The 115343-nt window shown below is 56.9% G+C and carries 94 protein-coding genes, 4 tRNA genes and 1 other RNA gene (1 of these 99 running past the window's edge); 56 read left to right on the top strand and 43 right to left on the bottom strand.

Translation table 11 applies throughout. From position 1 onward, the window contains the following. From OSH04_RS05635 to OSH04_RS05590, 10 genes are all read left to right on the top strand, one after another. Nucleotides 1-2487, top strand: the 3' portion of a protein-coding gene (locus OSH04_RS05635) for a PD-(D/E)XK nuclease family protein (RefSeq protein ID WP_266108089.1). It extends 162 nt beyond the left edge of the window; the window shows 2487 of its 2649 coding nt (coding positions 163-2649); the start codon falls outside the window, past its left edge; the stop codon is at nt 2485-2487. Beyond that, the gene (locus tag OSH04_RS05630; protein WP_266108088.1) at nt 2487-5789 is read left to right on the top strand and encodes a UvrD-helicase domain-containing protein; all 3303 of its coding nucleotides are present in this window, start codon (nt 2487-2489) and stop codon (nt 5787-5789) included. The genes OSH04_RS05635 and OSH04_RS05630 overlap by 1 nt, the downstream gene beginning before the upstream one ends. Nucleotides 5790-5805: 16 nt before the next feature. Next, nucleotides 5806-5903: signal recognition particle sRNA small type (gene ffs / locus OSH04_RS05625), an RNA gene on the top strand. A 115-nt stretch (nt 5904-6018) separates the two neighbouring features. Continuing rightward, entirely contained in the window at nt 6019-8346 is a 2328-nt protein-coding gene (locus OSH04_RS05620) for a DNA polymerase III subunit gamma/tau (protein WP_266108087.1), read from the top strand. Nucleotides 8347-8387: 41 nt separating this feature from the next. Next, nucleotides 8388-8714: a YbaB/EbfC family nucleoid-associated protein gene (locus OSH04_RS05615; protein WP_009463063.1), complete on the top strand. Its 327-nt coding sequence runs from the start codon at nt 8388-8390 to the stop codon at nt 8712-8714. Further along, on the top strand, nt 8714-9325 hold the full coding sequence (gene recR, locus OSH04_RS05610; RefSeq protein ID WP_003803396.1) for a recombination mediator RecR: 612 nt from the start codon (nt 8714-8716) through the stop codon (nt 9323-9325). Before OSH04_RS05615 ends, recR begins: the two co-directional genes overlap by 1 nt. A gap of 104 nt (nt 9326-9429) precedes the next feature. Continuing rightward, the gene (locus OSH04_RS05605) at nt 9430-10470 is read left to right on the top strand and encodes an ABC transporter substrate-binding protein (RefSeq protein ID WP_035271448.1); all 1041 of its coding nucleotides are present in this window, start codon (nt 9430-9432) and stop codon (nt 10468-10470) included. Next, nucleotides 10463-11269 carry an ABC transporter ATP-binding protein gene (locus tag OSH04_RS05600; RefSeq protein ID WP_060185647.1) on the top strand — a complete coding sequence of 269 codons (807 nt, stop codon included), beginning with the start codon at nt 10463-10465 and terminating at the stop codon, nt 11267-11269. Before OSH04_RS05605 ends, OSH04_RS05600 begins: the two co-directional genes overlap by 8 nt. A 1-nt stretch (nt 11270) precedes the next feature. Further along, nucleotides 11271-12065: an ABC transporter permease gene (locus tag OSH04_RS05595; protein ID WP_009463067.1), complete on the top strand. Its 795-nt coding sequence runs from the start codon at nt 11271-11273 to the stop codon at nt 12063-12065. Between the two features lie 272 nt (nt 12066-12337). After that, complete coding sequence (locus OSH04_RS05590; RefSeq protein WP_266108086.1) at nt 12338-13075, top strand: class I SAM-dependent methyltransferase; 738 nt, start codon at nt 12338-12340, stop codon at nt 13073-13075. Between the two features lie 200 nt (nt 13076-13275). On the opposite strand, the gene tal is transcribed toward OSH04_RS05590, so the two are convergent. Next, entirely contained in the window at nt 13276-14238 is a 963-nt protein-coding gene (tal, locus tag OSH04_RS05585) for a transaldolase (RefSeq protein WP_009463071.1), read from the bottom strand. A 169-nt stretch (nt 14239-14407) separates the two neighbouring features. Here tal and carA point away from each other — a divergent pair, with 169 nt between their 5' ends. The 4 genes from carA (at nt 14408) to OSH04_RS05565 (ending at nt 20644) form a co-directional block, all read left to right on the top strand. Then, nucleotides 14408-15571, top strand: coding sequence for a glutamine-hydrolyzing carbamoyl-phosphate synthase small subunit (carA, locus tag OSH04_RS05580; protein ID WP_035270978.1), 1164 nt, complete (start codon nt 14408-14410; stop codon nt 15569-15571). An 8-nt stretch (nt 15572-15579) separates the two neighbouring features. Then, nucleotides 15580-18822, top strand: a complete 3243-nt coding sequence (carB, locus tag OSH04_RS05575) for a carbamoyl-phosphate synthase large subunit (RefSeq protein ID WP_035270977.1) — start codon at nt 15580-15582, stop codon at nt 18820-18822. A 141-nt stretch (nt 18823-18963) separates the two neighbouring features. Continuing rightward, complete coding sequence (gene lpxO / locus OSH04_RS05570) at nt 18964-19860, top strand: lipid A hydroxylase LpxO (protein WP_026485242.1); 897 nt, start codon at nt 18964-18966, stop codon at nt 19858-19860. A gap of 13 nt (nt 19861-19873) precedes the next feature. Next, complete coding sequence (locus tag OSH04_RS05565; RefSeq protein ID WP_266108085.1) at nt 19874-20644, top strand: SDR family oxidoreductase; 771 nt, start codon at nt 19874-19876, stop codon at nt 20642-20644. A 324-nt stretch (nt 20645-20968) separates the two neighbouring features. Here OSH04_RS05565 and OSH04_RS05560 read toward each other — a convergent pair whose 3' ends face one another. After that, on the bottom strand, nt 20969-21607 hold the full coding sequence (locus OSH04_RS05560; protein ID WP_266108084.1) for a histidine phosphatase family protein: 639 nt from the start codon (nt 21605-21607) through the stop codon (nt 20969-20971). Nucleotides 21608-21926: 319 nt separating this feature from the next. On the opposite strand from OSH04_RS05560, the gene OSH04_RS05555 reads away from it, so the two are divergent. Then, nucleotides 21927-23252 (top strand): solute carrier family 23 protein, encoded by a 1326-nt coding sequence (locus tag OSH04_RS05555; protein ID WP_035270974.1) that lies wholly within the window; start codon nt 21927-21929, stop codon nt 23250-23252. A gap of 407 nt (nt 23253-23659) precedes the next feature. After that, nucleotides 23660-24136, top strand: coding sequence for a transcription elongation factor GreA (gene greA / locus OSH04_RS05550; protein WP_022983494.1), 477 nt, complete (start codon nt 23660-23662; stop codon nt 24134-24136). Nucleotides 24137-24232: 96 nt separating this feature from the next. Here the strand turns inward: greA and OSH04_RS05545 are convergent, their stop codons facing one another. Next, nucleotides 24233-24829, bottom strand: coding sequence for a YhbY family RNA-binding protein (locus OSH04_RS05545; protein ID WP_009463087.1), 597 nt, complete (start codon nt 24827-24829; stop codon nt 24233-24235). A gap of 17 nt (nt 24830-24846) precedes the next feature. On the opposite strand from OSH04_RS05545, the gene OSH04_RS05540 reads away from it, so the two are divergent. The 5 genes from OSH04_RS05540 to OSH04_RS05520 all read left to right on the top strand — a co-directional run bounded on the left by OSH04_RS05540 (nt 24847) and on the right by OSH04_RS05520 (nt 30566). Beyond that, nucleotides 24847-25485, top strand: coding sequence for an RlmE family RNA methyltransferase (locus OSH04_RS05540; protein WP_009463090.1), 639 nt, complete (start codon nt 24847-24849; stop codon nt 25483-25485). Between the two features lie 107 nt (nt 25486-25592). After that, the gene (ftsH, locus tag OSH04_RS05535) at nt 25593-27506 is read left to right on the top strand and encodes an ATP-dependent zinc metalloprotease FtsH (RefSeq protein WP_009463092.1); all 1914 of its coding nucleotides are present in this window, start codon (nt 25593-25595) and stop codon (nt 27504-27506) included. 26 nt (nt 27507-27532) lie between these two features. After that, a complete protein-coding gene (gene folP, locus OSH04_RS05530; RefSeq protein ID WP_266108083.1) occupies nt 27533-28375 on the top strand; it encodes a dihydropteroate synthase in 843 nt (280 codons plus the stop codon). Further along, nucleotides 28372-29715, top strand: coding sequence for a phosphoglucosamine mutase (glmM, locus tag OSH04_RS05525; RefSeq protein WP_009463095.1), 1344 nt, complete (start codon nt 28372-28374; stop codon nt 29713-29715). The genes folP and glmM overlap by 4 nt, the downstream gene beginning before the upstream one ends. Before the next feature lie 68 nt (nt 29716-29783). Continuing rightward, nucleotides 29784-30566, top strand: coding sequence for a GNAT family N-acetyltransferase (locus OSH04_RS05520; protein ID WP_009463097.1), 783 nt, complete (start codon nt 29784-29786; stop codon nt 30564-30566). 160 nt (nt 30567-30726) lie between these two features. Here the strand turns inward: OSH04_RS05520 and OSH04_RS05515 are convergent, their stop codons facing one another. Beyond that, nucleotides 30727-32217: a Ppx/GppA phosphatase family protein gene (locus tag OSH04_RS05515; RefSeq protein ID WP_026485250.1), complete on the bottom strand. Its 1491-nt coding sequence runs from the start codon at nt 32215-32217 to the stop codon at nt 30727-30729. Nucleotides 32218-32456: 239 nt separating this feature from the next. Here OSH04_RS05515 and ppk1 point away from each other — a divergent pair, with 239 nt between their 5' ends. The 5 genes from ppk1 (at nt 32457) to pstB (ending at nt 38517) form a co-directional block, all read left to right on the top strand. Next, nucleotides 32457-34529, top strand: coding sequence for a polyphosphate kinase 1 (gene ppk1 / locus OSH04_RS05510; RefSeq protein WP_254499663.1), 2073 nt, complete (start codon nt 32457-32459; stop codon nt 34527-34529). A gap of 96 nt (nt 34530-34625) precedes the next feature. Next, a complete protein-coding gene (pstS, locus tag OSH04_RS05505) occupies nt 34626-35669 on the top strand; it encodes a phosphate ABC transporter substrate-binding protein PstS (protein WP_035270965.1) in 1044 nt (347 codons plus the stop codon). Nucleotides 35670-35889: 220 nt separating this feature from the next. After that, complete coding sequence (pstC, locus tag OSH04_RS05500; RefSeq protein WP_026485253.1) at nt 35890-36828, top strand: phosphate ABC transporter permease subunit PstC; 939 nt, start codon at nt 35890-35892, stop codon at nt 36826-36828. A gap of 12 nt (nt 36829-36840) precedes the next feature. Beyond that, nucleotides 36841-37704, top strand: a complete 864-nt coding sequence (gene pstA, locus OSH04_RS05495) for a phosphate ABC transporter permease PstA (protein ID WP_022983498.1) — start codon at nt 36841-36843, stop codon at nt 37702-37704. A 33-nt stretch (nt 37705-37737) separates the two neighbouring features. Further along, nucleotides 37738-38517: a phosphate ABC transporter ATP-binding protein PstB gene (pstB, locus tag OSH04_RS05490; RefSeq protein WP_009463840.1), complete on the top strand. Its 780-nt coding sequence runs from the start codon at nt 37738-37740 to the stop codon at nt 38515-38517. Between the two features lie 230 nt (nt 38518-38747). Here the strand turns inward: pstB and OSH04_RS05485 are convergent, their stop codons facing one another. Together OSH04_RS05485 and OSH04_RS05480 are read right to left on the bottom strand one after the other, a co-directional pair. Further along, on the bottom strand, nt 38748-40373 hold the full coding sequence (locus tag OSH04_RS05485; RefSeq protein ID WP_266108082.1) for an acyl-CoA synthetase: 1626 nt from the start codon (nt 40371-40373) through the stop codon (nt 38748-38750). Nucleotides 40374-40581: 208 nt separating this feature from the next. Further along, entirely contained in the window at nt 40582-40998 is a 417-nt protein-coding gene (locus OSH04_RS05480) for a hypothetical protein (protein WP_035270962.1), read from the bottom strand. Between the two features lie 223 nt (nt 40999-41221). Between OSH04_RS05480 and OSH04_RS05475 the strand changes: the two genes are divergently transcribed. From OSH04_RS05475 to OSH04_RS05465, 3 genes are read left to right on the top strand one after another with little or no spacing between them, the layout of a single operon-like run. Then, the gene (locus OSH04_RS05475; RefSeq protein WP_266108081.1) at nt 41222-41770 is read left to right on the top strand and encodes a PepSY domain-containing protein; all 549 of its coding nucleotides are present in this window, start codon (nt 41222-41224) and stop codon (nt 41768-41770) included. A 1-nt stretch (nt 41771) separates the two neighbouring features. Further along, entirely contained in the window at nt 41772-42437 is a 666-nt protein-coding gene (locus OSH04_RS05470; protein WP_009457946.1) for a response regulator transcription factor, read from the top strand. Continuing rightward, nucleotides 42434-43795, top strand: a complete 1362-nt coding sequence (locus OSH04_RS05465; protein WP_239055200.1) for a sensor histidine kinase — start codon at nt 42434-42436, stop codon at nt 43793-43795. Before OSH04_RS05470 ends, OSH04_RS05465 begins: the two co-directional genes overlap by 4 nt. A gap of 188 nt (nt 43796-43983) precedes the next feature. Here OSH04_RS05465 and OSH04_RS05460 read toward each other — a convergent pair whose 3' ends face one another. After that, entirely contained in the window at nt 43984-44385 is a 402-nt protein-coding gene (locus OSH04_RS05460; protein WP_009457944.1) for a DoxX family protein, read from the bottom strand. Between the two features lie 82 nt (nt 44386-44467). Between OSH04_RS05460 and OSH04_RS05455 the strand changes: the two genes are divergently transcribed. Then, complete coding sequence (locus OSH04_RS05455; RefSeq protein ID WP_060185658.1) at nt 44468-45193, top strand: transporter substrate-binding domain-containing protein; 726 nt, start codon at nt 44468-44470, stop codon at nt 45191-45193. Here the strand turns inward: OSH04_RS05455 and OSH04_RS05450 are convergent. Continuing rightward, the gene (locus OSH04_RS05450) at nt 45177-46082 is read right to left on the bottom strand and encodes a LysR family transcriptional regulator (protein ID WP_035270956.1); all 906 of its coding nucleotides are present in this window, start codon (nt 46080-46082) and stop codon (nt 45177-45179) included. The two genes, OSH04_RS05455 and OSH04_RS05450, sit on opposite strands and share 17 nt — an antisense overlap. A gap of 97 nt (nt 46083-46179) precedes the next feature. Here OSH04_RS05450 and OSH04_RS05445 point away from each other — a divergent pair, with 97 nt between their 5' ends. Beyond that, complete coding sequence (locus OSH04_RS05445) at nt 46180-46617, top strand: PACE efflux transporter (RefSeq protein ID WP_009457937.1); 438 nt, start codon at nt 46180-46182, stop codon at nt 46615-46617. A gap of 70 nt (nt 46618-46687) precedes the next feature. Here the strand turns inward: OSH04_RS05445 and OSH04_RS05440 are convergent. Further along, nucleotides 46688-46764 (bottom strand) — tRNA-Pro (locus OSH04_RS05440). 286 nt (nt 46765-47050) lie between these two features. Between OSH04_RS05440 and OSH04_RS05435 the strand changes: the two genes are divergently transcribed. From OSH04_RS05435 to OSH04_RS05425, 3 genes are read left to right on the top strand one after another with little or no spacing between them, the layout of a single operon-like run. Continuing rightward, nucleotides 47051-48673, top strand: a complete 1623-nt coding sequence (locus OSH04_RS05435; RefSeq protein ID WP_009457935.1) for a flavin monoamine oxidase family protein — start codon at nt 47051-47053, stop codon at nt 48671-48673. Between the two features lie 2 nt (nt 48674-48675). Next, nucleotides 48676-49092 (top strand): c-type cytochrome, encoded by a 417-nt coding sequence (locus OSH04_RS05430; protein ID WP_026485261.1) that lies wholly within the window; start codon nt 48676-48678, stop codon nt 49090-49092. Between the two features lie 19 nt (nt 49093-49111). Continuing rightward, on the top strand, nt 49112-49606 hold the full coding sequence (locus OSH04_RS05425) for a DUF421 domain-containing protein (RefSeq protein ID WP_009457931.1): 495 nt from the start codon (nt 49112-49114) through the stop codon (nt 49604-49606). 34 nt (nt 49607-49640) lie between these two features. Here OSH04_RS05425 and OSH04_RS05420 read toward each other — a convergent pair whose 3' ends face one another. The 4 genes from OSH04_RS05420 to OSH04_RS05405 all read right to left on the bottom strand — a co-directional run bounded on the left by OSH04_RS05420 (nt 49641) and on the right by OSH04_RS05405 (nt 55845). Continuing rightward, nucleotides 49641-49901: a hypothetical protein gene (locus OSH04_RS05420; protein ID WP_026485262.1), complete on the bottom strand. Its 261-nt coding sequence runs from the start codon at nt 49899-49901 to the stop codon at nt 49641-49643. A 119-nt stretch (nt 49902-50020) separates the two neighbouring features. After that, nucleotides 50021-50097: transfer RNA gene (locus OSH04_RS05415), tRNA-Pro, on the bottom strand. 59 nt (nt 50098-50156) lie between these two features. Beyond that, nucleotides 50157-52046, bottom strand: coding sequence for an LTA synthase family protein (locus OSH04_RS05410; protein WP_266108080.1), 1890 nt, complete (start codon nt 52044-52046; stop codon nt 50157-50159). Between the two features lie 241 nt (nt 52047-52287). After that, nucleotides 52288-55845: an indolepyruvate ferredoxin oxidoreductase family protein gene (locus OSH04_RS05405; protein WP_266108079.1), complete on the bottom strand. Its 3558-nt coding sequence runs from the start codon at nt 55843-55845 to the stop codon at nt 52288-52290. A gap of 127 nt (nt 55846-55972) precedes the next feature. Here OSH04_RS05405 and OSH04_RS05400 point away from each other — a divergent pair, with 127 nt between their 5' ends. Further along, nucleotides 55973-56926 carry a LysR family transcriptional regulator gene (locus OSH04_RS05400; RefSeq protein WP_407066155.1) on the top strand — a complete coding sequence of 318 codons (954 nt, stop codon included), beginning with the start codon at nt 55973-55975 and terminating at the stop codon, nt 56924-56926. A 6-nt stretch (nt 56927-56932) separates the two neighbouring features. On the opposite strand, the gene OSH04_RS05395 is transcribed toward OSH04_RS05400, so the two are convergent. After that, nucleotides 56933-58234 carry a phospholipase A gene (locus OSH04_RS05395; protein WP_009457919.1) on the bottom strand — a complete coding sequence of 434 codons (1302 nt, stop codon included), beginning with the start codon at nt 58232-58234 and terminating at the stop codon, nt 56933-56935. A gap of 269 nt (nt 58235-58503) precedes the next feature. On the opposite strand from OSH04_RS05395, the gene OSH04_RS05390 reads away from it, so the two are divergent. The 3 genes from OSH04_RS05390 to OSH04_RS05380 all read left to right on the top strand — a co-directional run bounded on the left by OSH04_RS05390 (nt 58504) and on the right by OSH04_RS05380 (nt 60818). Then, nucleotides 58504-58580, top strand: a tRNA-Arg gene (locus OSH04_RS05390). Between the two features lie 214 nt (nt 58581-58794). Beyond that, nucleotides 58795-59103: a DUF485 domain-containing protein gene (locus OSH04_RS05385; protein ID WP_009457917.1), complete on the top strand. Its 309-nt coding sequence runs from the start codon at nt 58795-58797 to the stop codon at nt 59101-59103. After that, a complete protein-coding gene (locus OSH04_RS05380; protein ID WP_035270945.1) occupies nt 59100-60818 on the top strand; it encodes a cation acetate symporter in 1719 nt (572 codons plus the stop codon). The genes OSH04_RS05385 and OSH04_RS05380 overlap by 4 nt, the downstream gene beginning before the upstream one ends. A 190-nt stretch (nt 60819-61008) precedes the next feature. Here OSH04_RS05380 and paaX read toward each other — a convergent pair whose 3' ends face one another. The 4 genes from paaX to OSH04_RS05360 form a co-directional block, all read right to left on the bottom strand. Further along, nucleotides 61009-61968, bottom strand: coding sequence for a phenylacetic acid degradation operon negative regulatory protein PaaX (gene paaX, locus OSH04_RS05375; RefSeq protein WP_137431306.1), 960 nt, complete (start codon nt 61966-61968; stop codon nt 61009-61011). A 159-nt stretch (nt 61969-62127) separates the two neighbouring features. Further along, nucleotides 62128-63597: a phospholipase D-like domain-containing protein gene (locus tag OSH04_RS05370; RefSeq protein ID WP_026485269.1), complete on the bottom strand. Its 1470-nt coding sequence runs from the start codon at nt 63595-63597 to the stop codon at nt 62128-62130. A gap of 4 nt (nt 63598-63601) precedes the next feature. Further along, nucleotides 63602-63838, bottom strand: coding sequence for a hypothetical protein (locus OSH04_RS05365; RefSeq protein ID WP_022983509.1), 237 nt, complete (start codon nt 63836-63838; stop codon nt 63602-63604). 365 nt (nt 63839-64203) lie between these two features. Then, nucleotides 64204-64279: transfer RNA gene (locus tag OSH04_RS05360), tRNA-His, on the bottom strand. 195 nt (nt 64280-64474) lie between these two features. Between OSH04_RS05360 and OSH04_RS05355 the strand changes: the two genes are divergently transcribed. The 6 genes from OSH04_RS05355 (at nt 64475) to OSH04_RS05330 (ending at nt 69161) form a co-directional block, all read left to right on the top strand. Continuing rightward, nucleotides 64475-65101, top strand: a complete 627-nt coding sequence (locus OSH04_RS05355) for an L-threonylcarbamoyladenylate synthase (protein ID WP_009457902.1) — start codon at nt 64475-64477, stop codon at nt 65099-65101. Nucleotides 65102-65260: 159 nt separating this feature from the next. Then, on the top strand, nt 65261-65911 hold the full coding sequence (locus tag OSH04_RS05350) for a site-2 protease family protein (protein ID WP_022983510.1): 651 nt from the start codon (nt 65261-65263) through the stop codon (nt 65909-65911). A 79-nt stretch (nt 65912-65990) separates the two neighbouring features. Next, a complete protein-coding gene (gene dapA / locus OSH04_RS05345) occupies nt 65991-66896 on the top strand; it encodes a 4-hydroxy-tetrahydrodipicolinate synthase (RefSeq protein WP_009457899.1) in 906 nt (301 codons plus the stop codon). Continuing rightward, complete coding sequence (bamC, locus tag OSH04_RS05340) at nt 66893-68026, top strand: outer membrane protein assembly factor BamC (RefSeq protein WP_009457893.1); 1134 nt, start codon at nt 66893-66895, stop codon at nt 68024-68026. Before dapA ends, bamC begins: the two co-directional genes overlap by 4 nt. 429 nt (nt 68027-68455) lie before the next feature. After that, nucleotides 68456-68776, top strand: coding sequence for a sigma factor-like helix-turn-helix DNA-binding protein (locus tag OSH04_RS05335; RefSeq protein WP_083054060.1), 321 nt, complete (start codon nt 68456-68458; stop codon nt 68774-68776). 10 nt (nt 68777-68786) lie between these two features. Beyond that, nucleotides 68787-69161: a FecR/PupR family sigma factor regulator gene (locus OSH04_RS05330; protein ID WP_226348567.1), complete on the top strand. Its 375-nt coding sequence runs from the start codon at nt 68787-68789 to the stop codon at nt 69159-69161. 16 nt (nt 69162-69177) lie between these two features. Here OSH04_RS05330 and bioD read toward each other — a convergent pair whose 3' ends face one another. The 4 genes from bioD to OSH04_RS05310 are packed head-to-tail and all read right to left on the bottom strand — an operon-like array spanning nt 69178 to nt 73573. Further along, nucleotides 69178-69870: a dethiobiotin synthase gene (bioD, locus tag OSH04_RS05325; protein ID WP_266108077.1), complete on the bottom strand. Its 693-nt coding sequence runs from the start codon at nt 69868-69870 to the stop codon at nt 69178-69180. After that, entirely contained in the window at nt 69867-71207 is a 1341-nt protein-coding gene (gene bioA / locus OSH04_RS05320; RefSeq protein ID WP_266108076.1) for an adenosylmethionine--8-amino-7-oxononanoate transaminase, read from the bottom strand. Before bioA ends, bioD begins: the two co-directional genes overlap by 4 nt. Before the next feature lie 6 nt (nt 71208-71213). Further along, complete coding sequence (locus OSH04_RS05315; RefSeq protein ID WP_266108075.1) at nt 71214-72380, bottom strand: aminotransferase class I/II-fold pyridoxal phosphate-dependent enzyme; 1167 nt, start codon at nt 72378-72380, stop codon at nt 71214-71216. Then, complete coding sequence (locus OSH04_RS05310) at nt 72377-73573, bottom strand: cytochrome P450 (protein WP_266108074.1); 1197 nt, start codon at nt 73571-73573, stop codon at nt 72377-72379. Before OSH04_RS05310 ends, OSH04_RS05315 begins: the two co-directional genes overlap by 4 nt. A 335-nt stretch (nt 73574-73908) precedes the next feature. Between OSH04_RS05310 and OSH04_RS05305 the strand changes: the two genes are divergently transcribed. After that, nucleotides 73909-74970 (top strand): HNH endonuclease, encoded by a 1062-nt coding sequence (locus tag OSH04_RS05305; RefSeq protein WP_035270928.1) that lies wholly within the window; start codon nt 73909-73911, stop codon nt 74968-74970. Between the two features lie 133 nt (nt 74971-75103). Here the strand turns inward: OSH04_RS05305 and OSH04_RS05300 are convergent, their stop codons facing one another. The 4 genes from OSH04_RS05300 to mutS all read right to left on the bottom strand — a co-directional run bounded on the left by OSH04_RS05300 (nt 75104) and on the right by mutS (nt 80932). Continuing rightward, nucleotides 75104-76348, bottom strand: a complete 1245-nt coding sequence (locus tag OSH04_RS05300) for a benzoate/H(+) symporter BenE family transporter (protein WP_035270927.1) — start codon at nt 76346-76348, stop codon at nt 75104-75106. A 209-nt stretch (nt 76349-76557) separates the two neighbouring features. After that, a complete protein-coding gene (locus tag OSH04_RS05295) occupies nt 76558-76743 on the bottom strand; it encodes a hypothetical protein (protein WP_266108073.1) in 186 nt (61 codons plus the stop codon). Between the two features lie 124 nt (nt 76744-76867). Continuing rightward, nucleotides 76868-78058 carry a JmjC domain-containing protein gene (locus OSH04_RS05290; RefSeq protein WP_060185670.1) on the bottom strand — a complete coding sequence of 397 codons (1191 nt, stop codon included), beginning with the start codon at nt 78056-78058 and terminating at the stop codon, nt 76868-76870. 237 nt (nt 78059-78295) lie between these two features. After that, complete coding sequence (gene mutS, locus OSH04_RS05285) at nt 78296-80932, bottom strand: DNA mismatch repair protein MutS (RefSeq protein WP_266108072.1); 2637 nt, start codon at nt 80930-80932, stop codon at nt 78296-78298. A gap of 217 nt (nt 80933-81149) precedes the next feature. On the opposite strand from mutS, the gene OSH04_RS05280 reads away from it, so the two are divergent. The 5 genes from OSH04_RS05280 to OSH04_RS05260 all read left to right on the top strand — a co-directional run bounded on the left by OSH04_RS05280 (nt 81150) and on the right by OSH04_RS05260 (nt 89374). Beyond that, the gene (locus tag OSH04_RS05280; RefSeq protein WP_266108071.1) at nt 81150-82262 is read left to right on the top strand and encodes a YncE family protein; all 1113 of its coding nucleotides are present in this window, start codon (nt 81150-81152) and stop codon (nt 82260-82262) included. Nucleotides 82263-82274: 12 nt separating this feature from the next. Next, nucleotides 82275-84470 (top strand): TonB-dependent receptor, encoded by a 2196-nt coding sequence (locus OSH04_RS05275; protein ID WP_266108070.1) that lies wholly within the window; start codon nt 82275-82277, stop codon nt 84468-84470. A 340-nt stretch (nt 84471-84810) separates the two neighbouring features. Further along, on the top strand, nt 84811-85989 hold the full coding sequence (locus tag OSH04_RS05270) for an efflux RND transporter periplasmic adaptor subunit (RefSeq protein WP_266108069.1): 1179 nt from the start codon (nt 84811-84813) through the stop codon (nt 85987-85989). Then, nucleotides 85983-87941: an ABC transporter permease gene (locus OSH04_RS05265; protein WP_060185675.1), complete on the top strand. Its 1959-nt coding sequence runs from the start codon at nt 85983-85985 to the stop codon at nt 87939-87941. The genes OSH04_RS05270 and OSH04_RS05265 overlap by 7 nt, the downstream gene beginning before the upstream one ends. A gap of 2 nt (nt 87942-87943) precedes the next feature. Further along, on the top strand, nt 87944-89374 hold the full coding sequence (locus OSH04_RS05260; protein ID WP_266108068.1) for an efflux transporter outer membrane subunit: 1431 nt from the start codon (nt 87944-87946) through the stop codon (nt 89372-89374). Here OSH04_RS05260 and OSH04_RS05255 read toward each other — a convergent pair. The 6 genes from OSH04_RS05255 to OSH04_RS05230 form a co-directional block, all read right to left on the bottom strand. Further along, nucleotides 89327-90091 (bottom strand): glucosamine-6-phosphate deaminase, encoded by a 765-nt coding sequence (locus OSH04_RS05255; protein ID WP_035270916.1) that lies wholly within the window; start codon nt 90089-90091, stop codon nt 89327-89329. The two genes, OSH04_RS05260 and OSH04_RS05255, sit on opposite strands and share 48 nt — an antisense overlap. Before the next feature lie 132 nt (nt 90092-90223). After that, nucleotides 90224-92068, bottom strand: coding sequence for an ABC transporter ATP-binding protein (locus tag OSH04_RS05250; RefSeq protein WP_009457855.1), 1845 nt, complete (start codon nt 92066-92068; stop codon nt 90224-90226). Nucleotides 92069-92484: 416 nt separating this feature from the next. Continuing rightward, entirely contained in the window at nt 92485-94092 is a 1608-nt protein-coding gene (locus tag OSH04_RS05245) for a gamma-glutamyltransferase family protein (RefSeq protein ID WP_266108066.1), read from the bottom strand. Then, nucleotides 94089-95117, bottom strand: a complete 1029-nt coding sequence (locus OSH04_RS05240; protein ID WP_266108065.1) for a Bug family tripartite tricarboxylate transporter substrate binding protein — start codon at nt 95115-95117, stop codon at nt 94089-94091. Before OSH04_RS05240 ends, OSH04_RS05245 begins: the two co-directional genes overlap by 4 nt. A 75-nt stretch (nt 95118-95192) precedes the next feature. Next, complete coding sequence (locus OSH04_RS05235) at nt 95193-96119, bottom strand: LysR substrate-binding domain-containing protein (protein WP_026484229.1); 927 nt, start codon at nt 96117-96119, stop codon at nt 95193-95195. Then, on the bottom strand, nt 96116-97114 hold the full coding sequence (locus tag OSH04_RS05230) for an LLM class flavin-dependent oxidoreductase (protein ID WP_026484230.1): 999 nt from the start codon (nt 97112-97114) through the stop codon (nt 96116-96118). The genes OSH04_RS05235 and OSH04_RS05230 overlap by 4 nt, the downstream gene beginning before the upstream one ends. Nucleotides 97115-97202: 88 nt before the next feature. Here OSH04_RS05230 and OSH04_RS05225 point away from each other — a divergent pair, with 88 nt between their 5' ends. From OSH04_RS05225 to OSH04_RS05215, 3 genes are all read left to right on the top strand, one after another. Next, nucleotides 97203-97811: a class I SAM-dependent DNA methyltransferase gene (locus OSH04_RS05225; RefSeq protein ID WP_266108064.1), complete on the top strand. Its 609-nt coding sequence runs from the start codon at nt 97203-97205 to the stop codon at nt 97809-97811. Between the two features lie 529 nt (nt 97812-98340). Continuing rightward, on the top strand, nt 98341-99153 hold the full coding sequence (locus OSH04_RS05220) for a mechanosensitive ion channel family protein (protein WP_035271438.1): 813 nt from the start codon (nt 98341-98343) through the stop codon (nt 99151-99153). A 208-nt stretch (nt 99154-99361) separates the two neighbouring features. Continuing rightward, complete coding sequence (locus OSH04_RS05215) at nt 99362-100297, top strand: LysR substrate-binding domain-containing protein (RefSeq protein ID WP_026484233.1); 936 nt, start codon at nt 99362-99364, stop codon at nt 100295-100297. 30 nt (nt 100298-100327) lie between these two features. On the opposite strand, the gene OSH04_RS05210 is transcribed toward OSH04_RS05215, so the two are convergent. The 11 genes from OSH04_RS05210 to OSH04_RS05160 all read right to left on the bottom strand — a co-directional run bounded on the left by OSH04_RS05210 (nt 100328) and on the right by OSH04_RS05160 (nt 111745). After that, the gene (locus OSH04_RS05210; protein ID WP_266108063.1) at nt 100328-101257 is read right to left on the bottom strand and encodes an acyltransferase domain-containing protein; all 930 of its coding nucleotides are present in this window, start codon (nt 101255-101257) and stop codon (nt 100328-100330) included. 2 nt (nt 101258-101259) lie between these two features. Continuing rightward, on the bottom strand, nt 101260-102222 hold the full coding sequence (locus OSH04_RS05205) for a triphosphoribosyl-dephospho-CoA synthase (RefSeq protein ID WP_266108062.1): 963 nt from the start codon (nt 102220-102222) through the stop codon (nt 101260-101262). Next, entirely contained in the window at nt 102212-102916 is a 705-nt protein-coding gene (gene mdcG, locus OSH04_RS05200; RefSeq protein ID WP_226348579.1) for a malonate decarboxylase holo-[acyl-carrier-protein] synthase, read from the bottom strand. Before mdcG ends, OSH04_RS05205 begins: the two co-directional genes overlap by 11 nt. Then, complete coding sequence (gene mdcE, locus OSH04_RS05195; RefSeq protein WP_022983522.1) at nt 102916-103629, bottom strand: biotin-independent malonate decarboxylase subunit gamma; 714 nt, start codon at nt 103627-103629, stop codon at nt 102916-102918. The genes mdcG and mdcE overlap by 1 nt, the downstream gene beginning before the upstream one ends. Beyond that, complete coding sequence (locus tag OSH04_RS05190; RefSeq protein ID WP_035270906.1) at nt 103626-104528, bottom strand: biotin-independent malonate decarboxylase subunit beta; 903 nt, start codon at nt 104526-104528, stop codon at nt 103626-103628. The genes mdcE and OSH04_RS05190 overlap by 4 nt, the downstream gene beginning before the upstream one ends. Further along, nucleotides 104525-104875 carry a malonate decarboxylase acyl carrier protein gene (gene mdcC, locus OSH04_RS05185; protein ID WP_266108061.1) on the bottom strand — a complete coding sequence of 117 codons (351 nt, stop codon included), beginning with the start codon at nt 104873-104875 and terminating at the stop codon, nt 104525-104527. Before mdcC ends, OSH04_RS05190 begins: the two co-directional genes overlap by 4 nt. Nucleotides 104876-104909: 34 nt before the next feature. After that, nucleotides 104910-106592 (bottom strand): malonate decarboxylase subunit alpha, encoded by a 1683-nt coding sequence (mdcA, locus tag OSH04_RS05180; protein WP_009457830.1) that lies wholly within the window; start codon nt 106590-106592, stop codon nt 104910-104912. 57 nt (nt 106593-106649) lie between these two features. Continuing rightward, a complete protein-coding gene (locus tag OSH04_RS05175) occupies nt 106650-107930 on the bottom strand; it encodes an amidase (RefSeq protein WP_266108060.1) in 1281 nt (426 codons plus the stop codon). Nucleotides 107931-107939: 9 nt separating this feature from the next. After that, nucleotides 107940-109349, bottom strand: a complete 1410-nt coding sequence (locus OSH04_RS05170; protein ID WP_266108059.1) for a short-chain fatty acid transporter — start codon at nt 109347-109349, stop codon at nt 107940-107942. A 631-nt stretch (nt 109350-109980) separates the two neighbouring features. Next, on the bottom strand, nt 109981-110751 hold the full coding sequence (locus OSH04_RS05165; RefSeq protein ID WP_022983524.1) for an IclR family transcriptional regulator: 771 nt from the start codon (nt 110749-110751) through the stop codon (nt 109981-109983). A 145-nt stretch (nt 110752-110896) separates the two neighbouring features. Next, entirely contained in the window at nt 110897-111745 is an 849-nt protein-coding gene (locus OSH04_RS05160; RefSeq protein WP_088450892.1) for an RNA methyltransferase, read from the bottom strand. A gap of 108 nt (nt 111746-111853) precedes the next feature. Here OSH04_RS05160 and OSH04_RS05155 point away from each other — a divergent pair, with 108 nt between their 5' ends. Genes OSH04_RS05155 through OSH04_RS05145 form a run of 3 tightly spaced genes read left to right on the top strand, consistent with a single transcriptional unit; the run spans nt 111854 to nt 115174 of the window. Further along, nucleotides 111854-112645 (top strand): inositol monophosphatase family protein, encoded by a 792-nt coding sequence (locus OSH04_RS05155; protein WP_035270898.1) that lies wholly within the window; start codon nt 111854-111856, stop codon nt 112643-112645. Between the two features lie 58 nt (nt 112646-112703). Further along, nucleotides 112704-114287: a TerC family protein gene (locus tag OSH04_RS05150; protein WP_083054040.1), complete on the top strand. Its 1584-nt coding sequence runs from the start codon at nt 112704-112706 to the stop codon at nt 114285-114287. A 26-nt stretch (nt 114288-114313) separates the two neighbouring features. After that, nucleotides 114314-115174 carry an undecaprenyl-diphosphate phosphatase gene (locus OSH04_RS05145; RefSeq protein ID WP_239055223.1) on the top strand — a complete coding sequence of 287 codons (861 nt, stop codon included), beginning with the start codon at nt 114314-114316 and terminating at the stop codon, nt 115172-115174. Nucleotides 115175-115343: the final 169 nt, after the last annotated feature.

Here is a 115343-nt window from a genome sequence, read left to right as displayed (position 1 = left end):
CCTTTGGGCGCGTGGCTGGCGCAGGCCAGTGATCAGCTCTGCTTTTCCGAACAATGGCAACCAGCCGCGCACCAGATGGATCGCTTTGCCGCCTTGCAGCGTTGGGAACACAGCATCGAGCAATGCGAGGAAGAGGGCTATTTTCTGGATGTCGGTCAGGCGGCGCGTCTGGCTTGTGAAGCCGATACCTTGCTGGATGAATGGAATATCGAGCTGAAACCCGGTGAGGCCAGCGTGGATTTTGAACGCTTCATGCAGTGGCGCTCTCACTACCGGCAAAGTCTGGAGCAGGCAGATCTGGATGATGCAAACCTGGCTGCGGAGCGTGTGCTCAAAGCGGTGCAGGCAGGCGCCTTGCACATGCGTCATCGCCATATGGTGCTGCATGGTTTTCATGAATATTCGCCACGCCTGCAAAGTTTGTTGAGTGGTTTGCAGGACATGGGGGTAGAGATTCTCCAGCTGCAGCACGAAGAGGCTCCGGCGACAGAGGTGTATCGGGTGCAGGCGCAGGATGCGGATACGGAATGGCGCCTGGCGGTGCAGTGGGCGCGTCGTCAATTGGACGAGGACCCGGATCGCACAGTAGCCATTGTGGCCGCGCAGCTGGAAACGCAATTGCCGCTGGTGCATCGTCTTTTGCGACAGGCCATGCACACGGATCAAGGTGCTTTGCCCTATAACGTGGCGGCAGCCCGATCCTTGGCTGAGTGGCCAGTGGTTGAAGCGGCCATGGCCTGGTTGAAGGCCTTGTTTACCTTGGCGACCAAGGGGCAGGCCGAGCCGGCCATGCTGGGCGAAGCCTTGCGTTTGGGAGCGTGTCAGGCAGAACAGTCTGAAGCAGGTGGCCGTGCCCGCATTGACAAGGCCTGGCGCGACAACCGCATTACACAAGTTAGCCGTAAAGAATTTTCCGACATGCTCAGCTTCCACACACCCGAACTGGCTCTGGCCTGGGGCAAGGCGGTGGAACGCTTCGAGTCCGTATCGGCAGGCGCTCAAGGAGTGGATACCTGGGCGTCGGTCATGCGCCAATGCCTGGAGGCGTTGGGCTTTCCGGGCACCAATCGCCTGGATAGTGCCCAGTTTCAAACTCTGGAGGCTTTGGAAGCCTTGCTGCTGCAATTGGCGCAGCAAGCGCCGGTCTTGGGTCGCATCAGTGCCTTGAAGGCGCAAAGCGCTTTGGCCCGCATGGCCCGTGAAAATCTGTTCCAGCCACAACGAGACCCACGTTCCCGGCTGGATGTGCTGGGTTTTCTGGAAGCGGAAGGTGGGCGTTGGGATGCGGTATGGGTGCTGGGCCTGACCGATGATATTTTGCCTGCCGCGGTCAAACCCAATCCTTTGATTCCTGCCCAGGTGTTGCGTCGAGTCTCGGCACCTCGCAGTACGCCAGAGCGGGAGCTGGAATGGGCGCGCTGGATGCTGAGTGCCTTGCTACGCTGTGGGAATCAGGTTTTGCTAAGTGCGCCTTTGCATCAGGGCGAACAGGAGCTGAGGCCCAGTCCCTTGATTGCTCATTGGCCTGTGCTTGAAATGCCTTGGGCGGTGCAGGCAGAGCAGGCCGTCGCACAGGAAGCCTTGCTGGACGAGCAAGGCCCCAGCTTGAAACAGGAAGAGCGCATACGTGGCGGGATCAGTGTGCTGGATACCCAGGCTCGCAATCCCTTGTGGGCGTTTGTGAAGTTTCGTCTACATGGTCAGGCCTTGCCCGACTACGCCCGTGTGGGCGATATGAATACACGCGGGATGTTCCTGCACCGCGCCGTCGAATTGTTCTGGCTGCGTGTGAACGATCAGGACAGTTTGCATGAGCTGATTGGTGAGGGCTCATTGCTGGATGTGGTGCAAGCATGTATCGAACAGGCCGCGCAGGAAGAGCTGGCCGATTACGGTCCGGTGCTGCGCAGTCTGGAAATGGAGCGCGGTCTGGCGGTTTTGAATGAGTACGCTCATCAGGAAGCCCAGCGCCCGCCGTTTGCCCTGGGGGCGACGGAGCATGAGTTGAGTTGGAACCGTGGCTTGTTACGTCTGAACCTGCGTCTGGACCGCTTGGATGATCTGGCTGATGGCGAGCAATTGCTGTTGGACTACAAAACCGGCATAGGCGAGCTGCGGCCCGATAAAGACTGGCTGCGGCCCAGACCCGTGAATCTGCAATTGCCGTTTTATGCTGCTGCCTTGCAGGATCAAGGCCGTAGCGTCAGTGGTTTGGCCTTTGTACGCTTGCATGCCCGACAGGTCGGTTTAAGCGGTTTGGCCGCGCCCGGCATGGATATTGAGGGTCTGACCGAATTGGAAAGCGCCCAGCAGTGGACCGCCCAAATCGCGCAGTGGAAACAGGCGGTGGAAGGCTTGGCAGATGAGTTCCTGCAAGGGCAGGCCGCCAATCAGATCTGGAACCGCAACGATCTGCTGTATTGCGATGTTTTGCCCTTTTTACGTTTGTTCCAGGAAGACCTCCAAGACAATGGAGGAGAGGTGTAATGGTGACAGTCCCTAGCGATAGCCCCGCCCGTGCACGGGCACTAGACCCCGAGTCCTCCTTTCTGGTCCAGGCCCCAGCCGGTTCCGGCAAGACAGAGCTGCTGACCGACCGGATTCTGGCCTTGCTGGCTCGCGTGCAGCGGCCAGAAGAAATTGTGGCCATTACCTTCACCCGTAAAGCTGCGGCTGAAATGCATGCGCGTGTACTGGAGAAGTTGGCCGCTGCCAATCAGGAACGGCCTGCCGAGCCCTACCGGGTACGCAGCTGGGAACTGGCGCGTGCCGCCATGCAGCGTAATCAGGAGCAACAGTGGGATTTGCTGGCTTACCCGGCCCGTTTAAGCATCCGGACCATCGACTCCTTGTGTGCCCACCTGGTGCGCGCCATGCCCTGGATTACGGGGCTGGGCGGGGTTCCGGCCATTACCGATAAGGCCCAGGAGCATTACGAAGCGGCGGCTTGGGCCACGCTGGAGATGGCGGAAAGCGTGCCCAGCGTGGCGCGCTTTCTGGAACATATGGATGTGAACCTGCTGCAGGCGCAAGCTCTGTTGGCCGGTATGTTGGCCAGCCGCGATCAGTGGCTGCCAGCCGTGGGGCAGGGCGGTGATGTGGCGCTTTTGCAAGACAGCTTGCGCGAGGTGGTGGAGCAGCAGCTGCAGCAGCTAAGCGATTCACTGCCACCCGGTTGGGCGCGAACCTTGGCCCCCCTGGCCTGCTTTGCAGCCTCGAATCTGGAAAGTGGCGATGTGCTGGCCTTGGCGGATTGGCAAGGCGATAACCTGGCCCCGGTCATGGACGATTTGCCGCGCTGGCGTGGTCTGGCAGCCTTGTTGCTGACGGATAAAGGCGATCTGCGCAAAAGCCTGACGGTGCGTAATGGCTTTCCCCCTAAAACGGCACAAAAAGAAATGCTGACCGAGTGGTTGAGCAATTGTCTGGGGGCTGAGCCCTGGATTGCCCGCCTGGCCAGTGCACGCCTTTTGCCCGAGCAATACTCCCCCCAGCAGCAAGAAGTCCTGTCCAATCTGATTCAGGTCTTGTGGCTGGCTGCGGCGCAATTGAAACTGCGCTTTGCCGAGAAAGCTGAGGTCGATTTCACCGAGATTGCCCAACGTGCCTTGCAAGCCTTGGGTGATGCCGACGAGCCGGGTGAGCTGCTCTTGCGCATGGACAGGTCCATACGCCATTTGCTGGTAGACGAGTTCCAGGACACCAGCCAATCCCAGGTGCAGTTGCTGGAACGCCTGACCAGCGGCTGGGAGCCTGGCGATGGGCGCAGTCTGTTTTTGGTGGGCGACCCCATGCAGTCCATTTACCGTTTCCGCAAGGCGGAAGTGGGTTTGTTTCTGCAAGTCTGGCAAGCTCGACGCTTGGGCGAAGTAGAGCTGGAGCCGCTGAATCTCAGTAATAACTTCCGTTCACATCCGCGCTTGGTGGAATGGGTGAATAAGGTGGGGGCGCAATTGTTTCCGGCTCGACCTGACCGGGATCTGGGCATGGTCACCTACGAACACTCCACCGCCTTCAAGCCCGATATCCCCGATTGGGCGGTGCACTTTCACCCGTCCTGGCATTTCCGAGTGGCTAGGGGAGAGGATGCTGTGCCGTCGCAGCAAGCGGCTCAAGAGCGTGCAGTGCAGGAGGCGGTTCAGTGCGCAGCTCAAGCTCTGGAACGTTATCAGGACAGTGAGCATCCGGTGGCAATTCTGGTGCGAGCACGCTCGCACTTGCATGGTCTGGTGCGCAAGCTGGGCGAGCAGGGCATACCGTGTCGAGCCGTAGAACTGGAGCCCTTGCAACAGCGTCCTGTGGTGGCGGATTTGGTGCAATTGGTCCGTGCCTTGGCGCACCCGGCTGATCGACTGGCTTGGCTGTCTGTCTTGCGCTCGCCATTGATCGGCCTGCGTTTGGAGAGCCTGCACCGCCTGTGTGCCTTGCACCCTACACAGACCTTGGCCGAGCTTACACACAATCAGGATTTTGAAGACTGGGATGCCAACGAGCGTGCTCGTCTGCTCTTTGCTTGCCAGATCTTGCTGGACAAAGGCAATCGTAGTGGCTTGATGCCGTTTGCTGCCTGGGTGCAGGAGTGCTGGACGCGCTTGGGCGGGCCGCAAGTCTATCCAAGCCTGGCTGATCAGGCGGATGCAGAACAAGTCTTGCGTCTGTTGGAGGAGTTATGCCCTTACGGACCCCCCGACCAGCAACAATTGCAGGCCCGTGTGGAGTCGCTGTATGCCACCCCGCAGGGCACGGGCAAGGCCGTGGAGGTGATGACAATTCACAAGTCCAAGGGGCTGGAGTTTGAAACTGTCATTTTGTTTGGTTTGCACAAGCAGTCAGCAGCCGACTCCGAGCCGTTGATTCGTCTGGAGCACAGCGCCGAGCGCTTGATTCTGGGGCCGATCAGTCACAAGGGCAGCGAGCAGCGCGATCCGGTGTCGCAGTTTCTGGCGGCGCGGGAGCGTATCCGGGCCGAGCAGGAAAGCCACCGCTTGTTATATGTGGCCCTGACGCGTGCCCGTCAGGAGCTGCATCTGTTTGCGGAATTGAGCATCACCCAGGATAAGGGCCTGCGCGAGCCGGATGGCCGCTCCTTGCTGAGCCGTGTCTGGCCGGTCCTGGATCAGCCACAGGCTCCTGTTTGGCAAGCCGAGCAGGGCGGACAGCAAGAGGAATCAGGGCAAGGTTCTGCGGCATTTTTGCAGCGTGTGGTGAGCTTGCCGGCCGCGCCGCCCGAGCAGTTGCAGGCCGACAGCCCGCAGTATCAAAGCTGGCAGTGGTCCCTGGACACGACTCATGAAAAAGCCATTGGTACGGTTGCCCACGACTGGCTGGAAAAGCTGGGCCGTGAAGGGCTGGAGCAATGGCCGGTAGAACGCTTGCAGCAAGGCCGCGCCGTGATGCGTCGTCAACTGCTGCGTGCTGGTGTGCCAGCGACCTATCTGGATGAAGCCGCCCAATCCCTGTTTGAAGCGATTACTGCGACCGTACAGACGGAACGGGGCCGCTGGCTGCTGGGTGTCAGCCGAGCTTACCGGGAATGGTCCTTGCTGGACGTCAGTGGCCGGGTGTCGATTATTGACCTGGCCATTTCCCAGGAAGATCACTGGCTGGTGGTGGATTACAAGACCGGACGACCTGCCGAGCATGAAAGTCTGGACGATTTCAAGGCACGGATGCTGGAGCGTTATGCGCCGCAATTGCAGCGGTATTGTGAGCAGGTGCAGGCTCTGGATGGCCGGCCCGCGCAGGCTGCGCTTTATTTCCCGAGAGCCGATCTTTGGTTGCCGTATTGATGCTACACTATTGGTCGGCGGGCCCCTCCGCATGGTTCGGCGGTGAATCTGGTCAGGTCGGGAACGAAGCAGCCACAGCCGTGCAGAATCAGTGCCGGAGTCAGGCTCGCCACTTCATTTGCTTATCGGGTTATGCGCGCCCGGTCTATCTGCTTCCCTTCAGCACCGAATCCGGTACACTTTTCCTTTCGCTTATTTGTATTGATGGTTCACGCCGTCCGGAATTCGCATGACCTATCTCGTTCTGGCCCGCAAGTGGCGCCCCCGTTCCTTTGACACCTTGGTTGGTCAGGACCACGTGGTGCGCGCTCTGACGCACGCCCTGGATACCCAGCGCCTGCACCATGCCTGGCTGTTTACGGGCACACGCGGCGTGGGCAAGACCACCTTGTCGCGTATTCTGGCCAAGTCGCTGAACTGCGAAACCGGCATCACTTCCAAGCCCTGTGGCGTTTGCCGCGCTTGTACCGAGATTGATGCTGGCCGCTTTATTGATTATGTAGAGCTGGACGCCGCTTCCAACCGTGGTGTGGAAGAGATGACCCAGCTGCTGGAGCAGGCGGTCTACGCCCCCAGCTCGGGCCGTTACAAGGTCTACATGATTGACGAAGTTCACATGCTGACCGGGCACGCCTTTAATGCCATGCTCAAGACGCTGGAAGAGCCGCCAGCGCACGTCAAATTCATTCTGGCCACGACCGATCCGCAAAAGATTCCGGTCACGGTCTTGTCGCGCTGTCTGCAATTCAATTTGAAGCAGATGACAGTGCCCGCGATTGTGGGCCACCTGCAAGACATTCTGACCCAGGAAGAAATGCAGTTCGAGCTGCCTGCCTTGCGTTTGCTGGCACAGGCAGCCGATGGCTCCATGCGCGATGCCTTGTCGCTTAGCGACCAGGCTATTGCCTATAGCGCAGGCGATCTTAGCGCCCAGGCTGTACAAGCCATGCTGGGCACCATTGATCAACGCCACCTGGCGCAATTGCTGCAAGCGCTGGTCGCTTATGATGCGCAGGCCATTATGGGTGTGGCCGATGATCTGGCCTTGCGCGGCCTGTCTTATTCGGGCGCTCTGGCTGATCTGGCCACCTTGTTGTCCCGTATCGCCATCGAGCAGCGCATTCCCGGCACGATTTCTGATGATGATCCTTTGGCAGAAGCAGTGCGGCAATTGGCGCCCATGCTCTCGCCCGATCATGTGCAGTTGTTTTACTCGGTAGCGGTGCATAGCCGTCAGGAGCTGTCTTTGGCTCCGGATGAGTACGCCGGTTTTGTGATGGCGTGCTTGCGCATGCTGGCTTTGCTGCCCGAGCCTGTCTCGGCGTATGTGCCGCCAGCAGGGCCTTCGGGGTCTGATACTGCTGGTGCTGGCGCGGCTCAGGCTGCTCCCACCCCTGCGGCAGCCCCCGCTGCCTCAGAGCTTGCGTCGGCACCGGCTACCTCTACTGCCCCTGTTGATGCCGCCGCCTCTGCCGTGCCTCAGCAGGCACAGGCTTCTGCCCCTGCAGCCGCCCCGGTCGCTGATGTTGCCCGTGCACATGCAGCCCAAGCAGCGCCAGTCGCAGAATCCATCCCTGCTGACGACGATTTTGTCCCGGCCTGGGAAGATGCTCCCGAGCCTGCCGGTGCAGGGGCCAGCTATGACTCTTCAGAGTCTGCCCCAGCGGATGCAAGCTTTGAAGCCGGTTCCGCGACCAGTCAGCCTCAAGAAGCTGCGACTGCAGTTGCTGACAGCAGCGCTGTTGAAGCCGCCCAAGCGGCATCGATTCCGTTAGCCCAGCCAGCCGCAGAGCCCACCTCCGCATCCCAGGCTGATTCCTCTGCCGACTCTGTAGCGGAATCCTCCAAAGCCCAGGGCAAGAGCAGTGCTCAGCCCCTGATGTCGTCTCAGGCCCAGGCCGCCGCCCGAGTAGAACCCGTGGCTGAAGAAGCGCCGCCAGCCGTCTCCACCCAGGACGGCCCGGAAGAGCCCGCCTGGCTGTCCGAGGGCATGGACGAAGAGTTCGAGAATTACCAACCTCTGGATATGGACGCGGCTCGTGCCGAAGAAGACGGCGATGTACCGTCTGTGTCCCTGTCTGATCGCTTCATGCCCGACACTGAACTGGGCCTGCCTGTACCGCAAAGCGGCTCGGACAGCCCGCGTACTGTGCGTCTGGGCGGCATGAAACCGGAAACCTGGCCCGAAGTGGCAACCAGCCTGCCCTTAAGTGGCTGGGCCGCTGAATTGGCCCGCCAGAGCGAATGGCTGGGCGTGAAAGGCCAGGAAATCCATCTGCGTGCCAAAATCAAGGCCACTGAAGGCAGCCAGGGCAAAGCGCGCTTGCGCACCGTTTTGTCGGAATACTTCGCCCAGTCCATTCAGTTGGTGATCGAATACGGGGATACGGGCGATGCTACCGCGCATGCCGTGGAGCAGGCCAAGCTGGCCGAGCGCCAGCGACAGGCCGAAGAGCAGGTTGCCCAGGATCCCTTTGTCTTGAGCCTGATCCAGGACTTTGACGGCAGCGTCAAAGCCGGGTCGATCAAGGCCACTCCTTTGGTTCGGGCCGCCTGAATGGCCCCTTGTCAATTTATATCAATCAGGAAAACCAAACCATGATGAAAGGTCAGATTGCCGGCTTGATGCGCCAGGCGCAGCAAATGCAGGAAAACATGAAAAAGGCCCAGGAAGCCTTGGCCGATATCGAGGTCGAGGGCGTTTCCGGTGGTGGTCTGGTCAAGGTCATCATGAACTGCCGCCACGATGTGCGCCGTGTCTCTATCGACCCCAGCCTGCTGGAAGACGAAAAAGAGATGCTGGAAGATTTGATTGCTGCTGCCTTTAACGATGCACAGCGCAAAGCCGAGGCAACGTCGCAGGAAAAAATGGCGGGTGTTACCGCTGGCCTGCCACTGCCACCCGGTATGAAGTTCCCGTTCTAATGAACGAACCGCAGATCGCTGAGCCCGAACCGCTTCGGGCTCTGATCCAGGCTCTGCGTCGGCTACCCGGTGTGGGCGAGCGTAGCGCTCGCCGCATGGCCTACCACTTGTTGCAACACGACCTGGTAGGCGCCGACCAATTGAGCCGCGCTCTTGAACATGCCACGACGGCACTGCAGCACTGTCAGCGCTGCAATGGTTTCACTGTTCAACCTATCTGTGAAACCTGTGCCAATCCCCGCCGTGATCCGGCGTTGTTGTGTGTGGTGGAGACGCCTGCCGATCAAAACATGATCGAGGCTACGCATGGCTATCGAGGCCTTTACTATGTGCTGATGGGGCGTTTGACGCCGCTGGAAGGCATAGGCCCGGATGCCTTGCAATTTGACCGCTTGCTAGAGCGAGCCGGTGATGGCCAAGTGCAGGAAGTGATTCTAGCGACCAATTTCACCGCAGAGGGCGAAACCACCGCCCATCATTTGGCGGAAATGCTCACTAGCCAAGGTTTGAAAGTGACTCGACTGGCACGCGGTGTGCCAGCCGGGAGCGAGCTGGAGTACGTAGACCCCAGCACCATTGCCTGGGCCTTGATGGAGCGTCGCGCCACCTAATCGGGTTTGACCGCTTGGCGGACAAGGGGGGACACCCCCCTTTGTTTTTTAGTATAAGTATCAGACCTAAATAATTAATGACCAACAACAAGAAGGGGATTGCCATGAAACTGACTCGTCGTCATGCACTCAAGCTGGTTGGAGCATCGGGATTGGCACTGTCGCTGCCAACATTGGCCCGTGCACAGGAAATCGAGAAAAAAAGCATCACGATTGCCGTCGGTGGCAAAGCGCTGATCTATTACCTGCCTTTGTCCATTGCCGAGATTAACGGCTATTTTGATGATGAAGGCCTCAAGGTCAAAGTGGCCGACTTTGCCGGTGGCTCCAAGGCCCTGCAAGCGGTTGTCGGTGGCAGTGCCGATGTCGTCTCGGGCGCTTTTGAGCACACCATCAACTTGCAGGCCAAAGGGCAGATGTACCGTGCCTTTGTGCAGCAAGGACGCGCACCGGCCATCGTTTTGGCCGTGTCCAACAAGACGATGGCTGACTATAAGTCGCCTGCGGATTTGAAGGGCAAGAAAATCGGTGTGACCGCACCGGGTTCCTCGACCAATATGATGGTCAACTTCTATCTGGAACAGAACGGTCTGAAACCCTCGGACGTGGCCTTTATCGGCGTAGGCGCCGGCGCGGGTGCGGTCACCGCCATGCGTACGGGTCAGATCGATGCCATGGCTAACCTGGACCCGGTTATCGGCACCTTGCTCAAGGAAAACGAGGTACGTGTCATTGCTGACACCCGTACCGTTGCCGACACCAAGACAATTTTTGGCGGCAATATGCCTTCGGCTTGCTTGTACGCTTCTGAAGACTTCATCACCAAGAATCCGAACACGGCTCAGGCCCTGGCCAACGCCATCGTGCGCGCCGACAAATGGATTCAGGCCAATGACGCTGAAACCATTGCCAAAACCGTGCCTGCCACCTACCTGCTGGGTGATGTAGAGCTGTACAAGCAATGTCTGGACGCCAATAAAGAAGCACTCTCGCCAGATGGTCTGGTCGATGCTGATGGCCCCGCTACCGCCTTGAATGCGCTGGCCGCTTTTGTGCCGAATCTGGACGCATCCAAGATTGATACCAGCAAGATCTTCACCAACGAATTTGCTGAAAAAGCCAACAAGAAGTATCCCAATGTCTGAGGCAGCACTTTCTTTAGATAACATCAGCTGTGTTTTTGCCTCCCGCGATGGCAAAGGTACGTACACAGCGGTTCGTGACGCCAGCCTGAACATTGCTCCAGGCGAGTTTGTGTCGGTTGTAGGCCCAACGGGCTGCGGCAAATCCACGCTCCTGAACGTAGGGGCGGGTTTGCTGAGCCCTTCGTCGGGCGAAGTGCGTGTGTTCGGTAAACCCCTGGAAGGGGTGAACGAGCGCGCTGGCTACATGTTCCAGGGCGAAGCACTCATGCCCTGGCGCAGTGCCGAATCCAACGTGATGGCCGGTCTGGAGTTTGCCGGTGTCCCGCAGGACGAGGCCCGCGCCCGTGCCCAGGAATGGCTCAAGCGAGTCGGCCTGGGTGGCTTTGGGGATCGTTATCCGCATCAGATGTCTGGCGGTATGCGCAAACGCGTCATGCTGGCCCAGACCCTGATTCGTGATCCCGACATCATTCTGATGGACGAGCCGTTTTCGGCACTGGACATTCAGACCCGCCAATTGATGGAAAACGAAGTGCTGGAGATCTGGATGGCGCAGCGTAAAGCCGTGCTGTTCATCACTCACGACCTGGACGAAGCCATTGCCATGAGCGATCGGGTGGTGGTTCTGTCGGCCGGGCCGGGTACTCATCCCATCGGCGAATTTCATGTCGATCTTCCACGCCCTCGTGACGTGGCCGAAGTACGCAACGACCCCCGCTTTGTCGAATTGCATGCGGCAATCTGGGCCGTCTTGCGTGATGAAGTTCTGAAGGGTTATGCCCAGCAAAAGCGTGCCTGATATGTCTAAATCTATTACTCAATCCAAGCTGGCCCTGCGCGGCTGGCAAATCTCGCTGCTCATCGTCATTCTGGCTGCCTGGCACTTTTTTACGCTGGACCCCAAAGTAGCCTTCTTCTTTGGTCAGCCACTGGAAGTGGTCAAGGTGATCTGGGCCTGGTTCGTCACCAATGGTGATATTTACTTGCACCTGGGCGTGACCTTGAGCGAAACCCTGCTGGCCTTTGCCATCGGTACGATTGCCGGTCTGGCTTGCGGTCTGTGGCTGGGCCTGTCGCCGCGTGCGGCGGCCTTGCTGGACCCGTACCTGACGGCAGCCAACTCCATGCCGCGCGTGATTCTTGCGCCTATCTTCGGCATGTGGTTTGGTCTGGGCATCTGGTCCAAAGTGGCTCTTGCCGTGACTCTGGTGTTCTTTATCGTGTTCTTCAACGTATACCAGGGTGTGCGTGAAGTCAGCTCCACCTTGCTGGACAACGCCCGCATGCTGGGTGCCAGCCGTCGCCAGTTGCTGCGCCACGTCTATATTCCTTCGGCAACCAGCTGGGTGTTCTCCAGCCTGCACACCTCGGTCGGTCTGGCCTTTGTGGGGGCTGTGGTTGGGGAATATCTGGGCTCAGCCAGTGGAGTGGGGTACCTGATCCTGCAGGCCGAAGGCACATTGGACGTGAATACGGTGTTTGCCGGTATTGTGGTGCTTACGGTATTTGCGCTGATCCTGGATGGACTGGTCAGTGTGTTTGAAGACCGCTTGTTGGCCTGGCGGCCTCAAGGTGGTGGTACAGAAAAGCTCTGATTACTGTCTGGCCCAAGTGATGAGAAAACCGGCTCCTGTTTCAGGAGTCGGTTTTTTTATGCCTGCTCGTTTTCAAGGGCGAGGAGGGGAGGGACAGTTAGGCACTTAAATACATAGAGGAACACACATGACTGCATTGATATGTGGTTTTCACTCCTATTGCCAAGCCCCCAAAATGCTATAGATCAAGGCCGCACCGCGTGATCAGTGGGTGCCAGCAGTCTCAATACCTTGCAGTGTTTGTTGTCAAACCAACCAGGATGGAGATGCACATGGAAAAACAACATGACTACAACGCAATCGGCACGATTTACGAAGAGTGCAACCGGACCTCGCCCGCTCGGCTGGCAGAAGTCGCTACTGTGGAGCAATTGCTGGGAGACGTGAACGGCAAGTCTGTGCTGGATCTGGCCTGTGGTTATGGCTTTTTCGGGCGCCGGGCCTACGAGCAGGGGGCAGCCAAGGTCGTGGGGGTGGACATTTCGGAGAGCATGGTTAATCAGGCTAAAGACATTTCCAGGCAACAGAAGGAGGATATTGAGTTCCGGGTGGGAGACGTGCTGGAGATGGGGGTAATCGGGCAGTTCGACCGGGCAATTGCGGCCTTTCTGTTCAATTACTCCCGGTCAGTGCAGGAGTTGGAGCAGATGTTCCAGGCCGTGGCAGATAATCTGAAACCGGATGGTCGCTTGGTAGCCTATACCGTGAACCCGGACTTTCAGTTGGGAAAGGAGGATGTGGCCAAGTACGGTTTGAAAGTGCTGACGGAGGAGCCGTACCAAGAGGGCTTTCGGCATACTGCACACTTTAATGTGGGGCCGCCGATTCGTTTTACCTATCACCGCTGGAGCAAAGAGCATTACGAAGCGGCCCTGGCAAAGGCGGGTTTTCGGTCCTTTCGCTGGCAGATGCCGTTATTGACTCAGCAGGCTTTGGATGCCTACCCGCCAGGTTTTTGGGAGGACTACAAAAAGAATTGTCCGCAAATCAGCTTGCTTTGCGAACGTTGAAAGAAAGTGTGCTGGATCAGAAAAGTGCGGTGCATATTGACCTGAGCAAGATCTGGCTGCAGTCCAGATAGGGCTCAAAGTAAATCAGCCCGGCGCAATGCCGGGCTGATTCTTTTTGCTGAGCAAGTTGTTGATCAAACATGGGAGCTTCTTTTCGGGCTTTGCTGGGTGCAAAGCCTTCTAAAGTGTTGTGCCAGTGATCAAGCCTGCTGACGCGCTTGCTGAATCAAGGAGTCCAGCTTGATGCCATCTGCGGTGAACTGACGGATGCCTTCGGCCAGCTTTTCAGTAGCCATCGCGTCCTGGTTCAAATCCGTGCGGAAAGTGATTTCATTGCTGGCACGCCATTCGGGGGCAACCGCCTTGGCGCGCGCCACATCCAGCATGGCAGGGACTTCACCCTGGGCTGCATCCAGCTGGCCCAGCAGATCCGGGCTGATGGTCAGCAGATCGCAACCGGCCAGCGCCTTGATCTGGCCGACATTGCGGAAGCTGGCACCCATGATCTCCGTGGGGATGTCATAGGTTTTGTAGTATTCGTAAATGCTGCGGACCGAGCGCACGCCGGGATCGTTCTCGCCCTGGTTGGCGCTTTCGTCCCAGTCCTGGCCAGCGGTTTTCTTGAACCAGTCGTAGATGCGACCCACAAAGGGCGAGATCAGGGTGACTTTGGCCTGGGCGCAGGCGATGGCTTGCGGCAGGCAGAACAAAAGGGTCAGGTTGCAGTTGATGCCTTCGGCCTGCAGCGTACGGGCGGCCTGGATGCCTTCCCAGGTGCTGGCCAGCTTGATCAGTACCCGTTCGCGCGGCACACCGGCCTTTTCGTAATGCTGAATGATATGGCGGGCGCGCTCGACACTGGCCAGGGTATCAAAAGACAGGCGGGCATCCACTTCGGTGGAGACGCGGCCGGGAACAATGTCCAGAATTTGTTGGCCAAAGGCAACCAGCAACAGGTCGCTGGTTTCAGCCAGGCTGGCGTGAGGGTGGTCGGCGATGACACGGTCCAGCAAGGGGCGATAGGCCGCCTGCTGGACAGCCTTCAAGATCAGGGAAGGATTGGTTGTTGCATCGGTAGGGCGATACGCACGCATCGCTTCAAAATCGCCTGTGTCGGCCACTACGGTTGTGCACTGGCGCAGGGAGTCAAGCTGAGTAGTCATGTCTGTTACTAGTCCATCGCAAAGCCATCAAACCAATCAATTACTGTAGTCGATTTTCCAGGTTTTCGTGCCTGGTTTCGGTGTTATTACCGATAAACTACCGGAAAAACCCCGTTTGAGCATATAATTAGAAGGTTTAATATTAATTTCAGAATCCGGGGTTTTTAACGTGCTGCCGTCTTTATTTCCTGAGGAGTCCCGCACTATCACTAGTGCCGTCCTAGCCCTGGCGGATGGAACCCTATTCAAAGGGGTATCAATCGGTGCCGAGGGGCACTGTGTTGCTGAGATCGTTTTCAATACAGCCATGACGGGCTATCAGGAAATCCTGACAGACCCAAGCTACAGCGGTCAAATTGTTACGCTTACCTATCCGCACATCGGTAATACCGGTGTCAATCCAGAGGACTCCGAATCCACCAAAGCCCACGCTGCCGGGCTTGTCATTCGCGATTGTCCCGCCCGCCTGTCCAACTTCCGCTCCACCCAGTCTTTGCCCGACTACCTGAAAGCTCAGGGCGTTGTGGCCATCTCCGGTATCGACACCCGCAAGCTGACTCGCATTTTGCGCGAGAAAGGCTCCATGGGTGCCTGCATCCTGGTGGGTGATGATGCCGAACGTGCACTGGAACTGGCCCGCTCTTTCCCTGGCCTGAAAGGTCAGGACCTGGCCAAGGTGGTTACCACCGACAAGTCCTACAACTGGACCGAAGGTTCGTGGGAACTGGGCCAAGGTTTCTCCAAGCCCGAAGGCGACCGCTTCCACGTGGTGGCTTACGACTTTGGCGTCAAGGCCAACATCCTGCGCCTGATGGCGGACCGTGGCTGTAAGGTCACCGTCGTGCCTGCGCAAACTCCATTGGCCGATGTGCTGGCTTACGAACCTGATGGCGTGTTCCTGTCCAACGGCCCTGGCGATCCGGAGCCTTGCGATTACGCAATCGAAGCTTGCAAGGGCTTGCTGGAGCGCAAGTTGCCTGTGTTTGGTATTTGCCTGGGTCATCAGATCCTGGGTCTGGCCGTAGGTGCTCAGACCTTGAAGATGAAAAATGGCCACCACGGTGCCAACCACCCTGTGCAGGAACTGGCCAGCGGCCGCGTGTTCATCACCAGCCAGAATCACGGCTTTGCGGTGGATGCCACAACCTTGCCAGCCAATGCCAAGGTCACGCACATTTCTTTGTTCGACCAGAGCCTGCAAGGCTTCGAGTTGACAGATCGCCCCGCGTTTTGCTTCCAGGGTCACCCCGAAGCCACTCCCGGCCCGCGCGATATTGCCTCGCTGTTCGACAAATTCATCAGCCTGATGGCTGCCCACCAGGCCAATAAATAAATCGCACTATGCCAAAGCGTTCAGACTTAAAAAGCATTCTTATCATTGGCGCAGGCCCGATCATCATTGGTCAGGCTTGTGAATTCGACTACTCGGGAGCCCAGGCATGTAAGGCCCTGAAGGCCGAGGGTTACCGGACTGTGCTGGTCAACAGCAACCCGGCCACCATCATGACGGACCCGGATACGGCCGACGTCACCTACATCGAGCCCATCACCTGGCAAGCTGTCGAGAAAATCATTGAAAAAGAGCGTCCCGATGCGCTCTTGCCCACCATGGGCGGCCAAACCGCGCTGAACTGCGCCCTGGATCTGGCCAAGCATGGCGTGCTGGAAAAATTCGGTGTCGAGCTGATCGGTGCCAACGCCGCTGCTATCGAAAAAGCCGAAGACCGCCTGAAATTCAAGGACGCCATGACCTCCATCGGTCTGGAGTCCGCCAAGTCCGGCGTGGCTCACAGCATGGACGAAGCCTGGGCGGTTCAAAAGCGTATCGCTGAAGAAATCGGTACCGCCGGTTTCCCCGTCGTGATTCGCCCCAGCTTCACGCTGGGCGGTACGGGCGGCGGTATTGCCTACAACCCTGAAGAATTCGAAACCATCTGCCGTCGTGGTCTGGAAGCATCGCCAACCAACGAACTGCTGATTGAAGAGTCCCTGCTGGGCTGGAAAGAGTTTGAAATGGAAGTCGTGCGTGATCGCGCCGACAATTGCATTATTGTGTGCTCCATTGAAAACCTGGACCCCATGGGTGTGCACACCGGTGACTCCATCACCGTGGCTCCTGCCCAAACCCTGACCGACCGTGAATACCAGATCATGCGTAATGCATCGATCGCCGTATTGCGCGAAATCGGTGTGGATACCGGTGGTTCGAACGTTCAGTTCGCGGTGAACCCCGATAACGGCCGCATGATCGTTATCGAAATGAACCCGCGCGTGTCTCGTTCCTCGGCTCTGGCTTCCAAAGCCACGGGTTTCCCTATCGCCAAGATCGCTGCGCGTCTGGCCGTGGGTTACACCCTGGACGAGCTGCTGAACGAAATCACCGGCGGTGCGACCCCTGCTTCGTTCGAGCCCACCATCGACTACGTGGTTACCAAGGTGCCACGTTTCGCTTTCGAAAAATTCCCTCAGGCCGATTCGCGCCTGACCACCCAGATGAAGTCCGTGGGCGAAGTGATGGCCATTGGCCGCACTTTCCAGGAATCCTTCCAGAAAGCCCTGCGTGGCCTTGAAGTGGGTGTGGATGGTCTGAACCAGAAAACCACCGACCGCGAAAAACTGCAGGTCGAGCTGGGCGAGCCTGGTCCAGAGCGTATCTGGTACGTGGGCGATGCTTTCGCTCAAGGCCTGACCCTGGACGAAGTTCATAACCTGACCAAGATCGACCCCTGGTTCCTGGCCCAGATCAAAGAGATCGTGGACATCGAACTGGCTCTGGAGCAAAAGACGCTGGCCGATCTGGACCGCGACACCTTGTTCGGTCTGAAGCGTCGTGGTTTCTCCGACCGCCGTCTGGCTTTCCTGCTGGACACCGTGGAATCGGAAGTGCGCAAACTGCGTCACCAGTTGAACGTGCGTCCTGTCTACAAGCGTGTGGACACCTGCGCGGCTGAATTCTCCACCGATACGGCCTATATGTACTCGACCTACGAGGAAGAGTGCGAATCCAATCCTACGGACAAGAAGAAGATCATTGTTCTGGGTGGTGGTCCTAACCGTATTGGTCAGGGTATCGAGTTTGACTACTGCTGCGTGCACGCTGCTTTGGCATTGCGCGAAGATGGTTACGAAACCATCATGGTCAACTGCAACCCCGAAACCGTTTCTACCGACTACGACACCTCCGATCGTCTGTACTTCGAGCCTCTGACTCTGGAAGACGTGCTGGAAATCGTTCACATCGAAAAACCCGTGGGCACCATCGTTCAGTACGGTGGCCAGACTCCGCTGAAATTGGCCCGTGCTCTGGAAGCCAACGGTGTACCTATCATCGGTACCAGCCCTGAATCCATTGACGTGGCTGAAGACCGTGAGCGCTTCCAGAAGCTGCTGACCAAGCTGGGTCTGCGTCAGCCGCCAAACCGTACGGCTCGTACCGAAGGCGAAGCCATTGCTCTGGCTGCTGAAATTGGCTACCCCCTGGTGGTGCGCCCAAGCTATGTGCTGGGTGGCCGCGCCATGGAAATTGTGCACGAGCAGCAAGACCTGGAGCGCTACATGCGCGAAGCGGTCAAGGTCAGCAATGACTCGCCCGTGCTGCTGGATCACTTCCTGAACAACGCTACCGAAGTGGACGTGGACTGCCTGGCCGATGGCGAGCGCGTGTTTGTGGGCGGTGTGATGCAACACATTGAACAAGCTGGTGTTCACTCCGGTGACTCCGCTTGCAGCTTGCCTCCTTACTCGCTCAGCGACGAAACCGTAGCTGAAATCAAGCGCCAGACCGCACTCATGGCCAAGGCCTTGAACGTGAAGGGCCTGATGAACGTGCAGTTCGCCATTCAGGATGGTGATGTGTACGTGCTGGAAGTGAATCCACGTGCTTCGCGTACCGTGCCGTTCGTGTCCAAGGCTACCGGTTTGCAGCTGGCCAAGATCGCCGCTCGCGCCATGGCTGGTCAGACTCTGTCTGAGCAAGGCATTACTGAAGAAGTCACGCCGTCTTACTACAGCGTGAAAGAAGCCGTGTTCCCCTTCGTGAAGTTCCCTGGTGTGGATACCATTCTGGGACCTGAAATGAAGTCCACCGGTGAAGTCATGGGCGTGGGCACCTCGTTTGCCGAAGCCTTCGTGAAGTCGCAGATGGCTGCCAGCGTGAACCTGCCCAAGGGCGGCCTGGCCTTCATCAGCGTGCGTGCTCAGGACAAACCACAAGCCGTTGAAGTGGCTCGTGGCCTGATCTCGCTGGGCTTCAAGGTTGTGGCTACCCGCGGTACCGCCAGCGCCATCGAACAGGCCGGTCTGGCTGTTCAAGTGGTGAACAAGGTTACCGAAGGTCGTCCGCACATTGTGGACATGATCAAGAACGGTGAAGTTTCCTTGGTCATCAATACGGTTGAAGAGCGTCGCAACGCCATCGTTGATTCGCGTACAATCCGTACACATGCGCTGGCTGCCAACCTGGCCTACTACACCACCATTGCCGGTGCTGTGGCGGCGGTTCAAGGCTTGCAGTATCTGAGCCAAGGTGAGGGCTTGAAAGTTTACGCGGTTCAAGAGCTGCACGCTCTGCTCGCGAAACACTAAGTCTTACCCGGCTGGAAAGGCGCACCTTAGTGGTGCGCCTTTTTTTGTTCTTGCATCAGACAAGACCAAGCCGTCGTATTGGGGCAGCACGCAGGCCACCGCCTGCACAGTGCAGAAGTTTTCTTCTTTGGAGATCATGTCGTGAAATGGTTCATTCTTGCCTTGTTCATCGTGTGCACGATTGTTGTGCACTTCAGGGGTCGAGTCAGGCACCGGTTTTCTCGCCAGTTGCTGGATCATTCCACCTTCACGGCTCCTCTGAACGTCTTCATGTACGGCTTTTCGGCAGTACCGAACGAGCCGTATCTGGATTTGAAACATTTTCCCGAGCTGAACAAGCTGCTGGAGCACTGCGATGAAATCCGTGCCGAGGCCGAGCAGCTATTTGGCGAAGGCCATATCAAGGCCTCGGACAAGTACAACGATGCGGGTTTCAACTCCTTCTTCAAAACCGGCTGGACGCGTTTTTACCTGAAGTGGTATGACGCGGATCATCCTTCGGCACGCGAACTGTGCCCGGTGACGACCAATCTGCTCAAGGACATTCCTTCGATCAAGGCGGCCATGTTCACCTCCTTGCCACCCGGTGCCCGTTTACCGCGTCACCGCGACCCTTATGCGGGTTCGCTGCGCTTTCACATGGGGCTGATGACGCCTAATAGCCCGGATTGTTATATCGAAGTGGACGGCCAGCGCTACCACTGGCGTGATGGCGAGGCCGTGGTGTTTGATGAAACCTTTATTCACTACGCCGAGAACAAAACGGATCAGAACCGCATTATCTTGTTTGCGGACGTAGAGCGCCCCATGCGTTACCGCTGGGCACAGGCGATCAATCACGCAGTAGGTGGTTTCTTGCTGCGCGCCGCTGCCGCTCCTAACCAGGAAGGCGACCGCACGGGTGGTATCAACCGTATTTTCGGTACGGTTTATGCAGTGCGTCGTTTCGGCAAGGCGATCAAGAAAAAGAACGAAACCCTGTACTACATCCTCAAGTGGTTGCTGGTGCTGGGCATTGCTGCCCTGATCTTCCTGTAAAAAGCAGGCAAAGATGCAAACCGTCTTTATCACGGGTGCCAGCAGCGGTCTGGGCAAAGCGCTAGCCCAGGAATACGCCGCTCAAGGTGCTTGCCTGGGTTTGCTGGGCCGGCGTCAGGAAGAACTCCAGGCGCTGGCTGAGAGCTTGCCCGGTGTGCACCGTATCTATGTGGCGGATGTACGTGACAGAGACGCCTTGCATCAAGCGGCCCAGGACTTTTTGCAGTTCACAGGGCAAAAAATTGATGTGGTCATTGCCAGTGCGGGGATCAGCGCTGGCACCTTGACGGAAGAAACCGAGGATTTTGCCGTCTTCAAAGCCATTGTGGATACAAACCTTCTGGCCATGGTGGCGACCTTCGAGCCTTTTATCGGCACCATGAAAGCGGCGGGGAAGGGAACCTTGGTGGGTATTGCCAGCGTGGCGGGTATTCGTGGTCTGCCTGGTGCAGGAGCTTATAGCAGCTCCAAGGCGGCTGTCATTGCCTACTGCGAAAGCTTGCGGCTGGAGCTGTCGCTGTACGGTGTCTCTGTTGTCACCATTACGCCTGGTTATATTCGCACGGCCATGACGGCGCAGAATCCTTACTCCATGCCGTTTCTGATGCCTGCTGAGGACTTTGCCCGCAAAGCTCGCAAGACTATCGAGCAGGGCGTGTCCTATCGAGTCATTCCGTGGCAGATGGGAGTTGTCTCGCGCCTGATGCGTCTTTTCCCTAATTGGCTGTATGACCGCCTGGCTCGTCAGGCGCCGCGCAAGCCACGACTGAACAAAAAAAACTGATCATTGCCCCTGTAGCTGATTTTTGAAGCCCTTGTTGGCCTCAGCGTGGCTATGCTTATGGCCGCAACCGCAACCGCAACCGCAACCGCAACCGCAACCGCAACCGCAACCGCAACCGCAACCGCAATAGTGTCTGTGGCTCTTCTGGGTACAGGACCGTCGCTATCGTAAGGATAAAGCTTGCGAGCGTGGCGCTCGAGACACTGTCAGGAACTGATGAGGTGAGTCAGGCGGACAGGATTCCGCACAAGTCTCAGGCTGGTTTAACGAACGTTGCAGCTAATCCGATCTGCGGATACCAGCCTGATCATGGCTATGTATGGCTTAGACTTGCTCGTCTAGCGCTGTATTCAGATGTGGCAATTGCCCCCACTGCGTACAGGTCCAGTTCAAGTTTTCATCAATACTGAAGAAATTCAAGCTGGTATTCAAAATGGCATGAGTGCGCTTGGCATTCAGCGCCTGCTGGTTCAGCTTGCGCCAAACCATATCGATGACACCACCATGGGCAAAGACCAGCAAGTTCTTGCCCGTATTGTCCTGTGCCAGCGCCTCAAAGCAACTCAGAACCCGTGTTTGAAACTGACGCAGTGATTCGCCGCCCTCTACGGCGTAATCGATATCGACGGTATCGTCGGGCTGATCCGGCCCATGGCGGCCAGCCGCATCCCAGGCCTGGCCTTCCAGCTTGCCAAAGCCGCGTTCGCGCAGTCCCTGGACTTGCTGGATTTCAATATCCCAATGCTGACAGGCAATTGCCGCTGTTTCCGAGGCGCGTTGCAGATCGCTGCTGATGATGGCATCCACAGACATGTGAAACGCCGGGGAGCTCAGGTAGCTTTGCAGGGCACGGGCCTGTTCGCGGCCGGTCTCGTTCAGCTCTATATCCTGCCAGCCCTGTAAACGGCGTACGGCGTTCCAGGCGGTTTCACCATGGCGGATCAGACAAATAGACGTACTCATGCTGGCGTAATCACTCTGCTAGGGAATCGGACTGCCAAAGGCAGGCTGATTGTCTATTGTAATGGGCCAGTCAAGCACAGGCAGATAGAGGGGGTATATACCGCATATAGCGCGAGCATCGACGCCAAAAGGCAGTTTGAAACCTGTATTGGCTGGATCCATGTTGGGGTTTACCGCGTACTGCCTTATTTTCAGGTGCCTTGTTGAGTCTTTCACGTTTAAAATCATGCCTCAACGAATCAGCCAGTGCCTCAGGGAGCACTGCGCGACCGTCTGACGAATTGCGCTGTATTTCTTTATTCCTTTTCTGGAACCCTTTATGTCTCAGTCTTACTTCCCGCGTTGGCGCCGAGTGTCCGGCAGCGAACCCGGTGCGGTTGTGCAGCCCGACGAATGTCTGGCCACGCCGCAAAACATTGCCATGGGTGCGCAGCACGTGGTGGCCATGTTCGGCTCCACCATTCTGGCTCCCTTGTTGATGGGCTTTGATCCCAATCTGGCCATCTTGATGTCCGGTATTGGTACGCTGATTTTCTTTGTGTTTGTCGGTGGCCGGGTTCCCAGCTACCTGGGTTCCAGCTTTGCGTTTATTGGTGGTGTGATTGCGGTTACCGGCTATGCCGGTAGCGGCCCGAATCCCAATATTGGCGTGGCCTTGGGGGCCATTATTATCTGTGGTCTGGTCTATACGCTGATCGGTGTTCTGGTCTGGGTGTTCAATGCCCGTACCCAGGGTGGGGCAGCGCGTTTGATCAACCATTGGATGCCTCCGGTTGTTACCGGCTCGATTGTGGCGGTGATTGGCCTGAACCTGGCTCCTATTGCGGCCAAGGGCGCGATGGGTAGCGGCACCTTCGATTCCATGATGGCCTTGATGACCGTGTTGTGCGTGGGTGGTATTGCGGTCTACACCCGAGGGGTGGCTCAGCGCTTGCTGATTCTGGTGGGTTTGGCTCTGGCTTGCGTGTTGTACTGGGTTTTCACCAATGTGATGGGCTACGGCACCCCAATCAACTTTGCACCGGTTGCTGAAGCCGCCTGGCTGGGTCTGCCCAGCTTTTCTGCGCCTGTGTTCCAGGCTCATGCCATGACCGTGATTGTGCCGGTGGCCATTATTCTGGTGGCCGAGAACCTGGGTCACATCAAGGCGGTTAGCGCCATGACCGGTCAGGATCTGGACGGTTATCTGGGTCGTGCTTTCGTGGGTGATGGCGTGGCGACCATGCTGTCCGGCTCCGTAGGCGGCACTGGTGTGACGACTTACGCTGAGAATATCGGCGTGATGGCCGCTACCCGTATCTACTCGACGCTGGTGTTTGCCTTTGCTGCCGTGATCGCGATTTTCCTGGGCTTTTCGCCCAAGTTCGGTGCCGTGATCCAGTCCATTCCTGGCCCTGTGCTCGGTGGCATGTCCATCGTGGTGTTTGGTTTGATCGCTATTGCCGGCGCCCGTATCTGGGTGGTGAACCAGGTGGATTTCAGCGATAACCGCAATTTGCTGGTGGCAGCCGTCACCCTGATTCTGGGGGCTGGTAACTTCTCCTTGCAGTTTGGCGTGATTCGTCTGGACGGCATTGGCTGCGCCACCTTTGGTGCTATTTTGCTGCACGCTTTGTTGCGAGGCCGTCGCCAGAATATGGTGTAGTCGGCCCAAGGCGGATCAAGACTGGCCTGGCTCTGACGAGTTTGGCCATCAGCCTGTCGCCAGTCTCGAAATAGCCTGCTCTAAACCCGTGGCCCTTGAGCTTCTGTTTTTTTACACAGGGGTTTCAGGGGCTTGCTATTTTCAGGCAGTTTGCCGACAATAGATCTCACACCCCGGTTCTTCGCGGGGTTTTTTTCTGCCGCAGAATTTCTCTGTGTCGGAAAAGCCATATTGGGGCAGCCGGCAGGTTTGGCTTGAGCAGTGTGTTTGAATGTACGCTGTAGGGTCAGCAGGACTTTCAAGTCGGCCGATTCAACCTGTTTGATTGTTTGCCCCATCATCGTTATCCCCCTATCTTCCAGGCGCTCCTGCTACGGAGCGTCTTTTACTTGTTGAGCAGGAATACTATGTCTGCGATCCCATTGACTGCGCAGGGCGCACAACGTTTGCAAGTCGAATTACACCGCCTCAAGACGGTGGAACGCCCGGATGTAATTAACGCCATCGCCGAAGCGCGAGCACAAGGCGATTTGTCCGAGAACGCCGAGTATGATGCCGCGCGCGAGCGCCAAGGCTTTATCGAGGGTCGGATTGCCGAATTGGAAGGCACTTTGTCCAATGCCCAGATTATCGAACCGGCCGCGCTGCAGGCGGATGGCCGCATCGTGTTCGGTGCCACGGTTGAAATCGAGGACCTGGAGTCCGGCAACACCGTGACTTACCAGATCGTGGGTGACGTCGAGGCCGACATCCGTGCCAACAAGATTTCCATCTCCAGCCCTGTGGCTCGTGCCCTGATTGGCAAGAGCGAAGGCGATGTGGTCGAGGTCAAGGCGCCCGCCGGTATTCGTGAATACGAAATCCTGTCGATCAGTTACGTTTGACCTTGCTTCTGACAGCAGGCTTGCCCTGCTGTTGATTCGAGCACGCAAAAGAAAGGCCCCTGCACATTGTGCGGGGGCCTTATAATTTACGGCAGTTTAGCGTTTGCCCGAACCGCCCAGTCCGCGACGAGCGCCTGCCCGCAAGGACATGGCACTGCCAGGACGGTTGGTATTGCTACGGGGCGCGGCAGCAGGTTTGACTGCCGAGAACTTTTGAACGCTGCGTGGTGCGGCCGAGGCTTTTTTCGCTTGGGTGCTGCTGCGTTCAGCTTGCATTTCAGCACGGCGAGCACGTTCCGTCTTGCGCGTACGCTGAACACCGGAAGCGGCCAGCTTTTTGGGCGTGTAAGGCTCCGAAGGCTTGCGCACCGCACGGGTAGGTTTTTCAACAGGCGCTCCCAAAACAGGGGGGCGTTCGATATTGGGTCTGTAGATAGTCAGGATTTTGCCCAGATGATGAATAGGGGCAGCATCGAGCGCATCGCAGATTTGTTCTAACATGGTCAGACGAGCCTGACGGTCATCACCGGCCACACGGATCTTGATGAGCTGGTGAGCCTGCAGGTGGACGGTGATTTCTTTGATCACGGCGTCGGTCAGGCCATTGTCTCCAATCAGGACAACTGGGCGCAGAGCGTGAGCAGCAGCACGAAGTTCGCTGCGCTCATGAGGTGTAAGGTTGAGTTTTGGCATAAAGAGATTGTACGGGAATGGCCAAGAAAAAATTCTCTAAAGAGTGGGTTCAGCAGCATATAAATGACCCCTACGTCAAATTGGCGCAACAAAAAGGGTATCGCGCGCGTGCGGCCTTCAAGCTCAGTGAAATATTGGATCTGGAGAAGATTCAGGTTCAGGGCAAGGTGGTGGTGGACCTGGGGTCTACGCCGGGCAGCTGGTCGCAATTGATACGGGAACGCATGGTCGGCCCTGGCGGTGTGCTCAATGGTCGCATTATCGCACTGGATATATTGGAAATGGAACCAATTGCCGGGGTAGAGTTCATGCAAGGCGACTTTCGCGAGGACTCTGTACTGGAGCAATTGCAAGATTCCTTAAAAGGTGCGGCGGTAGACCTTGTGATTTCGGATATGGCCCCCAACTTGTCAGGTGTGGCATCGGCCGATTCCGCCCGCATCCAGCATTTATGCGAGCTGGCACAGGAATTTGCCCTGCAGCATCTGACCGATGAAGGGGTACTGATCGTCAAAGCCTTCCACGGCAGCGGGTTTTCCCAGATCGTGGAGTCTTTCAAGCAGAATTTTGTCAGAGTCGTCGAGCGTAAACCCAAGGCTTCGCGTGATAAATCCTCCGAAACCTTTCTCGTTGCCCGTGGCTTGAAGCGCAGGTAATTTATGACTTGCCGGGCTTTGAATCGGGTAGAATGAACTATGTATGGCGCTTGTTCAGGTATGTGTAAGCATATGGAGCAAGTTATCGCAATCGCAGGAGATTGGCTTTGAACAATTCGTTTTCCAAAGTCGCGATCTGGATGGTTATTGCGCTGGTGCTGTTTACTGTTTTCAAGCAGTTTGACGGCCGGCCACCAGCCACTGATGGCGTCACTTACACACAATTCATGAATGATGCCCGCTCCGGCCGCATCAGCAAGGTGGATATTCAGGGCGATACCCTGCATGTCACGCCGGATTCTGGCCGCAGCTACTCGCTGACGTCCCCCGGTGACCTGTGGATGGTGCCTGAACTGGTGAAATCCGGTGTGCAGGTATCGGGTAAAGCCCGTGAAGAGCCTTCCTTCCTGACCAGCCTGTTCATCTCCTGGTTCCCCATGCTGCTCCTGATTGGCGTGTGGGTGTTCTTCATGCGTCAGATGCAAGGTGGCGGCAAGGGCGGGGCATTCAGCTTCGGTAAATCCCGTGCACGTTTGCTGGACGAGAACTCCAACCCTGTTACCTTTGCGGACGTGGCCGGTTGCGACGAAGCCAAGGAAGACGTACAGGAACTGGTGGACTTTCTGCGCGACCCAAGCCGCTTCCAGCGTCTGGGTGGCCGCATTCCACGCGGTATCCTGATGGTGGGCTCGCCGGGTACAGGTAAGACCCTGTTGGCTCGTGCCATTGCAGGCGAAGCCAAAGTGCCTTTCTTCAGCATTTCCGGTTCCGACTTCGTCGAAATGTTTGTGGGTGTGGGTGCTTCCCGCGTTCGCGATATGTTCGAGACCGCCAAGAAGCAATCGCCTTGCATCATCTTTATCGACGAAATCGACGCCGTGGGCCGCCAGCGTGGCGCAGGCCTGGGCGGTGGTAACGACGAACGTGAACAGACACTGAACCAGTTGCTGGTCGAGATGGACGGTTTTGAAACCGGCCAAGGCGTACTGGTCATTGCTGCAACCAACCGTCCTGACGTACTGGACCCCGCTTTGCTGCGTCCTGGCCGTTTTGACCGTCAAGTGGTTGTTGGCCTGCCTGACATCCGTGGTCGTGAGCAGATTCTGAAAGTGCACATGCGCAAAGTGCCTTTGGCTCCCAACGTGGACGCCGTGGTGCTGGCTCGTGGTACTCCCGGTTTCTCCGGTGCTGATCTGGCTAACCTGGTCAACGAAGCCGCTTTGTTTGCTGCGCGCCGTAATGGTCGCACCGTGGATATGCAGGACTTCGAACGCGCCAAGGACAAGATCATCATGGGTGCAGAACGTCGCACCATGATCATGCCCGAGGAAGAGCGTCGCAACACCGCTTACCACGAAGCCGGTCACGCTTTGGTAGCTTGCATGTTGCCCAAGACGGACCCGGTTCACAAAGTCACCATCATTCCTCGTGGTCGTGCGTTGGGTGTCACCATGCAGTTGCCGGAAGGCGATCGCTACAGCATGGACAAAGAGCGCCTGTTGAACATGATCGCCGTGCTGTTCGGTGGTCGTATCGCTGAAGAAGTGTTCATGAATCAAATGACCACGGGCGCATCGAACGACTTTGAACGTGCCACGCAAATTGCGCGTGACATCGTAACTCGCTACGGCATGACAGACTCTCTGGGGCCTGTTGTGTACGCCGAGAACGAAGGCGAAGTGTTCCTGGGTCGCAGCGTCACCAAAACCACGCATGTGTCCGAAGCCACCATGCAGAAAGTGGACTTCGAAATCCGCAAGATTATCGACGAGCAGTACGCGGTTGCCCGCAAGCTGATCGAAGACAATATGGACAAGATGCATGCCATGGCCAAGGCCTTGCTGGAGTGGGAAACCATTGATGCCGACCAGATCGACGACATCATGAAAGGTTTGCCACCACGGGCTCCACACGTGCCCAACAGCAATGACAACACACCCTCCGATGGCTCCACGCCACCAGCCGCTGGTCCTCGCCCAGCCGATGACAAGGGTGCCGCGGCGACAACGCCGGTTGCTTAACTTACAACATAGGCCATGCCTATTTCATGAATTACCCTGAGTGGTCTTGTGGGCGCTTCCAGTTTGGGCTGGAGCGCCCTTTGGTTATGGGGATTGTGAATGTCACCCCAGACTCCTTTTATGACGGCAACGCACACAATGATTTGCCTCGGGCGCTGGACCACGCCCGTCAATTAATCGCCGAAGGCGCAGACATTCTGGATATTGGTGGCGAGTCGACTCGTCCCGGTGCCGAACCCGTTTCCCTGGAACAAGAGCTTGAGCGTGTCATCCCGCTGATCGAGGGCTTGCGCGACAGCGGTGTGGCCTTGTCGGTGGATACGTTCAAGCCTGAGGTCATGCGCGCCAGCCTGGCGGCCGGTGCAGACATGATCAATGACATCTATGCCTTGCGCATGCCCGGTGCCATCGAGGCCGTCAAGGACTCCAATTGCGGTCTGTGCATCATGCACATGCAAGGTGAGCCCCGGACCATGCAAGAGCAGGTTCACTACGATGATGTGGTCGTTGATGTACGTCATTTTTTGCAACAACGATGTGACGCCATAGTGAGCGCAGGCATTCAATCCGAGCGTATCATGCTGGATCCCGGCTTTGGCTTCGGTAAAACAGCGGCACATAATTATCAGTTGCTACGGGATTTGCAGCAGGCGGCAGTGCCTGGTTACCCCTGGTTGATCGGCTTGTCGCGCAAATCCATGATTGGCCATGTCACGGGGAAACCCGCCAGTGAGCGTTTGATTGGCAGTCTATCGGCAGCCCTTGCCTGCGTGGCACGGGGCGCAAAAATTGTCCGTGTCCATGATGTAGCCGCCACGCGCGAAGCGCTGGATGTGTGGAACGCGGTTGAATGTGGAGTCTTTGAATGAGCGATCGTAAGTATTTCGGCACCGATGGTGTCCGCGGTGAAGTAGGTGGCCCAACGATTAACCCGGAGTTCGCTTTGCGCCTGGGTTACGCTGCCGGGCAGGTTCTGGCTGCCCAGTATGAAGGTACAGGCCGCCCCACCGTGGTGATTGGCAAGGACACCCGTATTTCTGGCTACATGCTGGAATCGGCGCTGGAAGCCGGTTTGTCGGCCGCCGGGATTGATGTATTGCTGGCTGGCCCTGTGCCTACGCCCGCTGTGGCCTATTTGACGCGTACGCTGCGCCTGACGGCCGGTATCGTGATCTCTGCCTCGCACAACCCGTATTACGACAACGGTATCAAGTTCTTTTCCGCACAGGGCACCAAGCTGCCTGACGAGATCGAGCTGAAAATCGAGCAAGCCATTGACCAGCCCATGCACTGGGTGAAGTCCGAGTCCCTGGGCCGCGCCCGTCGTCTGGCTGACTCGGCTGGCCGTTATATTGAATTTTGCAAGAGTGCCTTCCCGAACGACTTGAACCTGAACGGGCTCAAGATTGTTGTGGATGCCGCTCATGGCGCGGCTTACAACATCGCTCCGCACGTGTTCCGCGAATTGGGTGCCGAAGTGGTTGCCGTGGGTGTTCAGCCTGATGGGTTCAACATCAATCAGGAAGTGGGCGCGACTTATCCCGAGAAGCTGGCCGAAGAAGTACGCAAGCACGGCGCAGATTTGGGTATTGCGTTGGATGGTGACGCAGACCGTCTGCAAATGGTCGATTCCCAGGGGCGCATCTACAATGGCGACGAACTATTGTATCTAATTGTTGCTGATCATCTGCAGACCCAGCCTGTAAAAGGCGTGGTTGGCACGTTGATGACCAACCTGGGTTTCGAGAAAAAAATGCAGGAATTGGGCGTGGAGTTTGCCCGCGCCAAAGTGGGCGACCGTTACGTGCTGGAATTGATGCAGCAAAACGGCTGGGTGTTCGGTGGCGAAAGCTCCGGTCACCTGCTGTGCCTGGACTGGCACACCACAGGCGATGGTATTATTGCCGCCTTGCAAGTGCTGACCGCCCTGTGCCATAGCGGCAAGAGCCTGCCAGAACTGATGGAAGGCCTGAAGATGTACCCGCAAATTATGGTTAACGTGCCATTGCAAGCGGGCCAGGACTGGAAAAACCATGCGGGTTTGCAACAGGCAACCCGTGAAGTGGAGCAAATGTTGGGTGACCGTGGGCGAGTGCTTATTCGTGCATCAGGTACAGAACCCAAGCTGCGCTTGATGGTGGAAGCAGAACAAGCCGATCTGGCTCAAGCAGGCATCGATACCTTGCTTGCAGTGGATTTAATGAAATAGTAATGTGGCTATCAAATACCTGAAACATTGTTTGTGCATGATGCACGAAAGTGTTTGGAGTCATCACGATGCTAAATCTTGAGCGCGAACGTACTGAAGTGGATTGGGCGAATACTTGGGCAGGTCATACCGTTGGAGGCCTGGCCTTGCGCCTGGCTCGTACCCAGGCTGAGCTTGAATGCCTTCAGCGCTTGCGTTTTCAGGTTTTCACCCAGGAAATGAACGCCGTCTTTCCAGACCAGCACAATGGTCTGGATATAGACCGCTTCGACCCCTGGTGCGAGCATTTCATGGTTACCGAACCCGAAGAAAACCGGGTTGTAGGAACCTACCGCTTGCTGACCCCTGAAAATGCCAATAAAGCGGGCGGCTATTACTCAGAGTCCGAATTCGATATCAGCGCCCTGGATGCGCTGCGCCCCAGCCTGGTTGAGGTTGGGCGCTCCTGCATCCATCCCGACTACCGTAATGGCTCGGCCATCATGATGCTGTGGGGTGGCATTGCTGCCCTGACGCGTGTAGGCGGTTACCGTTACCTTCTGGGTTGTGCCAGTGTCAGTTTGCGTGACGATGGTGTCACCGCCGCCGAAGTCTGGCGTGTGGCCCAAAAGTCCATGCAGGACAACAAGCACATTCCGCATGTGCAGCCCTTGAATCGCTATCCGGTTGAACGACTGAACAGCGATTTGCCAGCGCGCATTCCACCGCTGATCAAAGGTTACCTGAAGCTGGGTGCCACGATTTGTGGTGAACCTGCCTGGGATCCGGACTTCAATACGGCAGACTTTCCTGTCCTGCTGGATCTGGAAGCCATGGACGAGCGCTATAAACGTCACTTTGGCCTGGTCTGATTGCGTACTGCTCAGGCCTGAACAAGTCGGGCCTGAATAGGGCCTGCGAATAAAAAGAACCCCCGAAAGTTGGATGGCAATCCAACTTTCGGGGGTTTTTTAGGTTCTGATGATCTGCTTGGCTTGGCCCACCTGGCCGCTACACGTCCAGCAGGCCTTGTCAGACCAGCTCCAGGCTCAAATCATTGATATCGCTTTGCCAAGCCTGTACTTCAGCCAGCAAGGAGGCCTGGGACAGGGGATGGCTGGCCATCCATTCGTGATCCAGATGAATCATGACGGTTTTGCCACGCGCTTGCAGGCTCAGCGGCAAGGTTTCCCTGTCCTCGCGACGGCGCATCAGCATGACGGCCAGACGCAGGCTCAGCAATGTCAGCCACCAGGCGTTATTGGATTCAAAGCGCTTGAGCTTGCCCAGCTTGCCCTGGTGACCCAGGCTCAGGAAGCTCAACAAGGCTTGGTCGTCGTTGGAAAAACCGGGCATATCGGCATGTTCCAGCACGTAGGCCGTGTGCTTGTGGTAATCCGCATGTGCAATGCTCAGGCCCACTTCATGAAGATCGGCGGCCCAGCCCAATTGACGCTGCAGTTCCTGCACTTCAGGGGTGTCGGGCAGCTTCAGTTGTGCGAAGAACTTCATCGCCGCATCGTGCACACGATGGGCCTGGCGTGTGTCGACCTGATAGCGCTTCATCATTTGCTGAACGGTCTGGTCACGCTGATCGTGTTCCGATTCGCGCCCCAGCATGTCGTAGAGCACACCCACACGCAGTGCGCCTTCACCAGGCAGCATCTGGCGAATCTTCAGCTCCTGGAAGGCGGCCATCATAATGGCCAGACCTGCCGCCAGCACGGGCGCGCGGTGAGGCTTGATACCGCTCAGATTGCGTGTGTCCACCTTGCCATCGTGTACCAGGCGTTTGCGCAGCAATTCCATGCCTTCCAGGGTGATCCCCTTTTTGGACATGCCGTTCTCTTGCAGGATGGCGATCAGACCCTTGGCGGTTCCGGAGGAGCCATACGCTTCCTGCCAGCCCGTTTTGCGGTATTGGCGCGTAATTCCTTCCAGTTCGCGACGAGCCGTCAGAATCGCATTGCTCATGCGCTCTTCGGTGATCACGCCATCGGAGAAAAATTTGTCGGTATAGCTGACACAGCCCATGTAGAGCGAGGACAGCAGCAGAGGTTTGAGGCCCTTGCCAATAATGACTTCGGTCGAACCACCGCCGATGTCGATCATCAGACGGCGATTGGGGGAGGGGGGCAGCTCGTTGCTGATCCCCGAGAAAATCAGGCGGGCTTCCTCGTGGCCGGAGATGACCTCGATAGGAAAGCCAAAGGCTGCCTCGGCAGCCGGCAGAACCTCGCTTAAATTGCGTGCCACCCGGAAGGTATTGGTGGCCACAGCGCGAACGCGATTGGGGTGAAAACCGGCCAGACGTTCGTTGAAGCGTTTCAGAATGACTACGGCGCGTTCAATGGCATCGGGACTGATGTATTTGTCGGGACCCATGCCAGCGGCGAGTCGGACGGATTCATTCAGGCGGTCAATGGTGTAGATCTGGGCATGACCGTTGTGCTGAACCACTCGTCCAATGGATAAACGAAAGCTGTTGGAGCCCAGGTCCACAGCGGCAAGAAGTTGTTCCATGAGGCATCGCTCGGGATGATTACTGTGCGATTATAAGGACATTAATCATGGGTTTTGTTACATAAACCGGAAAATTAAGAAAAGTTAGACGAAAGCATCTTGGGAAAGGCGATGTGATATTTGCGCTCCTGCCAGGCAGAGCTGTTTTAGACTTGAATTGCTACGGGTCATAGAGCTGTAACATTCATGTAGTAAAAGTCTCACGATCCCATTTTCTTTGGCTTTTTAACGACCTCACCATGCTGCCTTCTCCAGATTCAACCTTGCTAAACCGTGAGTTGTCCTTGCTCAAGTTCAATGAGCGAGTACTGGCCATGGCCGAAAATTCGACCACGCCTTTGCTGGAGCGCTTGCGCTACATCTGTATCGTGAGCTCTAACCTGGATGAATTCTTTGAAATTCGTATTTCCAGTCTGAAAGAACAGATCTTGCAAAATCCTCATCAAGTGGGGGATGACGGGTTTTTGCCTCAACAAGCGTTTGACAAGGTGCAGGCTGCGGCTCACCAATTGGTCGAGAAACAAAACGACTTGCTGATGGACGAGGTCTTGCCGACCTTGATGGATGAAGGCATAGGTTTGCTGTTGACCGCGCTATGGACACCTGCTCAGCGTGAGTGGGCGTATCAAACCTTTTTGCGTGACGTTATGCCTTTGCTCACGCCTATTGGTCTGGACCCGGCGCATCCCTTTCCGCGCGTCTACAATAAAAGCCTGAACTACATTGTGGAGTTGAGCGGTGAAGATGCCTTCGCCCGCACCGGCACGATTGCCATTGTGCAGGCACCCCGTGCCTTGCCACGTGTGATTCGTGTGCCAGACGATATCGCCGGCATTCCCCAGGGCTATATGCTGCTGACTTCCCTGATCAGCGTTTTTGTGGGCGAGCTTTTTCCCGGCATGGACGTAAAGGGCTGCTATCAGTGGCGCGTTACTCGTAACAGCGATCTGTTTGTGGACGAGGAAGAAGTCACCAACTTGCGCGCCGCCTTGCAGGGCGAGCTGTCGCAACGTAACTTTGGTGCGGCCGTACGTCTGGAAATTGACCGTTCCATGCCCGAGCGCCTGGAGCGCTTTTTGCAAAGCGAGTTTTCGCTGGATGTGCCAGATACTTATCGCGTCAGCGGCCCGGTCAATCTGACGCGCCTGATGCAGCTGTGTAATGTGCCAGACCGTCCGGATCTTCTGTTCCCGGATTACCGTGCGCCTATTCCGGCGCCGTTTGATTCTTCATTTGAATCCCCTGCACAGTTTTTTGAGGCGATTTCCCGCAAAGACCAACTGCTGCACCATCCGTATCAGTCCTTCCAGCCCGTTTTGAGCTTTTTGCGTGCCGCAGCGGCGGACCCGGCCGTCGTCGGTATCAAGCAGACGATTTACCGTACTGGTGAAGATTCGGAGTTGATGAATATCCTCCTGTCGGCGGCGCGTGCTGGCAAAGAGGTAACGGTGGTGGTGGAGCTGATGGCTCGTTTTGACGAACAGACCAATATCAATTGGGCCGCCAAGCTGGAAGAGGTGGGAGCACACGTCAGTTACGGGGTGGTGGGGCACAAGACCCACGCCAAGATGGCCCTGGTGTTGCGTCGTGAAGGGGGGGCGATCCGGCGTTATGGCCATTTGGGTACGGGTAACTATCACCCGCGCACTGCTCGCCTGTACACGGACTTTGGCCTGATTACCGCTAATCAGGAAATTTGCGAGGACATGGACAAGGTGTTTTCCATGCTGACCGGACTGGGTGCCTGGCGGCCCCTGAAGCGCTTGCTGCAGTCGCCGTTCACCTTGCATGACAGCATGATGGATCGCATCCAGGCGGAAACCGAGCGCGCCCTGGCAGGCAAGAAAGCCCGCATCATGGCCAAGATGAACTCCCTGCTGGAGCCCAAGATCATTCAGGCGCTTTATGATGCCAGCCAGGCCGGAGTCAGGGTAGACCTGATCGTGCGTGGTGCTTGCGCCTTGCGTCCGGGGGTCAAGGGTTTGTCGGAGAACATCCAGGTGCGTTCAATCATCGGACGCTTTCTGGAGCACTCGCGTGTTTTCTATTTCTACAATGGCGGTCAGGAAGAGGTCTTTATTTCCTCGGCCGACTGGATGGACCGGAACTTCTTCCGTCGTGTGGAGCTGGGTGTGCCAGTGCTGGACCGCAGCCTGAAAAAGCGGGTCATTGCCGAAGCCTTCACTTATGCCTTGCGTGACAACCAGTTGTCCTGGAAGGCCAATCCGGATGGCACTTATAACCGCATCCGCAGTCGCGGTGCCCCGTTCAATCTGCATCTGAGCATGATGCAGCGCTTGGGCGGTGTGTGAAATACAGACTGTCATGAACGTGTCATATAGTCTGTTTACTATGACGACACATACAGGGTGGGCCTGTGATCTGACTATCATCAAGAGGATTTCTCGATGTTAAAACGTGTATTCAACAAGGTAAGTATTGCTCTGGCGTTCAGCGCTTTTGCGGCTACTGCCACAGCTGCAGACGTAACCGGTGCTGGTGCGTCGTTCCCTTACCCAATCTATGCCAAATGGGCGGCTGAATACGCCAAACAAACGAATAACCGCGTCAACTACCAGTCGATTGGTTCGGGTGGTGGTCAGCAGCAGATTATTGCCAAGACCGTGGATTTCGGTGCTTCGGACGACCCAATGAAGGTCGAAACACTGGAAAAAGAAAACCTGTTGCAGTTCCCCGCCGTGATCGGTGGTGTGGTGCCTGTGATCAACGTCGAAGGCATTGAGCCTGGCAAGCTGAAACTGTCCGGTAAAGTACTGGGCGATATCTACCTGGCCAAGATCACCAAGTGGGACGATGCAGCCATTAAGGAACTGAACCCCGATTTGACCTTGCCTAACAAGGACATCGTGGTGGTTCACCGCTCCGACGGTTCGGGCACCACTTTCGGTTGGACCAACTATCTGTCCAAAGTGTCCCCGGACTGGAAGTCCCAGGTTGGTGAAGGCAAGGCTGTGAAGTGGCCTACCGGTCAAGGTGGCAAGGGTAACGAAGGCGTGGCTGCTTACGTACGCCAGCTGCAGAACTCGATCGGCTACGTTGAATACGCTTACGCCAAGCAAAACAAACTGTCCTGGACCCAGTTGCAGAACAAGGACGGCCAATTCGTCCAGCCTGGTCAGGAAAGCTTTGCTGCCGCCGCTGCCAACGCAGACTGGGCCGGTACGCCTGGCATGGGTGTGATTCTGACCGAAGAGCCTGGCGCACAGTCCTGGCCTATCACTTCGGCTACCTTCATCCTGATGCACAAGGTGCAGGACAAGCCCGAGAACGGTAAAGAAGTGCTGAACTTCTTTAACTGGGCCTTCGAGAACGGTGCCAAATCTGCTGAAGAGCTGGATTACGTTGCGTTGCCTAAGGACGTAACCGACCAGATCAAGGCGGCCTGGGCATCGGAGATCAAGTCCAAAGACGGCGCTGCGGTCTGGAAGTAAGATTCGTGTTCAAATACAGGTCAGTTGTAAATTGATCCTGCGAGACGGCCCACCTCTAGGTGGTGCCGTCTTTATTATGTAAAAATTACGGTTTTGTCTTGAACGCACAGCGCGTAGCGTTATCCGGTTTGTTGGGCTGGAGCAGCCTTGGCTGTTACAGAATCTGTGAATCGGTTGCAGTGCGTTCGTCCTATTCCGGCCTGACCCTTCATCTGTCTACATGAAATCAAATCAGAACGCCTTTATGGACGGCATTTTCAAGAACATGACACGCTCGTTTGCGTTTCTCGTGTTCATATTGCTGGCTGCCATCTCTATTTCCCTGATCTATGGAAGCCGGGAATCCATTGCCGAATACGGTTTCTCTTTTCTCTGGACGAATAACTGGGATCCGGTCAATAACGAATATGGTGCATTGGTGCCCATTGCCGGTACCTTGCTGACTTCTTTCATCGCACTCTGTATTGCCGTGCCGGTCTCGTTTGGCATTGCGATGTTCCTGACAGAGCTCTCGCCAGCCTGGTTGCGTCGCCCTCTGGGTACGGCCATTGAAATGCTGGCTGCGATTCCCTCCATTATTTACGGTATGTGGGGCCTGTTTGTTTTTGTGCCCCTGTTCCAGCGCTATGTACAGCCTGGCCTGATCTCCTTTTTTGACGGGGTGCCAGTGCTGGGTCAGATCTTTGCGGGCCCTCCCTTCGGGATTGGTGTGTTCACCGCCGGTCTGATTCTGTCCATTATGGTGATCCCCTTCATTACCGCCGTGATGCGCGACGTGTTCGAGCTGGTGCCTCCCATGCTCAAAGAGTCCGCTTACGGTCTGGGTAGCACGACCTGGGAAGTGATGTGGCGTGTGGTGCTGCCTTTTACCAAGAACGGGGTGATTGGCGGGATCATGTTGGGTCTGGGACGTGCGCTGGGTGAAACCATGGCTGTCACCTTTGTGATTGGTAACTCCTTTAACTTGCCAAGCTCGCTGTTTTCGCCTTCGAACTCGATTGCGTCTGCACTGGCCAATGAGTTTAACGAAGCCGGTGGCATGCAGAAATCCGCCTTGCTGGAGCTGGGTCTGATCCTGTTCCTGATCACCACGGTTGTATTGGCGATCTCCAAGTTGCTCTTGTTGCGTCTGGCCAAGAACGAAGGCACGTCGCGCTAAGGATCACCTACCATGTTTGATAAAAAATCCGCAATTAGTCTGAGCAACCCGATTTACAAACGCAGGCAGGTGTTTAACCGCCTGATGCTGGGTGTGTCTTTTACTGCCTTGATCTTCGGCCTGTTCTGGCTGTTCTGGATCATCTGGACCCTGATCGAAAAGGGCAGCAGTGCCATGGCCTGGTCCCTGTTGTTTGAAAGCACCCCGCCTCCTGGTGGTGAGGGTGGTTTGCTGAACGCCATTGTTGGCAGTGTCATGATGGCTGGCGTCGGTACCCTGATCGGTACGCCTATCGGCATTCTGGCCGGCACCTATCTGGCTGAATACGGTCAGCGTGGCTGGTTGGCCCCGGCAACCCGCTTTTTGAACGACGTGTTGTTGTCGGCACCGTCCATCATTATTGGTCTGTTCATCTATGCCGTGTATGTGGCACAGGTGGGTCACTATTCGGGTTGGGCCGGTTCCTTGGCTTTGGCTATTTTGGTGATCCCCGTGGTGGTACGTTCCACAGACAATATGTTGATGCTGGTTCCCAACGGCCTGCGCGAAGCCGCGGCGGCCCTGGGCTGCCCCAAGTGGAAGATTGTGATGTCCATCTCCTACCGTGCAGCCTTGCCCGGTATCGTGACGGGCGTTCTGCTGGCTGTGGCTCGTATTGCGGGTGAAACGGCTCCCTTGTTGTTCACCGCCTTGAACAACCAGTTCATGTCCCTGAACATGAATGCGCCGCTGGCCAACTTGCCGGTGGTGATTTTCCAATATGCTGCCAGCCCCTTTGAGGACTGGAACCGTCTGGCCTGGGCAGGTGCGGTGCTGATTACCTTGCTGGTCTTGGGTATCAATATCCTGGCTCGCAGCCTTTTCCGCCAAAAATAACGTTTTCACGGAGCGCCCTAGTCGGCCAACGCTATGAGTCAAATTATTACCTCCGACGAATCGACCAAGATTGAAATCCGCAACCTGAATTTCTTCTATGGCAAATTCCATGCCCTGCGCAATGTGAACATGTCTATCAAGGAAAAGAAGGTCACGGCCTTTATCGGACCATCCGGTTGCGGTAAATCCACCTTGCTGCGCACGCTGAACCGCATGTACGAGCTGTACCCCGGCCAGCGCGCTGAAGGTGAAATCCTGCTGGACAATGAAAACCTGCTGACTTCCAAGCAGGACATTTCCCTGATCCGCGCCAAAGTGGGCATGGTGTTCCAGAAACCGACACCGTTCCCCATGAGCATTTATGACAACGTAGCCTTTGGCGTGCGTTTGTTCGAGCGCCTGAGCAAAGGCGAAATGGACGAGCGTGTGGAATGGGCCTTGTCCAAAGCTGCGCTGTGGAACGAAGTGAAAGACAAGCTGCACCAAAGCGGTAACGGCCTGTCCGGTGGTCAGCAACAGCGTCTGTGTATTGCCCGTGGTGTGGCGATCAAACCCGAAGTTCTGCTGCTGGACGAGCCTTGCTCGGCACTGGACCCGATTTCCACGGCCAAGATTGAAGAGCTGATTGCTGAACTGAAAGCGGATTACACCGTGGTTATCGTGACCCACAACATGCAGCAAGCGGCTCGTTGCTCGGATTACACCGCCTATATGTATCTGGGCGAGCTGATGGAATTTGGTGAAACTGACCAGATCTTCGTGAAGCCCGCTCGCAAGGAAACCGAAGACTACATCACGGGTCGTTTCGGTTAATCAGACGGATGCGGGCAGAGCGGCCTTGCAGCGCTTTGCCTGGAGTTTGAATAAAGCCATACCCCCACATCGGGACAGTCGTTCCTGTGTGGCACACACCCCAATCGCTGGATTTACGTCCAAGGATTGGGGTGTTTTTTTATCCATTGGGGCGGCGATACAGTGTTGGCTCCAGTAAAGGGAGTAGCGACGGCCTTGTGTTGTGCGGGTGCCGCCTGCAGCTAGTGCCTTTACTGGCTCAATTTGCGTAAAGCATGACGTATGACTTTGCCGGTGGTTGTCATGGGCAGGGCATCGACAAACTCAATCAGCCGTGGGTACTCATGTGCAGCCACCCGGCGTTTGATGTGCTCCTGAATCTCCTTGACCAGTTCCTGGGACGGTTCGATATCCTCCTTCAGCACCACAAAAGCTTTCACGACTTCGGTGCGTTCGGGGTCGGGGACACCGATCACTGCCGCCATGGCGACAGCGGGATGCCCCATCAGGCCATCCTCAATCGGGCCGGGCCCAATGCGGTAGCCGGAGCTGGTGATGACATCATCATCGCGGCCTACGAACTGGATATAGCCATCCTCGTCCTGCATGCCTTTGTCGCCGGTCAGCAGCCAGTCGCCTACAAATTTCTCGCGAGTGGCCTCGGGTCGTTGCCAGTAGCCCAGGAACATAACCGGATCGGGTGCTCGCACGGCAATATGGCCTTCGATGCCGGGTTTCTGAATTTGCCCCTGATCATCCACAATCGCGACCTTGTGACCAGGCACGGCCTTGCCGATCTTGCCCGCCTGGCCCGGAAACCAGGCCGAGCAAGAGGACACGATCATGTTGCACTCGGTTTGTCCGTAGAACTCGTTGATGGTGATGCCCAGTTCTTGTTTTGCCCAATCCAGCAGCTGTGCGCCTAGTGACTCCCCACCGCTGGCAATGGATTGCAGCTTCAAAGGCCATTGCTCGCGTGACCATTGGCTGCGACGCAGCATTTTCAGGGCAGTAGGGGGCAGGAAAGTATGCGTGACACCGTGCTCGGACATCAGTTTCCAGGTAGCCTCGGCATCGAATTTGGGGAAGCGGTAGGCCAGTACGGGTATGCCGTGATGCCAGGCCGGTAGCAGCACATCCAGCAAGCCACCAATCCAGGCCCAATCGGCAGGTGTCCACATCAGGCCTTCGCCTGTGGGCAGGAAGTTGTGCGACATCTCTACGCCCGGCAGATGCCCCAGCAGCACGCGGTGGGCATGTAGAGCACCTTTGGCCGAACCTGTGGTGCCGGAGGTATAGATCAGCACGGCAGGGTCGTCTGCGCGGGTGTTCAATGTACGCGGTGCCGGTTCGGGGTGGGCGGCAATGGCTTGCCATAAGGAAAGTGCATCGCCCTGATCCTGTTGGCTGTCACTTTGGTAAAGATGTTTGAGCTGTGGCAGGTGCTCGCGCAAGGGCAACACCGTCTCCAGGCCTTGTTGATCGGTAATCAAGGTGCTGGCGCCGGAATCATTCAGACGATAGCGCAGCGCATCCGTACCAAACAGGGTGAACAAGGGCATGGCAATGGCGCCAATCTTGTAGGTCGCCAAATGCGCCAGCGCCGTTTCGAGTCCTTGAGCCAGAAAGATGGCGATACGGTCGCCTGCCTGAATACCCTGGGCTTGCCAGGCAGCCGCTAAAGAATCGGACCAGGCTTTGAGCTGATCGAAGGTGTAGCGCTTGATCTGACCATCGGGCAATTGCTGGATCAGGGCCAGACGCCCGGACCCGTCAGCCCATTTGTCGCAGGTGTCGTGAGCGATGTTGTAGTGCTCGGGGATGGACCAGTGAAATTCCGAGTAGCTTTGTGAGTAAACCGAATCAGCAGACAGCATGAGAGACACTTTTCCCAAAGGTGAAACAGACTCCCATCCTAACGCCTTGAGCGGGATGACCCTATCCGGGCTAATCAGTAGAAAAGAAAAACGGCGCTGGGGGGCGCCGTTTTTCGTCCTGCTACCGACTTCTACTGCTAAAACAACTGCGTGTTGTCACTGCTACTGCTTGCGAACATCAACTGCTTAGGGGAAAGTGATGTGATGATCAGGACTTGGTGGCCTCTTTCGTGGCGCTGTCACGTTGTTGATCGTGACCGGAGCGGTGGCCGCGACGATGCTGACCGTCGTTCTTGCGCTCTACAACCGTAAACTCGCCATTGGCACCCTCGGAACGGACACGTACAACCTTGCCGTCCTTATCGACCACCATGGCCATGATGTTGTCGCCTCGCTGATGCAGGCTGCCCACTTTGGTGTAGCCGGCATCTTTCAGGCGCTGGTAGGCGGGACCGATATCGGTGACTTGATCAGCGGTCAGCGGTTTGTGGTCGCGGGCCTGACGGGCTTGTTTCTGCGTGCTCTGTGTTTGGGCTGCGCTTGTGGCTTCCTGTGCAATGGCAGCGGTGCCACCCAACAGACTTGCGCTCAATACCAGGGCAGAAAAGAGGGAAGTGCGTTTCATGTATAGCTCCTTCATGTAATCAAAAAGTGGTGCTGTCAGATTCCTGGGTAGCTTCCTTTTGAGGTGGGAAGGTTTGTTTGTCCTGTCAGCCTGGTGCCCATTATGGACAGGTGGCTCTGAATCTAAACTGAAGCCGCTGTTCATGTTATGTTCATCCGCAGCTTGCTATATAAGGGGGAGTGATCGTTTGATCCCTCTTTTTTTTCTGCACGTACCGATTCTTATGACGTCCATTAAACAATCCGCCTTGCTGATGAGTTTGGCCGCCGTTTTGACGGCGGTGATGCCATTGGCACTGGCCCATTCTCACGACTACCCTGACTGCGGCAGCAAAAAGCAGAAGGGGGATTCGTCGTGGGACAGGGATCAGCATTCGGATTGGTCTGGACATGATTACCTCGGGGACGATGACTGTTTTCGTCGTTTGCCCCCTCCGCCGCCTCCGCCCCTGCCTCCCCCTCCTAATGAGCGTTTCGGCCCCAGCCCGTACTGGCCTCCGGGCCCGGCCTATCGGGGCCACGATCAGGCCCGCGAAGCCGTGCGCCGTGGGGAAGCCTTGCCGCTGCGGGAAGTCTTGAAGCGGGTGCGCGAGACCTATCCCGGACGAGTGCTGCGTGTGCAGTTTGAATATGACGAGCGCTTTGAGCTTTGGGTGTATGACTTGCGCATGCTGGTTGACGACAATCGCCTGTTGCGTTTGAAAGTGGACGCCTTGACCGCCAAAGTGTTGCTTGTGCGCGGCGTGAAACGCTCGCATTCCCGAGGACATTAAGATGCGGATACTGGTTGTTGAAGACGAACCTACCTTGGCAGCGCAATTGCAGCAGGCGCTGGAACGGGCTGGCTATGCCGTTCAGGTTGCTCATGATGGTGAGCAAGGCCATTATCAGGGCGAGGTAGAAGCCTTTGATGCGGTAGTTCTGGATCTGGGTTTGCCGGGCATGGACGGGGTATCGGTCTTGCGTCGCTGGCGTGCTTCGGACATCAATATGCCGGTGCTGATTCTGACGGCCCGCAATGATTGGCACGACAAGGTCGAAGGCATGGATGCCGGTGCCGACGATTACGTGGCCAAGCCCTTTCACATGGAAGAATTGCTGGCTCGTATGCGCGCCTTGCTGCGCCGTGCGGCCGGTCAGGCGAACCCACGTTTGCAACTGGGCAAATTGGAGCTGGACGCGCGCTCGTCCTCGATCAGTTGTGCGGGCATGGTCTTGTCGCTGACCAGCCATGAATACCGTTTGCTGGCGTTCATGATGCATCACCCTGGCCAAGTGCTGTCGCGTACTCAACTGACCGAGCATATTTACTCTCAGGACTTCGAGCGCGACTCCAATACCATCGAGGTTTTTATCGGCCGTCTGCGCAAGAAATTGCCCGCCGGTTATATCGAAACGGTGCGAGGTATGGGCTACCGTCTGGTGGACCCTGAAGCATGATCGCCTTGCGGGGTCATACCATTCTGGGCTCTCTGCGTGGCCGCCTGCTGCTGGGGACTTTGGCCTGGATTCTGATCAGTATTGTTCTGGCCGGTTTGGGCCTGAACCGCTTGTTTCAAGACCACGTTTACCGTCAGTTCGAGCAGCGCTTGCAAACCCATCTGGACCAGATCATGGCGGACGTGAATCTGGACAATGCGGATGGGGTGACTTTGCAATCGCGCCTGAGCGATCCTTTATTTGAGCAGCCTTATTCGGGCATGTACTGGCAGATTGCCCGCCAGGAAGCGGGCAGTGAGCAGTGGACGGTGGTTTTGCGCTCGACCTCCTTGTGGGACGAGGCGCTGGATGTGAATGCTCCCGATTCGCCCAATGGCGTCTTGTCGCTGACGGGGCCGGAAAAGCAACGCCTGGTTGTGTTGCGTCAGGAGCTGGACGAGGTGAATGACAAGGGACAAAGCTTGCAGATCATGGTGGCCGGCAACCGGGAGCTGCTGGCCGAACCATTAGCCCGTTTTGAGCGGATTCTGTTCCTGTCGCTAGGTGGTTTGGCCGTGGGTTTGATCCTGGCGGCAATCTTGCAAGTGGTGCTGGCCTTGTACCCTCTGCATCTTTTGCGACGTCGTTTGCTGGATGTGCAGGAGGGGCGGGAGCCACAAGTCAGTGGCAATTTCCCCAGTGAAATTCAACCCTTGGTGGATGATTTCAATGCTGTACTCAGTGCTAATGCGGGTATGGTGGATCGCGCACGGGCGCAGGCGGGAAATCTTGCCCATGCGGTCAAAACCCCGCTAACAATTATGGGCAACGCCGCGCAAGCCGAAGATCCGCATTTGGCAGCTTTGGTTAGCGAGCAGGTGGCCTTGGCCCAGCGTCAGGTTGACCACCACTTGTCTCGTGCACGAGCCATGGCGGTACGCGCCATAGGTGTGCGTACGGATGTGTCTAGTTGTCTGCAGTCCTTGTGTCGGGTGATGGGGCGTTTGCATAGCGACAAGCAGATTCATCTGGATTTACCCGATCAGGAGTTGATCTTTAAAGGCGAAGAGCAGGACTTGCAGGAGATGGCTGGAAACCTGTTGGATAACGCCTGCAAATGGGCGACGCAGAATGTGTGGTGTCAGGTGTGGCAGCAGGACAATGTGCTGCATCTGGTGGTGGAAGATGACGGTCCTGGCCTGGAGCCGGAGCAGTTGGAGCGTGTGTTTGGTCGTGGCCAGCGTGCGGATGAGCGACATCCAGGCTTTGGACTGGGACTGGATATTGTGCGTGAGCTGGCGCGCAGCTATCAGGGGAAAGTGCAAGCCAGTGCGTCGGAGAAAGGGGGGTTACGACTGGATTTGACCTTGGCGAGTTAAGGCATGAAGCCAGGTGCCAACGCCAACTAACTTTAACTCCCGTGCAAGTGCAGTAGCGTCGAGGTACCTGAGACCAGCGGACTGAGTGGCTAGGGTGAACAAGGGGAGGCAGGTGGGGGTTATGCTTGATCATCCATGAAAAACGCCCGGCGAAGCGGGCGTTTTTCAGCACATGAATCGGGCCAGCCTTAGTTCCAGGGGCCGCCATCGCCACCCAGGCTGTAGCGTCCGGCGCCAATCAAGCCGACTGTGAGCGCGCCAATCAAGAACATGCCTTGCAACTCCAGGGCCCAAATACCTTGGGCATTGAAACTGCCGATCTGGTTGCTATGGGCCAGCAACAAGGCAATGACCATGTTCATGGCTACAATCAAACCGCCGGCACGGGCGTAAAAACCCAGAATCATCAGGACGGGAGCAATCACTTCGCCTATGTACACGCCCCAGGCCAGAAAGCCGGGCATATTGTTGGCGATCAGCATTCTTTCGATTCCTCCGATGCCATAACGTATCTTGGCGATGCCGTGCAGCAGGATCAACACACCGACCGTGACACGCAGCAAGAGTTTTCCAAGATCATCACGAGACATACAGGCGCTCCATTATGTAGTGGGACAGGAAGGTGCGTTATTGTAGAAGACCGGGTTCTTAAAAGTATGACGGAGCATTTACATGACACAAAAGCAGGCTGTCGCAGCAGAACTGGCCCCCAGCGGGGTTTTGCGTGTTGCCATGAATTATGGCAATCCCGTCCTGGCCCAACGCGGTGCCAATGAGCAGTCGCCCAAAGGGGTCTCGGCGGACCTGGCGCGCAGTGTGGCGCAAGAGCTGGGCCTGAGCGTGCAATTTCATGGCTACGATGCGGCCCAGGCTGTCGTAGAGGCGGTCTACAGGGACGAGTGGGATCTGGCATTTTTGGCGATTGATCCCAAACGTGCGGAAAAGATTCGCTTCAGTGAAGCCTATGTGCATATCGAAGGCACCTATCTGGTGCGTGACGAGTCCGCCTTTCAGAACGTGGATCAGCTGGATCAGCAAGGCGTGTGCATTGCCGTTGGCAAAGGGGCGGCCTACGATTTGTTCTTGAGCCGTCATTTAAAACATGCCGATCTGGTACGGGCAACGACCTCTGCCGATGCGATTGATCTGTTTGTGGAAGAAGAGCTGGATGCCGCTGCGGGCGTACGACAGCCTTTGGAGCGCTATGCCCGCTCCCGCAGCGGCTTGCGTGTGCTGCCCGACAGTTTCACTGTGATTCGTCAGGCCATGGCGGTGCCGTCAGAGCGTACGCTGGCCCATGCCTGGGTTGAGGCCTTTATTGCCCGGCAGAAAAAGGAAGGGATGGTGGCGCAGTTCCTGGCTGATAGCGGCCAGGCGAATGTCACCGTACCGGAATAGGCGCAAGGCGCGTATTCAATTCGTCTTGCAGGGCCTGCCTGAACAGGGCCTGCGCCTTGCCCACATCCTGTCCCTTGGATTGCAGAAGATAAATGGGCAAGTCCAGACCATTGCTGCCGGTAGAGAACTGGATACGGTGTAAACGGCCAGACTCCAGTGAGGGCCGCAGGCAAGACAAGGGCAGATTTGCCCAACCCAATCCCCGTTCCACCAGTTCCAGTGTCATGGGCAGACTGTCCGTTTTCCATTGACGCAGGCTGAGCATGGAACGGTCCTTGCGTATATCCTTGTCGGGGCTGGTAATCACAATCTGCCGGTAGGCTTTCAAATCTTCCAGGGGCCTGGGGCTGTCCTGTAGCAAGGGATGGCCAGGTGCGGCGACAGCGCTAATGGTTTCGGTCCACAGCGATTGCACAATCCCCACGCTTTCCAGTTCCCGCCCGCCATAGGCAATGCACAGATCCAGCTCGCGCTTTTGCAATGCTTCGACCAGCGCGTCTTGGGGCGCGGTTCGCAGTTCTATGTCCAGACCGGGATAGCGTTGCTCCAGAGCCTGCAAGGCAATCAACGCCGGTTCGGGATCGACATCGCACACGATACCCAGCCGTAAATGGCTTTCCAATCCCCCCGATAATTCCTGCAAATGCAGTCGCAAACTCTGCAAGCGGCTGGCGATCAGCTTGGCGTCGGGCAGCATGGCCAGTAGTTCGGCCGTGGGTACAGGTTCACGTCGGCTGCGGTCAAAAAGCGACAGATCCAGCTCGGCCTCCAGATTGGCCACGGCCATGCTGACGGCCGATTGTGTGCGGCGCAACGCCCGCGCGGCGGCGGAGAAGGAGCCGTGTTCAACCACGGCAAGCAAGAGCTCAAGATGATCACTGGTAAGCATGGCTAAACCATAAGTAAAACTGATGGAATCTGACTTTTTCTAGAAGCTGTACTGCGGATAATCATGCTTTCTGAGCTTTTGATCAAGGATATTTATCGTGCAGGGATGGAAAAGAAGAGTTGTCTACATAGGGATGTTCGAGTTGCTGGGCATGATGGTAGCGGCAACCGTATTGGGGCACTTGAGTGGGGCAGGGGCCATGGAAAGCGGGATGCTGTCTTTCATGATCAGCACCTGCGCAGTATCGGTGAACCTGTTCTACAATATGCTGTTTGAAGCCTGGGAGCGCCGTCGTCAGATTCAGGCGCGTACGTTCTGGCACCGGGTGCTGCACGTGGCCGGTTTTCAGATTGTGCTGGTGTCTTTGCTGATCCCGCTGATTGCGTGGTGGCTGAATGTCAGCTTGTGGAAAGCTTTTTTGATGGAAGCGGTGTTGCTGGCTTTCTTTCCCATCTTCGCCTTTATCTACAACTGGGCATTTGATTCTATTTTTGGTTTGCCCGACTCGGTGGGTGTGAGCGCCAGCCAAAGTTAAATGACGCAGTGAGCCGAACTGGCAAAACTAAAAGGCCTTGCAGATTGCTCTGCAAGGCCTTTGAATTTTTTGGTCGGGGCGGCGGGATTCGAACTCGCGACCCTCTGGTCCCAAACCAGATGCGCTACCAGGCTGCGCTACGCCCCGACTAAGAAAAAAATTATATCCCGTCGTGGTGAACTTGGCAAGCATAGGCCCACATCAAAAAGGGGCTTGCACGCATTTATCAGGAGTCAGCTAATTTTCAGCCCTGTAAAGATGTGTTTCTTATGTTGGGCTTAAACATTTTAGGTGCTTATAGTTAAGTGACAAGCTGATCATAAGGCATTGTGTTCTTTGTTTTTTTCCACACGAGTAGCATTCATGCACCGGGGGCAGGCAAAGAAGTTGGGGGCGAATGCTGCTCATCATTTTTCCAAAAGGAGAAAGGACGATGAGCCAAGTTTCACAGGGTGGAATACTGACACGGCGACATTTCCTGACGATGGTCGGGTATGCCGCAGGTGGCGCGGCCATGTATCAGGCCATGATGCGTCTGGGCCATGCGGCGGAGGGCAGTTACGATGGCCCGATTCGCCTGGAAGGCAAGCCCAAGCCAGGGACCTCTGTGGTGATCCTGGGGGCGGGTCTGGCTGGCATGGTGGCCGCTTTGGAGCTGCGCAACGCAGGGTACAAAGTCAAAATCCTGGAGTTTCGGGAAAAAGTGGGGGGGCGCAACTGGTCCTTGCATGGCGGGGACAGCTATACCGAGCTGGGGGGCGCCAAGCAGGATGTCAAGTTCGACAAGGATCAATACATCAACCCCGGCCCGTGGCGGATTCCTTTCCATCACCGGGCCTTGCTGGATTATTGCAAGCGGCTGAAAGTCAGGCTGGAACCGTTTATCCAGTACAACTACAACGCCTATCTGCATAGCAAAGAGCATTTTGGTGGCAAGCCTCAGCGGTTTCGCCATATCCACGCGGATTTTCAGGGGCAGGTCTCCGAGCTCTTGTCCAAAGCCATTAATACTCAGTCGCTGGATGCACCCTTGTCCAAGGAGGATCAGGAAAAGCTGCTGGAAGCCTTGCGCAGCTGGGGGGCCTTGGACAAGAACATGGCTTATGTGAAAGGCCATGCCAGTTCCGAGGTACGCGGTTTTGAGCGTGATCCGGGAGGTGGTCTGAATGCACAACCCGAGTTTTCCGAGCCTTTGAAACTGGCCGATATTGTGCGCTCCAGTGTTTGGCACAATATGGGCATTCATGATCTGTACGAGTTTCAGCAGACCATGTTTCAGCCGGTGGGTGGGATGGACCAGATCGGTGCTGCTTTTGGCAAGGAGCTGGAGGGACTGTTTACCTTTAATGCCAAGGTCACTGCGATCAAGCAGAGTGATGGCAAGGTGACGGTTAGCTACAAGGATCAAAGCAAGGGTAGCGAGCACACTGAAACAGCAGACTGGTGCGTATGTACCATTCCCTTGTCGATTCTGAGCCAGATAGATCTGGATGCCAGCAAGGAAATGCACGCTGCCATTGACGCTGTGCCGTACGCTCCCTCGGTCAAGATCGGGCTGCAGTTCAAACGGCGCTTCTGGGAAGATGATGACGCGATCTATGGCGGCATCAGTTATACCGACCTGCCCATCACACAAATCTCTTACCCCAGTGGCGGCATGATGGCCGGTGGCAAAGGCGTATTGCTGGGGGGGTATATGTTCGGTCCCAGCGCCGTGGAATGGTCGTCGCTCAGTCCTGAGGACCGGGTCAAGAAGGCCCTGGAATATGGTGCGCAAATCCACCCTCAATATAAGGATGAGTTCGAGAGTGGGGTGGCGGTCGCCTGGCACCGCGTTCCCTGGACATTGGGCTGCTATGGCATGTGGACGGACCAGACACGGGCCGCGCACTACGAGAACCTGTGCCAGATTGATGGTCGACTGGTTTTGGCGGGTGAGCACGCTTCTTACGTCAACGCCTGGCAGGAAGGTGCGATCCTGTCGTCCCTGAACGCGATTTCCCGCTTGCATAGCCATATTGTGGGTAATCAACAAGCCGATTCCAAAGGAGCCTAGTCATGATGATGCGATCTCTAGCGGTTTTTCTGGCCTCGGGACTGTTGACCATCAGCCATGCGGATACGGCGGTGGTAGGGGGTGATACGGTGGTCTTTACCCAGAAAACCGGCCAGGAAATTTATGAGCAGGTCTGTGCGTCTTGCCACATGATCGATGGCAAGGGCGCTCAAGGGGCGGGCATGTATCCGTCCCTGTCCAAGAATCCGAAACTGGGGGCGCCTGCTTATGTGGTGTTCATGGTGAACCAGGGCAATAAGGGCATGCCTGGTTTTGGTGGCGTACTCAATGACGAGCAAATAGCCGAAGTCGTCAACTATGTGCGTTCCCACTTGGGCAATGAGTTCAGTGACAAGATTACGGCCAAGGACGTGGCAGGCCAGCGTCCCAAGGACCACCAGTACTTTGATCTGAACTGATCAAAGGCTGCTTGTCGTCATGCTGACACCTGATTGGAGCACGGTCTTCGCACTGGAAATACCTGTGTTGGAGTCCGTGCTGCGAGGCACAGTGGTGTACTTTGTTCTGTTCGTCCTGCTGCGGCTGGCAGGACGACGTGAACTGGGATCGCTGGGCGTTGCGGACCTGTTGATTCTTTTGCTGATTGCCGATGCCAGTGGTAATGCGATGTCAGGCGGCAGCAATTCCTTGACGGATGGTCTGCTCGTGGCCGCAACCATTGTGGCCTGGGGGTACATAGTCGATTGGCTGATGTACCGATTCCCGGCGCTCAATGCACTGGCCACTCCGCGCAAAGTGTGTGTGGTCAGGGACGGGCAATTGCAGTGGCGCAATATGCGTCGGGAGTTTGTGACCCGCGATGAAATTCTGAGTGAAATGCGTTTGGCCGGAATCCAGTCGCTGGAAGAGGTAGCGGCGGCTTATATCGAGCCTAATGGCAAACTCAGCTTTTTGAAGGACACATCCGTGTAGTGTGAACGGGTCAGGAACAGGCAGGGCTGAAGGTTCAGGCCCGATAGCCCTGCGAAATCCATTGCATGCAGAAAATAAAGGTGAACACCGCTACGGGGAAGGGCAGCAAGGCAAAAAGCCGAATAGCCAGACTGCGAGTTTGTCCGCGCAGGCCACGCTTGTAAACATAGAGGCCGATCAGGCAGGCGATCAGGGGGAACAGAAAGACTGGCAGGAGCAGAAACAGGGTAGGGACGGTCAGGAGGCACAGCAGTAAGGCCAGGCTGCTCAGACCTAGAATTTTTGAATTGCTCATTTCCGATTCCTGATCAGGGTAGGTCGTCAAAGCATAACGCAAATAAGGCGATGCCCTGGGAGCAGGCAAAGAAAAAGGCTTAGTTCACTGTGCAATGAACTAAGCCTTTAATTCTTTAATGGTCGGGGCGGCGGGATTCGAACTCGCGACCCTCTGGTCCCAAACCAGATGCGCTACCAGGCTGCGCTACGCCCCGACTAAAGAAAAGCATAATAGAACGAATTCAGGACTTCGTCAAGCCCTGAGCCTTCGGTTTTAGCGTTTTTGCAGGTGGGGCAGGGTGTAAGCCTGTTCGTGATACGCCCAGCTAGGCCAGAGCACGTGGGCAAGGGCTTCCTTGGCCAGCCCTTCGTCTATCTGTTCCAGCAGCTCGTACTTGTCCGGCGCGGTATAGCGATACTGACAAGGCGGCAGGTGTGGCATCAGCACGGTCAGGATGTCGCCTTTCAAATAGCCATAGTTCTCGAAGTACTGCATCATGGCCCGGTCGCTGTCCTGCTGGGTCAGGTCGCGCCCGATCATGGGGTGCTCGCTTTCAATGCCCATCAGGGATAGCAGGGTGGGGGCCAGGTCAATCTGGCTCATGATGCGTTCGTCCTGACGGCTGGGAACGCCTGCGCCCAGAATCAGGGCAGGAATATGGAAGTGACGCACAGGCACCAGATTGGCACCGCCCACGCGCGAGTCATGGTCGGCCACGATCAAGAATACTGTGTTGTCCCAATAGTCGGATTCACGCGCTTTCTTGAAGAAGTCCGCAATGGCCCAGTCGGCGTAACGTACCGTGTTCTCTACCGTGGCGGGATCGCCTTCCACCTGAATACGGCCAGCCGGGTATTCCCAAGGCGAGTGGTTGCTGACAGAGAAGGCCAGCGTCAGGGTGGGTTGCTCCTTGTCCTGGCTTAGCAACTGGTGCAACTTGTTGAACATATCCTCGTCGCTGGCGCCCCAGGTGCCGACGAACTCGGGGGACTCAAAGCTGGATTGCTCATGCAGCTCATCAAAGCCATTGCCCAGGAAAAAGCTCTTCATATTGTCAAAGTGGGCTTCGCCGCCATAGATAAAGCGTGAGCGGTAGCCTTGTTCCTTGAGCAATTGGGCCAGGGTGAAAAAGCGGGTTTGCGAGCCGGGCAGGCGCAGTACAGCGTCTGCCACGGTTGGGGGGAAACCGGCAGAAACCGCTTCCAGACCCCGTACCGAACGCGTGCCGGTAGCGTAGGCGCGGCGAAAGTTCCAGCCCGTTTGGGCCAGTTTGTCCAGTTCGGGGGTTAGATTGGCCCCGCCCAGATTGCTGACATATTGCGCCCCCAGGCTCTCTTCCACGATCAGGACCAGATTGGGTTTACGCTCACGTTTTTGCACTGGCGTCTGACGATGTAGGGTGGGTAGTGTGTCAGGGCCAGCCGGCAAGGCAGCCGCATCGCGCACGATCTGGTTCATTTCTGCGACGTCCAGGCCACCGTAAATATCCTCGGCCGAGCGCTCGTTTTTCATGCTGTAAATGGCGTAGGCCACGTTATACAGCGAGTTCAAGGGCAGCGTATTGAGCATGCTGTCGCTGCTCCAGGCGACCGAAGAAGGATTGATGGGGCGGTGGGCCAAGGTGCCCCGAATTGCCAGGATGCACAGGGCCGCAGCAATCAGCATCCAGATAGGACGCAGCCACCAGCTCATCACGGGGTCGGCAGACACATGACCAAAAATAGACCAGCCCGAATACACCATCAGCCCCAGACCAATCAGGGCGATGCCTATCATCAGCTTGTAGCCTTTCCAGAGCATGCCCACTACTTCTTGAGGGTGCTTCAGATAGTCCACATACAGCCGATTGGGGCGAGTGTCGTATTCAATAATGAATTGGGGCGTGGAAACTTCCAGCAAGGTCAGCAGGAACCAGGCGAAGGTAAACCAGATGGCGGCTATCGTCGTCATGACGGGATAGTGTCCTAGCCAGGGGGCCAGCAAGACCACGGGGGCGCTGAGCGCGGCGATCATTAGGGCGTCGATACGCAAGCCGCCAATCAGGATGGGCAGCAGACCTCCGGCCTGACGCACACGCGGCCATTGCCACAAGGCAAAAGCCAGCCTGAAAGCGGTCAGCAAAATCAGGGCTGAAGGAACAAAAACGTAAACAAGATGGCGCATAAAATGTGGTCCTGGTCGACCTAATTGCCACGGACGGTGGCACTGGCATCGAATTGCACGATTGTATGTCAGTTTACTGAGCAAACTATCTTGCTAAACGCTTGGGCTTCTCGGGGAAGTGTGGCCGCATGCCGGTTCGGGGTTTAAAGACGAAAAAAAAGCAGGCCGCTTTGAAAGACAGCCTGCCGCTAAGGAGGAGTTAAGGGGAGCCAGCCCTGTGTTCCCAGGGCTGGCGATAGGTTTAGGCAACGCGTTGGCTGGGTTCGGTACGAGAACGGAACTGGCTGCGTTGTTGTTCACGCTGGGCGTAGGCTTTGACGTGGCCCGCATCTTTGACATGGCCGTAGCCACGGATCAGATCCGGGTAGTTCAACCAGCGCTGGGCCACTTCCATATTGTCCGCATCCAGGTGGGCGCTGACTTCATTCAGGTCGGCCAGATAGTCCTCAATGTTCTGACGTTCCTGACGGCGTTCCTGGGTGTAGCCAAAGATATCCAGCGCACCACCGCGCAAACCACGCAGACGGGCCAGAATCTTGAACAAGCTGCGGGTCGAAGGGCCAAACTTGCTCTTGACTGGCTGACCCTGGCTGTTCTTGCGACCGAGCAAGGGCGGGGCCAGATGGTATTCAATCTGGTAGTCCTTGCCAGGCTCACCCGCAAACTGGGCACGCAGCTTGTCCAGGAAGGCCGGGTCGGTGTAAAGGCGGGCCACTTCGTACTCGTCCTTGTAGCTCATCAGCTTGGCCAGCTGCGTGGCGGCGATACGAGTCAGGGGTAGAGCCTTGTCCTGATTCAGGCGCGATTCGCGTTCCATGACCTTGTTGATGGCGTCGCGGTAGCGCTTGGCCCAGGCCGGATTCTGATACGCAGTCAGGTGTTCTTCCATGCGCTTGATCAGGGACTGCACACTTTCAGGGAAAGTGACTTCACGGGCTTTGGGTGTCGCACCTTCCATCAAGGCTTCGATACCCTTTTCAGCCGCCAGACGCCCCCACTGGAAGGCTTCACGGTTGGCTTTGACAGCGACGCCGTTCAGTTCGATAGCGCGCAGCAAGCTGTCCATATGCAGCGGAATCCAGCCGCGCTGGAAGGCATAACCCAGCAAGATGGGGTTGGCATAGAGCGCATCGCCCATAACGTGTACGGCCAGGGCATTGGCGTCCAGATAGCGGATTTCCTTACCCACGGCATTTTCAATATCCGTGCAGGCAGTTTGCAGCGGGAATTTCCAGTGCGCATTGCCGATCAGATCCGAAGTCGGGCTAGCTGCGGTGTTGATAATGGTGTGGGTGCGATCGCGGCTGACACGGCTCAGTACATCCGTGGAGGCGCTAACCAGAGCATCACTGCCAATCAGCAAGGAGGCCTCGCCCGTTGGAACGCGGGTGGCATGGAGCAGATCGGGCTGGCGTGCAATTTGCACGTGGCTTAGCACCGCACCACCTTTCTGGGCCAAACCGGCCATATCTAGGACGCTGACCCCTTTTTGCTCGATATGAGCAGCCATACCCAGCAGGCCGCCTACCGTCACAACACCTGTGCCGCCAATACCGGCGATCAAAATACCGTAGGTCTTGTCCAGATCCGGCAGTTTGGGCAAAGGCAGATCGGCCAGATTGAAGGACTCCAGCGAACGGCCCTGAGCTTCCGGCTTGCGTACCTGCGCCCCTTTCAGCGTGACAAAGCTGGGGCAGAAACCGTTAACGCAGGAGAAGTCCTTATTACAGGAGGACTGGTTGATGCGGCGCTTGGAGCCCATAGGGGTGTCCAGAGGCTCAACGGACAAGCAGTTGGATTTGACCGAGCAGTCACCGCAGCCTTCACAGACCGTGTCGTTGATGAAGGCGCGCAGGGCAGGGTCCGGGTAAGTCCCTTTCTTGCGGCGACGGCGTTTTTCCGTGGCGCAGGTCTGGTCGTAGACCAGGATGGTGGTGCCGGGCACTTCGCGCAGCTCGCGCTGTACGCGGTCCAGCTCATCACGGTGATACACAGGCGGGTCGCCAGCCAGGGTCACGCCCTTGAATTTCTCGGGCTCGTCGGTGACCACCACAATCTTGCGAGCGCCCTCGGCATGGACCTGGGCAATGACGTCGGTGACTTTCAAGATCCCGTCTACGGGTTGGCCGCCTGTCATGGCGACGGCATCGTTATACAGAATCTTGTAGGTGATATTGGAGTTGGCTGCGATCGAGGCTCGGATCGCCAAAATTCCCGAATGGAAATACGTGCCATCGCCCAGGTTGGCGAAGACGTGTTTTTCATCGGTAAAGGGTTGTTGGCCAATCCAGGCGACGCCTTCGCCGCCCATATGACTGAAGGTGGAGGTGCTGCGATCCATCCAGACCGTCATGTAGTGACAGCCAATCCCGGCCATGGCGCGCGAGCCTTCGGGCACGCGAGTGGAGGTATTGTGCGGACAGCCCGAACAGAACCAGGGCTTGCGCTCTACGCTGACGCGCGGCATACGGGCTTCGCGGTCCTTGGCATCCAGAATGGCCAGACGGGCCTGGATGCGGGCTTGCAGCTCCTCGGAAATGTCCATGGTGCACAAGCGGCGGGCAATGGCGCGCGCAATAATCGCAGGAGACAGTTCACCTTGAGGAGGGAGTAGCCAGGGCGAGCGCAAGCTGGACCATTCGCCGCCACCGTGTTCGGTCTCGTCAAACTTGCCGTAGACCTTGGGACGTACGTCATCGCGCCAGTTGTACAGCTCTTCTTTCAGTGCATATTCCAGAATCTGGCGTTTTTCTTCCACCACCAGAATTTCGGACAGGCCGGTTGCGAACTGGCGGGCGTCTTGCCCGTCCAGGGGCCAAATACAGCCCACTTTAAATAGTCGGATACCTAGCTCGGCGCATAGCTCGTCGGACAGGCCCAGATCGGCCAGTGCCTGACGGGTATCCAGATAGGCTTTACCCGCCGTCATGATGCCAAAGCGGGCTTCGGGCGAATCAATCTCGACGCGGTTCAATTTGTTGGCGCGCACATAAGCCAGAGCGGCGTACCACTTGTGGTTCATCATGCGGGCTTCTTGCGCCAGTGGCGGGTCTGGCCAGCGGATGTTCAGGCCATCGGCGGGCATGTCCTCGATCTCGGGCAGGACAATGTTCAGGCTGTCCGGGTCCAGATCAACTGAGGCGTTTGACTCCACTACTTCGGTGACGCATTTCAAGGCTACCCACAGGCCGGAGAAACGGCTCATGGCCCAGCCGTGCTGGCCAAAGTCCAGGTATTCCTGCACGTTGGCCGGGTAGAGCACGGGAATACCGGCGGCGGCGAAAACGTGATCGGACTGGTGGGCAACAGTGGAGGATTTGGCACCGTGGTCATCGCCTGCCAGTACCAGCACACCGCCGTGTCGGGCGCTACCAGCCGAGTTGGCATGCTTGAACACGTCCATGGAACGGTCCACGCCAGGGCCCTTGCCGTACCACATGGCAAAGGTGCCGTCGAAACGTGCACTGGGGTACAGATTGGTTTGCTGGCTACCCCAGACGGCGGTAGCGGCCAGATCTTCGTTCAGACCGGGTTTGAACACGATGTCGTGTTCTTTCAGGTGTTTGCTGGCTTGCCACAGAGCCTGGTCTACGCTCCCTAATGGGGAGCCCCGGTAGCCAGAGATGAAGCCTGCTGTATTCAGACCGGCGCGCCGGTCCCGTTCTTTCTGCAGCATGGGCAAGCGCACCAGGGCTTGGGTGCCGCTCATATAGGCGCGGCCCTTGGTGACAGTGTATTTGTCATCCAGGGACACGGATTCCAACATGGCCTTGTAAGGTTTGTTGAGTGGGGCGTTCATGAGTTTGTCTCCTGCAAGAAGGATGGTTTTCGTGCAAGTTGTTGTAGTTTGTTCTTTAGTCTAGGGCAGCTTTTTGTTATCGTAAAATCAAATTTACGTGTACCTGATATCTGAAAAACGGATGGCTATGAAGCACGAAGTGACTCTGAGGCAGTTTCGATATTTCATTGCTGCGGCGGTCAGCGGGCAGTTCTCGGCGGCGGCCCAGGCGGAGAATGTCTCGCAGTCGGCCATCAGTAATGCGGTGCAAAGTCTGGAGCGCCAGCTGAATGTGGCCTTGTTTGAGCGTTTGCCCCACGGTGTGGAGTTAACGCCACAGGGACAGGCGTTCTTTCACCACGCCCATCACGTGATTGATGCCGTCAGCGATGCGCTGAACCATGCAGATTTGCGGCGACAAAATATCGAAGGGCAGATTCGGGTAGCCGCGGGCTATACGGTTCTAGGCTACTTCTTGCCTGATCTGATCAGTCGTTTCAAGCACAGCTATCCGAATATCGACATCGAGCTGGTGGATATGGAGCGCCCCGAAATGGAGGCCGCACTGGAGGGCGAGCGTATCGATCTGGGTGTTGCTATTTTGTCGAATATCACCGATTTGGCCATGTTCGGGCACCATCGCCTGAGCAGTTCCCGCCGGCGCTTATGGGTGTCGGATCAACATGCCCTGGCCAATGAGTCCAGTGTGTCCCTGGAGCAGGTCAACAACTATCCCTACATCTTTCTGACGGTGGACGATGCCGATACGGCGGCCATGCGACATTGGGGTAGCCCCGGCTTTCCGGAGCGTGTCGCTATGCGGACCCGCTCCCTGGAGGCGGTGCGCGGTTTGGTGGCTTATGGCTTTGGGGTGGCAATCTTGTCAGATATGGTTTACCGGCCCTGGTCTCTGGAAGGCAAGCGTATCCATGCCATCGGGATTCATGACCCGGTGGAGTCGGTAGAGGTGGGCTTGTTGTGGCCCAAAGGACGTGAGCCGGAAGGATTGGTGGCCTTGTTTCAGCGCTTTCTGATTCAGGCCTGTGATCATGATATGGCCCGCGCCGGCATGGGAAGCCGACGCGGTGGGGGACTGTTGTAGAAGCGCTTACGGCACCAGCGCCAGACCGATACGGAACTGCGAAGAGCGATCGCGGTAGCCCAGCATGGTTTCCGCATAGCCCGAGAAGTACTGGCCGTAGAGATAGCCATTCATGTTCAAAGGTGTGCGGTTCAGTGGCCAGGCAATCGTGAACTCATGCGTATTGCGGCTGCCCGCGCCCTTGTTGTACATGCCAGACAGTACCAGTCCGTTGTCCTGGGCGTAGCGGACTTTCCAGTCGTAACGGCCACGGTAGTGTGCCCAGTCTGCGTTCTCGCCCATGAACACATAGTGCTTGATGCGTGGGGCAAACGTCAGTGTGGCACCGTGATCAAAGCGGTAATTGAATTCGGGCTGGATGAAGACCTCGTTCATGGAGCGCGAGTCATCACCGGCCTTGCCGTTAGAAGCGTGTTCGTAGCCGGTGGCCAGACCCATGAACAGACGTTTCTGCTCGGATTCCCAGATGGAGTCCTTACGCCAGAAGAAGCTGGGGCGGTAGGTGGTGTCTACAAAAGGCTTGGAGTCGGCATGCAGATCCCACAGGGCTGTTTGCGTATAGCCAATGTAGAAGTGATCGTAGAACTTCGGATTGCTAGGATCATCCGGCGAATGCAGACGGTACTTGAAGCTCAGCTGGAAGCGGGCATTGGTGCCGCCTTTATTGCCGACAATAAAGTAGGTCGGGTCGTGAGCCGAAATCGCGTTGCTGAAGTTCTCGAAACTGGAGTTTGCGGGTTTCAGGCCTTGTCCGTTATTGATGGCTGGCCCTTCGCGTTGTGCTCCGGCCGCGACGGCCTGGGCATAGGGCAGGGCAGGGTCAATGACACGTGGGTCATGGCCAGCACCTGCGTTCACCACAGCGGCGTTTGCCGGTTGCGAGGTAATCGGGCTTTGGCCTTCCGGATTGGTGTCCAGCGCCAACATCACACGCTCGCCTTCAATATTGACGGCTTGCAAGCCGGTCAAACCATTGGGGACCACAGCTCGCCAACTGTAGGCGGTGAAGTTGTTGATGGGGATGGATGCTCGGGGCCGCGGGCTGACCAGCTCGGCCAGGCTGCGGATGACGTTGCCGTTATTGTCGCGCCACTGCAAAACCAGGTTTTGCGGGGCGGTCCAGCTCATCAAGCTGCCTGTGTCGTTGTAGACGATGGCGTCAATATCGACGGTTTCACCAGAACTGGCCTGTACTTGGCGCAACTGATAGCTGATACCTGCCTGTGCGGTATTCAGGACTGCGCTCAAGATAAGAAAGGGGGCCGATAGTATTAAAGAGTGCTTGCTTAGTTTCTTTTTGGTCGGCATGGAGAAAAGTCCAGGAAAACGGGTTAATCCGTACACGACTGTACCATTTGCGACTAAAAATACTACCTATAATTATTTTTCTTACAGTATTGACACTCTGACTAGAGTGCTGCTTATCTAAAACAGATTTTCAGGCTAGAATATTCGATTGTCCTTTTCAGGTCTGTTTTTTTACAAAAAATGGGCCTTGAATTCGGTCCTTATTCCTTACGGTCCGTTATCTCGGACCTTGCATCGCCTGACAGTTTTGACGATGCCACCATCACCTGGCGGGTGTAGCTCAGTTGGATAGAGCACAGGCCTTCTAAGCCTGGGGCCGGGGGTTCGAACCCCTCCACCCGCGCCAACCTTACTCCCTTTTTCTTGCGTGCTTTTCTGCTCCTAGGCATTACCCTGAGCCGATGCATTTAGTAAGTATGGTGTAAGTGTCGGGCTCTAATGTTCACCGCATAGACGTCGGCAGGCGTCTTCATAGCGCCGTTTTCAGCCTTTTCAGGCTGGGCCGGTTCAATAAGATACGCCAGCAAAATAAGGCGTTCAGAACAATGCGGAGACAAACTATGCAAGACCCCCTTGTAGGTCGGATTACGGCCAATCCTCGCTATCAGAATCTGGTCAAGACCCGGTTGCGGCTGGGTTGGATACTCACCATCGTCATGCTGGTGGCTTACTACAGTTACATCGGCATTATTGCTTTCGACAAGGAATTGTTTGCAGAGCGCTTGGGTGATGGCGTCATGACCCTGGGTATTCCTATTGGTTTTGGAGTCATTGTGTTGGCTGTTGTCATTACGGGCATTTATGTCTGGCGCGCCAATACCAAATTTGACCAGATGGCCAAGGACGTCCTTGAGGAGGTGCGTAAATGAAGCATTCCTACCTTCGTTCCGGCCTGGCTCTGGGCCTGATGCTGGCCAGTCCTGCCTTGCTGGCAGCTGGCGGCGATCTGGGCGAGCTGCAAAAGCAGCCGACCAACTGGACCGCCATCGGCATGTTTGCGGTCTTTGTGCTGGCGACCTTGTGGATTACCAAATGGGCGGCTGCCCGCACCAAGTCGGTCTCTGACTTTTACACGGCAGGTGGCGGTATTACAGGCTTTCAAAACGGCCTGGCCATTGCCGGTGACTATATGTCTGCGGCTTCCTTTTTGGGTATTTCGGCGGCGGTGATGATCAACGGCTACGATGGCCTGATCTACTCCATCGGCTTTCTGGTCGGCTGGCCCATCATTACATTCCTGCTGGCAGAAAAGCTGCGTAACCTGGGCAAATTCACCTTTGCTGACGTAGCCGCTTACCGCTTCCGTCAAGGTCCTATCCGCGCCTTTGCCGCCTCGGGCACGCTGGTTGTGGTTCTGTTCTATCTGATCGCACAGATGGTAGGCGCCGGTCAGCTGATCAAGCTGCTGTTTGGTCTGGAGTACTGGGTGGCCGTGGTGCTGGTGGGCGTGTTGATGATGGTCTACGTGCTGTTTGGCGGCATGACAGCCACCACCTGGGTGCAGATCATCAAGGCTGGCCTGCTGCTGTTCGGTGCTTCCTTCATGGCCATCATGGTGCTGGCACAGTATGGTTTTTCGCCAGAAAAACTGTTCGCCGCCGCTGTGCAGGTCAAGACAGATGCCGCTATTGCAGCCGGTAAAGATGCTGTCCAGGCCTCCACAATTGGTCAAGCCATCATGGGCCCCGGCAACTTCATCAAGGACCCTATCAGCGCGATTTCCTTCGGTATGGCTCTGATGTTTGGTACTGCTGGTCTGCCACACATTCTGATGCGTTTCTTTACCGTGCCTGATGCAAAAGAAGCACGTAAATCCGTGTTCTGGGCAACCACCTGGATTGGTTACTTCTACATCCTGACCTTCATTATTGGTTTCGGCGCTATCGTGCTGGTGTCCACCAATCCCCGCTTCCTGGAAGTTGGCGGCGATCTGATTGGCGGTTCTAATATGGCCGCTGTGCACTTGGCTGATGCTGTTGGTGGCGACGTGTTCCTGGGCTTTATGTCGGCAGTGGCGTTTGCCACGATTCTGGCTGTGGTGGCTGGTTTGACGCTCTCCGGTACATCCGCCGTGTCGCACGACCTGTACTCCACGCTGATCAAGAAGGGCGAAGCCACGAACGAGGAAGTCATGCGTGTATCGCGCACTACCACCTTGATCCTGGGTGTGGTTGCCGTGTTGCTGGGTATTATTTTCGAGAAGCAGAACATCGCCTTCATGGTGTCTCTGGCCTTCGCGATTGCTGCCTCGGCTAACTTCCCGGTCCTGTTCCTGTCCATTCTGTGGAAAGGCTGCACGACACGTGGTGCCACGATTGGTGGTTTCCTGGGCTTGATCGTTGCCTTGCTGCTGACTTTGCTCTCGCCTTCGGTGTGGGAAGCTACGCTGGGCAATCCAGCCGGTTCTTCGCCATTCCCTTATGCATCGGCAGCGCTGTTCTCCATGCCTTTGGCTTTCGTGGCGATCTGGTTCTTCTCGATCACTGACCGTAGCCCACGTGCCGAGATCGACCGTGCTGGTTTCGAGGCTCAGTCGGTACGCTCCGAGACAGGTGTGGGTGCAGAGGCAGCGTCTGCGCACTAATCTGCTCTGACAGGCCGGGCTTGTTTGCCCGTGCCTGAGCCTGATTGTTAAGGGCGCAAAAAAACCCGGTGTGATTCAGATCATACCGGGTTTTTTATTTGCCCATACAGCTATTGCGGTCAGTACTGCTGGTCGTGTGCTGCGGATATCAAGCACACAGCAGTCAGTCTCTCTATTCAGGGATTCAGCTTCAGGCCTGAGTCTCGGACGGGACGGGCAGGCCGTCAAAACGCTCGTAGAAGTAGGCGGCGGCCTCCGGTGCCTGTTCATCCTCGGCCCGCAAGGTGGACAGAATATAGCGCTCGGCCTTGCCGCAGACCTGACGGTATACATCCCGGCACAGCTCATAAGCCTGTTTCCCTGCCCAGCCTGCTGGCAGCAGCTCAATAGGCAGTTGAGGGTCGTGCAGCTGAATACGGCGGAACTCGTGAATCAGCAGGGTGCGAATCACAAAGGCCAGCTCGTCGTTATAGTCGTGGCCTGCATCCAGCATGGCCAGAGCGGGCGCAAAGCGCTGGATGAACTGACCGTAGCCGCTGGCCACCTGGGCCAGATCCCAGCTGTCCTGAATCAGTTGGGACAGAGGGCGGGTTTGCGGCAGTTGGGAAGGTTCCAGCTTGCCCACATACACCTGCGACTGCGCCTGTGTCGCCTGCAGGATGTAGTCCAGAATCGTGTGATCCGGGTTGGGGTGCAGGAAAGCCGTGGGTGACAAGGCGCAAAAACCTTCCCACAGCAGTTCCTTGCGCAGGTCTGCCCGTTGCTTGGAGTTCATCATCAAGCTGGGCATGCTGAAGATCAGCGTCCATTGCCCGTCCCAGGCCAGATAGGTCGGGGTGTAGATGCGTTGATACGCGTGTTCGAAGCGCTGGCTGGCTTCGGGACGCAAGGTGTACTGGCTGCGTCGCCCTTCGCGCTGCGCGCTCAGCCAGCCCTCCTCGGCCAGCCTGTACACGCTGGTGCGCACCAGTCGGTCGCTGATCCCGAAGGGGGCCAGCAACTGAATCAAACTGCCTAGCCAAAGTTTGCCGCCATGTGGGCGAATCACGTCGCCAAACAAGGTCATGACCAGGGACTTGGCTCGGGGGGGGCGGTTTTCCAGATGGTGGGCGGCCCATTGGGCCAGGTCGGAATAAGAAAGCTCGGACATTGTTTTTTTAATGGCGCTCAAGTCTGTTTTGGAACGGCACGCCTGTCTGTGTAGACCGTTTAAGCGCTTGATTATAAAGGGTGGGTGCGCAAGCGGATTGAAAGATTGTGCAAGCCAGGGGCTTTCTTGAAGCTTGCAGCAGTTTCAGGTGCGCACACATTACAGATAGGGGCTGGCCAGCCAGATCAGGCGGTTGCGCAAGCGCTTGCCAAAGCCGATTGAACTTAAGGACTCCAGGCTGACGGCTTCGGCGTCCTCAATTTCCAGATCAATCAGGTTCTGGATTTGGCGGGCCGTGTCGCGGCTGTAGATTTCTACGTCCAGCTCGAAGTTCAATCGCAAGCTGCGCGGGTCCAGATTGGACGAACCAATATAAGACCAGACTCCGTCAATCGTCATGAGCTTGGAGTGGTTGAAGGGGCCGCTGGCGCGCCAGACCCGGCAGCCTGCGCGCAGCACCTGATCCAGTTGGGCTGTCATGGCGTAATTGACCAGGCGCAGATTATTTTGCCCGGGGATGACGATATCCACTTGAATGCCGCGTCGGGCGGCGGTGTTCAAGGCACCCAACAGGATCTGATCGGGCAGAAAGTAGGGAGACTGAATACGGATATGGCGCTGGGCAATGGCAAACGCCCCTTGCAGCATATGGTGGGTACTGGCCATGAAACGGTCCGGGCCCGAAGCAATGCAGCGAGCCGGAACGTGAGGTCTGGGGGCGGGCGAGGAACTGGCATGCCAGTAAGCGGGCGATAGATCTTCGCGAGTCGTGAACTGCCAGTCGTGGCGGAAAGAAGCCAGCAATTGCATGACTGCCGGGCCTTCCAGGCGGAAATGGGTGTCTTGAGAGGGCTTGCCGTCGCTGTACTGCGCCATAAAGGACTCACGCAGATTCATGCCGCCGGTAAAACCTACCGTGCCATCCACAATCAGCAATTTGCGGTGACTGCGCAGATTGGCGTAGGGCATGCGCAGAAAGCCCAGGGGGTTGGTCATGAACAAAGCGCAGCGTATGCCTTCGCGGCGCAGCAATCGCACAATGGGCGTACGCGAATATTTAGCGCCAATAGCGTCGACCAGTACGCGAATCTGCACGCCACGTTGATGGGCGCGCGACAGGGCGCTGACAAATTCGCGCCCCAGGCGATCGCTATCGAAGATATAGCTTTGCAAGGCAATGGTGCTGTGGGCCTGATCAATGGCTTCCAGCATGGCAGGATAAGCCTGATCGCCGCCGACCAGAACGCGCACATTATTGCCATTGCGTAATTGGCTGCGGCTGACGCGGTCACCCAGAATTTGCAAAGAGCGAAACGGTGCGCCGACCAGGGCACCAATGTCCGAGACGGGAGGGTGCAGATAGGTGACCTGTTCATAGAACACGTCTGCACTTTGTTCCAGAAGGCTTTGTCTGCGTACGCGGTTGATCCCCGCGATCAGATACAGAAACGGTCCCAATAGGGGCGACATGATGATGACGCCCACCCAGCTGATGGCGGCGCGGACATCATTTTTGGTCATGGCGGCATGAATGGCCGCTGAAGCGCCCAGTATCACGCTGAGCGCCAAGGCTAGATGCGGCCAGTAATCGTGCAGCAGGGAGCGCAGGTGTATCAGATGCTCTTGCATGGGTTCAGGTGCTACGGTTCTTGTCAGGCAGGTCCGGGCGTTGGTAGAGGCTGTGCATCCAGGACGGGTTCGGTTCGCCGCGGGCGGCAAACTGTTGCAGGCGGGAGGGAGAGCGCCATACGCCACCGCCTATGCCAGGCGAGGGCTGGACGCCATACCAGAACCATTGGCCATCTTCATCCTGTGCAAGCCAGTCCCAATTGACGGGTGCTTGATCCCAGCAGGGGAAACCGAGTGTCATCAGCAAACTTCCAGAAAATGGGACAGATTAGAGTATAAGAAAGCGTGGTTTTGTGCCAGTTTCTATTACAGAGGAGGCGGGCTGAAATGCCGGGTGTTTGATGGGGGAGGGGCTTTTGCTGTGCGGGCCTGCCAACTCGAAGGGCTGGGTCGCAGGCGAAAGCCAGGACTGGCCTGGGGTTCACAATCAAACACAGTTTAATGTCCAGCCTGAACTTGCGTGGGGTGTGCGAAGGCGGCAAACTTGTTACGATGAACAAACGCAAAAAAGCCCGCTGCGTGGCGGGCTTTCAAGTATGTTTTTTCCAGTTCCTGGTCTTGTCACCATTTAAGGAGAGTTGCAAAACCTTGGAAGCGGTAAATTTCTGGGGTGACCGATGGGGCTCGAACCCACGACAACCGGAATCACAATCCGGGACTCTACCAACTGAGCTACGGTCACCACTGTTGACTGCTTTTTTGCTTCTGGCCTACATCAAGGTGGGCTGTGAAGTAAAAAATGTATTCTAGCATGCTTTTTTTAAAGAATGCAACACTCGTGCAAGAATACTTCGACCCTGAGTCTTGCTCCGGTCTTGCCGGTTAGAGCGTGACTCAGGTTTAATGATTTCCCCTCGTAATAGCAAGGAAGCGCGAAATGTCTCAATTATTCGTCGTTCATCCCGAAAATCCTCAACCCCGCGCATTGGCTCAAGCAGCCGAACTATTGGCGAAAGGAGGGCTGCTCGCCATTCCTACCGATTCCAGTTATGCCGTTGTCGCTCGCTTGGATGACAAGTCCGCCGCTGACAACCTGCGTCGTTTGCGTGGCTTGGATGATCGTCATCATCTGACCTTGCTGTGTCGTGATCTGGCCGAGATCAGCCACTTTGCCAAAGTGGATAACCCGCAGTATCGCTTGTTGAAGATGGCCACCCCTGGCCCGTGGACGTTCATTTTGGAAGCTACCAAGGAAGTGCCGCGCCGCGTGTCGCACCCTTCGCGCAAAACCATTGGTATTCGGGTGCCCGACCAGAAAGTGGCCCTGGCCCTGATGGAAGAAGTCGGCAGCCCTTTGATTTCCACCACGCTGATTCCTGAGGGCGAAGACGAACCCTTGAACGACGCCCAGGAAATTCTGGACCGTTATGCCCATCAGTTGGCGGCGGTTGTCGATGGTGGACCTTGCCCCTTGCAGGCCACTACTGTGATCGATCTGACCGGCCCTACGCCGGAGGTGTTGCGTCGTGGCTCGGGTGATCCTGCCACTTTGGGCCTGTCCTGATCTGCGGGCTTGCACAAAACTCGCGTCCAGGTGCCTATCCGTGTTTCAATTCTGAACCTTGGGGCAGCACTCGCTGTCCCAATCAGACAGGCTGATGACAGGCGACTTATCGTCTTGAAAAAGTAGGGGATAAGTCCCCGGCCTGGACCAAGGATCACCATGGACTCTTTTATACAGACCTTGACGGTCTATGCTTTACCAGTCATTTTCGGTATTACGCTGCATGAAGCTGCCCACGGCTACGTCGCCCGCATGTTTGGCGACCCGACGGCCATGCTGGCCGGTCGTATCAGCCTGAACCCACTGCGTCATATCGACCCTATCGGCACGATTGTGGTGCCGGCGGTGCTGTTGCTGTCCAGCGCCATGATGGGCATGGGCGGCATTCTGTTTGGCTGGGCTAAACCCGTCCCTGTGGATTGGGGCCGCCTGCGCAATCCCAAGCGCGACATGCTCTGGGTTGCTCTGGCCGGACCGGCCTCCAATATGCTGATGGCTATCTTGTGGGTTCTGTATGCCCATTTGATGGTCAAGATCGGGCAGGGTGACAGCCGCTTCTGGATGGGCATGGCGGTGGCCGGTGTGCAGGTCAACCTGGTTCTGATGGCACTGAATCTGCTGCCTTTGCCGCCTTTGGATGGCGGGCGCATTGTATTTAGTCTATTGCCTAATCGTTTGGCCTATCATTATTCTCGTATCGAGCCTTATGGCATGGTCATTTTGATCCTGCTGATGTTTACCGGCGTACTGTGGACCCTGATGAGTCCCTTGATTGCGCTGGGCGAAGGCATATTGAAATGGTTCTTATGATTTAACGGCTTATCCGTTAAACTTGTGAGTCATATTTTTTTTCGGCTATAGGGCCTTAAACCCGGAGATTCATCTCATCATGGCAAGTTCGGACTCTGCTATTTCCAATTTTCAGGGCAGCATGGTTGCCCTTGTTACACCCATGGATCCCAATGGGGGTCTGGATTTTGCCGCTTACCGAAAGCTGATCGACTGGCACATTCAGGAAGGAACGCGTGTGCTGGTGGTCGTTGGAACCTCGGGCGAATCGCCCACGGTGTCGGTTGATGAGCACGCTGAACTGATCAAGGTAGCCGTTGAACACGCGGCTGGCCGTGTGCCCGTGATTGCCGGTGTGGGTGGCAACTCCACTCGCGAGGCCATCGAACTGTCGCGTCACGCCCAGGAAGTGGGTGCAGACGCCGGTTTGTCGGTGGTGCCTTACTACAACCGTCCTACTCAGGAAGGCATGTACCAGCACTTCCGCGCCATTGCAGAAGCGGTGGATCTGCCGCAGTTCCTATACAACGTGCCGGGTCGTACCGTGGCTGATCTGCAGAACGACACCGTGCTGCGTCTGGCTCAAATCCCCAACATCATCGGTATCAAGGACGCAACGGGCGATCTGGCTCGTGGCGGCTTGCTGCTGCGTGATGCCCCCGAAGATTTCATAGTGGTCAGCGGCGATGATCCTACCGCTGCTTCGTATATCTTGCTGGGCGCCAAAGGCAATATCTCCGTGACGGCCAACGTGGCCCCACGCCTGATGAGCCAGTTGTGCCAGGCCGCTTTGGATATGGACGTACCGACGGTACGCCGTTTGAATGCCTATCTGGCAGGTCTGAACAAGAACCTGTTTGTTGAGGCTAACCCCATCCCCGTGAAATGGGCAGTTGCAGAAATGGGCCTTACTCAGCTGGGATATCGTTTACCATTGACGCCGTTAAATGCACAGCATCACGAGTTGCTGCGTCAATCTTTGAAACTTGCGGATCTTCTTCCATGATTGCAAAGCCAGTTAATAAAAGCCTGATCGGGCTGTCTTTGAGCCTGTTGGTGCTGTCGGGCTGCTCGACGATGGACCAGATTATGGGCCAGGGCGAGTCGGTTAATTACAAGAGTACGGTAGCAGGCGATCCCTTGAGCATTCCGCCGGATCTGACCCAGGCCAACCGCGACGCACATTACCGTGCGCCAGAAGGTGCCACGTCTTACTCGGTCTACTCGCAAGGTCAAACCGCGCAGCAGGCCAAGGGCGGTGCCGATACGATCCTGCCTCAGTCTGATGCCATCAAGGTGATGCGCGATGGCGATCTGCGCTGGCTGGTCGTAGACCGCCCCGTGGAAGACCTGTTCCCCCGCATCGTCGATTTCTGGGGTGAGCATGGTTTTACCATTCAGTCCCAGGATCCCCGTGCCGGCTTGATTCAGACCGACTGGGCTGAAAACCGTGCCAAGATTCCAGAAAGCTGGATACGCAGTGCCTTGGGTTCCATCATTGACCAGGTCTTTGATAGCGGCGAACGTGACCGCTTCCGTACCCGCTTTGAGCGTGTCGGCAACAAAACCGAAATCTATGTGTCCCACCAGCACATGGAAGAAACACCCACGGCAGACGGTTCCGCCTTTAAATGGGTGTTCGCCAAAGAAGATCCAGGTCTGAATGCGGCCATGCTGGCTCGCATGATGGTCTTCCTGGGCTCGGATATTGAAACAGCACGTGAACAAGTAGCCAACGCTTCCAAGGATCCTTCCAGCGTTCAGGTCCAGGCGTCGGACAAGGGCGATCAGGCTGAGTTGATGCTGAACGAGTCCTTTGATCGTGCATGGCGTCGTGTTGGCGTAGCCATCGACTCCGCCGGTTTCTCGGTTGAGGATCGTGACCGTTCCGCTGGCGAGTTCTTCATCCGCTATCTGGATTCGGATACCGGCGAGAAGATCGAGCAGCAAAACATCATTGGCCGCATCTTCGGCAGCCGCAACACCGCCGAAGCCACGCCCTTCCGCATCAAGCTGAGCGCCCAAGGTGCTGGCACTCGCGTAACGGTGCTGGATCAGCAAGGTCAGGAGCAGACCACGCCGACAGCCAAGCGCATCATCAATGTGCTGTCTACCAATCTGCGCCCCGGCAACTGATTATTTTGAGTCGGCCTGCGGGCCGTCTGGAAAAAGCCCTGGTTTCATGCCAGGGCTTTTTTTATGCACTAGCTCCGTTCTGAGTTACTTTGGCTCTCTTTCTCTTGTCGAAGAGGAGCCAACAGGGGCCAGGAGTCTGGCGAGGTCAGCGCGATTAGCGTTGGCTTTCCCTTTACAGAAGAAGAGGTCGTTGAGAGCATTTCCTGAAAGGACACAGTCTCTTTTTCAGGCTACGCTGCGCTCTGTTTGTAGCGCCTGGATTGCGGTGCTCCCTGAAATGGTGCAAAGCCTTTCTTTGGCAGAGACTTGAGAGGGGCCATCTTTTATTTTGTGAGCAGAGTTAATCTTTCTTGAGCAGGGCTGGACTTTCTCTAAAACTGTAAAGATAATAGGAACCATTATCATTTAATGTGTTTTAGGGAGTGGCCCATGCTGAAATCGTTTTGCCGTAACGGTTTAAGTTTTTGCCTGCGTATGCTGCGTGGCACACAAGCCTCTGCTCACGCTCCTTCAGAACCGGGTGCTCGTATGCTGGCCATGATCGAGGCCTTGCCTCGTCGTCGTCGTGAAGCCTTTGTGCTGCATCGCTTCGAGGGCCTGAACTACAAAGAAATTGCGACACGCATGGGCACCAGCCCTCAAGTGGTTGAGCACTATATCCGCATGGCCATGTTGGCGTGCCGCCATAATCCGGCACCGCTCAATCGGGCGGACGGGGCAGTGCCGCGTCCGGCTGGTTCGTATGTCTAAGGACGAACACATGCAGCACATTGATGAGCAGGCCTTGAGCTGGCTGCTCAAACAGCACGACCACAAACATCAGAACGATGCCCGCAGCCAGTCTGCTTTCCGGGCCTGGTTGTCCATTGATCCCGAGCATCAGGCCGCCTTCTTGCGCTGGAAGCTGGAGTGGGAAGCCATGGATGGAATCAGCGAGGAGCATCTGAGTCGTTTGCGTGCAAACTCCCGGCAAGCCGCAGGCGCGGCAGGGTTGGGGACATGGCGTCAACGTTTGCTAAATAGCTGTTTGGACGCCTGGTCCACCAACCCGGCCTTGCGCTTTGCCTTGGGTGGCGCCGTGTGTCTACTGCTAGGCGTGGCGTTTCTGGGGAGTGTAGGTAGCTACTTTCTATAAGCCTTGTGCAAAGCGCCTAGTTCTTATCTCCCCATGGCGAGCGTAAATATTGCGCAGCTTGCTGGATACGCTCATCCAGTGTTGTGGCTTCCAATCTGGGAATGACACCCAGGCAAGGGCTCGGCAGATAGTCATGCAGCGTTTGCAGGTTCTCCTGGGCATAATTCATCTCCGGCGCTATGTGGTTGGCGACCCAGCCCAGCAAGTTCAAGCCGCTGGCGCGTATGGCTTGAGCCGTCAGCAAAGCGTGATTCAAGGCACCCAAACGTAGACCGATAACCAGCACCACAGGTAGTTGCAAGGCTTGTGCTAAATCTACGCCTGTCCGCCCTTGCCCCAAGGGCAGCATGAAGCCTCCTACTCCTTCAACGATTGCATAATCGGCCTGCTTCGCCACTGTTTGAATCGTTTTTTTGATCAGAGCCGGGTCTATTTCGATTCCTGCTTGTTCAGCCAGAATATGGGGTGCCGCAGCGGGCTTAAACAAGTACGGTGTCAGGGTTTCGGGAGCGAGCTTCAGGCTGGAATGCCGCGCCAGTGCATCCACATCTTCGTTCTGTAAACGTCCTTCTACCTCTACGGCCCCCGAAGCAATGGGTTTGATGCCGAGCGTGCGTGCGCCGCTTTGGCTTAGTAAATGAAGTAAAGCCGAGCTGACCAGCGTTTTGCCAATTTCCGTATCGGTGCCCGTCACAAAGCAGGCCCTCATGCGTATTCCTTCAGCAGCTGAGCCAGACCATTCAGCAAATGCTCCACCTCTTTTGTGCCCCAGAGATAGCCGGGCATCAGGTACACCGTATTGCCGATAGGGCGTAGCATCAGTCCCTGTTGCAAAGCAGAGCGGTAAAAGCGCCGGGCAAAGCCCTGGTGATTGTAGCGAGCTGGGCCCGTGTCCAGATCAAAGGCCCAGATTACCCCGCAGCGGCGCAGATGCTGCATCTTGGGATAGTGCCGGTTCAGTCTATGCAAACCTTCATCAAGTGCTTGTCCCAGCGTTTTTTGCAGCTCGTAGACGGGGTATTGCTGGAACAAGTCCAGCGTGGCCAGCGCGGCTCGGCAGGCCAGGGGATTGCCGGTATAAGAATGGGAATGCAGAAAGCCCCTGCGCAAGTCCTGGTCATAAAACCCTTGATAAATCGAGGGGCTGGATAGCACTACGGACAAGGGCAGCGTGCCGCCGGTAATTCCCTTGGACAAGCACAGCAGATCAGGCCAGATACCGGCCTGCTCGCAGGCAAAGAACGTGCCGGTACGGCCGCAACCCACGGCAATCTCGTCCAGAATCAAATGCACCTGATAGCGGTCACACAGCTCGCGCACGCCGCGTAGATAATCGGGGGAGTGCATGTGCATGCCAGCCGCACATTGCACTAGCGGCTCCAGAATGACGGCGGCAATGTCCTGATGATCATCCAGAATCTGCTCCAGCGAGTGCAGTGCGTTTTCGGTGACCTGCGTGTGTTCGTCCGGGCTAGTGGCTTGACGCAGATCGGGGCTGGCTGCGGTGTATTGCTGGCCCAGCTGTGTGCCGTAGTTTTCCCGAAACAAGGGCACATCGGTCACGGCCAGAGCACCCAGTGTTTCGCCGTGGTATCCCTGCGCGATGCCTACAAAGCGCTGTTTGTGTTCCTGGCCTTGATTGCGCCAGTAATGCACGCTCAGTTTCAGGGCAATCTCAACCGCGGAAGCACCGTCGCTGGCATAAAAAGCATGGCCTAAACGATGGCTGCTCAAGGCGGCCAATCGTTCGGAAAGCTGCACAACCGGCTCATGGGTCAGTCCGCAGAGCATGATGTGATCCAGTTGCTGAACCTGATCGCTAATGGCTTGCACCAGATGCGGGTGGCTATGGCCAAACAGATTCACCCACCAGGAGCTGATGGCGTCCAGATAGGCGTTGCCGTCGGCATCATGAAGCCAGGCGCCTTGGGCGCGTTTGATTGCCAGTAGCGGCACGCCTTGATCGTGATGCTGCATTTGAGTGCAAGGATGCCAGACCGCTTGCAGGCTGCGTTGGGCCAAAGGGGGAAAGGAGTTTGAGTTCATGGCAAATCACCGTAAAGAGTGGGCGGCTTCATGTAGTGCCTGGACTAGTTTTTCAATGTCCTGTTGCCGGTGGGCGGCAGACAGGGATATGCGTAATCGGGCTTGATGGCGGGGAACGGTAGGCGGGCGTATGGCCGGTGCCCAAATACCTTTTTGCAGGAGGGTTTCGGCCAGTTGCAAAGCAGGTTCTACCTCGCCAATCAACAGGCTTTGCACGGGCGTATCGGAGGGAGCTAGACGCCAGGGCAGATCCTGGCTCAAGGTTTGCAGCGTCTGGATATGCTCTTTCAACAAGGTCCGCTGGGGCTGGGCTTGTTTGATCAGCTGCAGACAGGCCAGCAAGGACGCACAATGCGCCGGGGCCAAGCCGGTGCTGTACACATAACTGCGGGCGGATTGCGTGAACCAGTCGGCCAGCTTGTGGGAGCAGGCAATAAATGCACCGCCTTGACCAGCCGCCTTGCCAAAAGTCCCCAGGTAAATAAGACGCCGACGCTGTGTGGTCGTGAGCTGGAATAGCTCAGGCGCTCCACGTCCGTTTTCACCCAAAATTCCCAGGCCATGTGCATCGTCCAGATACAGCAAAGCATCGTGGCGTTCGCATAAGGCGATCAGCTCATCGACCGGGGCAATCGTGCCGTCCATGCTGAACAGGCTGTCCGAGATTACCAGCTTGAAGCCCGGCGCTGGCCTGCCGAGCAAATCATCCAGCCGTGCCATATCCCTATGGGGATACACACGTAAACGAGCGCCGGATAGGCGGCTGGCATCAATCAGGCTGGCGTGGTTAAGCCTGTCACAAAAGATCGTGTCGCCCGTTCCGACCAGCGCGGGAATCACGCCCAGGCTGGCTTGATAACCGCTGACAAAAAGACGGCTGGCCTCGAAGCCACTCCATTCTGCCAGCTCCTGCTCCAGTGCTTGAGCCAGCGCATGATGCCCACAAATCAGGGGGGATGCCGTCGCTCCGGCGACGTCTTGTGCTTCTAGCCGTTTGAGTTGTGGATGCTGACTAAGGCCCAGATAGTCATTGCTGGCGAAATTCAGCAAGACCTGGCCATTGCGTTCGATATGGGCGTTTGGCAAGGGGCGGCTGATTGCTCTTTGGCGCCACAGTTTCCTGGTCTTCAAAGTTTCCAGTTGTTGATCCAGATGAACGAGAAAAGCACTCATGACTGTGCCGCCCGGTATTGAACCGGCAAGCGGTTCCAGCCCCGATAGGCGGGGAGCCGAATACGCTCACCTTGCGTCCATTGCAGGCGAGGGAGCAAAGGCAGGAATTGCTCAAGTACGAGCTTGGCTTCCAGCTGCACCAAACCGGCTCCCAGGCAATGATGAATTCCGTGTCCCATGGATAGCTCGGCCTGATTGTTGCGGCTGAAGTCCAGATCGTCGGGATTGGCAAACACCGCCGGATCGCGGTTGGCAGCGCCCAAGAGCAAAAGCAGCAACTGCCCCTTGCGCAAATGCTGACCATGCCAGTGCTGGTCATGCATTAAACGTCTGGCTGTGTACTGAATCGGGCTGTCGTGACGCAGCACCTCTTTGATCGCGGCAGGAATTTTCTGCGGATTCGATAGCAAGTCCTGCAGCGTTGTGGAGTTGGCCAGCAGTGTTTGAAACAGGGAGCTAAGCAGATGCCGGGAGGTTTCATAGCCTGCAAAGAGCAACATACAGGACTGTGCCAAGCGCTCGCGCCTGCCTTGAAGGGAAAGCTGCTCATCATGCAAAAGCCGCCAGGCCAACCCGCCTTCTTGCAGATTGGCACTGTTGCCTAGAAAGTCAGCCATATCCAGCAAGGCGTCCTGAGTGCTTCTTAGCAAAGGCATATCCGGCGTGGCTTGTCCGATAAAACCTGCCAGTTGCTCTGACCAGGCCTGAAAAACAGACAAAGGCAGGTGCTGCAAACCGAGCACGTCCATCATGACCAAGGCGGGGAGCGGGCGACAGACCTCATCAACCAGATCCGCAGATCCGTGCCGCAGCTTGGCTTTTAACTCCAGGTGGATGTGCGCAACGCGCTTTTCAATCGTGCTGTGCAGGGTTTCCAAAGCCTTCGCACTAAAAGCCGCATTCACTACTCGTCTGACGCGTGTGTGACGGGGGCGGTCCAGAAAGACCAGTGTCCTGGCCATCAAGGCCTTGAAGGCTTGCAAACGAGGGGAAGGATCAGCGCCAGCCTGGGCCACCCACCCGCCAACACGCCGCACGCTTAAATCGGGATTGCGCAGGGCAGCTTGTACATCGCTGTGCCTATGAACTAACCACGCCCCACCGCAGAAATCCGCATCCCAAACCAAAGGCGGCCCCTGACGAAGACGGGCATAAGCCGCATAGGGTGACGCAAGATCGAAATCGCCAAACATGACACCGTTTCCTGAAGATCAAAGCCAGCGCAGGCTAGCACTTGAGCGTGGAAGAGGCAGTCAATAGATTGTGTCTATTAATTCTTACAGGGTTTTTTGCAGGAGGTAGAGGGAGGATGGGATAAGAAGGGGTGTGTTGAGCTATGGATTGTGTCTATTTTTTACAATAAAGTGTGGGCTGAGATTAAAGCTATGTACCTGGAATTTTTTGGGAGTGTTTAGTACCGGATGCGTTCGCAGTCTGAAAATGGGAGAAGAGGATGTGAGGTGCTAGATGCTCTAATGTTGTAATCCCTAATAAAAATATGGTTTTTTGCTGTCAGCACGGAGATGTAATGACGCCTATTGAGGAAGCTCGCCTTTATATTCGAAATAATGTTCTTATTCCCGCACGAGAGCATCCCTTACTGGATGAAAAAATAAAGAATAAAGTGCGTAGCGTAGATATCTGGGTGGAGCGATTTGAGAGAGTCGGAGACCTGCTGAGCTATTTAAATCGGTTTCGAATTGGCTCTAATGATCCCGTCTATCAAGCCTTGCATGGACAAGGCCTAAAGACTTTTGAGGATATTGTTCCTGAGTTTGAAAAACGTTTTTCGTTTTGGGCTCACGATCGAGTGCGGCCTTCGGATTTTATTGTTGGCACGCAATATAGCTCTCATCAGATACTGATTTTTGCGCGTAACTACGATACGCGTGCTGGAGGGATGTTCGTTTTGACCTCAGATGGAGTTCCGTCTGCAGTGATCATCAAAGCGACCTTATCTGGAGGGCAATACGCCAATCAATGGATACAGGAGCCTTCTAGACTTAAATACTATTTAAAAAGTATCAGCGGGAAATTTAGTGAGAAGTTCAAAGCTAATGCATCGATCATTAGTAATCCCAATATCCCGATTCTTACCTTTGTAAGGCGTGGGGGAAAAGATTTATTCAGTTATCAAGGTGTTTTTAAATACGTGGGTTTGGTTGGAGAAGCTGATGGGTCTAAGTGGTTTGATCTGGCTAAAGACGACGAGAGGGCAGAGGTCGTAGAAGACTCCACGTATACAAAACAGGAGTTAGCTAAGCAGGTGGAGGTTGCGCGTCGCTCCACGCCTGAGCAACGTAAAGCACGACTCAGAAGTGCAAGTAAAAAACCTTCGAGAATATGGGTCTTATCTGCAGAGTTCAGGCGTAATCCTGATGTGGTGGCAGAGGTCTTAGAGCGAGCATCGGGGACCTGTGAGGCGTGTAAAGAGCCAGCCCCATTCAAGCGAAAATCAGACGGCACGCCTTACTTAGAGGTGCATCATAGGATTCAGTTGGCGCATGGAGGAGATGATACCGTTGAGAACGCGATCGCTCTATGCCCGAACTGTCATAGAAAAGCGCACTTTGGCCCTGGGTTAGATTGAGTTGGATAAGCAGTGATTACGTTCTTCGTGTTGTTAATGAAGACAGCTTGATCACTGCCGAATAGCAGCTTTTTGTTTTTCTTGGTAAGAAAAAAGCTGTGTGAGACCGCACAGCTTTTTTAGAGATCTAGACTTAACGAGCATTGGTGCCAATAGGTAAACCTTCTGTTGGCACATCCTTTTTCTGCCGCTGCGGCAACTTCCCATTCAAAATAAAGTACGCCAGCAGACCGATCACCAGGCCCCAGAAAGCCCCGCCAATCCCGAACAGGGTGATATTGGCGGCTGATGCCAAAAAGGTAATCAAGGCTGCTTCACGCGATTTGACGTCTGCCATGGCTCCCGCCAGGCTGCCGCCGATGGTGCCCAGCAAAGCCAATCCCGCCAGCGTGGTGATAAAGCTCGCAGGGAAGGCCATGAACACAGCGGCCAGGGTTACTCCAAAAACGCCAACCAGAATGTAGAACACACCGGCGGCAATCCCGGCAACCCAGCGTTTGGAAGGATCCTGGTGCGCCTCTGGCCCGGTGCAGATAGCGGCGGTAATGGCGGCTACGTTCATGGCATGGGAGCCAAAGGGAGCCATGATCAGCGAACCCAGTCCTGTCACCCAGACAATCGGGTTGGCACTGGTACGAAAACCGTCGTTACGCAGGACCAGCATGCCGGGCATGTATTGGCCGGTCAGCGTGATCAGGAATAAGGGCAAGGCGACGCTTAGCAAGGCATTCAGGGTGAATACTGGCATGGTGAATACCGGCGCGGCCAGTTCCAGTTTCAGACCACTCAGGTCTACGCGATGCTCCAGCAGCAGAAAGCTCAGGCCCAGGATCAGAATGCCTACCACTGCGTAGCGTGCGGAAAAGCGTTTGATGATCAGGTAGGCCAGAATCAGCAGACCTGCCAGTTTCGGGTCCAGTGTCATGCTGCCAAATGCGCCAATGCCAAATTGCAGCAGAATGCCAGCCAGCAGACCGGCAGCGATGCCGTTGGGGATCAGACGGATCAGGCGCTCGAAGTAGGAGGACAGGCCCAGGACCACAAAGGCCGCTGCCGAGATCAGGTAGGCGCCGACGGCTTCTTCATATGGCGTGGTGGCCAGAGCCGTAACCAGAAATGCAGCGGCGGGCGTGGACCAGGCGGTGATGATGGGTTCGCGCGAAACCCAGCTCAAGAGCAAACCGGTAACACCCACACCAATGGAAATTGACCAGACCCAGGAGGCGGTCAGCTCAGGGCTGAGGCCGGCTACTTTGGCGGCCTGGAAAACCAGAATAAAGGTGCCGCCGTAGTTGACGATGACCGAGATCAGACCGGCCACGATAGGCGGGATCAGGTCGCTGACTAGAGAGGATGAGGTCGATCGGGAGGTAGACATAGTGCTCTGCGCTTTCCAAAAGGAGAGATGACAAACGAGCACTATTTATAGCGATTAAATGGACTGGCCAGATAGGACGCTTTGTGAATGTAGGGCAGACCACTTTTGAGTTGGGTAGGTGCCTGACTAGATTGAGTGGGGTGGCTACGTGATTTTGAATGTGGCCCGAGCTGGATTGAAGCTCGGCTGCAAAGCCACTAATGGTGGCTTTATGACGGATTGCTCGTCTTGTGAATCGCGTTGTTCATGATAGTGCTTTTTCTTGCTGGATGGCGTGAATAATACTGTGGCAACTGCAACTGCAACTGCAACTGCAACTGCAACTGCAACTGCAACTGCAACTGCAACTGCAACTGCAACTGCAACTGCAACTGCAACTGCAACTGCAACTGCAACTGCAACTGCAACCGGCAAATGTATCGGTTTTTCGATTCCTGAGGTGTTAGCTATAAAAAAGCGAAGCAGCCTGCAAGCTGCCCCGCTTCTTTTCTGAACTCGCCAGAGTTAGTGGCTTAGTGCTCAGTTTTCCTTGAACTGCAGCCAGCCGTCATCCAGCCAGGCATTCAGCATTTCGCGTTCATCTTCATCCAGGGCTTCGAAACTGTCGCTGGGGATCAAGAGTTCACGTTGGTCAGCCAATTGTTTCAGGGCCGGGCTGGCGGGGCAGGGGGCGACCTCACCGTTGATATACAGCTCATCGCCGCGATACATCATGCGCGAGCAGCGATCCAAAGCCAAGCGGCCTGCAGGCAGCTCGGGGTCATGCAGATCAACCGGGTCTTCGGCAATGTCGAACCAGCTATTACTGGGCAATTCGGTCAGCCAGACGCCCAGGAACCGTGAGGCCAATGCTTCGTCAAAACGAATGGCGTTCAAGGCATCCAGCGACTTCTGAACAAGCTTCTCCGGCAAGGCAGCAGGTGTGGTGCTGGCCTGGGCATCCGGGTCGGTGTAGCGCTGCTGCAGGCTCTCGGGCATGGGCATCGGTGGGTCGGCATACAAGCCAAAGCCTTCGCCACTGGCGGCGGCCAACTGATCCGAGGCGGCATCCATCAAACCACGGGCCAGCGTTGCCTGGGTAGGCGAGCGAAAGCCGATGGAAATCGTCATGCAGTCGCCCATTGCAATCCCGTCATGTGCCACGTGCGGGGGCAGATACAGCATGTCGCCGGGTTCCAGCGTGAACTCTTCTTCTACCTGGAAATTGCGCAGAATCTTCAAGGGCAGGTCGGGCACCAGGCTCAGGTCTTTTTGCTGGCTGATACGCCAGTGACGCTTGCCGTGGGCTTGCAGCAGGAACACATCGTAGCTGTCGAAGTGTGGGCCTACACCACCGCCGTCAGAAGCAATGCTGATCATGGCGTCGTCCAGACGGGCATCGCCAATGAAGCGGAACTGACGCATCAGGGCGGCGGTGTTGTCGTCGTGCAGATCCACGCTTTGTGCCAGGGCGGTCCAGTTGGGCTGCGAGGCGGGCGGCAGCTCGTCAAAAGGCCCGGTTTCCATTTCCCAGTCTTCGCCGTCATGAATGATCAGGCGCGACTCGACTTCTTCACGCGTTACCAGCTCGCGGATATTGTCTATGCTCAGCGAGTGCTTGAAATTAGGGATGGCGCCGCGTATCAATAAAGGTTTGCGTTGCCAGTAGGTTTGCATGAACTCATGCGCGCTGATGCCGCCCAAAAGGGTCAATGGCTGGTCGATAGTCATGGACTGCCCGAACAAGAATTAAATTAGCCCGTAGCTTAACTGATCCGGCCTGTCCCGGTGTATGGCTAGCCTGCGTATCAGGCGTATCCAGCGCAAAGAATCCAGAGAAATACTTGCGATATAGAGTGATTGACTCACGGCGGGGGGGCTAAGAATGATTGATAGTCGATCTGCTCGCCAACGGCCCTTGGAAAACTGCATAAAGAAGGGAGCCTCTTGGGCTCCCTTCTGGACTGTTTAACCCGTCGCCTTCATCTCTTTTTTCCAGCGGTACAGCAAATCCAGGGCGTCGCGTGCGCTCAGGTCATCCACATCCAGTTGCTTGAACTGATCCAGCAGGTCCAGTGCTTTTTCTGTGGTTGGGTCAGGCTCGGCGACCGTGGCTTCCGGAGCGCTGCCTGCATTGAACAAGTCCAGTTGTGCGCTAGGATCGTTTTGTGCTTCCAGACGGCTCAGTTCACGGCTGGCCTGGCGGATGACCGCGGAGGGGATGCCGGCGCGCTGTGCAACCTGAATCCCGTAGCTGCGGCTGGCGGGGCCTTCCTGAACTTCGTGCAGGAACACAATGCCGGAGGCCGATTCTGCGGCGGCCAAGTGCACGTTGGCGGCGGCAGGCAGCTCGTTGGGCAGGCGCGTGATTTCGAAATAGTGCGTGGCAAACAGGGTCAGTGCCTGATTGTGGCTGAGCAGGCGATGCGCGATGGACCAGGCCAGGGCCAGACCATCATAGGTGGAGGTGCCGCGACCAATTTCATCCATCAGCACCAGACTGTAGGGGGTGGCACCGGCCAGAATGGCTGCTGCTTCGGTCATTTCCATCATGAAGGTAGAGCGGCCACCAGCCAGATCATCCGCCGCACCGATACGGGTAAAGATGCGGTCGATCTGACCAATACGGGCTGTGCTTGCCGGTACAAAGCTACCGATGCGGGCCAGCAAGGCAATCAGGGCAACCTGACGCATATAGGTGGATTTACCGCCCATATTCGGGCCGGTAATCAGCAACATGCGACGCTGCGCGTGCATTTCACAATGGTTGGGCGTGAAGCGCTCGATGCTGTGCTCCACCACAGGGTGACGGCCTGCTTCAATCCAGATACCAGCCTGCTCGGTCAGCTCGGGGGCGACCCAATTATTGTCCAGTGCGTGCAAGGCCAGGGAGGACAGGGTATCCAGTTCGGCCAGGGCGCTGGAGCACAAGGCCAAGGGGCCTGCATAGCTTTGCAGCTTGTCCAGCAATTCATCGAACAGGAACTTCTCGCGGCTCAGGCTGCGGTCCTTGGCGGACAGGACTTTGTCCTCCCACTCTTTCAATTCAGGCGTGATGAAGCGCTCGGCATTTTTCAGTGTCTGGCGGCGGCGGTAGTCGTCGGGTACCTTGTCGGCCTGACCGCGACTGACTTCAATAAAGAAACCATGCACACGGTTGTATTCGACGCGCAAGGTAGCAATGCCGGTGCGCTCGCGTTCGCGGGCTTCGATCTTCACCAGCACATCGCCGCTATCGCTGGCCAGGCTGCGTAGCTCGTCCAGATCCGCATCGTAGCCATCGGCAATGACACCACCATCGCGTATCAGCAAGGCGGGCTCGGAGGCGATGGCAGACTGCAGCAAGGAAGCCAGCTCCGGGTCCAGAGCCAGACTTAACAAATGCCCATGCAAGTGTTCAGACTGAGCAAAGTTCTGTTCCAGCTCCCGACGTAGTTCAGGCAGTGTCACCAGCGCATCGCGCAAGCTGGCCAGCTCCCGAGGACGCACGCTGCGTAGCGAAATACGCGTGGCAATACGCTCCAGGTCCGGGAAGCGGCGCAGGGCATGGCGCAGCACACCCAAAGGATCGCCTGCATTCAAGCTGGCGCTTTGCTGGGTTTGGAAGAACAGGGACACCACATCCTGACGCTGCTGAACGGCGTGGCTCAAGCGCAAGGGGTGATGCAGCCAGCGGCGCAGCAAACGGCTGCCCATGGGGGTCTGGCAATGATCCAGTGTGGAGAACAGGGTTGGGCTGGTTTCACCGCTAATGGTTTCGGTAATTTCCAGATTCTTGCGCGTGACGGCATCCAGCACCAGAAAGTCCGAGCTGTGTTGAACACGGATAGCGGTGATGTGGACCAGGGACTGAGATTGTGTGCTGCCGACATAACGCAGCAGGGCTCCGGCTGCCGCCGTCGCCGCAGGCAGATCGTCCAGACCAAAGCTGGCCAAAGAATCCAGGTCAAAATGGTCCAGCAAGGTTTCGCGTGAACCGTCCTGTGCAAAGTGCCAATCCGGCAGGGTGTGGCAGCTGGCTTGCGGCAGTTCCGGGGCAGGGCGCAGCGATTCGGGATAGACCAGTTCTACAGGGCCGATACGATTCAGTTCCGTATCCAGCATGTCCGGTTCGCACTGGCTGACCAGAAACTCGCCACTGGCCAGGTTCATCCAGGCCAGCCCCACCATTTCCTGACGTTGCACCTTGATCAGTGTGCAGGCGGCAATCAGGCGGTCTGCCTTGGGAGGCAACAAGGCGTCATCCGTCAGTGTGCCGGGAGTGACCACACGCATGATCTTGCGCTCGACCGGACCTTTGCTGGCAGCCGGGTCACCGACCTGCTCACAGATGGCGACGGATTCGCCCAAGGCCACCAAACGCGCCAGATAACCTTCCATGGCGTGAAAAGGCACACCAGCCATGGGGATAGGCTCGCCGTTGGAGGAACCGCGCTTGGTCAGCGTCAGGTTCAGCAGGCGTGCGCCGCGTTCGGCATCGGCGTAGAACATCTCATAGAAGTCCCCCATCCGATAGAACAGCAGATGCGAGCCAGCCTCCGCTTTGAGCTGAAGGTATTGACGCATCATGGGCGTGTGGGCGGACAGATCGGCAGCAGAAGTCATAGCGCAGTACAGGTCAGGGAATTCAACAACAAGGCCGCCCAGAAGGCGGCTGAGTCGATATTGTAGCGAGGGCAGTCAAGTGGGGGATAGGGAAGCGGCTGATTTAGTCCCGCGTGTTTCTCCTTAAGGTGCAGGGATATCCCGATTTTGAGCATGGAAGTGCTTAATGCAATAATACAAATGATAATCACTTCTATTTCTAACACGGGATATTGAAATGTTCATACGTCGCCTTGCTTTGTCTGTCTTGTCTGCCGCTTTGCTAAGTGCCGGATCTCTTGCCCATGCACAGCCGTCCGAGTCGGTCTCGCTGCCCTTGACGCCGGAGCTGGCGCAAAAGACGTCAATTACGGCAGAAGGGGCTTTACGCAAGGATCTGGCTTACGGGGTTTATCAAACGGTTTACAGCCCGTTTGATAAGTCCTTGTATGTGGCCTCGGCAGAGCGTGCGCCTTCGGTTCGGGGTGGTGTGATCTATAAACTGGACCCCATCACCCTGGATGTGAAGGGGACGATTTATACCGATGAAAGTAACTTCGGCCTGGCGACGAACGCGTCGGGCGACACCCTGTACGTCACCAATAGTCTGGCTGCTGCCGTCTCCAAAGTTGAGCTGAAAGAGGACGGGAGCCTGGAGCGAGTCCGCTTTAGCAATACCAGTTTTGATGACACCAAAATGGGGCCACGCACGATTCGTCACGACTCCCAGCAAGGCCGTGTGTATGTGGGGGCCGTAGGTGCGCCGGCCGTGATCTGGGTGCTGGATGATCGTAATCTGGAACTGATCGACACCATTGAAAACGCGGGGAAATGGGTGACCGGTCTGCTGATAGATTCGGGATCGCATCGTCTGTATGCCGCCAATGGCGACGGCGAAGTGATGGTGATCAATACCCAAACCAACAAGATCGAACAGCGCTGGAAACCGGCTGGCGCCAAACCCGCCTTGCTCTTGAATTTTGCGCTGGATCCCAGGCGCAATCGTCTGTACGTGACCGAGACCAAAGACCAGAAAACCGTGTATGTGCTGGATGCCCGCAACGGCAAATTGCTGCAGGAACTGCCGGTGGGGGATGCCATGGATATCTTGTATAACGCTGATCGCGACGAGCTGTATTTGACTCACCGCGAGCAAGGCAAAGTGTCTGTGCTGGATGGCGGCAGCTATGCGATCAAGGCGCAATACAACTTGCCTGATAACCCCAACAGCCTGGAGCTGGGCCCGGATAGCCAGTTGTACGTCACCGTTAAAGCTCCTTCCACTCCGCAGTACAAAGCCAGCAAGCGTGAAAGTGTGGTGCGTATTGACCTGAAGAACATCAAGGCTTGATAGGTAATCGTGATGACCAGCTTATTCAAGCCTTGCCTGGGACGCTCTCTTGTCCTGTCTCTGTTTGCTCTTCATTGTCAGGCTCAGGCGCAAGACCAGAGGGATGTTGCCCAGCCGCAGGAGTTGTCCACCATTACCGTTAATGCCAGTGCGGATGCGTCGCGTCAGGGCTTGTTGCCGGAGTATGCGGGCGGTCAGGTCGCCAGCGGCGGGCGAGTGGGGATATTGGGTTCTCTTGAAAACATGGACTCGCCTTTCAGCGTCAATAGCTACACCAGCCGCTATATCGAGCAATTGCAGGCGTCGACCGTAGCCGATGTGGTGCGCCATGATCCTTCCGTGCGCGTGGCCCGTGGTTTTGGCAATTTTCAGGAAAGTTTTTTCATTCGGGGCTTTTTGACGGCGTCCGATGATATTGCCTACAACGGTTTGTTTGGTTTGCTGCCCCGGCAAGCGACGGCTGCCGAACTGGCCGAGCGTATTGAAGTGCTGCATGGCGCAGGTGGCTTTCTGTACGGTGCCGCGCCTTCCGGCGGTGGTATTGGGGGCACGATCAATGTGCTGCCCAAACGGGCTGGCGAGAGCCCGCTGACCAAGGTCGGTGCAGGTTATGGTAGTGGCGGGCAAAGCCAGATCAAGGCGGATATTGCGCGTCGTTTTGCCGATGATGCGGCAGGCATTCGTATCAATGCCATCAAACGCAGTGGTGATACGGCGGTCGACAATGAGCACACCAGTCTGGACCTGTACACAGTAGGGGTGGATTGGCGTGGTGAGCGTGTGCGTTTGTCGGCGGACTTGGGCTATCAAGAGCATAAGCTGCGTGAAGTCCGGCCTAATGTGGCTTTAAAGGCGGGCTTGTCCGCTTTGCCGGGCTTGCCTTCGCACACGCGCAACTTCGCCCAGCCCTGGACCTACTCTAATGAGAAAACCATTTTTGGGACGGTACGCGGGGAATATGATCTGAATGATTCCATGACCCTGTGGGCTGCTTTCGGTATGAAAGATGGCAAGGAAAAAAATCAGCTTGCGACTCAGACGGTAACGGATGCCGTTTCTGGAAAAACCACCTTCTCGCGTTTCAACAATTCCCGACGTGATGACGTGAAAACAGGCGAGTTGGGTTTGCGAGCCAGTTTTGAGACCGGGCCTGTGTTGCATGAGCTGGTCGCTGCTGCTTCTTTGTATGACCACAAAGAGAAAAATGCCTGGGCTATGGGTAGCGTGCAGGAAAGTAATCTTTATGATCCTGTGAATCACGCCTTGTCACCCTTCGCTTATACCGGGGGAGATTTGGATTCACCCGCTTTGGTGGGACGCACCAAATTGACCAGTTATACCCTGGGCGATCTGATGTATCTCTGGGATGACAGGCTGGAAGTCATGTTGGGGCTGCGTCATCAAATTATGGAAACGCGCAGCTATGACTATGGCACCCAGGCCTTACAGCGTAAAGATCGTCAGCAGCACACCAGCCCTGCTGCGGGTGTGGTGTTCAAGCTGACTGATGAATGGGCTTTGTACGGCAACTACACGGAAAGCCTGGCGCAAGGCGATCTGGCACCGACTCGCTTTAACAATCAGCCGGTTCAAAACGCCGGGCAGCGCTTGTCGGCCTTTGTGGCCAAGCAAAAAGAGCTGGGAGTCAAGTACGACAACGGTTCCATGGGCGGTGGGCTGACCTTCTTCACCACGACCAAACCGCGTGGTGTGGTGAACGACGATCTGCGTTTTGTGGAAGCGGGCAAGGATCGCCATAACGGGTTGGAGCTGAGCTTCTACGGCCAGTTGACGGACTCCCTGCGCATTCTGGGTGGGGTGACCGCCTTGGACACCAAGCAGAAAAACACGGGTGACCCGCTGAGCGAAGGTCAGCGCGTGATTGGCGTGCCGCGTTGGCAAGGCAGTCTGGGCCTAACCTGGGATGTGCCGCAGGTGACAGGCTTGTCGCTGGATACGCAGTTGCTGGCAACCGGTGCCCGTTACGCGGATTCGGCCAATGCGATCCGTGTGCCAGGTTGGGTGCGTTGGGATCTGGGGGCCAGCTATCAGCGCAAGATTTCCGGTGTGCCCATGACGTTCAGGGCCAGTGTCGAGAATGTGGCCGATACGGCGTATTGGGCTTCGGTCGGTGGCTATCCCAATAATGGCTATCTGGTCTTGTCGCAGCCACGCACGTTCATGCTGAGTGTCTCGGCGGAGTTTTAAGGAAAGGACCGGGCAGGGGGCACAGTCCTGCCTGTTCTCCACCACATAGGGCGTCCAGCAAATGCTTGACGCCCTTATCTCAAGCCCATCGCTATAACTTTTACAAAATAAATGTCCGGAAAGTGGGCTCTCAAACGTCTTTATAAGGAAGGCCTGAAAAAGGACCTCTTGCCCTGCCCGCTTGACTGCACCGTTTAGGTGGGAACCTCCTTGTCTGCTAAGTAGCGTGGAGCCGGTTTTGGTCTAAGCAAGTACCTGCCTTCTTGACCACTTTTGTTTTTTTGATCACCTGCCGCGCATGATACGGCGGGTGCGGATCTACGGTTTTTTGGGATTAGTTATGAAGTCCAAAGCAGTAAAGCGCCGCTGGGCGTTGACCCTGGTGGCGGTGCTGGTGCTGGGGGCGCTTGCCGCACAGGCCGGGCGTTCTTCAGAGCAGTTTGAAACGGTGGCCGTGGAGCAAAGTGATATACGCGCTACCGTTGCTGCGGTGGGAACTTTGAAGCCCAGTCGCTATGTGGACGTGGGTGCGCAGGTGTCCGGGCAGATTACGGCTTTGCCGGTTGCGCCGGGCGATCAGGTTGAGCAGGGCCAGTTGCTGGTGGAAATCGATCCCAGTGTGCAGCAAGCCACCGTCGATGCAGGCCGCGCTTCCTTGGCCGCGTTCCGGGCCCAGTTGGCCGAGCAGCAGGCGCAGCTTTTATTGGCGCGTCAGCAATTGGCTCGCCAGCGTCAACTGGAGCGCCAGCAGGCCAGCCGTCAGGAAGATATTCAGATTGCCCAAGCTAATCTGGCGACTGCGCAGGCTCGGGTAGCGCATGTACAAGCGCAGATGGAGCAGACTCAGGCCACGCTGAAAGCCGATGAGGCACGCTTGGGCTATACGCGCATTTACGCGCCCATGAGTGGCACGGTCATTGGCGTGCAGGCTCGTGAAGGTCAGACGCTGAATGCCACGTATCAAACTCCCAATATTCTGCGCATTGCAGACCTGAGCACCATGACGGTGTGGACCAGCGTGTCGGAGGCTGATATTCGTCGTATCAAGCCCGGTATGACCGTCACCTTCACGACTCTGGGAGAGCAGGGCGAAACGCGGGCGCGTCAATGGCAGGCCAAGGTTCGCCAAATCATGCCTGCGCCAGAGGGCAGCACTCAGGATGAAAGCACGGCGGCGGCACCGACTGCCACACAGGCCATCATGTATACGGTGCTGTTTGATGTGGCCAATGAAGACGGCGAATTGATGCCGCAGATGACGGCGCAGGTGCTGTTTGAGATTGATCGTGCCGACCAGGCCTTACTGATACCCCTGGTGGCTTTACGCCCAGACCCTGATCGTGGTCCTGATGCTTTTACGGTGCCGGTGCTGGAGCGGGGCAAGGTGCAGGAAAAGCCGGTCGACCTGGGAGTGCGCAATCGTCACCAGGTACAAGTCGTGAACGGGCTGGCTAAAGGGGAGCACGTTGTTCTGGCGGTGCTCACTCCTGAGCGTGGTTGGCGGTGGCTGCAATGGTAGGGGCTGCACCTCCTTTGATTGAGCTGCGGGACATTAACCGTATCTATGGCGGCCCGCCCAGCACTAAGCCTGCTGTGCAGGTTCTGTTCGATGTCAGCTTGAGTATTGAGCCGGGCGAGTTTGTGGCGATTGTGGGGGCCTCGGGGTCCGGTAAATCGACACTGATGAATCTGCTGGGTTGTCTGGATAAGCCCAGCAGCGGCACCTATCTTTTTCAAGGTCGGGATGTCGCACAGCTCAGTCCTGATGAACTGGCCCAGTTGCGCCGTGAGACCTTTGGTTTTGTCTTTCAGGGCTATCACCTGATTCCGACTGAAAGCGCCAGTGAAAATGTCCAGATGCCTGCCATTTACGCGGGAATGGATGAGGGCGCGCGCGTGGCACGTGCCGCAGAATTACTCAGTAGCCTAGGTCTGGCGGACAAGCTGGATAACCGGCCCAATCAGTTGTCCGGCGGCCAGCAGCAGCGGGTGTCTATTGCTCGTGCCTTGATGAACGGTGGCCGTGTCATTCTGGCCGACGAACCCACGGGTGCGCTGGACTCGCGCAGTGGTGCAGAAGTGATGGCCTTGCTGCGCAAGCTCTCGAACTCTGGTCACACCATTATCCTGATTACGCACGATCATGAGGTCGCGGCGATGGCAGACCGGATTATTGAAATTCGTGACGGCTGCATCCTCTCGGATAGCCGCCCAGAAACGGCCACCGAGCCCAAGCTTGAGCAGTCTTTACCACCGCCCGAGCACCGCCGCTCGCCCTGGGTTTCGGAGATCAAGGATGCTACCCGCAGCGCCTTGCGCAGCATGTTCATTAATCGTCATCGCACGGCCTTGACCTTGTTAGGCGTGATCATCGGGGTGGCCTCGGTCATCGTGATGCTGGCGGTGGGCGAAGGTGCTCGCCAACGTGTCATGGATCAGATGGGCACGATGGGGACCACGATCATTTACTTGAGCAGTTCATCACCGCCCAATGGGGTCGCCAAGGGACAACTGACAGAAGAGGATCTGGAGGCGATTGGCGAGCTGCCATTGATACGGCGTGTCATGCCGGTGATTGGAGATCCGATTACCGTGCGGCGTGGCAGCGTGGACCGCCAGGTGTATGTGTTTGCCGCCAATGAAACCATGCCGGATATTCATCGCTGGCAGTTGGCACAAGGTCGCTACTACACCGATGCCGAGGACCGGGATCTGGCTCCCCTGGTTGTGTTGGGACATCGTGCCGCCAAGCAATTCTTCCCCGATATGGACGTGCCGTTGGGGCAGCAGCTCCTGATCGGCAATTCACCTTTTGAGGTGGTCGGGGTAATGCAGGAGCGCGGTGCCGATTCGGGCGCGCAGGCTTACGACGATATGGTGTTTGTGCCTTATCACGCGGCGCGTGCCCGTGTGTATCAGGCCCAGACGCAGCCCGACTATGTGGTGATTGATGCGCAGGACAGTTCCACCGTTCTGGAAGCGGAACAAGACATGCGTCAGTTGCTGACACAGCGTCATGGCGGGCGAGAAGACTTTTCAATCGGGAATGCGGCGGCTCGCTTGCAGGCTGAAGCGTCCACGCGTCAGGCCATGAGCATGATGCTGGGCCTGATTGCCGCCGTGTCTTTGGTGGTAGGCGGCATCGGGGTCATGAATGTGATGTTGATGACGGTGCGTGAACGTACACGGGAAATTGGCATACGCATGGCAACCGGTGCACGGCAAAGTGACATCATGCGCCAGTTTCTGACTGAGGCGGTTCTGTTGACGATTACAGGCGGTTGCCTGGGCGTGCTGGCCGGTGCTGTAGTGGGTATTGGCTTGATTTTTGGTGGGGTGGATGTGGTGTTTTCCTTGCGGGCGGCCTTGGGCGCCTTTGGCTGCGCCGTGGTGACGGGCATGGTTTTTGGCTATATGCCAGCACGAACGGCGGCCGCGCTGGACCCCGTTCAGGCTTTGGCAGGGGAGTAAGCATGGCTCATTACCGATGGATAGCAGGGGCCATGAGCACGCTGGTGCTGCAAGCGTGCGGCTCCTTGTCCTCTGATCTGGACAAGACCCCGCCGACGCTGCCCCAGGCGTATCAACAGCAAGTCAAAGCGACATCCAGTCCTGTACTGGCTCAGGTAGAGCCGGAGTGGTGGCGTGCCTATAACAGCCCCGCCTTGAATAGCCTGATGCAGGAAGCCTTGAGGGATGTGGCGGTGCTGCGTCAGGCACAGGCCCGGATCTTGCAAGCGCAGGCTCAGGCACGCATTGCCGGAGCCAGTTTGCTGCCGGAGTTGCAGGGCAATCTGTCCGCGCAAAGAGATGCGCCGTTTTCTTCCTCGCATGGAGACACTCGCTCGCAATATGTGGCCGGTGTGTTCATGAGCTACGAGCTGGATGTGTGGGGACGCAATCGTGCTCAGGCCGACAGTGCCGTGTTCCTGGCCCAGGCGGCAAATTACGAGCTGGATGTGCTGCGTGTCAGCGTGCAGGCGCAGGTGGTGCATTTAAGCCTGCAAGCCTTGGGCGACAAACAGCGCGTGGCCATTGCCCGTCAAAACCTGGCCGTTGCGCAACGCTTGTTGAGCCTGCTGGAAGCACGCTTGCAGGCGGGGGCGGCTTCGCCTTTGGAGCTGGCACAGCAACGCCAATTGCTGGCTTCGCAACAGCGCAAATTGTTTGTGATTGAAGAACAGGCCTTTCGCACGCGGGTGGAGCTGGCGACCTTGTTGGGCCGTACTGAAATCATGCCCGAGCCCCAGGAAGATATTGCCAGCTTGCAGGTACCAGAGCTGGAAGCAGGTCTGCCTTCACAGCTCTTGTCGCAGCGCCCTGATATTGCGCGCATCGAGGCCCAGTTGTCAGCGGCTCATGCCGATGTGCATGTGGCGCGCGCTGCCATGTATCCCAGCCTGACCTTCGGGGCGCGGGCAGGGGCATCGGGCAATCATTGGGAAGAAAGCTTGCGCCATCCGGTCTACAGCCTGATCAGCGGGCTGGTGGCGCCTATCTTCAATGCCGGTCGTCTGGAGGCGGGCAAGGATTTGAGCGACGCCCGTTTGCAGGAATGGCTGGCGCAGTATCGGCAGACCATTGTGCAAGCTTATATGGATGTGGAAGGCGTGCTGGCACAACTGCATAGCCTTGATGCCCAGGCGCAGACTATGGAGCTGGAGTGGGAGCAAGCCAGGCTGGCGTTTGAACTGGCCGAAGCACGTTATCGCTCTGGCTCGGAAACCTTGCTGTCTTTACTGGATGCGCAGCGTACCTTGTACGCCGCTCAGGATGTGCGTGTCAGTTTGATGCAGGCACGTCTGCAATCCCGCGCGGCGCTCTTCCGAGCACTGGGCGGGGGCTGGCAAGCTGGCTCAGGCAGCCTGGCTGATCAGGGGACGGTGGCAGAGGCTGGGGTCTAGCAGGCTGGCAGCCGCCTCATCCAGCAGGATGTGGGTGTTGGCGTGCTGCTTCAAGGCTGTGAAAGGCAGCTCGGGCGTGACACCGCCTTCCTGATAATTGAGCATGGTGCGAGCCTTGTGCTCGCCGGTGACCACCAGGGCAATTTCACGGGCGCTCAGAATATCGGCAATCCCCATGGTGATGGCCGATGCAGGCACTTCGTCCATGGAGTCAAAAAAGCGGCTGTTGTCGATACGGGTGCGCTCGGACAGGGCCACCACATGGGTGCGGCTGTCAAAAGGGGTGCCCGGTTCGTTAAAGCCGATGTGGCCGTTGGTGCCTACGCCCAGCAATTGCAAGGCGACACCCCCACTGGCCGCAATCGCGGCGGAGTAGTCCTGGCAGTGCTGCTCCAGCTCTTGGGTCAGGCCATTGGGCAGACGCAAACGGGCAGCCTCAAAAGGCAGTTGGCCGAACAGGTGCTGGCGCATGTAGTAGGCGTAACTTTGCTCGTGCGCTGCCGCCAGACCCACATACTCATCCAGATTGAAGCTGTTGATCTTGGAGACATCCAGCCCATTGGCACGTACGTCCTGTACGAAACGGGCGTAGACGGGTTCCATGGTCCCCCCGGTTGCCAGACCCAGAGTCGCTTGTGGATCCTGACGAATAATTTCCTGAAGACGGGCGCTCAGGTGTGCCGCAATGGCGGCGGAATCGGGGAAGACTAAAAACATAATCTTGTTCTATGTATGGGCTGAATAAGTTGAAAAAAAACTTCGCCGCAAGCACGGCGAAGTTTGATCTTTCGAAATTCTAATGGGACAAAGATGTAACGTCAGTTTTTTTTTGCAAGCAAGTGACACGTTTTAACTATCTTGTTTGCCAGTCTCTCCCAGGAAGCCACCACTTTGACGTGCCCACAAACGAGCATACAAACCACCTTTTTCCAGCAATTCCTGGTGGCTGCCTTGCTCGATGATGCGGCCCTGATCCAGCACAATCAAGCGGTCCAGTGCCGCAATGGTGGACAGGCGGTGGGCAATGGCAATTACCGTCTTGCCGTGCATCAGGGTGTTGAGGCTTTCCTGGATGGCGGCTTCCACTTCAGAGTCCAGCGCGCTGGTGGCTTCATCCAGTAACAGGATGGGGGCGTCTTTCAGCATGACGCGGGCAATTGCCACACGCTGACGCTGGCCGCCAGATAGTTTTACACCGCGCTCGCCCACATGCGCCTCCAGGCCCTCACGGCCCTGGCGGTCATGCAGCTGCGGGATGAAGTCGGCAGCGGCGGCACGCTCAACGGCCATATGCAGCAGCTCGTCGTTGGCATCCGGGCGGCCATACAGAATGTTGTCGCGCATGGAACGGTGCAGCAAGGAGGTATCCTGCGTCACCATGCCAATGGCGGCACGCAAACTGTCCTGCGTGACGTGGGCAATGTCCTGGCCATCAATGCGGATGGTGCCGCTATCCACATCATGGAAACGCAGCAGCAGGTTGACCAGCGTGGACTTGCCCGCGCCAGAACGGCCAATCAGACCAACACGCTCGCCCGGTTTGATCACCAGATTGAGCTTGTCGATCACCTGACGGCTTTTATCGCGGTAGGCAAAGCTCACGTCCTGGAATTCGATGCGACCTTGCTCGATTTGCAGGGGCTTGGCATCGGGAGCATCTACCACCGTGGGTTTTTGCGTCAAGGTATTGATGCCGTCCTGAATCGTGCCTACGTTCTCGAACAGATTGGTCAGCTCCCACATCAGCCAATGGGAATGGCCGGACAGACGCAGTGCCATGGCAATGACGGCCGCCACTACACCGGCTGTGGATTGATCAATCGACCACAAGTACAAGGCCAGGCCTGCCGAACTGATCAGCAAGACAGTAGCCAGCACATGGTTGGTCACTTCAAACATGCTGATCAGACGCATCTGGGCATGGCCGGTTTCCTGGAAGCGGCGCATCGCGTTCTTGGCATGGTCTGCTTCACGGCGTGTGTGGGCAAACAGCTTGACCGTGTTGATATTGGTGTAGGCGTCGGTAATACGGCCCGTCATCAGCGCACGGGCGTCGGCCTGTTCAGCCCCGACTTTGCCCAGACGGGGCACAAAGTACACGCAGGCCAAAGCGTAGCCTACTAGCCAGAGCAGGAAGGGCAGGATCAGCAGGCGGTCAAAGCTGCCTGCCAGAATCAGAATACCGATCAGGTAGGCGCTCATGCCCACGACCACTTCCACGGCCATGAACAGAGTTTCACGCACCGCCAGAGCGGTTTGCATGATCTTGGTGGTGATGCGACCAGCAAACTCGTCCGCGTAAAAAGACATGCTCTGATTCAGCATCAGCTTGTGAAACAGCCAACGCAGGCGCATGGGGAAGTTGATGGCCAGCACCTGGTGCATGACCAGCGTATGCAGGCTGATCAGCACGACGCTGCCCAGCAGAACAGCGGCAATGGTCAACAGCGTGCCACCCTGCTGGCTCCAGAACTGGGCAGGTTCAATCGAGGGCAGCCAGTCCACGATATAGCTGAGCAGGGCAAACAGCATGGCCTCGTAGGCCGACAGGCCAATCGAGGTTACGGTCATCAAGCCAATCCAGCCGCGTGAATTTTTCGTACAGGCCCAGATGAAGGGGAAAAATCCTTTGGGAGGAGGGGCGACGTGTTGTTCGGGATAGGGATCTAATCGACGTTCAAAGAATGACAGCACCGAATGGGCTCCAGCGTACGGCCCTCTGGATGACAGGGCCGTTTAGACAAATAGAAAACCGCTTCCGGGGTATGAAGCGGCAATTTTTGATGGTACAGCAGTCATTCTGTCTGGCTGAAGAAAACCTGATAAAAACACAGTCTTTGTGTAGGGAAAGTGTCAGATATTGACCACGGTGTACGTTTAGTGTGCCAAGTCGATGTTGGAGTCTGCTTTGGGGGCTGTGCCTGGCTCTTTGGTGGACAGGGCTGAGCCTTGAAGGAGGCTGAAGGGATGGGGCCTTGGTGAGCGTGTCTTTGTTTCGTCGAGTGGTTTGTCTGAATAGAGATAGGGAGGCCCAAAGGTATTTGGGGTCTGGATGTTCTTATCCAGACCCCAATCAGAAAGTGGCAGTGATCTCTGGAAGGTAAATAGGCTTAGTAAGCCACCACCTGACCATCTTTACGCGGGTCGGAGCCACCCACGTAATGATTGCCCTGACGCAGAATCAGTTGTGCACCGCCAAAGGCGAACACACCGCTGCCGGGTTCAACGACGACTTCATGACCGCGCTCGCGCAAGGCCTGAACCAGCGCCGGATCGAAAGTGGGTTCTACCGCCACCCCACGGCCCCCCGTCACGCGCCAGCGTGGGGCATCGGCAGCGGCTTGCGGGTTCTGACCGTACAGCAGAACACGCAGTGCCATTTGCATATGGCCTTGCGACTGGAATGGGCCACCCATCACACCAAAAGACATTTGAGGGGTGCCATCGGCATTCATGGCAAAGGCCGGAATGATGGTGTGCGAAGGGCGCTTGCCACCGGCCACTTCATTCACATGACCGGGGCGCAGGGTAAAGCCATGACCACGGTTCTGCATGCTGATGCCGGTGCCGGGAACGACCACGCCGGAACCAAAACCCATGTAGTTGGACTGGATCAGGGACACCATCATGCCGCTCGCGTCAGCGGCGGTGACATAGACCGTGCCGGAGGGACCAGGCAGGCCGTGCTTGGGGTCGCCTGCCTTGTCCATCTGAATTAGGGCGGCGCGCTCGCGCAGATAGGCCGGGTCCAGCAAATGCTCGGGATGATGAATCATGTGCTCCAGATCTGCGTGGTGCTCGTACAGATCGGCAAAAGCCAGCTTCATGGCTTCAATGCTCAAATGCACCGTGTCGATATGGTCCAGCGGCTGCTGGCCCACACCAGCTTGTTCCATGATGCCCAAGGCCATCAAGGCCGCCAGACCTTGTCCATTGGGCGGGATTTCGTGAATCACGGACTGGGCAAAAGGATGGCTGATGGTGCCGCACCAGTTCGCGCGGTGCTCGGCCAGATCCTGCTCATCCATGGCGCCGCCATGCTGGCGGGAGAAGTCGGCAATGCGTTTGGCCAGCTCGCCGGTATAAAAGTCCTGTCCTTGGGTGGCCGCAATGCGTTCCAGCGTATTGGCCTGGTCCTGGTTCTGATACCACTGGCCAGCGACAGGGGCTTTGCCATCACGTAAAAAGGCTTCGGCAAAACCGGGTTGATCGCCCAGACGCTGACGACCTAGCTCCCACAAGCGCGCGATTACGGGCGAGACCGGGAAGCCTTCTCGGGCGTAATGAATCGCGGGGGCGGCCACTTGCTCCAGACTCAGACGGCCCAGCTTGCTGGATAGCTCGGCCCAGGCAGAGACCGCACCGGGAACGGAGACACTTTCCCAACCCTTGTCGGGGATGGCATCGTGACCTTTGAAACGATCCGGCGACCAGCCACGGGGCGAGCGCCCGGAGGCGTTCAAGCCATGCAGCTCTTTGCCGTCCCAGACGATGGCAAAGGCATCACTGCCTATCCCGCAACCCGTGGGTTCGACCACAGTCAGTGTGATGGCGGCCGCCAGGGCGGCATCGACGGCATTGCCACCGGCCTGCAACATGCGCAGGCCCGCTTGTGCGGCCAAGGGGTGGGAGGTGCTGACCATGTTCTGGCCAAGTACCGCAGAGCGGGCGGACGGGTAGGGGTTGTTCCAGTCCATACAGGTGTCAGTCTTGTTCATTGAATCTGTATTCCAGTCAGTTGGATCAGGCCTTGCCAGCGTGCGCTGTCCTCGCGGACCAGAGAGATAAATTCTTCTCGGCTGGTGCTGCGGGGTTGGTCCACGCCCAATGTTTGCAGGCGCGAGCGTACTTTGGGGTCCTGAACGGCATGTGAAAAAGCCTCATAAGCCTTGTCACGAATTTCGTCGGGCAAGCCTGCAGGGGCGTACAGGCCAAACCAGGTCACCGACTCATAGCCCGGCAGGTCGGACTCCTGAAAGGTGGGCAAATCGGGTGCCAGCGGCGAGCGCTGCTGGCCGGTTACTGCCAGGGCGCGCAACTGGCCGCTGTTCACATAGGGCATCCCGGTGGGGATGGCGTCCAGTAAAACATGAATGGAGCCGCCCAGCATATCGTTAATGGCCTGACCAGTTCCTCGGTATGGAACGTGGGACATGACGATATTGGCCTGATTCAAAAAGGCTTCGGTGCCCAGGTGCACGATGGTGCCATTGCCACTGCTGGCGTAGTTCAACTCATCAGGATGGGCGCGAGCGTAGTCAATCAGCTCTGGCAGCGTTTGTGCGGGTACGGACGGGTTCACCAGCAGGACGCTGGCGGCATCGCCCAAATGGGCGATAGGGGTGAAGTCTTTGTCTGCATCGTAGGGCAGGGACTTGTACAGGTGCGGAGCAATCGCGTGGGTGCTGCTGGTGGTGAACAGGAGGGTGTAGCCATCGGGCTTGCTGCGAGCGACTTCGCCTGAACCAATCGTGCCGCCCGCGCCCGTGCGGTTGTCCACAATGATGTTGGCGTTCATCGCTTTGGCCGCGCTTTCGGCAATCAGGCGGCTGATGACGTCGGTGGCACCGCCAGTGGGGAAGGGTACGATCAGGCGAATGGGACGATCAGGCCAATCGCTGGCATGGGCCGCCACGCTACTGACGGCCAGAACAGCACCTAATAAGGTTTGGGCAAGACGCCGCCAGGGGCGACGGGTCGATGGGGGCTGCGCATTGCTTGCGGCGTTGCTGGGTCTTGTCATGGCTATCTCCTCAATCAAGAGATGATAGGAAAGGCGATGATGCCGAACCAGCAACAAATAAGCAGGTCAGCGTTGCTATTTTGGCAAGGCTTGCGGGTCGACTTCAAGCTGCGGCAGCAACTCGTCCAGAAAGCGGCGAACAATAGAGGGCAAGCGGCGGCCAGCCAGGGCCTGCACTTCAATTTGACGATTCAGCAAGCCGCGTTCATGAATGAAACTGGCTTGCAGCAAACCTTGCTCAATCAGGTGACGAGCCGAGAGCAAGGCCGACACCGTCACGCCTGCGCCGGACAAGGCAAATTGATGCAGAGACTGCATGTGATTGCTGCTGAATACCGGGTCCAGACTCAGGTTCTGTGCGCTGCAGGCCACATCCATCATTTGCCGCACGGTGGTGTCGGGGCCGGGCAAGGCCAGAGGGTGTGCCAGAAGGCTTTTCAGGCTGATGCGTTCGGTACGGGTTACCGGGTGGCCGGGAACCGCCAGAGCCATGACAGGCGCATCGCGGCGGAACAAGGTCTTGATGTCTTTTTCGGCTGTTTGAGTGAATTTGATGCCTATATCAATCTGGCCGCTTAGCAGCAGCATGGTGATGCGGTGTGGTGGCAGTACGTCCAGTTGAAAACGTATGCCCTGATGTTTTTCACGAAACTGTGCAATGCATTGCGGCAGTAGCTGGGCGGCCAAACCTTCAGAGGAGGCGATGCGTATCAGGCCGGTTTGTAGCCCTTGCAAGGCGGCAATATCGTGCAAGGTGCGCTCGGCATCCATGGCGCTGCGACGAGCATGGGCCAGCAGCAGCTCTCCCGCAGCGGTCAGGTTCATGCCACGGGCATGACGCTCGAACAAGGCCATGCCCAGGTTTTCTTCCAGTCCGCTGATCTGGCGGCTGATGGCCGATGTGGCCACATGCAGATTGCTCGCCGCTTGCGAGATAGAGCCACAACGCGCTACTTCCTGGAAGTAGCGCAGTGCAGTCTCTTGAAGGTGGCGTGGGTTCATACCAGACTGCCGCGCAGCTCGGCGGCAATCTCGTAGGAGCGCAAGCGCTTGTTATGGTCAAAGATATTGGCGTTCAGCATCAGCTCGTTGGCGCCGGTCAGTTGAATGAAGCCTTTCATCTGCTCAAGCACTTGTTCCGGATTGCCAATGGCCGTACAGCTGAGCAAGGAGTCCAGCAGATGCTGGGCCGGTGGGCTGCATTGCTCGTAGTAATCACGCACGGGGGGTGGCAACTGGCCTGGACGACCACTGCGCAGGTTCACAAAAGACTGTTGCCAGGAGGAGGCCAGCAGCTTGGCTTCGTCTTCCGTGTCGGCGGCAAAGACGTTGTAGCCCAGCATGACATACGGTTTTTCCAGATGCACGGAAGGCTGGAACTGACGGCGGTAAACCTCAATAGCGTCCATCAATTGAGCAGGTGCAAAATGCGAAGCAAAGGCGTAGGGCAAGCCCAAGGCGGCGGCCAGTTGAGCACCAAACAGGCTGGAGCCCAGAATCCAGACCGGCACATTCAGTCCGCGACCGGGCACGGCCATGATGCGGTTGCGCGGCTCGTCGGACATATAGTCCATCAGCTCCAGCACGTCGCGTGGAAACTGGTCGGGGTCGCTGTTCAGATTGCGGCGCAAGGCGCGGGCGGTTTCGGGGTCGGAGCCAGGGGCACGACCCAGGCCCAAGTCAATACGGCCGGGGTACAGGGAGGCCAGCGTTCCAAACTGCTCGGCAATCACCAAAGGGGAATGGTTGGGCAACATGATGCCGCCCGCGCCCACACGAATGCGGCTGGTTTGACCGGCAATGTGCCCGATCAGAACTGAAGTGGCAGCACTGGCAATACCGGGCATGCCGTGGTGTTCGGCCAGCCAGTAACGGTGATAGCCCCACTGCTCGGCATGACGGGCAATGTCCGCCGAACAGCGAAAGGACTGGGCCGGTGTGGAGCCCTGAACAATAGGGGACAGGTCTAGGACGGAGAGCGGATAGCTTGGCTTCATGGCATCAGATTCAAATTGGACTCAGGATATAGTCGATCCATCGTTAGGCAGCGTCAAGTAAACCCATAGCATAGGCAAGGATGTTCAGATGAAAGAAACCAGTCGTCGCACCGTCAATCATTACCAGGACCATGCGCAGGCTTATCGGGACGGCACGTGGGACCATGATGTCAGCCAGAATCGTGATGCTTTGCTGGCGGCCATCGGCTTGCCGGGGCCTGTGGATATTCTGGATCTGGGCTGTGGACCGGGGCGGGATCTGGTCGCGTTTCAGGCCATGGGTCACCGCCCGGTGGGGCTGGATGGCTGTGCGGCTTTCGTGGAGATGGCTCGTCAGCAAACTGGCTTGCCGGTGCTGCATCAGGACTTTCTGGAGTTGAGTTTGCCCGCTGCGGCTTTTGATGGCGTGTTTGCCAATGCGGTTTTATTCCATATACCCAGTGCCGAATTACCAGCTGTGTTGACGGCCTTGCGTCATAGCCTGCGACCTGGCGGCGTGCTGTTTTCTTCCAATCCGCGTGGTCAGGGGCAAGAAGGCTGGAATGGTCAGCGCTATGGTTGTTACTACAGTTGGGAGCAGTGGTCAGAGCGTCTGGAGCAAGCGGGCTTTGAGTATATCGATCACTTTTATCGCCCCACAGACAGGCCGCCGCAGGAGCAGCATTGGCTGGCTTCCCTGTGGCGCGTACCGGCTTGAACAGGTGCAAAATGGTGAATCCCTGACCTGGCTACTTAGGTGATTGTTTTATAAGCCTATTTTTTGCTAATACAGGGGTTTTCCCTATTTTTATGCACATCTTTTGTGGATAAGCCGGTTTTCAACAAGCAGAGGCTTGCCCGAGGAAAAAAATGGTAAAGAATTGTCGATTCTCTGCTCGCCATTTCTAAGTGCTTGATTGCACGGGGATAAGTGCAGTGATTCACGGTTTATCCTGTGACTTGTCCACATTTTATGGGGATAAGCTGGCGTCTGTTTCCGGATTTGGATGTTTTCTGTTCGTGGTTTTCAAGTGGCTGATACTACGGAAGGTTTTTCTGATTTGCCCAGTTTTTCCTATGAGCTATCCACAGTTTTCGGGGATAAGATGGTGGGCTTGCTCAACTTGGGTTCAGACCCGTCCCAAGGCTATGATGCGCACTAGCAATGTTTACCCTTGGCGGCCAGTCCCTTCGGTGCTTTGCCTTTTAATTGAGGAGATTGAAACGTGGAAAAATTGCAAGCCTGGATGACAGAGTTTCCAGCCGTTGTCGCGATTGCGCTCAACGTCGTGATTGCTTTGTTGATTCTGATTATTGGCTGGTGGCTGTCTGCCGTCGCCGGTCGTGCCATCAAGCGCATGGCAGCCCGCTCGCCTCGAGTGGATCCGACGATTGTGCCTATGGCCCAGTCCGTAACGGTCTGGACAATCCGCATCTTTGTGCTGATTGCCGTGTTGGCCCGTTTTGGTGTGCAGACCGCCAGCATTATCGCGGTACTGGGTGCCGCCGGTTTGGCGGTGGGCTTGGCCTTGCAGAACACACTGCAAAATATCGCCGCCGGCATCATGTTGCTGATGCTGCGTCCCTTGCGTGCGGGCGAGTTTGTGTCGGTTGTTGGTAAAGGTGACGGCACCGTGCAGGAAGTGGGTTTGTTCCTGACCCGCTTTGAGCAAGTGGATGGCATTCAATTCACGCTGCCCAACAGCCTGATCTGGGGCAACCCTATCATCAACTACAGCCGTAACACCACCCGTCGTTTGGACTTCGGGGTGGGCGTACGTTATGGCGATGATCTGGACCTGGCCATCAAGCTGCTGCAAGACCTGCTCAATGAACATCCTCAGGTGCTGAAAGACCCGGCTCCTTTGGTCATGGTCATGGAGTACAAGGACAGCGTAATCACCGTCAATCTGCGTGCGTGGATCAATGCTGCTGACTTCTGGGATGCCCGTTTTGATCTGTTCCGCCGTGCGGTCCAAGTGCTGAATCAGGCTGGTTTGCAGACGCCCGTTCCAGTACGTGAAATCGTGCAGTCGGTTGGCGAGAAAAAGGCTGCGTGAACATGATGGGTTCAAGGCCTGACTCCGGCTTTGAACCGTGTCCTGCAGGCTTCAAGCCCATGCGGTTCCGATAGAAAGTATGAATGCCCCAAGCCTTGCTTTTAGCGGCTTGGGGCATTTTTTTCGGGTTAGCCTGCATTGGACTTACTGCGGGCTTCTCCCATACTGTACTCTTTGCTCTGGCGCTGTTTTTCCACCTGCCCTCACGATGTTTCTGATCGACGAAAAAATCACGGTACGACGCCTGGAAGTTCTGCTGGCTTTTCTGGAAGCCGGCACGATTGCCCGTGCCGCTGAACAATTGGGCACCAGTGCGGTGAGCGTGCATCGGGCCTTGAAAAGCCTGGAGGAAGGGTTGCGCTGCCCGCTGTTCTTGCAGGAAGGCCGCAATCTGGTGCCACAGGAGTCGGCGCGCGAGCTGGCCGAAGCGGCCAAGGAAACCATACGTACCTTGCAGCATGGCATTGATGCTGCCCGCGAAGCCGGGGGGTATTCGTCGGATCAGTTGCGCATAGGCTCCATGTACTCGCTGACGATACGTTTGGTGCCGCGCCTTTTGGTAGAGCTGAAGGTTCACAAGCCTTTATTGCAGATTGATCTGGTGCTGGACTCCAACGAGAAGCTGCTGCAAAAGTTGCGGGGTGGTCATATTGATGCAGCCCTGATCGAGTTGCCACAGGAGCAACCGGATGATCTGGAAGTGCTGCCCATTTTTGATGATGAACTGATGTTTGCTGCTCCCATGGATTGGCAAGGATCGGACTCGTCCGTGGTGGATCTGGAGCGTTGTTCCAAGGAACGTTTTGTGTCGCTGACCGATGATTTTGCAACGGGGCGGGATATGCAGCGCATGTTGGCCAAAGCTGGGTTTGATGCCGATATTGTGATGCGCACCGGAGACATCTTTTCCTTGATGAGCCTGGTCAGTGGTGGTGTGGGATGCTCCCTTTTACCTGCGCGAGCCAAAGCGGTTTTTTCTGACAAGATTCAGTGGCTGAGCCTGGAGCCGAAGTATCGACATTCACAGCGTATCGGCCTGGTGTGCATGAAGTCGCGCGAGCGCAGCCCGAATGTGTTGAGCTTGTTACGGGCCTGCCGGATCGTGCGTACTCAGTTGGAAAAAGAAGGGCCGACGTCGGGCTGATGCGGGTCTGTGCAAGCCGCTGTCTTGCGTTTATCCAGCCCAGCGAGACAGCCAGCGCTGCAAGCCATCCAGGGTTTGGAACTCGTCTACACTGCGCGCAGGAGTCTCTGGATAGCGTTGATTCCACATGGTCGCCAGACTGCGGCCCGGACCAATCTCCAGCACCACATTGGGCTGTCGCTCTTCAATCTGCTCCATGCAGGAGTCCCATTGCACGGTTTGCATCAACTGCGCTGATAAGGCCTGGGCAGCGGTAGTGGCGTTATGTACCCATAGACCGGCATTGGTAGGCCAAGGCAAGGTCGGGGCAGTCAGTTCGCTTTGATTCAGTTGCTCTTGAAAGGCCTGGGCCGCGCTGCTCATCCAACGGGTATGGGAGGCAATATTCACGGCCAGGGGTGTGCAACGTGCCCCTTGTTCTTGAGCGAATTTTTCCAGGGCAGCAAGCTTGTCACGTGGTCCCGCACAGACAGCACTATCAGGACCATTGCGTATGGCCAGGGCAGCGCCGTGTGCTTGGCACCATTGTTCAATCGTCCGGATTGAAACCCCACTTATCGCCAGCATGCTGCTGTCCTGTCCGGCCCCGGCTTGATCCATCAAGGCGGCTCTTTGTCCGGCGAGCTGGATGGTATTGCTGGCAGATGACACACCCGCTACACAAGCGGCTGCCAGTTCACCAATGCTGTAGCCCGCCACGGCCACCAAAGATCGCCAGGAGGTTTGCAGGGCAGGGACGTGCTCCTGCAATTTCTGCCAAGCGGCCAAGGCGCAAGCTGTCAGCACAACTTGGGCATGGGCATTGGTGCTGGCCCAACGGGTATCGCGCATGGCAGCGCGCCAATCGGGAACGTGCAACTGTTCCTGCATTTGCAGCAGCAAGGGGTTTGCCGGGTTCATCCAGGGCAGCATGTCTGCGTATTGCATGCCTTGCCCGGAAAACAGCAGGGCGATTTTCATAGTCAGGCTCCAGTAGGGCGACGCTGGCTGGCACTGCCGGGTGCATAGGCTTGCAAGCGATCCAGCCAGCAGCAGGCCGACAGGGTGTCGGCTGCGCCGCCGGGGGACAGGCGACGCTTCATGAAGGCTTGATGCAAGGCTTGCGCGCGTTGCACCGCATCGGGGCTGAATGCACTGCCTGCTTGCAGGTAGTGCATGGCGCAGCGGCGCGCGTAGTGTAGCCCCTCCAGTCCGCCACGATGGGCCAGATTACTATCGTCAAGGACCGCCATAACAGAAAAGAAGGTATGCAGACCCACGGTTTGCAACTGCTGTTCTGCCACTGGTGTGCTGTGCGGAGACAAAGTTTTGACAGCGACTTGCCAGGCGGGCCAGGCCGTTTCAAACAAGGTGGGAAAGCCCTGGGCTGCTTCCTGGTTCGCGCCTTGCAAGCCATAGCGGCGTACCGCCCGTCCGCCCGGCAGTGCGGACGAAGCTTGCAGGCTGCGGGCCTGTAAAGCCGCCCCCCATAATGTTTGAAGTTGGTCCCGAATCGTGGCGGGAGTCAGGGTGCGAAAAGGTAGGCAAGCGCCTGCGGCTGCGCACAGCAGGCCCAGCATGAAGATGGCGCCACGGTGGGTATTGATGCCCCCGGTTGCCGCCTGCATGCGAGCCTCCGCTGCAATCCCGCGAGTTTGCAGCTGGCTGAATGGAACACGCTGTTGGCCCAGAGCCGCCATGTCAGAAAAATAATGGCGCAGGGCAAACAGACTGCGATAAAAAGTGCTGGCATCCATATCGTCATGGCTGCCGCTGTCGAGCAAGGAAACCAGCCCCGGTTTGGGAGCCAGAATCAGCTCGTCATACAGCGCCAGAACCGCCGCACGGCCTATGGCCGCACAACTCCAGGAACGGGATGGATCCATGAAGTCGGGGGCAGTGGGGCGAGGCGCCAATGTTCTGGTTTCAATGGCATCAAGCAGCATGAGAGGACTCCGGAGCAGGAGCGTGCTCGGGCCAGTCCGAGTGCGCCTGAATACGTACACCATGAGTGCGTTTGATCATCACTTTGCTGCTGGCACCGCTGCGCCATTGCTGCCATTCACGCCAGGCAATGGCGGCGTCATCCGGGAACAGCAACTCTCCATCCAGACGGGGCAAACCGGACAATTCGCTGATTGCACTTAATAGCTCCACCAGACGATCTGCTTGCGTGGCGCTCTGCACGGGTAGCAGCAAATCCAGGTCTGAACCTTCACGCACATAGCCCTGTCCTGTGATCAGCTCCCAGCCATAACTGCCATAGACCTGAGCCGTGCAGCCATGTGCTTGCATACGCTGACATAAGCTCAGCCAGTCTTGCGCCAAGGAGGCTGGCAATAAGGTTTGGGCTTCATGGGCGGGGGGAAAACTGCCCCAAGACAGGCTCTGGTTTTGGGAAACGATCAGGGACAGACGTTGCCGCCCCCAATCGGTCGGTAAAGGAATGCCCACTTGCAACTGTCCGCTATGCAGTTCGCCTGGCTGACGGCTGACGACCAGCGGCCAGCCTCGAGCCTGCCATTGACGCAGGCTCTGGCAGACGTGGCTGGTCGGCTCCAGATCAGTCAGCACCTGATCCCAGGCTGTGTTGTCCAGCGTGATCAGGTGGTGACGGCGAGCGGGCAGCTGGGCGTTCATCAGGATGCCTGCAAGACCTGTTCAATGATCTGGGCAGCCAGGCGGCGGCCACCACGTTCGGCACCATCGCTGGCGCGGCGATCCTGATCATTGGATTGAGCCAGTGCTGCCCGCAAGGAAGCACGCAGTTGCTCTGGCGAACTGCTGTCCCAGACAGACTGAATGCCTCCCATGGCCACATAATTGCCTACGCCGGGCGCAAAGACCGGATTGGACTGCGCCAGCTCTTCCAGCATGGCTTCGGGCAGCTTGGTCACGCGGGCCATGGCAGGAATGCGCATGACGCGAATTTCGGCTTCGGGCACGGCATAGCAGGCATCGGCAATCAGACCGGAGGTGATGAAACCACCGGACAGGGCCTGGTCGTACACCAGCCCAATGACCTTGTGGCCTTTGCGTCGGGCCAGATCCAGGCACATGCCCAAGTGAGCCATGGCGCGGTTGATGCCCAGCAGCTCATCGCGGCGGCGCAGTTGCTGGCCCTGGGTATCGACCAAAAGCAGCAGGCTACGGCCAGGATGGTTCTTGATGGTGTCCAGCACGGCCTGTGCCTGGGTCAAGGCCAGGGACACGCCGATGGGGGCGTGTTCCGTCGTGCCGATCACGGCCAAGGTCTCGCCATCAAACTGGGCATCGCCCTGCAAGAACAAATCCTGTTCGCTAATGCTGTGCTGCGTATCGAACAGCGATTGCACCAGTGTTTCCCATTTCATGACAGCGCCTCCTGGCTGCGTAATGCTTTGACGGCTGCAGCATCCATCTGCCCGACTTGATCACTTTGTTCCAGCCCCAGTGCTTGCCACAAGGCTTGGGCCTGATTTTCAGTTTGGTCCCATTGCTCCACAGGCAGCAGGGCTGCGCGGTGTGCCAGCAGCTGATGTTCCTGTTCCAGCTCTTCCAGGGTGACGGGACCACGAGCTGGATTCTTCAAGCCTTGTACGGCAGCGGCGCGGAAAGCGGCCACGGTGTCCGGTACAAGGTCGTCGCAATCGGCAGTCAGCCAGCGGTGTTTTCCGCCACTGGTTTGCCAGACCAAAGCGCGGTCCTTGGAGTCGTATTCTTCGACTCCGTGGGAGGCTTCAATCACTTCCGGGCCGGACATGGCCAGACGGCCGACGTCGCTCATGATCAGGTGGTTGGTGCAGCGGGCCACAATGCCCATACCTCCAAAGCAACCGTTTTGCCCGCCGACCAAAGCAATCACAGGCACTCCGGCATTACGCGTGTCCAGCAGGGCGCGCATCACTTCCGAGACGGCTATCAAACCGGCGTTAGCTTCGTGCAAACGCACACCACCGGACTCCAGCAGCAGCACTACGCCTGCAGGACGGTCAGTCATGGCTCGACGCAGCAGGCCCACCAGCTTGGCGCCGTGGACTTCGCCCACGCCACCGCCCATGAATTCGCCTTCCTGCGCCGCCACATACACGGTCTGCCCCTCCAGCAAGGCACGGCCGATAGCTACGCCATCATCAAAGGAAGAAGGCACTCCCAACTGGGCCAGATGGGGGCTGCTTAAACGTTGTGCAGGTGGCAGCCATTCGTGAAAGCTGTTGGCGTCAAACAGAGCCTGAACGCGCTGGCGGGCAGAACATTCCAGATAACTGCTCATGACTGTGTTCCTTGTGCTTGGCTGCGTGCCAGGGCTTCGCTGGCGGCCTGGTCCAAACGCAGGCTGACCACGGCAGGGGTGGCCCCCATATCGTTAATGTCAAAGTGAATACCGGCCAGCGGATGGCGCTGGTGAAAGTCCCGCACCACCGCATCCCAGATCGTGGAGAAACCACGTGCCGAGGTATGAATATGGATGGTGCATTCGGCGCTGTCCTTGGGCTCGGCCAGCACTTCCAGATTGCCCGAACCTACCACGCCCACCAGCACAGGCTGGAAGGTGCCAATAGGCTTTTGTCCTTTGAAGCTATAGGCCAGGGTTTCCAGGCCGTGAGGAATGTTTGTCATCGTGATCTCCTAATGCAAATAGCGTGGCGGGCCATTACCAGTTACGGAAGCGTGCCGGAGGTTGATACAGCCCGCCGGAGGCTTGAACCAGATCCCGCATGCTGCGTGCGGCCAATAAATTGCGGGTGGCCTGGCGTGGGTCTATGCCCAGATCCTGAGGGCGACGGATGATGCCGCGATCGCGCAGGTTCTCCACCATGCGGGCATCTCGGCCCAGGCCCACTTGCGTATAGCCGGCAACACCCCGTATGGCTTGTTCGCGCTCTTCGTCGGTACGGCACAGCAAGAGATTGGCGATGCCTTCTTCTGTCAGGATGTGAGTGACATCGTCGCCGTACACCATGATGGGCGGCAGATCCATGCCGGTCTGCTCCTGCAGGGTCCAGGCATCCAGGGTGTCCACAAAGGCGGGCGTCATGTGTTCGCGGAAGGTTTCCACAATCTGCACTACCAGCTTCTGACCACGTGGCGTACCGGCTGCACCTTGGCGTCCTTGGCGTGCTTCTTGCCCGGCTTTCAACCAGGCGGGGCTGGCGTGGCGACGACCGCGAGCATCCGCGCCCATATTGGGTGCGCCACCAAAACCGGCAATACGGCCCAGCGTGGCGGTGGAGCTATTGCCATGCAGGTCGATCTGCAAGGTGGAGCCGATGAACAGGTCACAGGCGTAGTGGCCAGCCGCCTGACAGAACGCGCGGTTGCTGCGCATGCTGCCATCCGGGCCGGTGAAGAACACATCGGAGCGGGCGCGCAGATAGTTTTCCATGCCCAGCTCGGAGCCGAAGGAGTGCACCGATTGCACCCAACCGGCTTCGATGGCCGGGATCAGGGCAGGATGCGGATTCAAGGCCCAGTGCTGGCAAATCTTGCCTTTCAGGCCCAGTGATTCGCCGTAAGTGGGCAGCAGCAATTCAATGGCGGCGGTATCAAAACCGATGCCGTGGTTCAGGCGTTGCACACCGTATTCCGCGTAGATGCCCTTGATCGCCATCATGGCCATCAAGACCTGGATTTCGCTGATCTGGGCTGGGTCACGGGTAAACAGCGGTTCGATAAAGTGCGGGCGGGGAGCGGGCACGACAAAGTTCACCCAGTCGGCGGGAATGTCCACGCGTGGCAGGCGGGTGGTCTTGCTGTCGACCAGCTCGTTGACCTGGGCGATGACAATGCCGCCGGAAAAAGCGGTGGCTTCCACAATAGCCGGGGTGTCCTCGGTATTGGGGCCGGTGTACAGATTGCCGTGCTCATCGGCGGCCTGGGCCGCGATGAGCGCGACATTCGGGGTCAAATCTACAAAGTAACGGGCAAACAACTCCAGATAGGTATGAATGGCACCGATGTTCAGTCGTCCTGCCGAGGCCAGCCTGGCCAGGCGCGCACCTTGCGGGCCGGAAAAGCTGAAGTCCAGGCGGTTGGCAATGCCTTTTTCAAACACATCCAGATGCTGGGGCAAGGCCAGCACGGATTGCACCATGTGCAGGTCATGAATCTGCGCTGGGTCGACGCCCACCAGTGCATCGGCCAGAAAGTCGGCCTGCTTCTGGTTATTGCCTTCCAGACATACTCGATCTCCTACTTGTAATACGGCTTCCAGCAAGCTGCTGGCTTTATCCGTGCTGCATATCTTGCCTTGCAAAGAGTCTCCCAGTGCGCGGCTGGCACGTTGCAGTCTTTGCTGGCGGGCTTGATTCTTAAGATTCCAGTTGCTGTCCGTCATTGGGTTTCCCTGTCCTACCTCTGTCGATGTGATCCGTTGAGTAAGCTGCCCGACCCTTCAGGATCGGAGTTCAGGCAGCGCGATAGTTAATGTGCCCAGGCGATGGGCAATGCGGGTGGCCGCTTCCAGTAGCAGGTCATCCTGCCCAGGGCGGGCAGCCACTTGCAGTCCTAAAGGAAGCCCGTGGCTGCCAAAGCCGATGGGCAAGTTGATGCATGGAATGCCCAATGCCGTCCAGGCACGGCACAGCACGGGATCGCCCGTGGTGTCGCGTGTGGGAGCCTCGCCCAAGGCGGCTGCGCTCAGGATCAGGTCTGCGTCGCCGAAGATCAGCTCGGGTTGGCGCTTGACCTGATTGATCAGGCCTTGAGCCTGAATCAGTTCGGCAGGTTGAGTCTGTGCGCATTTATCCAGATAAGTCCGCAAAGCAGGCGAGAGCAGTTCCAGGTGTTGCTGGCGTTCATGGCTTAAATGGGCCAGTACTTCAGCTCCCATGATGGCTTGCTGCGCGTGGGTCAGTTCACCAAACAGACTGTCCCTGTCGCTAAGCTGAACTTCAAACTGGCCGTCATCCGTTTTCAGGTGAGTTACGGTCGCTTCCAGCCGATCACGCAAATCCTCGGCAATGTCCTCCCACCAGGGCGTGTGCAAAAAGCTCAGGCGCAAAGGGGCTTGCTGCAGGACTTGCGATAATTCCGGCGTGCTGCGCAGTGCGTTGAACACACGGCGCACATCCTCCAGCCGCTGGCCCAGGATTCCCAAGGTGTCCAGAGACGGGCTGATGGTTTTCAAGCCGCTGCTGGGCAGGGCGCCGAAGCTGGGTTTGAAGCCATAAATTCCGCAGAACGTGGCGGGGCGCACCACGGACCCCGCTGTCTGGGTGCCCAAAGCTACCGGCACCACATTGGCGGCCACGGCAGCGGCCGAGCCGGACGAAGAACCGCCCGGCGTGTGCTCCAGATTCCAGGGGTTGCGTGTCTTGGGAGGGCTGAACAGCGCAAATTCCGTGGTGACGGTTTTGCCAAAAGGCACGGCACCGGCCGCACGCAGGGCCTGCACAATGGCAGCGTCCTGGGTGGGGCGGTTGTCGCGATAAATGGGCGAACCATAGGTGGCTGGAGCGTCCGCCGTATTGATCAAATCCTTGATGCCGATGACCAGCCCCTTCAGGGAGCCGGTGTTGTTCTCCTGCTCTTGGGCGACATGCCGTACCTGCTCCTTGTCCAGATGGGCAAAGGCCTGAATCAGATCCTCGGTTTGCTCGTAGCGGGCAATTGCAGCCTCCGCTGCCTCCTGGCTGGATGTCGTGTTTCGGGTAGCGAAATCATTCACAGACATGGCAAGTCCTTAGAGCGTGAAGGGTGCGATAAGAATAGCAATCGTCAAAATGACGGTGCCAATCAGAAAGGCCACGACAGTAAAGCCCATCACTTGTCGTACATTCAGGCGCGCAATGGCCAGCACAGGCAAAAGCCAGAAGGGCTGGATCATATTGGCCACCGCCTCGCCAAAGGCCACGGCCATGGACATCAGGCCCAGGTAGTCGGGTCCGTCCTGACCAATGGCCAGGGCCGATTGCACGGCGATGGGGCCTTGCACACCCCAGTGTCCGCCACCGGAAGGAACAAACAGCGAGATGATGATGGAGGCGATAAAGGTCAGGAAGGGCAGAGTGTATTCATTGGCCCCAGTCACCAGCGCGGAGGACAGGATTTCTTCCAGGGCGCGACCGCCTTCCATGGGGATATAGGCTAGCAAGCCCATGATGCCGCCATACAGCGGGTACTGCAGAATCAGCGGGCCTGCCGTTTTGGCGGACTCGACAAAGGATTTGATAAAGCGGATAGGCGTCCAGTGCAGCAGGGCACCGGTGACGGTAAACAGCATGATCATGGATGAGATGTTCAGCGCAAAACCGCTGCGCACGAAGTAGTACATACCCGCGGCAAAGAACAGCACATTCAGAATCCACAGGTTTTCCAGCTTTTCAGCCGGGGTGCTGGGCTTGGTTTTGGGCAGGTCTTTTTCAATGTCAGCAAAGACGGCGGGGTCAGGCGGCAAGGCGTAGTCAGGCTCCATGCGCCAGATCGTCAGAAACAGCAGGATGATCAGGGCCACAACTGGAATCCAGCTATAGGGCTGGAAAATGGTCAGGCTGAACGGCACCGTCATGCTGGTCAGTTGATGGATGACGTTGATGGGGCTGTTGGGATCGGTATTGGCCAGGGCAATCGAGCTGGACAGACCTTGAGTCCAGAGCAGGTAACCCATATAACCCGAGGCAATCAGATAACCAAAGTGCACATTGGGCAGACGGCGGGCAACCTGGCGTGCAACCAGGGCACCGGCCACCAGACCCAGGCCCCAGTTCAGCAGGCAGAAGATCGCGCCCACGGCAAAGCACAGCAGGGCACCTTCAACTTGTGTGCGGGCACGGGAGGCCAACCAGATGATGGCGCGTTTCAAGGGTGGTGCTTCGGCCAGGGTGTAGCCCGTCACCAGAATCAGCACCATTTGCAGGGCAAAGGTGAAAATGCTTTTAGGGCCCCATACCCCGCGATACCAGGCATCCACCATTCCTCCGGGGGTGGCGCCATCAACAAACAGGGCAATCAGTCCTACAACCAGCAAGCTCAGGATGACGGCGAACAGATACGGGTCCGGCATCCACTTTTCTACGTAACGCACGCAGATATTGGTAAAGCGGGTCAGCAAGTTTGGCCTGGGTTTGGCCGAGAGGGTAGCAGTGGTGTTCATGATGAACTTATCCTTGTTTTTGTCTCCCCGACCTGGCTAGTGGGTCGGCTGATGGATGTGGATGCTGGATACACAGTCCCGCTAGCGCGTACTCCTCGGTAATGACTGTTGCCTGTATCTCGCCTTCCTTTTTTATGGTGTGCCCCTTAGGGGGCTTATCGTTGTGCCCACAAGATAGCGACAGGCTAGTGCGTGGATCAATAAAGCAAATGTTGTTTTATTTACGCGCGGCGAAACGATGACGCGTTAACCCTAGGGGTAAAAGGGCGAGCGCGCGCCGCGACAAGCGGCTTTCGATATAAAGCCGACTGTTTTTTGAGAAATGGGGATATTTAGCTAAAACGAACTGATTAGAGGATCAGTTTGAATGGAGGCTAGAGCACTGTTTGAAACGGCACTGCTTTTTTCAGAAGCCAAGCTGGGATGAGTGCGGCTTGGGAGGGGACTGGGCTTATAGCCAGCGTAGTTTCCCTTGTTTTGACAGGCTGAGCCTGGAAGAGCTACCTGCGTTGATGAGGAAAGCAGGCGGAGGGGGAGGTTCGAGGCGTAAAAAAAGCACACAGGGCAGGCTGTGTGCGGATGAGGGTGGTAACGGTCCCGACACCGTTATGGGGGAGAGATCCGCCCAGATTTAAAACTTGTCGGCGACCGAATCCAGCGCGTCGCGCAGCAAACCGGCAATTTCTTTTTGCCGTGGCGCAGGCATGCGCTCGGTAATGGCCGTGACACTCATGGCCAGAATGGGGCGGCCTTTGTGATCGCACAACGCGCAGCCCACACCCAAAGCACCGCGTACGGCGTAATTGCCTACAACCGAGTAGCCCCGGATACGGGTGTTGGTGACCAACTGGCGCATCTCGCGCTGGGTCATGCCACCGTACTGATCCAGCTGATTGGCATTGCGTTCGATAATCTGCTCGATCGCTTCGTCCCCAAGTGTGGCCAGATAGGCCATGCCACCCGAACCCACGCCCAAAGGCTGACGCTTGCCGACATAAGTGGCCAGAATCTGTACCGGGTAGGGGCCAATTTCGCGCCACAGGCTAACGGAGTCGTCGCCATCGCGGCCCACCAGAAAGACCGCGTCGCCAGTCTGTTGAGCCAGCTCTTGCATGATGGGCTGCATGATGGTGACACGCGGGTCCAGTCCAAACAGGCCCTGATCCTGGCGCGTGGCGCTGTAGCGACGGCTATGGCTACTGTTCTGGACCAGACCGTGATCGATCAGGGCGGCCAGCAGCCGGTAGATGGTGGGGCGCTGTAATTGCGTGGCGCGCGACAGGTCGGTGACGCTCAGCCCTTTGCCTTGATGATTCTGCAAAGTCTTGAGCACCAGCAGGCCGCGTTGCAAGGTGCGCGGCCCGGCCTGATCCTGCGGTTCTACGGTCTCGGGAGTGTTCATGCTTGAAAACAGCTATTGCTTACCGAAAAAGTAACTCAGTAAGAATATACGCCAGCCAAGAAAGTGTCCACTGTGTGATCGCTCATAAAAGACAATGCCCGCTGGGTGCAGCGGGCAAGAGGGGTAGCGCGTTTGAAGGCAGGTTTTAGCGATGTTCCGGGCCTGCCGATTCGTCTTTACGTTGTTCAGGGATGGGGTGGCCCGCTGTTTTAGCGGTCTTGATCATGGCGGTACACAGGCCGCGCAACATATCCACTTCGTCCAAACTAAGCTGGGCGCGACCGAACAGGTGCTGCATGCGGGGCACCAGCTTCTTGGGGTGTTTGGGGTCCAGGAACTTGACGCTTTCAATGGCCTGTTCCCAGTGCTGCAGCAAGGCTTGCACCTTGGCTTGGGGAGCCAGCTCCTTGCCAGGGTCTGCCTTGCCATCCGTATTGGGCAGCAGGCTGGCACCGCTTTCAGCCAGCAAGGCATAGCGCAATTCCCAGGCAGCCAGTTGCAAAGCCTGGGCGACATTCAGGGAACTGTATTCAGGATTGGCCGGAATATGGCAGACGTATTGGCACTGGCTGATGTGATCATTGGTCAGGCCCACGCGTTCGGTCCCCAGCACAATGGCGACGGTTCCGGCGTGCTGGCGCAGATGCTCACGGCTCAGTTCGGCAGTCTGACGTATATCGGCGGCTGGCGGTCCTAAATAGCGGGGGCGGGCCGTCAGGGCAAAAGCCAGAGTGACCGGTTCCAGTGCATGTGCCAGAGTGGGAACAATAGTTGCTTGCTCCAAAACGTCGACGGCACCGCTGGCCAGCGAGATTGCCTGAGGGTTTTGTGCAACGTCCGGGTCTAGCGGGTCGACCAGACATAAGTCGCCAAAGCCCATGGTTTTGATCGCTCGCGCTGCTGCGCCCACGTTTCCAGGGTGGCTGGGTTGCACCATAATGAAGCGAACCCGGTGAAAATTATCATCAAATGCCGATGCTTGCGTCTGAGTCATTTAAAATAGCTACTTTGAAGCTACGCTTCCTGTGTCTGCTCACGCGATTTTGCCCTGCAACAGGGCACGCCAGGCAGGCTCAATTATTGTTAAAAAAACGGAATTTCCATGCACCCGATGCTCAATACCGCCATCAAGGCGGCTCGCCGTGCCGGCACCATTATCTCTCGCGCCAGTCTGGACCTCCAGCACCTGTCGGTTGCGCGTAAAGGCCCTAAAGATTATGTCACGGAAGTGGATCGCGCAGCAGAGGAAGCCATCATTGAAGTGTTGAGCGAAGCCTACCCCGACCACGGTTTTATCGGCGAGGAAACGGGCGAGCGCCCACCGCTGGAACCCGCAGGCGAAGGTACTCCCGAATACCAGTGGGTCATTGATCCTCTGGATGGCACCACCAACTTTATCCACGGCTTTCCGTGCTACGCAATTTCGATTGCCTTGATGCACCGTGGCCAGGCTGCCCATGCCGTTATTTACGACACCAACCGCAATGAAATGTTCACGGCCAGCCGTGGCGGTGGTGCCTTCCTGAACGACCGTCGTATTCGTGTGTCGGGCCAGACTCGTTACCACGATGCCTTGATCGGTGCACACGTGCCGGATTCGGGTGCAGGCGTGAAACCCACCTCCCCATTTGCCGATATGCTGGCCGAATGTGCTGCCGTGCGTCGCGTGGGTGCAACGGTTTTGGATCTGGCTTATGTGGCTGCAGGTCGTCTGGATGGCTTCTGCGCCGTTAACCTTAAACCCTGGGATCTGGCTGCCGGCACCTTGCTGGTGACCGAAGCCGGCGGTCTGGTGGGCGACTTTGAAGGCGAACAAACCTGGAAAGAGACTGGCAATGTGATTGCCGCCAGTCCGAAGATCTTTATTCAGATGCTGTCGCACCTGCAAGATTAAGAACCTAGACCCCGGCATTGCCGGGGTGTTCTTTTAATCACAGCGCCAAGGAGCTGAGATGGAGTGGTTGATGGACCCGACCGCCTGGGTTGGGTTACTCACACTGGTAGTTCTGGAAATTGTGCTGGGCATCGATAACCTGGTGTTCATTGCAATTTTGGTCGACAAGCTGCCTCCGGCGCAGCGCGACCGGGCTCGTGTGCTGGGCCTGTCACTGGCCTTGCTGATGCGCCTTGGCTTACTGACGGTCATGTCTCATCTGGTGCAGCTGACCGATCCTTTGTTCTCCCTATTCAGCCTGGATTTCTCAGGTCGCGATCTGATCATGATCGTGGGCGGTTTTTTCCTGCTGTTCAAGGGCACACTGGAGCTGCACGAACGTATTGAGAACCGCAGCGCTCATGCTTCCGGCTCGCGCATGTATGCCAGCTTCTGGGTCATCGTGGCGCAGATCGTGGTGCTGGATGCCGTGTTCTCCATCGACGCGGTCATTACGGCGGTGGGTATGGTCGAGCACCTGCCCATCATGATGGCGGCGGTGGTCATTGCCATTGGCATCATGCTGGTTGCTTCCAAACCCTTGACGGCTTATATCAATAGTCGCCCCACGGTGGTGATCCTGTGCCTGGGCTTTTTGTTGATGATCGGCTTCTCCTTGCTGGTGGAAGGCTTTGGCGTACATGTACCCAAGGGTTACCTGTATGCGGCCATTTCCTTCTCCATCCTGATCGAAATGTTCAATCAGCTGGCGCGTCGCAAGTTGCGTATGCTGCAGGCTGGTCGTCCCATGCGTGAGCGTACGGCCGAGGCTGTGCTGCGCATGTTGGGCAAGCGTCCCGCTTCCGGTGAAACGGCCATCGGGCCGGATCTGCCCGGTGCGGCGGCGCAAATGGTGTTCGGTCAGGAAGAACGCAATATGGTCAGTGGTGTGCTGACTTTGTCCGAGCGTACCGTGCATTCGGTGATGACGCCGCGCAATGCGATTACCTGGGTGAATGTGCAGGACGATCCTGAGGTCCTGCGCGAAAAGATGACACATGAACCCCATAGCATGGTGCCAGTGTGTCGCGGTTCGCTCGATGAGGTTATTGGCATTGGTCGAAGCAAAGAGTTACTGGCAGACCTGCTGATTCATGGTCATATCCGTCTGGACCAATTGCGTCAGCCGGTTTTTGTGTATGAGTCCATCGGGATTTTGGACCTGATGGAAACCATCAAGCAAAGCCGCGGGCAGTTGGTCATGGTGACGGACGAGTTCGGCACTATTGAAGGTTTGGTGACGCCTTTGGATATTTTCGAGGCGATTGCAGGCGATTTCCCCAGCGAGGACGAAACTCCCGATATTGTCCAGGAGTCTCAGGACCACTGGCTCCTGGACGGCTCCACCGACTTGCATCATCTGGAACAGATGCTGGGTGTGGATGGTCTGGTGGATGAAGAGGAAGAATATGCCACCCTGGCCGGTTATCTGCTGACGCGTTTCGGACAATTGCCCAAGGTGGGCGATGTGTGTGTGCTTGAGCAAAGCGATGCGGTGTATCGCTTCAAGGTGGAAGAGCTGGAAGGGCGTCGCATTTCGCAGGTCAGCCTGGAACGTGTGCCATACGATGATGAACAAATCGATCCATTTCTGGCGTCTTAATTTTTATTGGCTTTGATTCGGACAACATGACTGAGCAAACTCTCTATTTGTTGAAAGCCCTGTTTCTGGGGATTGTTGAGGGCATCACGGAATTCATTCCGGTTTCCAGTACGGCGCACTTGCTGATCCTGGGCTCCTGGATTGATTTTTCCTCGGGTGATGCCAAGGTCTTCGAGGTTGTCATTCAGTTTGGTTCGATTCTGGCCGTGATCTGGATTTTTCGCGCCCGTTTGATTCAGCTGCTCACCGGGGTCTTGCGCGGTGATCGCACGGAGCTGATGTTCACTCGCAATCTGCTGATTGCCTTTTTGCCCGCTGCCGTTATTGGTGCCTTGACGATTCAGTACGTCAAAGCCTTGTTCCATCACCAGATTGTGTTTGTGTTCACGCTGGTATTGGGTGGTTTGTTGATGCTGTGGGTCGAGCGCAAACCGCAGTACGCGAAGAACACGTCAGAGCTGGATCAGGGTGAAACCGCCACCTCGCAAAAGGCTACCGCCTTTGCCTTGGAGGAGATCACCTGGAAGCAGGCTTTGGTGGTTGGGTTTGCCCAATGTATTGCCATGGTGCCAGGTACTTCACGTTCGGGCGCCACTATTATCGGCGGCATGCTGGCCGGTATTCAGCGCAAGACCGCCACGGAGTTTTCTTTCTTCCTGGCCATGCCAACCATGCTGGCTGCTACGGTTTATGACCTGTATCGCAACGGTGCGTCCTTGAGTGCAGATCAAAGCACCGCGATTATTGTGGGCTTTGTTGCTGCTTTCTTTAGCGCCTTGTTCCTGGTGAAGGCCGTGCTGCGCTTTGTGTCCAGTCGCACCTATCGTCCTTTTGCCTGGTATCGGATTGCGTTGGGCGGAGTATTGTTTGTGTGGCTGATGACTTAGACCTTTGCCGCCTAAGATGTTTTGAAATCCCCGCTTGCTTGATCTGCCAGCGGGGATTTTTCTTTTCAGGGAGGCTCGGTAAATGTCGTCTTTTCACGCACATACTTTACTTACCTACCTACCTACCTACCTACCTACCTACCTACCTACCTACCTACCTACCTACCTA

It is taken from the genome of Alcaligenes nematophilus (assembly GCF_026344155.1).
Classification (GTDB): domain Bacteria; phylum Pseudomonadota; class Gammaproteobacteria; order Burkholderiales; family Burkholderiaceae_B; genus Alcaligenes; species Alcaligenes phenolicus.
Note: the sequence above shows the minus strand (reverse complement) of the source record. Positions and strands in the feature narration are given on the sequence as shown.

Coding starts and splice junctions, on each gene's coding strand:
- OSH04_RS05630 (WP_266108088.1), top strand. CDS start 2,487: ATGGTGACAGTCCCTAGCGATAGCCCCGCCCGTGCACGGGCACTAGAC.
- OSH04_RS05620 (WP_266108087.1), top strand. CDS start 6,019: ATGACCTATCTCGTTCTGGCCCGCAAGTGGCGCCCCCGTTCCTTTGAC.
- OSH04_RS05615 (WP_009463063.1), top strand. CDS start 8,388: ATGATGAAAGGTCAGATTGCCGGCTTGATGCGCCAGGCGCAGCAAATG.
- recR (WP_003803396.1), top strand. CDS start 8,714: ATGAACGAACCGCAGATCGCTGAGCCCGAACCGCTTCGGGCTCTGATC.
- OSH04_RS05605 (WP_035271448.1), top strand. CDS start 9,430: ATGAAACTGACTCGTCGTCATGCACTCAAGCTGGTTGGAGCATCGGGA.
- OSH04_RS05600 (WP_060185647.1), top strand. CDS start 10,463: ATGTCTGAGGCAGCACTTTCTTTAGATAACATCAGCTGTGTTTTTGCC.
- OSH04_RS05595 (WP_009463067.1), top strand. CDS start 11,271: ATGTCTAAATCTATTACTCAATCCAAGCTGGCCCTGCGCGGCTGGCAA.
- OSH04_RS05590 (WP_266108086.1), top strand. CDS start 12,338: ATGGAAAAACAACATGACTACAACGCAATCGGCACGATTTACGAAGAG.
- tal (WP_009463071.1), bottom strand. CDS start 14,238: ATGACTACTCAGCTTGACTCCCTGCGCCAGTGCACAACCGTAGTGGCC.
- carB (WP_035270977.1), top strand. CDS start 15,580: ATGCCAAAGCGTTCAGACTTAAAAAGCATTCTTATCATTGGCGCAGGC.
- OSH04_RS05565 (WP_266108085.1), top strand. CDS start 19,874: ATGCAAACCGTCTTTATCACGGGTGCCAGCAGCGGTCTGGGCAAAGCG.
- OSH04_RS05560 (WP_266108084.1), bottom strand. CDS start 21,607: ATGAGTACGTCTATTTGTCTGATCCGCCATGGTGAAACCGCCTGGAAC.
- OSH04_RS05555 (WP_035270974.1), top strand. CDS start 21,927: ATGTCTCAGTCTTACTTCCCGCGTTGGCGCCGAGTGTCCGGCAGCGAA.
- greA (WP_022983494.1), top strand. CDS start 23,660: ATGTCTGCGATCCCATTGACTGCGCAGGGCGCACAACGTTTGCAAGTC.
- OSH04_RS05545 (WP_009463087.1), bottom strand. CDS start 24,829: ATGCCAAAACTCAACCTTACACCTCATGAGCGCAGCGAACTTCGTGCT.
- OSH04_RS05540 (WP_009463090.1), top strand. CDS start 24,847: ATGGCCAAGAAAAAATTCTCTAAAGAGTGGGTTCAGCAGCATATAAAT.
- folP (WP_266108083.1), top strand. CDS start 27,533: ATGAATTACCCTGAGTGGTCTTGTGGGCGCTTCCAGTTTGGGCTGGAG.
- glmM (WP_009463095.1), top strand. CDS start 28,372: ATGAGCGATCGTAAGTATTTCGGCACCGATGGTGTCCGCGGTGAAGTA.
- OSH04_RS05520 (WP_009463097.1), top strand. CDS start 29,784: ATGCTAAATCTTGAGCGCGAACGTACTGAAGTGGATTGGGCGAATACT.
- OSH04_RS05515 (WP_026485250.1), bottom strand. CDS start 32,217: ATGGAACAACTTCTTGCCGCTGTGGACCTGGGCTCCAACAGCTTTCGT.
- ppk1 (WP_254499663.1), top strand. CDS start 32,457: ATGCTGCCTTCTCCAGATTCAACCTTGCTAAACCGTGAGTTGTCCTTG.
- pstS (WP_035270965.1), top strand. CDS start 34,626: ATGTTAAAACGTGTATTCAACAAGGTAAGTATTGCTCTGGCGTTCAGC.
- pstC (WP_026485253.1), top strand. CDS start 35,890: ATGAAATCAAATCAGAACGCCTTTATGGACGGCATTTTCAAGAACATG.
- pstA (WP_022983498.1), top strand. CDS start 36,841: ATGTTTGATAAAAAATCCGCAATTAGTCTGAGCAACCCGATTTACAAA.
- pstB (WP_009463840.1), top strand. CDS start 37,738: ATGAGTCAAATTATTACCTCCGACGAATCGACCAAGATTGAAATCCGC.
- OSH04_RS05485 (WP_266108082.1), bottom strand. CDS start 40,373: ATGCTGTCTGCTGATTCGGTTTACTCACAAAGCTACTCGGAATTTCAC.
- OSH04_RS05480 (WP_035270962.1), bottom strand. CDS start 40,998: ATGAAACGCACTTCCCTCTTTTCTGCCCTGGTATTGAGCGCAAGTCTG.
- OSH04_RS05475 (WP_266108081.1), top strand. CDS start 41,222: ATGACGTCCATTAAACAATCCGCCTTGCTGATGAGTTTGGCCGCCGTT.
- OSH04_RS05470 (WP_009457946.1), top strand. CDS start 41,772: ATGCGGATACTGGTTGTTGAAGACGAACCTACCTTGGCAGCGCAATTG.
- OSH04_RS05465 (WP_239055200.1), top strand. CDS start 42,434: ATGATCGCCTTGCGGGGTCATACCATTCTGGGCTCTCTGCGTGGCCGC.
- OSH04_RS05460 (WP_009457944.1), bottom strand. CDS start 44,385: ATGTCTCGTGATGATCTTGGAAAACTCTTGCTGCGTGTCACGGTCGGT.
- OSH04_RS05455 (WP_060185658.1), top strand. CDS start 44,468: ATGACACAAAAGCAGGCTGTCGCAGCAGAACTGGCCCCCAGCGGGGTT.
- OSH04_RS05450 (WP_035270956.1), bottom strand. CDS start 46,082: ATGCTTACCAGTGATCATCTTGAGCTCTTGCTTGCCGTGGTTGAACAC.
- OSH04_RS05435 (WP_009457935.1), top strand. CDS start 47,051: ATGAGCCAAGTTTCACAGGGTGGAATACTGACACGGCGACATTTCCTG.
- OSH04_RS05430 (WP_026485261.1), top strand. CDS start 48,676: ATGATGATGCGATCTCTAGCGGTTTTTCTGGCCTCGGGACTGTTGACC.
- OSH04_RS05425 (WP_009457931.1), top strand. CDS start 49,112: ATGCTGACACCTGATTGGAGCACGGTCTTCGCACTGGAAATACCTGTG.
- OSH04_RS05420 (WP_026485262.1), bottom strand. CDS start 49,901: ATGAGCAATTCAAAAATTCTAGGTCTGAGCAGCCTGGCCTTACTGCTG.
- OSH04_RS05410 (WP_266108080.1), bottom strand. CDS start 52,046: ATGCGCCATCTTGTTTACGTTTTTGTTCCTTCAGCCCTGATTTTGCTG.
- OSH04_RS05405 (WP_266108079.1), bottom strand. CDS start 55,845: ATGAACGCCCCACTCAACAAACCTTACAAGGCCATGTTGGAATCCGTG.
- OSH04_RS05400 (WP_407066155.1), top strand. CDS start 55,973: ATGAAGCACGAAGTGACTCTGAGGCAGTTTCGATATTTCATTGCTGCG.
- OSH04_RS05395 (WP_009457919.1), bottom strand. CDS start 58,234: ATGCCGACCAAAAAGAAACTAAGCAAGCACTCTTTAATACTATCGGCC.
- OSH04_RS05385 (WP_009457917.1), top strand. CDS start 58,795: ATGCAAGACCCCCTTGTAGGTCGGATTACGGCCAATCCTCGCTATCAG.
- OSH04_RS05380 (WP_035270945.1), top strand. CDS start 59,100: ATGAAGCATTCCTACCTTCGTTCCGGCCTGGCTCTGGGCCTGATGCTG.
- paaX (WP_137431306.1), bottom strand. CDS start 61,968: ATGTCCGAGCTTTCTTATTCCGACCTGGCCCAATGGGCCGCCCACCAT.
- OSH04_RS05370 (WP_026485269.1), bottom strand. CDS start 63,597: ATGCAAGAGCATCTGATACACCTGCGCTCCCTGCTGCACGATTACTGG.
- OSH04_RS05365 (WP_022983509.1), bottom strand. CDS start 63,838: ATGACACTCGGTTTCCCCTGCTGGGATCAAGCACCCGTCAATTGGGAC.
- OSH04_RS05355 (WP_009457902.1), top strand. CDS start 64,475: ATGTCTCAATTATTCGTCGTTCATCCCGAAAATCCTCAACCCCGCGCA.
- OSH04_RS05350 (WP_022983510.1), top strand. CDS start 65,261: ATGGACTCTTTTATACAGACCTTGACGGTCTATGCTTTACCAGTCATT.
- dapA (WP_009457899.1), top strand. CDS start 65,991: ATGGCAAGTTCGGACTCTGCTATTTCCAATTTTCAGGGCAGCATGGTT.
- bamC (WP_009457893.1), top strand. CDS start 66,893: ATGATTGCAAAGCCAGTTAATAAAAGCCTGATCGGGCTGTCTTTGAGC.
- OSH04_RS05335 (WP_083054060.1), top strand. CDS start 68,456: ATGCTGAAATCGTTTTGCCGTAACGGTTTAAGTTTTTGCCTGCGTATG.
- OSH04_RS05330 (WP_226348567.1), top strand. CDS start 68,787: ATGCAGCACATTGATGAGCAGGCCTTGAGCTGGCTGCTCAAACAGCAC.
- bioD (WP_266108077.1), bottom strand. CDS start 69,870: ATGAGGGCCTGCTTTGTGACGGGCACCGATACGGAAATTGGCAAAACG.
- bioA (WP_266108076.1), bottom strand. CDS start 71,207: ATGAACTCAAACTCCTTTCCCCCTTTGGCCCAACGCAGCCTGCAAGCG.
- OSH04_RS05315 (WP_266108075.1), bottom strand. CDS start 72,380: ATGAGTGCTTTTCTCGTTCATCTGGATCAACAACTGGAAACTTTGAAG.
- OSH04_RS05310 (WP_266108074.1), bottom strand. CDS start 73,573: ATGTTTGGCGATTTCGATCTTGCGTCACCCTATGCGGCTTATGCCCGT.
- OSH04_RS05305 (WP_035270928.1), top strand. CDS start 73,909: ATGACGCCTATTGAGGAAGCTCGCCTTTATATTCGAAATAATGTTCTT.
- OSH04_RS05300 (WP_035270927.1), bottom strand. CDS start 76,348: ATGTCTACCTCCCGATCGACCTCATCCTCTCTAGTCAGCGACCTGATC.
- OSH04_RS05290 (WP_060185670.1), bottom strand. CDS start 78,058: ATGACTATCGACCAGCCATTGACCCTTTTGGGCGGCATCAGCGCGCAT.
- mutS (WP_266108072.1), bottom strand. CDS start 80,932: ATGACTTCTGCTGCCGATCTGTCCGCCCACACGCCCATGATGCGTCAA.
- OSH04_RS05280 (WP_266108071.1), top strand. CDS start 81,150: ATGTTCATACGTCGCCTTGCTTTGTCTGTCTTGTCTGCCGCTTTGCTA.
- OSH04_RS05275 (WP_266108070.1), top strand. CDS start 82,275: ATGACCAGCTTATTCAAGCCTTGCCTGGGACGCTCTCTTGTCCTGTCT.
- OSH04_RS05270 (WP_266108069.1), top strand. CDS start 84,811: ATGAAGTCCAAAGCAGTAAAGCGCCGCTGGGCGTTGACCCTGGTGGCG.
- OSH04_RS05265 (WP_060185675.1), top strand. CDS start 85,983: ATGGTAGGGGCTGCACCTCCTTTGATTGAGCTGCGGGACATTAACCGT.
- OSH04_RS05260 (WP_266108068.1), top strand. CDS start 87,944: ATGGCTCATTACCGATGGATAGCAGGGGCCATGAGCACGCTGGTGCTG.
- OSH04_RS05255 (WP_035270916.1), bottom strand. CDS start 90,091: ATGTTTTTAGTCTTCCCCGATTCCGCCGCCATTGCGGCACACCTGAGC.
- OSH04_RS05245 (WP_266108066.1), bottom strand. CDS start 94,092: ATGAACAAGACTGACACCTGTATGGACTGGAACAACCCCTACCCGTCC.
- OSH04_RS05240 (WP_266108065.1), bottom strand. CDS start 95,117: ATGACAAGACCCAGCAACGCCGCAAGCAATGCGCAGCCCCCATCGACC.
- OSH04_RS05235 (WP_026484229.1), bottom strand. CDS start 96,119: ATGAACCCACGCCACCTTCAAGAGACTGCACTGCGCTACTTCCAGGAA.
- OSH04_RS05230 (WP_026484230.1), bottom strand. CDS start 97,114: ATGAAGCCAAGCTATCCGCTCTCCGTCCTAGACCTGTCCCCTATTGTT.
- OSH04_RS05225 (WP_266108064.1), top strand. CDS start 97,203: ATGAAAGAAACCAGTCGTCGCACCGTCAATCATTACCAGGACCATGCG.
- OSH04_RS05220 (WP_035271438.1), top strand. CDS start 98,341: ATGACAGAGTTTCCAGCCGTTGTCGCGATTGCGCTCAACGTCGTGATT.
- OSH04_RS05215 (WP_026484233.1), top strand. CDS start 99,362: ATGTTTCTGATCGACGAAAAAATCACGGTACGACGCCTGGAAGTTCTG.
- OSH04_RS05210 (WP_266108063.1), bottom strand. CDS start 101,257: ATGAAAATCGCCCTGCTGTTTTCCGGGCAAGGCATGCAATACGCAGAC.
- OSH04_RS05205 (WP_266108062.1), bottom strand. CDS start 102,222: ATGCTGCTTGATGCCATTGAAACCAGAACATTGGCGCCTCGCCCCACT.
- mdcG (WP_226348579.1), bottom strand. CDS start 102,916: ATGAACGCCCAGCTGCCCGCTCGCCGTCACCACCTGATCACGCTGGAC.
- mdcE (WP_022983522.1), bottom strand. CDS start 103,629: ATGAAATGGGAAACACTGGTGCAATCGCTGTTCGATACGCAGCACAGC.
- OSH04_RS05190 (WP_035270906.1), bottom strand. CDS start 104,528: ATGAGCAGTTATCTGGAATGTTCTGCCCGCCAGCGCGTTCAGGCTCTG.
- mdcC (WP_266108061.1), bottom strand. CDS start 104,875: ATGACAAACATTCCTCACGGCCTGGAAACCCTGGCCTATAGCTTCAAA.
- mdcA (WP_009457830.1), bottom strand. CDS start 106,592: ATGACGGACAGCAACTGGAATCTTAAGAATCAAGCCCGCCAGCAAAGA.
- OSH04_RS05175 (WP_266108060.1), bottom strand. CDS start 107,930: ATGTCTGTGAATGATTTCGCTACCCGAAACACGACATCCAGCCAGGAG.
- OSH04_RS05170 (WP_266108059.1), bottom strand. CDS start 109,349: ATGAACACCACTGCTACCCTCTCGGCCAAACCCAGGCCAAACTTGCTG.
- OSH04_RS05165 (WP_022983524.1), bottom strand. CDS start 110,751: ATGAACACTCCCGAGACCGTAGAACCGCAGGATCAGGCCGGGCCGCGC.
- OSH04_RS05160 (WP_088450892.1), bottom strand. CDS start 111,745: ATGACTCAGACGCAAGCATCGGCATTTGATGATAATTTTCACCGGGTT.
- OSH04_RS05155 (WP_035270898.1), top strand. CDS start 111,854: ATGCACCCGATGCTCAATACCGCCATCAAGGCGGCTCGCCGTGCCGGC.
- OSH04_RS05150 (WP_083054040.1), top strand. CDS start 112,704: ATGGAGTGGTTGATGGACCCGACCGCCTGGGTTGGGTTACTCACACTG.
- OSH04_RS05145 (WP_239055223.1), top strand. CDS start 114,314: ATGACTGAGCAAACTCTCTATTTGTTGAAAGCCCTGTTTCTGGGGATT.